Origin of the sequence: Croceitalea sp. MTPC6 (genome assembly GCF_036985525.1) — a bacterium.
Classification (GTDB): domain Bacteria; phylum Bacteroidota; class Bacteroidia; order Flavobacteriales; family Flavobacteriaceae; genus Croceitalea.
The window spans coordinates 286,285-401,627 of the sequence record NZ_BTGR01000002.1 but is presented as its reverse complement, the minus strand read 5'-3'; the positions used below and the strand labels follow the sequence as shown (position 1 = coordinate 401,627).

The 115,343-nt window shown below is 35.8% G+C and carries 101 protein-coding genes and 1 pseudogene (2 of these 102 only partly in view); 57 read left to right on the top strand and 45 right to left on the bottom strand.

Translation table 11 applies throughout. The annotated features are described in order from the left end of the window. Together AACP56_RS06245 and AACP56_RS06240 are read right to left on the bottom strand one after the other, a co-directional pair. Positions 1-663 carry the 5' portion of a hypothetical protein gene (locus AACP56_RS06245; protein WP_339336945.1) on the bottom strand. 234 nt of this gene lie to the left of the window's left edge, so the window shows 663 of its 897 coding nt (coding positions 1-663); the start codon lies at positions 661-663; its stop codon lies off the left edge, out of view. 30 nt (positions 664-693) lie between these two features. Further along, positions 694-1,416 carry a DUF547 domain-containing protein gene (locus AACP56_RS06240; protein WP_339336944.1) on the bottom strand — a complete coding sequence of 241 codons (723 nt, stop codon included), beginning with the start codon at positions 1,414-1,416 and terminating at the stop codon, positions 694-696. A gap of 237 nt (positions 1,417-1,653) precedes the next feature. Between AACP56_RS06240 and AACP56_RS06235 the strand changes: the two genes are divergently transcribed. The 18 genes and pseudogenes from AACP56_RS06235 to AACP56_RS06150 form a co-directional block, all read left to right on the top strand. Further along, positions 1,654-3,003, top strand: coding sequence for an NAD(P)/FAD-dependent oxidoreductase (locus AACP56_RS06235; RefSeq protein ID WP_339336943.1), 1,350 nt, complete (start codon positions 1,654-1,656; stop codon positions 3,001-3,003). A gap of 6 nt (positions 3,004-3,009) precedes the next feature. Further along, positions 3,010-4,614 (top strand): 4Fe-4S binding protein, encoded by a 1,605-nt coding sequence (locus AACP56_RS06230; RefSeq protein ID WP_339336942.1) that lies wholly within the window; start codon positions 3,010-3,012, stop codon positions 4,612-4,614. Positions 4,615-4,616: 2 nt separating this feature from the next. Beyond that, a complete protein-coding gene (locus AACP56_RS06225) occupies positions 4,617-5,084 on the top strand; it encodes a toxin-antitoxin system YwqK family antitoxin (protein WP_339336940.1) in 468 nt (155 codons plus the stop codon). Then, positions 5,084-5,773: a glycosyltransferase family 2 protein gene (locus AACP56_RS06220; protein ID WP_339336938.1), complete on the top strand. Its 690-nt coding sequence runs from the start codon at positions 5,084-5,086 to the stop codon at positions 5,771-5,773. The genes AACP56_RS06225 and AACP56_RS06220 overlap by 1 nt, the downstream gene beginning before the upstream one ends. A gap of 2 nt (positions 5,774-5,775) precedes the next feature. Further along, a complete protein-coding gene (locus tag AACP56_RS06215; protein WP_339336936.1) occupies positions 5,776-7,260 on the top strand; it encodes a cellulose synthase family protein in 1,485 nt (494 codons plus the stop codon). A 116-nt stretch (positions 7,261-7,376) separates the two neighbouring features. Then, positions 7,377-8,153 (top strand): hypothetical protein, encoded by a 777-nt coding sequence (locus tag AACP56_RS06210; protein ID WP_339336934.1) that lies wholly within the window; start codon positions 7,377-7,379, stop codon positions 8,151-8,153. Positions 8,154-8,212: 59 nt separating this feature from the next. Beyond that, positions 8,213-9,541: a mannosyltransferase gene (locus AACP56_RS06205; RefSeq protein ID WP_339336932.1), complete on the top strand. Its 1,329-nt coding sequence runs from the start codon at positions 8,213-8,215 to the stop codon at positions 9,539-9,541. Between the two features lie 205 nt (positions 9,542-9,746). After that, positions 9,747-10,361, top strand: a complete 615-nt coding sequence (locus AACP56_RS06200; protein ID WP_339336929.1) for a GNAT family N-acetyltransferase — start codon at positions 9,747-9,749, stop codon at positions 10,359-10,361. Then, positions 10,358-11,548, top strand: coding sequence for an argininosuccinate synthase (gene argG, locus AACP56_RS06195; RefSeq protein WP_339336927.1), 1,191 nt, complete (start codon positions 10,358-10,360; stop codon positions 11,546-11,548). Before AACP56_RS06200 ends, argG begins: the two co-directional genes overlap by 4 nt. Next, positions 11,541-12,515 carry an N-acetyl-gamma-glutamyl-phosphate reductase gene (gene argC / locus AACP56_RS06190; protein ID WP_339336925.1) on the top strand — a complete coding sequence of 325 codons (975 nt, stop codon included), beginning with the start codon at positions 11,541-11,543 and terminating at the stop codon, positions 12,513-12,515. The genes argG and argC overlap by 8 nt, the downstream gene beginning before the upstream one ends. A gap of 2 nt (positions 12,516-12,517) precedes the next feature. Next, positions 12,518-12,940 (top strand): VOC family protein, encoded by a 423-nt coding sequence (locus AACP56_RS06185; RefSeq protein WP_339336923.1) that lies wholly within the window; start codon positions 12,518-12,520, stop codon positions 12,938-12,940. After that, positions 12,937-13,731: a pyrroline-5-carboxylate reductase gene (gene proC / locus AACP56_RS06180; protein ID WP_339336921.1), complete on the top strand. Its 795-nt coding sequence runs from the start codon at positions 12,937-12,939 to the stop codon at positions 13,729-13,731. The genes AACP56_RS06185 and proC overlap by 4 nt, the downstream gene beginning before the upstream one ends. A 113-nt stretch (positions 13,732-13,844) precedes the next feature. Next, complete coding sequence (locus AACP56_RS06175) at positions 13,845-14,978, top strand: aspartate aminotransferase family protein (RefSeq protein WP_339336918.1); 1,134 nt, start codon at positions 13,845-13,847, stop codon at positions 14,976-14,978. 93 nt (positions 14,979-15,071) lie between these two features. Then, the gene (locus AACP56_RS06170) at positions 15,072-16,010 is read left to right on the top strand and encodes an acetylornithine carbamoyltransferase (protein ID WP_339336916.1); all 939 of its coding nucleotides are present in this window, start codon (positions 15,072-15,074) and stop codon (positions 16,008-16,010) included. 175 nt (positions 16,011-16,185) lie between these two features. After that, positions 16,186-16,965: an acetylglutamate kinase gene (argB, locus tag AACP56_RS06165; RefSeq protein ID WP_339336914.1), complete on the top strand. Its 780-nt coding sequence runs from the start codon at positions 16,186-16,188 to the stop codon at positions 16,963-16,965. Further along, the gene (locus tag AACP56_RS06160; RefSeq protein WP_339336912.1) at positions 16,962-18,032 is read left to right on the top strand and encodes a M20 family metallo-hydrolase; all 1,071 of its coding nucleotides are present in this window, start codon (positions 16,962-16,964) and stop codon (positions 18,030-18,032) included. Before argB ends, AACP56_RS06160 begins: the two co-directional genes overlap by 4 nt. Before the next feature lie 95 nt (positions 18,033-18,127). After that, the gene (gene argH / locus AACP56_RS06155; RefSeq protein WP_339336910.1) at positions 18,128-19,411 is read left to right on the top strand and encodes an argininosuccinate lyase; all 1,284 of its coding nucleotides are present in this window, start codon (positions 18,128-18,130) and stop codon (positions 19,409-19,411) included. Positions 19,412-19,475: 64 nt separating this feature from the next. Then, positions 19,476-19,748 (top strand): annotated as a pseudogene (locus tag AACP56_RS06150) (type IX secretion system membrane protein PorP/SprF); the annotation flags it as partial. A 489-nt stretch (positions 19,749-20,237) separates the two neighbouring features. Here AACP56_RS06150 and AACP56_RS06145 read toward each other — a convergent pair. The 5 genes from AACP56_RS06145 to AACP56_RS06125 all read right to left on the bottom strand — a co-directional run bounded on the left by AACP56_RS06145 (position 20,238) and on the right by AACP56_RS06125 (position 25,170). After that, complete coding sequence (locus AACP56_RS06145; protein WP_339336908.1) at positions 20,238-21,098, bottom strand: pseudouridine synthase; 861 nt, start codon at positions 21,096-21,098, stop codon at positions 20,238-20,240. 64 nt (positions 21,099-21,162) lie between these two features. Next, complete coding sequence (locus AACP56_RS06140; protein ID WP_339336906.1) at positions 21,163-22,113, bottom strand: carbon-nitrogen hydrolase family protein; 951 nt, start codon at positions 22,111-22,113, stop codon at positions 21,163-21,165. Further along, the gene (locus AACP56_RS06135; RefSeq protein WP_339336904.1) at positions 22,113-23,018 is read right to left on the bottom strand and encodes a geranylgeranylglycerol-phosphate geranylgeranyltransferase; all 906 of its coding nucleotides are present in this window, start codon (positions 23,016-23,018) and stop codon (positions 22,113-22,115) included. The genes AACP56_RS06140 and AACP56_RS06135 overlap by 1 nt, the downstream gene beginning before the upstream one ends. 11 nt (positions 23,019-23,029) lie before the next feature. Beyond that, positions 23,030-23,962, bottom strand: coding sequence for a mevalonate kinase family protein (locus AACP56_RS06130; RefSeq protein ID WP_339336902.1), 933 nt, complete (start codon positions 23,960-23,962; stop codon positions 23,030-23,032). Positions 23,963-24,081: 119 nt separating this feature from the next. Further along, positions 24,082-25,170, bottom strand: coding sequence for a diphosphomevalonate/mevalonate 3,5-bisphosphate decarboxylase family protein (locus tag AACP56_RS06125; protein WP_445227702.1), 1,089 nt, complete (start codon positions 25,168-25,170; stop codon positions 24,082-24,084). Positions 25,171-25,261: 91 nt separating this feature from the next. On the opposite strand from AACP56_RS06125, the gene AACP56_RS06120 reads away from it, so the two are divergent. After that, positions 25,262-25,735: a TspO/MBR family protein gene (locus tag AACP56_RS06120; protein WP_339336898.1), complete on the top strand. Its 474-nt coding sequence runs from the start codon at positions 25,262-25,264 to the stop codon at positions 25,733-25,735. An 80-nt stretch (positions 25,736-25,815) separates the two neighbouring features. On the opposite strand, the gene AACP56_RS06115 is transcribed toward AACP56_RS06120, so the two are convergent. Next, a complete protein-coding gene (locus AACP56_RS06115) occupies positions 25,816-26,346 on the bottom strand; it encodes a DUF1697 domain-containing protein (protein ID WP_339336896.1) in 531 nt (176 codons plus the stop codon). An 80-nt stretch (positions 26,347-26,426) separates the two neighbouring features. Between AACP56_RS06115 and glpK the strand changes: the two genes are divergently transcribed. Both glpK and AACP56_RS06105 read left to right on the top strand, forming a co-directional pair. Continuing rightward, on the top strand, positions 26,427-27,920 hold the full coding sequence (gene glpK / locus AACP56_RS06110; RefSeq protein WP_339336894.1) for a glycerol kinase GlpK: 1,494 nt from the start codon (positions 26,427-26,429) through the stop codon (positions 27,918-27,920). A gap of 25 nt (positions 27,921-27,945) precedes the next feature. Beyond that, positions 27,946-28,674 carry an MIP/aquaporin family protein gene (locus AACP56_RS06105; protein ID WP_339336892.1) on the top strand — a complete coding sequence of 243 codons (729 nt, stop codon included), beginning with the start codon at positions 27,946-27,948 and terminating at the stop codon, positions 28,672-28,674. 1 nt (position 28,675) lies between these two features. Here the strand turns inward: AACP56_RS06105 and AACP56_RS06100 are convergent, their stop codons facing one another. Together AACP56_RS06100 and AACP56_RS06095 are read right to left on the bottom strand one after the other, a co-directional pair. Continuing rightward, a complete protein-coding gene (locus tag AACP56_RS06100; RefSeq protein ID WP_339336890.1) occupies positions 28,676-29,947 on the bottom strand; it encodes an NAD(P)/FAD-dependent oxidoreductase in 1,272 nt (423 codons plus the stop codon). Then, positions 29,947-30,699, bottom strand: a complete 753-nt coding sequence (locus AACP56_RS06095) for a glycerophosphodiester phosphodiesterase (protein WP_339336888.1) — start codon at positions 30,697-30,699, stop codon at positions 29,947-29,949. The genes AACP56_RS06100 and AACP56_RS06095 overlap by 1 nt, the downstream gene beginning before the upstream one ends. 144 nt (positions 30,700-30,843) lie before the next feature. Here AACP56_RS06095 and AACP56_RS06090 point away from each other — a divergent pair, with 144 nt between their 5' ends. Continuing rightward, positions 30,844-31,263, top strand: coding sequence for a hypothetical protein (locus AACP56_RS06090; protein ID WP_339336886.1), 420 nt, complete (start codon positions 30,844-30,846; stop codon positions 31,261-31,263). Positions 31,264-31,323: 60 nt separating this feature from the next. Here the strand turns inward: AACP56_RS06090 and AACP56_RS06085 are convergent, their stop codons facing one another. From AACP56_RS06085 to AACP56_RS06070, 4 genes are read right to left on the bottom strand one after another with little or no spacing between them, the layout of a single operon-like run. Further along, positions 31,324-33,195, bottom strand: a complete 1,872-nt coding sequence (locus AACP56_RS06085; protein WP_339336884.1) for an alpha-amylase family protein — start codon at positions 33,193-33,195, stop codon at positions 31,324-31,326. After that, a complete protein-coding gene (locus AACP56_RS06080; RefSeq protein WP_339336882.1) occupies positions 33,192-35,495 on the bottom strand; it encodes a glycoside hydrolase family 65 protein in 2,304 nt (767 codons plus the stop codon). Before AACP56_RS06080 ends, AACP56_RS06085 begins: the two co-directional genes overlap by 4 nt. Then, positions 35,496-36,152, bottom strand: coding sequence for a beta-phosphoglucomutase (gene pgmB / locus AACP56_RS06075; RefSeq protein ID WP_339336880.1), 657 nt, complete (start codon positions 36,150-36,152; stop codon positions 35,496-35,498). It abuts the gene before it with no gap. 22 nt (positions 36,153-36,174) lie between these two features. Beyond that, positions 36,175-37,197: a LacI family DNA-binding transcriptional regulator gene (locus AACP56_RS06070; RefSeq protein WP_339336878.1), complete on the bottom strand. Its 1,023-nt coding sequence runs from the start codon at positions 37,195-37,197 to the stop codon at positions 36,175-36,177. A 349-nt stretch (positions 37,198-37,546) separates the two neighbouring features. Here AACP56_RS06070 and AACP56_RS06065 point away from each other — a divergent pair, with 349 nt between their 5' ends. From AACP56_RS06065 to AACP56_RS06045, 5 genes are all read left to right on the top strand, one after another. Then, positions 37,547-40,537, top strand: coding sequence for a SusC/RagA family TonB-linked outer membrane protein (locus tag AACP56_RS06065; protein WP_339336876.1), 2,991 nt, complete (start codon positions 37,547-37,549; stop codon positions 40,535-40,537). 13 nt (positions 40,538-40,550) lie between these two features. Continuing rightward, entirely contained in the window at positions 40,551-42,176 is a 1,626-nt protein-coding gene (locus AACP56_RS06060; RefSeq protein ID WP_339336874.1) for a RagB/SusD family nutrient uptake outer membrane protein, read from the top strand. A gap of 215 nt (positions 42,177-42,391) precedes the next feature. Further along, a complete protein-coding gene (locus tag AACP56_RS06055; protein ID WP_339336872.1) occupies positions 42,392-45,730 on the top strand; it encodes a VCBS repeat-containing protein in 3,339 nt (1,112 codons plus the stop codon). Positions 45,731-45,822: 92 nt separating this feature from the next. Further along, entirely contained in the window at positions 45,823-46,752 is a 930-nt protein-coding gene (locus AACP56_RS06050; RefSeq protein WP_339336870.1) for a YeiH family protein, read from the top strand. A gap of 44 nt (positions 46,753-46,796) precedes the next feature. Then, on the top strand, positions 46,797-47,801 hold the full coding sequence (locus tag AACP56_RS06045; protein WP_339336868.1) for a LacI family DNA-binding transcriptional regulator: 1,005 nt from the start codon (positions 46,797-46,799) through the stop codon (positions 47,799-47,801). A gap of 4 nt (positions 47,802-47,805) precedes the next feature. Here AACP56_RS06045 and AACP56_RS06040 read toward each other — a convergent pair whose 3' ends face one another. Continuing rightward, positions 47,806-48,348 carry an NADPH-dependent FMN reductase gene (locus AACP56_RS06040; protein ID WP_339336866.1) on the bottom strand — a complete coding sequence of 181 codons (543 nt, stop codon included), beginning with the start codon at positions 48,346-48,348 and terminating at the stop codon, positions 47,806-47,808. A gap of 112 nt (positions 48,349-48,460) precedes the next feature. On the opposite strand from AACP56_RS06040, the gene AACP56_RS06035 reads away from it, so the two are divergent. The 8 genes from AACP56_RS06035 (at position 48,461) to AACP56_RS06000 (ending at position 61,893) form a co-directional block, all read left to right on the top strand. After that, complete coding sequence (locus tag AACP56_RS06035; protein ID WP_339336864.1) at positions 48,461-49,348, top strand: aldo/keto reductase; 888 nt, start codon at positions 48,461-48,463, stop codon at positions 49,346-49,348. Positions 49,349-49,358: 10 nt separating this feature from the next. Then, positions 49,359-50,513 carry an LLM class flavin-dependent oxidoreductase gene (locus AACP56_RS06030; protein ID WP_339336862.1) on the top strand — a complete coding sequence of 385 codons (1,155 nt, stop codon included), beginning with the start codon at positions 49,359-49,361 and terminating at the stop codon, positions 50,511-50,513. 74 nt (positions 50,514-50,587) lie between these two features. After that, positions 50,588-52,132 (top strand): SLC5 family protein, encoded by a 1,545-nt coding sequence (locus AACP56_RS06025; protein WP_339336860.1) that lies wholly within the window; start codon positions 50,588-50,590, stop codon positions 52,130-52,132. Positions 52,133-52,303: 171 nt separating this feature from the next. Continuing rightward, positions 52,304-55,519, top strand: a complete 3,216-nt coding sequence (locus AACP56_RS06020) for a VCBS repeat-containing protein (RefSeq protein ID WP_339336858.1) — start codon at positions 52,304-52,306, stop codon at positions 55,517-55,519. Positions 55,520-55,533: 14 nt separating this feature from the next. Then, the gene (locus AACP56_RS06015) at positions 55,534-58,788 is read left to right on the top strand and encodes a VCBS repeat-containing protein (protein ID WP_339336856.1); all 3,255 of its coding nucleotides are present in this window, start codon (positions 55,534-55,536) and stop codon (positions 58,786-58,788) included. Further along, positions 58,785-60,122: a vanadium-dependent haloperoxidase gene (locus tag AACP56_RS06010; RefSeq protein WP_339336854.1), complete on the top strand. Its 1,338-nt coding sequence runs from the start codon at positions 58,785-58,787 to the stop codon at positions 60,120-60,122. The genes AACP56_RS06015 and AACP56_RS06010 overlap by 4 nt, the downstream gene beginning before the upstream one ends. A 15-nt stretch (positions 60,123-60,137) precedes the next feature. Continuing rightward, complete coding sequence (locus AACP56_RS06005) at positions 60,138-61,031, top strand: GyrI-like domain-containing protein (RefSeq protein WP_339336852.1); 894 nt, start codon at positions 60,138-60,140, stop codon at positions 61,029-61,031. After that, positions 60,979-61,893, top strand: a complete 915-nt coding sequence (locus tag AACP56_RS06000; protein ID WP_339336850.1) for a hypothetical protein — start codon at positions 60,979-60,981, stop codon at positions 61,891-61,893. The genes AACP56_RS06005 and AACP56_RS06000 overlap by 53 nt, the downstream gene beginning before the upstream one ends. Here the strand turns inward: AACP56_RS06000 and AACP56_RS05995 are convergent. Both AACP56_RS05995 and AACP56_RS05990 read right to left on the bottom strand, forming a co-directional pair. Continuing rightward, complete coding sequence (locus AACP56_RS05995) at positions 61,890-63,635, bottom strand: hypothetical protein (protein ID WP_339336848.1); 1,746 nt, start codon at positions 63,633-63,635, stop codon at positions 61,890-61,892. The two genes, AACP56_RS06000 and AACP56_RS05995, sit on opposite strands and share 4 nt — an antisense overlap. Positions 63,636-63,655: 20 nt before the next feature. Further along, positions 63,656-65,593, bottom strand: a complete 1,938-nt coding sequence (locus AACP56_RS05990) for a metallophosphoesterase family protein (RefSeq protein WP_339336846.1) — start codon at positions 65,591-65,593, stop codon at positions 63,656-63,658. A gap of 53 nt (positions 65,594-65,646) precedes the next feature. Here AACP56_RS05990 and AACP56_RS05985 point away from each other — a divergent pair, with 53 nt between their 5' ends. Then, positions 65,647-66,840 (top strand): Pycsar system effector family protein, encoded by a 1,194-nt coding sequence (locus tag AACP56_RS05985; RefSeq protein ID WP_339336844.1) that lies wholly within the window; start codon positions 65,647-65,649, stop codon positions 66,838-66,840. A gap of 3 nt (positions 66,841-66,843) precedes the next feature. On the opposite strand, the gene AACP56_RS05980 is transcribed toward AACP56_RS05985, so the two are convergent. After that, the gene (locus AACP56_RS05980) at positions 66,844-69,216 is read right to left on the bottom strand and encodes a GAF domain-containing protein (RefSeq protein WP_339336841.1); all 2,373 of its coding nucleotides are present in this window, start codon (positions 69,214-69,216) and stop codon (positions 66,844-66,846) included. A gap of 117 nt (positions 69,217-69,333) precedes the next feature. Here AACP56_RS05980 and AACP56_RS05975 point away from each other — a divergent pair, with 117 nt between their 5' ends. Further along, positions 69,334-70,230 (top strand): metallophosphoesterase, encoded by an 897-nt coding sequence (locus tag AACP56_RS05975; protein WP_339336839.1) that lies wholly within the window; start codon positions 69,334-69,336, stop codon positions 70,228-70,230. A gap of 96 nt (positions 70,231-70,326) precedes the next feature. After that, positions 70,327-70,965, top strand: coding sequence for a hypothetical protein (locus AACP56_RS05970; protein ID WP_339336837.1), 639 nt, complete (start codon positions 70,327-70,329; stop codon positions 70,963-70,965). Between the two features lie 2 nt (positions 70,966-70,967). Here the strand turns inward: AACP56_RS05970 and AACP56_RS05965 are convergent, their stop codons facing one another. Beyond that, positions 70,968-73,142, bottom strand: a complete 2,175-nt coding sequence (locus AACP56_RS05965; RefSeq protein ID WP_339336835.1) for an acylase — start codon at positions 73,140-73,142, stop codon at positions 70,968-70,970. A gap of 51 nt (positions 73,143-73,193) precedes the next feature. Further along, the gene (locus tag AACP56_RS05960) at positions 73,194-74,243 is read right to left on the bottom strand and encodes a TPM domain-containing protein (RefSeq protein WP_339336833.1); all 1,050 of its coding nucleotides are present in this window, start codon (positions 74,241-74,243) and stop codon (positions 73,194-73,196) included. Between the two features lie 131 nt (positions 74,244-74,374). On the opposite strand from AACP56_RS05960, the gene AACP56_RS05955 reads away from it, so the two are divergent. Beyond that, positions 74,375-76,114 carry an ABC transporter ATP-binding protein gene (locus AACP56_RS05955; RefSeq protein ID WP_339336831.1) on the top strand — a complete coding sequence of 580 codons (1,740 nt, stop codon included), beginning with the start codon at positions 74,375-74,377 and terminating at the stop codon, positions 76,112-76,114. A 291-nt stretch (positions 76,115-76,405) separates the two neighbouring features. On the opposite strand, the gene AACP56_RS05950 is transcribed toward AACP56_RS05955, so the two are convergent. From AACP56_RS05950 to trmB, 8 genes are all read right to left on the bottom strand, one after another. Then, positions 76,406-76,738, bottom strand: a complete 333-nt coding sequence (locus AACP56_RS05950; RefSeq protein ID WP_339336829.1) for a ferredoxin — start codon at positions 76,736-76,738, stop codon at positions 76,406-76,408. Positions 76,739-76,781: 43 nt separating this feature from the next. Next, positions 76,782-77,129 (bottom strand): four helix bundle protein, encoded by a 348-nt coding sequence (locus tag AACP56_RS05945; RefSeq protein ID WP_339336827.1) that lies wholly within the window; start codon positions 77,127-77,129, stop codon positions 76,782-76,784. Between the two features lie 33 nt (positions 77,130-77,162). Next, on the bottom strand, positions 77,163-78,221 hold the full coding sequence (locus AACP56_RS05940) for an NAD(P)/FAD-dependent oxidoreductase (protein WP_339336825.1): 1,059 nt from the start codon (positions 78,219-78,221) through the stop codon (positions 77,163-77,165). 66 nt (positions 78,222-78,287) lie between these two features. Further along, positions 78,288-78,527, bottom strand: coding sequence for a NifU family protein (locus AACP56_RS05935; RefSeq protein ID WP_339336822.1), 240 nt, complete (start codon positions 78,525-78,527; stop codon positions 78,288-78,290). 6 nt (positions 78,528-78,533) lie between these two features. Continuing rightward, a complete protein-coding gene (locus AACP56_RS05930; protein ID WP_339336820.1) occupies positions 78,534-79,670 on the bottom strand; it encodes an Mrp/NBP35 family ATP-binding protein in 1,137 nt (378 codons plus the stop codon). Between the two features lie 117 nt (positions 79,671-79,787). Beyond that, positions 79,788-80,123: an MGMT family protein gene (locus AACP56_RS05925; RefSeq protein ID WP_339336818.1), complete on the bottom strand. Its 336-nt coding sequence runs from the start codon at positions 80,121-80,123 to the stop codon at positions 79,788-79,790. Continuing rightward, positions 80,124-80,750: a LysE family transporter gene (locus AACP56_RS05920; RefSeq protein WP_339336816.1), complete on the bottom strand. Its 627-nt coding sequence runs from the start codon at positions 80,748-80,750 to the stop codon at positions 80,124-80,126. It abuts the gene before it with no gap. Between the two features lie 3 nt (positions 80,751-80,753). Then, positions 80,754-81,425: a tRNA (guanosine(46)-N7)-methyltransferase TrmB gene (gene trmB / locus AACP56_RS05915; RefSeq protein ID WP_339336813.1), complete on the bottom strand. Its 672-nt coding sequence runs from the start codon at positions 81,423-81,425 to the stop codon at positions 80,754-80,756. A gap of 70 nt (positions 81,426-81,495) precedes the next feature. On the opposite strand from trmB, the gene AACP56_RS05910 reads away from it, so the two are divergent. Next, on the top strand, positions 81,496-82,608 hold the full coding sequence (locus AACP56_RS05910) for a glycosyltransferase (RefSeq protein ID WP_339336811.1): 1,113 nt from the start codon (positions 81,496-81,498) through the stop codon (positions 82,606-82,608). Here the strand turns inward: AACP56_RS05910 and AACP56_RS05905 are convergent. Together AACP56_RS05905 and AACP56_RS05900 are read right to left on the bottom strand one after the other, a co-directional pair. Continuing rightward, positions 82,533-83,588 carry a sensor histidine kinase gene (locus AACP56_RS05905; RefSeq protein ID WP_339336808.1) on the bottom strand — a complete coding sequence of 352 codons (1,056 nt, stop codon included), beginning with the start codon at positions 83,586-83,588 and terminating at the stop codon, positions 82,533-82,535. The two genes, AACP56_RS05910 and AACP56_RS05905, sit on opposite strands and share 76 nt — an antisense overlap. Before the next feature lie 113 nt (positions 83,589-83,701). Beyond that, positions 83,702-84,388, bottom strand: a complete 687-nt coding sequence (locus AACP56_RS05900; protein ID WP_339336806.1) for a response regulator transcription factor — start codon at positions 84,386-84,388, stop codon at positions 83,702-83,704. Positions 84,389-84,572: 184 nt separating this feature from the next. Between AACP56_RS05900 and AACP56_RS05895 the strand changes: the two genes are divergently transcribed. The 5 genes from AACP56_RS05895 to AACP56_RS05875 all read left to right on the top strand — a co-directional run bounded on the left by AACP56_RS05895 (position 84,573) and on the right by AACP56_RS05875 (position 90,605). Then, positions 84,573-87,398 (top strand): TonB-dependent receptor, encoded by a 2,826-nt coding sequence (locus tag AACP56_RS05895; RefSeq protein ID WP_339336804.1) that lies wholly within the window; start codon positions 84,573-84,575, stop codon positions 87,396-87,398. Positions 87,399-87,420: 22 nt separating this feature from the next. After that, a complete protein-coding gene (locus tag AACP56_RS05890) occupies positions 87,421-88,620 on the top strand; it encodes a multidrug transporter (protein WP_339336802.1) in 1,200 nt (399 codons plus the stop codon). A gap of 149 nt (positions 88,621-88,769) precedes the next feature. Next, a complete protein-coding gene (locus tag AACP56_RS05885) occupies positions 88,770-89,075 on the top strand; it encodes a T9SS type A sorting domain-containing protein (protein ID WP_339336800.1) in 306 nt (101 codons plus the stop codon). Between the two features lie 147 nt (positions 89,076-89,222). Beyond that, positions 89,223-89,546 (top strand): T9SS type A sorting domain-containing protein, encoded by a 324-nt coding sequence (locus AACP56_RS05880; protein WP_339336798.1) that lies wholly within the window; start codon positions 89,223-89,225, stop codon positions 89,544-89,546. Positions 89,547-89,621: 75 nt separating this feature from the next. Beyond that, positions 89,622-90,605, top strand: a complete 984-nt coding sequence (locus AACP56_RS05875) for a LuxE/PaaK family acyltransferase (RefSeq protein WP_339336796.1) — start codon at positions 89,622-89,624, stop codon at positions 90,603-90,605. A gap of 14 nt (positions 90,606-90,619) precedes the next feature. Here AACP56_RS05875 and AACP56_RS05870 read toward each other — a convergent pair whose 3' ends face one another. Beyond that, positions 90,620-91,006: a lipocalin family protein gene (locus AACP56_RS05870; RefSeq protein WP_339336794.1), complete on the bottom strand. Its 387-nt coding sequence runs from the start codon at positions 91,004-91,006 to the stop codon at positions 90,620-90,622. A gap of 47 nt (positions 91,007-91,053) precedes the next feature. Continuing rightward, positions 91,054-92,349, bottom strand: a complete 1,296-nt coding sequence (gene tyrS, locus AACP56_RS05865; protein ID WP_339336792.1) for a tyrosine--tRNA ligase — start codon at positions 92,347-92,349, stop codon at positions 91,054-91,056. 87 nt (positions 92,350-92,436) lie between these two features. On the opposite strand from tyrS, the gene AACP56_RS05860 reads away from it, so the two are divergent. Then, the gene (locus tag AACP56_RS05860) at positions 92,437-93,444 is read left to right on the top strand and encodes an NAD-dependent epimerase/dehydratase family protein (RefSeq protein WP_339336790.1); all 1,008 of its coding nucleotides are present in this window, start codon (positions 92,437-92,439) and stop codon (positions 93,442-93,444) included. Here the strand turns inward: AACP56_RS05860 and AACP56_RS05855 are convergent. The 3 genes from AACP56_RS05855 to AACP56_RS05845 are packed head-to-tail and all read right to left on the bottom strand — an operon-like array spanning position 93,419 to position 95,928. Beyond that, a complete protein-coding gene (locus tag AACP56_RS05855) occupies positions 93,419-93,859 on the bottom strand; it encodes a DUF4296 domain-containing protein (protein WP_339336788.1) in 441 nt (146 codons plus the stop codon). The two genes, AACP56_RS05860 and AACP56_RS05855, sit on opposite strands and share 26 nt — an antisense overlap. 3 nt (positions 93,860-93,862) lie before the next feature. Beyond that, complete coding sequence (locus AACP56_RS05850; RefSeq protein WP_339336786.1) at positions 93,863-95,197, bottom strand: dihydroorotase; 1,335 nt, start codon at positions 95,195-95,197, stop codon at positions 93,863-93,865. Further along, on the bottom strand, positions 95,197-95,928 hold the full coding sequence (locus AACP56_RS05845) for a polyprenol monophosphomannose synthase (RefSeq protein WP_339336784.1): 732 nt from the start codon (positions 95,926-95,928) through the stop codon (positions 95,197-95,199). The genes AACP56_RS05850 and AACP56_RS05845 overlap by 1 nt, the downstream gene beginning before the upstream one ends. Before the next feature lie 129 nt (positions 95,929-96,057). Here AACP56_RS05845 and AACP56_RS05840 point away from each other — a divergent pair, with 129 nt between their 5' ends. Genes AACP56_RS05840 through AACP56_RS05830 form a run of 3 tightly spaced genes read left to right on the top strand, consistent with a single transcriptional unit; the run spans position 96,058 to position 99,133 of the window. After that, entirely contained in the window at positions 96,058-97,728 is a 1,671-nt protein-coding gene (locus AACP56_RS05840) for an ArnT family glycosyltransferase (protein WP_339336782.1), read from the top strand. Continuing rightward, the gene (locus AACP56_RS05835) at positions 97,728-98,384 is read left to right on the top strand and encodes a DUF4271 domain-containing protein (RefSeq protein ID WP_339336780.1); all 657 of its coding nucleotides are present in this window, start codon (positions 97,728-97,730) and stop codon (positions 98,382-98,384) included. The genes AACP56_RS05840 and AACP56_RS05835 overlap by 1 nt, the downstream gene beginning before the upstream one ends. 5 nt (positions 98,385-98,389) lie before the next feature. Further along, positions 98,390-99,133, top strand: a complete 744-nt coding sequence (locus AACP56_RS05830) for a uroporphyrinogen-III synthase (RefSeq protein WP_339336778.1) — start codon at positions 98,390-98,392, stop codon at positions 99,131-99,133. A 54-nt stretch (positions 99,134-99,187) separates the two neighbouring features. On the opposite strand, the gene pckA is transcribed toward AACP56_RS05830, so the two are convergent. Further along, the gene (gene pckA / locus AACP56_RS05825) at positions 99,188-100,804 is read right to left on the bottom strand and encodes a phosphoenolpyruvate carboxykinase (ATP) (protein ID WP_339336776.1); all 1,617 of its coding nucleotides are present in this window, start codon (positions 100,802-100,804) and stop codon (positions 99,188-99,190) included. 74 nt (positions 100,805-100,878) lie between these two features. Then, on the bottom strand, positions 100,879-101,262 hold the full coding sequence (locus AACP56_RS05820) for a DUF423 domain-containing protein (RefSeq protein ID WP_339336774.1): 384 nt from the start codon (positions 101,260-101,262) through the stop codon (positions 100,879-100,881). 79 nt (positions 101,263-101,341) lie between these two features. Between AACP56_RS05820 and AACP56_RS05815 the strand changes: the two genes are divergently transcribed. The 3 genes from AACP56_RS05815 to AACP56_RS05805 are packed head-to-tail and all read left to right on the top strand — an operon-like array spanning position 101,342 to position 104,189. Continuing rightward, the gene (locus AACP56_RS05815) at positions 101,342-102,715 is read left to right on the top strand and encodes a saccharopine dehydrogenase family protein (protein ID WP_339336772.1); all 1,374 of its coding nucleotides are present in this window, start codon (positions 101,342-101,344) and stop codon (positions 102,713-102,715) included. Positions 102,716-102,765: 50 nt separating this feature from the next. After that, entirely contained in the window at positions 102,766-103,236 is a 471-nt protein-coding gene (locus tag AACP56_RS05810) for an Lrp/AsnC ligand binding domain-containing protein (RefSeq protein WP_339336769.1), read from the top strand. Between the two features lie 14 nt (positions 103,237-103,250). Continuing rightward, on the top strand, positions 103,251-104,189 hold the full coding sequence (locus AACP56_RS05805; protein ID WP_339336767.1) for a lipid A-modifier LpxR family protein: 939 nt from the start codon (positions 103,251-103,253) through the stop codon (positions 104,187-104,189). Here the strand turns inward: AACP56_RS05805 and AACP56_RS05800 are convergent. The 7 genes from AACP56_RS05800 to AACP56_RS05770 form a co-directional block, all read right to left on the bottom strand. Beyond that, positions 104,186-105,007 (bottom strand): oxidoreductase, encoded by an 822-nt coding sequence (locus tag AACP56_RS05800; protein ID WP_339336764.1) that lies wholly within the window; start codon positions 105,005-105,007, stop codon positions 104,186-104,188. The two genes, AACP56_RS05805 and AACP56_RS05800, sit on opposite strands and share 4 nt — an antisense overlap. A gap of 2 nt (positions 105,008-105,009) precedes the next feature. Further along, on the bottom strand, positions 105,010-105,387 hold the full coding sequence (locus AACP56_RS05795) for a DoxX family membrane protein (protein ID WP_339336762.1): 378 nt from the start codon (positions 105,385-105,387) through the stop codon (positions 105,010-105,012). Between the two features lie 88 nt (positions 105,388-105,475). After that, positions 105,476-106,063: a Crp/Fnr family transcriptional regulator gene (locus AACP56_RS05790; RefSeq protein WP_339336760.1), complete on the bottom strand. Its 588-nt coding sequence runs from the start codon at positions 106,061-106,063 to the stop codon at positions 105,476-105,478. Between the two features lie 84 nt (positions 106,064-106,147). Then, a complete protein-coding gene (locus tag AACP56_RS05785; protein ID WP_339336758.1) occupies positions 106,148-106,843 on the bottom strand; it encodes a zinc metallopeptidase in 696 nt (231 codons plus the stop codon). A gap of 112 nt (positions 106,844-106,955) precedes the next feature. Further along, the gene (gene ald / locus AACP56_RS05780; RefSeq protein ID WP_339336756.1) at positions 106,956-108,059 is read right to left on the bottom strand and encodes an alanine dehydrogenase; all 1,104 of its coding nucleotides are present in this window, start codon (positions 108,057-108,059) and stop codon (positions 106,956-106,958) included. 191 nt (positions 108,060-108,250) lie between these two features. Beyond that, on the bottom strand, positions 108,251-108,502 hold the full coding sequence (locus AACP56_RS05775) for a SemiSWEET family sugar transporter (protein ID WP_339336754.1): 252 nt from the start codon (positions 108,500-108,502) through the stop codon (positions 108,251-108,253). Positions 108,503-108,588: 86 nt separating this feature from the next. After that, positions 108,589-111,624, bottom strand: coding sequence for a leucine--tRNA ligase (locus tag AACP56_RS05770; protein WP_339336751.1), 3,036 nt, complete (start codon positions 111,622-111,624; stop codon positions 108,589-108,591). 89 nt (positions 111,625-111,713) lie between these two features. On the opposite strand from AACP56_RS05770, the gene AACP56_RS05765 reads away from it, so the two are divergent. From AACP56_RS05765 to AACP56_RS05745, 5 genes are all read left to right on the top strand, one after another. Then, positions 111,714-112,592 (top strand): cell division protein FtsX, encoded by an 879-nt coding sequence (locus AACP56_RS05765; RefSeq protein ID WP_339336748.1) that lies wholly within the window; start codon positions 111,714-111,716, stop codon positions 112,590-112,592. Positions 112,593-112,601: 9 nt separating this feature from the next. After that, positions 112,602-112,865, top strand: a complete 264-nt coding sequence (locus AACP56_RS05760; RefSeq protein ID WP_339336746.1) for a DUF3098 domain-containing protein — start codon at positions 112,602-112,604, stop codon at positions 112,863-112,865. Between the two features lies 1 nt (position 112,866). Then, the gene (locus AACP56_RS05755; RefSeq protein ID WP_339336744.1) at positions 112,867-113,661 is read left to right on the top strand and encodes an undecaprenyl-diphosphate phosphatase; all 795 of its coding nucleotides are present in this window, start codon (positions 112,867-112,869) and stop codon (positions 113,659-113,661) included. A 153-nt stretch (positions 113,662-113,814) separates the two neighbouring features. Beyond that, positions 113,815-114,504, top strand: a complete 690-nt coding sequence (truB, locus tag AACP56_RS05750; RefSeq protein ID WP_339336742.1) for a tRNA pseudouridine(55) synthase TruB — start codon at positions 113,815-113,817, stop codon at positions 114,502-114,504. Positions 114,505-114,579: 75 nt separating this feature from the next. Next, positions 114,580-115,302: a hypothetical protein gene (locus AACP56_RS05745; RefSeq protein ID WP_339336740.1), complete on the top strand. Its 723-nt coding sequence runs from the start codon at positions 114,580-114,582 to the stop codon at positions 115,300-115,302. Here the strand turns inward: AACP56_RS05745 and AACP56_RS05740 are convergent. After that, on the bottom strand, positions 115,285-115,343 hold the final stretch of the coding sequence (locus tag AACP56_RS05740; protein ID WP_339336738.1) for a thioredoxin family protein. Its footprint extends 565 nt past the window's final position; the window shows 59 of its 624 coding nt (coding positions 566-624); its start codon lies off the right edge, out of view — the gene reads right to left on this strand; its stop codon occupies positions 115,285-115,287. The genes AACP56_RS05745 and AACP56_RS05740 overlap by 18 nt on opposite strands.

Sequence of the window (115,343 nt, the reverse complement as noted above, 5' to 3'; positions counted from 1 at the left end):
GCCAGGAGTAACTCGAAGGCTGTTGTTTGCAAAACTACCTTCAACAGTGATACCGTTTGCATTTTGTACTGCATCTTTTCCAAAATTATATTCCGAATTTATCTCTGTAAATAGCTGCCATTTTTTTCCTGGAAAAGTATAATCGTAAAAGAACCTGTTCTGCCAAGTAAACCCATCTTGATCTAAAAACACCCCGTTATCATCTTGTTCTTGACTTATTAGTGGAATTGAAAATGCGCTTAGAATTGAGAAATTTCCAACATTTTTAAAAGGAACAAACTTAATTGCTGGTGCAATAGATGTAATACCTGAAGTGGTTCTACGCTCGGTTGAACCATCTCCTAAAACAAAATCTCTTCCGTTGGCCCTGTACTCTAAAATAGCTCCTACGTTCACCCTTTTACTAGCCGAAACCCCTGTAAAAGCCTCTAAAGTAGATGTAAAAAAGTTTTGTCTAATCCCATCTTCAGAAGCAAAGGTACTTTCATTTTGGGTATACAAATTATTGAATAATTTAAGGTCCCATTGCCCTTGTCCAATTAATTTAGACGGGGTTAGGTTTTGAATTACACTTCCGCCATCATCAGAATCATCTTGGGCAATTGAGCTAAATGTGGACAATAAAAGCCCAGCCATAAGAATATGGATTTTAAAATTTTTCATTTTTAGTTGTTTTAAAAGATTGTTGTTTAATTATTTGATTTCGTTCAAGGTCCAGTCGTAAGCGTAGTAACCTACCTTGGCTCCAGAATCAATTTTTTCATTTCGGTATTGATTAACAAAATCGATTTGACTTTTGCCTCCTTGGGTGAAGTCTCCTTTGTACCATTCAAAAAGTTGAGAAAGTTGAACTTTTTTTCCTTTTACCTTAATAAAATTTGGATTATTCAATGCCAATTCTGTTTGCTTCTGCAATTGACTATCTAAGATATTTGGAAAATACGCATTACTTATAATTGGTGGGCACCCTAAGCCAGCGCATACCAATACAAAGTGGAATCGAGCCTCTTTAGGAAAATTGCCTCTTAGCAATTTGTTCTCAATATCATTTAGAGTGATACTTTTTCCACCAATATTATGTTTAGTTTTATCAAAAAAACCAGCTTTATCCAAAGGGGATTTTATAGGATAATTATCTACAATCCCTTTGATTACAGATAAATTATAGCCATTTATCCAAAAAGCTTGGTAAGTAGCCTTATCACTTTCGGAGACAGATATAGCATTAGTTAAATCAATCAGCTCGTTTAATGAGTCAGGGTTTTCTTTTAGCGATCTATAATCCACTCTCCCGTTCTTAACATAAGTTTTAAAGAAAGTATCTGCTTTTGAAAAGAAATCTGTAGTATTCTGGGCAATGCCAAACTGAAATAGGAATGCTAGAATAAAAGTGGTCAGTGCTGTTCTATTTTTCATTTTAAATTATTTAGCTGATTAAAATCTGGTGCATCAGTCGTGCCAATTTCAAACTACCTACACAAACTTTCAATTTTTATGAATTATTTAAGATTTTACAAATCAGGGCTTTACCAGTTCGTTTTCTATATAATAACCTTACAATTACCTTATAAATTTAAATTCTTTCTAAATTAAGGGTTTGTGTTAAGTTCATACCTTTAAGAACGACACTTAGTAATAACCAATTAAAAGTCAATGGAGAGCATTGTAATCATAGGTAATGGTATCGCTGGCGTTTCTGCAGCAAGACATATTCGAAAACTTTCAGATAAAAGAATAATAATAGTTTCTGCGGAAACCGATTATTTCTTTTCTCGCACCGCATTAATGTATGTGTATATGGGTCATATGAAATTTGACCACATACAACCTTACGAGAACTGGTTCTGGGAGAAAAATAGAATTGAGCTTGTTAGCGCTTATGTTAATGAGGTTGATACCGAGAATAAAAAACTTTTACTGGATGGATCTAGAGCTTTAGGTTACAATAAACTAATTATAGCCACAGGCTCCAAACCAAATAAATTTGGATGGCCGGGTCAAGATTTACATGGTGTTCAAGGTTTATATTCCAAGCAAGATTTGGATTTGCTCGAAGTTAACGCTCCTAATAAAGATGTTTGTAAAAGAGCTGTCATAGTTGGTGGCGGTTTAATTGGTATTGAGTTGGCAGAGATGCTTAGAAGCCGAGATATTCCTGTTACATTTCTAGTCAGGGAAAGTAGTTTTTGGAATGGCGTATTACCCGAAGGTGAATCACAACTTATTAATGAACATATAAAAGAACATCATATAGACCTTAGATTATCTACTAATCTTAAGGAAATTGTTGCTGATGATAACGGAAAAGTCAAATCTGTAATTATAGAGGAGACGGGTGAAGAATTGGCCTGCGACATGGTAGGCTTAACTGCTGGGGTAACACCAAACGTTGATTTTTTAAAAGACTCGGATATTGAACTAGGTCGAGGAGTGAAGGTAAATCGGTTTCTAGAAACAAACGCAAAAGACGTATATGCGATTGGCGATTGTGCAGAGCAGCATGAAGCTATTGGGAACAGAAGACCAATAGAAGCGGTTTGGTATACTGGCAGAATGATGGGAGAAACTGTTGCGCAAACCATATGCGGAAATAAATTGGAATACAAGCCAGGGCATTGGTTTAATTCTGCTAAATTCTTGGATATTGAATACCAAACCTATGGTTGGGTTTTTGGTACTCGAGGCAAAAAAGATTACGAAGAGCAATTCCATTGGAGACACGCAACAGAAAAAATATGCATCACCGTTTCTTTCCATAAAGAGAACAATCAATTTTTAGGTATCAACACTTTTGGTATACGGATGCGCCATGAAATTTTTGATAGATGGCTAACCGAAGAACGAGATGTTGATTATGTGATAGAGCATTTAGCTGATGCCAATTTTGATCCTGAATTCTATAAAAATTACGAGAAAGAGATTACCCATAAATTCAATACTGATTTTAATAAGTCATTGAATACAAAAAAGAAAAGTTTAAAAAGAATATTTCAATTCAACTAGACCAATATGAGCACTTACGATAGAAGTATGGCCTTAACCGGGCAACCACCTACAGCACTTAGCAGAAACCAAAAATTAGCGACTTTAATTGGGCTTTTTGGATTGGCTGTAGTCTTACTTTCTGCATTCAATGTTAACTTTCCTAACAAAGGATTGTGGTTAAGTATTTCTTTGGCTACGATATCAACTGGAATAATTTGGTTTGCATGGGATGCATATTCCAATAAAGAACCGGGCATTAAAAATGATGGCGTTTGGTTTAAATCAATCTCTAGCAAAGGCTTTTGGGGATGGATTGCAGGTATAGCACTAACTGGATTTTACATTGTTCTTTATTTCTATCCAGAATATTTAGGGCTTGAGGCAAAAGGTGATAACAAAGGTGTTATTGCACTTTTTGACCCATTGAGTAGAGCATTAAGTGGAAACCCCGCTAGCCAATGGTTTGTGTACGGCACCCTTTATACCATTGCGATTTTAGCTTTTGGTATAAAGTTTATGTGGAAATACCGTCATAACAGATATGAACGAATACGCACCATGAGCGTCATGTTCTTTCAAACTGGGTTTGCATTTATTATTCCTGAATTAATGGCACGTTTAAATGGTAGCTCTGTTTTAAATGATGGTAGCCTACCCTACTATGATCTTAAAAATATGTGGCCTTTGAACTATTATAATTTTGAAGGTTATCGCATTAAAGGGTTTTTGAGCTCTGGTGATATAGGTTTTGCATTATTAATTTTTGGAATTGCTACAGTTTTTATAATAAGTCCCATTTTAACTTATAAATACGGCAAAAGATGGTATTGTTCATGGGTTTGTGGTTGTGGTGGTTTAGCTGAAACAGCTGGAGATTCTTTCCGTCAACTTAGTGATAAAACTGTAAAAGCATGGAAAGTAGAACGTTGGGTAGTACATAGCGTAGTGGTTTTTGTTACACTTATGACTACTGCTGTAATTTATTCTTACCTAGGAACAGATACCAGTAAATATTGGCTTACAAAGAGTACATTTTTGATTGGTGTAGCCGTTTTATTAACTACAGTTTTTGCTCTTGTCATGATTTTTAAAAGAGAACAATTGCAAAAAGATGCGCAATATGGTGCTATTGGATACCTAGTCATCATTTTAGTACTAATAGGAATGCATTTTTTTAGTGGTGAAGGCAATGTGTTCTTATTCAAATCAGAAACACTACGTAAATCTTATTCTTTCTTGATAGGAAGTATTTTTTCTGGTGTAATAGGAACTGGTTTCTATCCCATATTTGGTAATCGTGTTTGGTGTCGTTTTGGATGTCCTATGGCAGCTATCCTAGGTTTTCAGCAACGCTTATTTTCTAAATTCAGAATTACAACAAACGGAGGACAATGTATTTCTTGTGGTAACTGTTCTACCTACTGCGAAATGGGAATTGATGTCCGCGCTTATGCTCAAAAAGGAGAAAATATTGTTCGTTCTAGCTGTGTGGGTTGCGGAATTTGCTCTGCTGTTTGCCCAAGAGGGGTATTAAAGCTTGAAAACGGACCATTGCAAGGTCGTATTGATAGCAACCAAGTATTATTGGGCAACGATGTAGATTTAATGACCTTGGTGAATAAAAAATAAGAATGCTCCGTTTTAGCCTCATAGTTTTTATTCTACTATTTTCTCCGAATAAGATATACCATCGTGACTACCACGATAATGGAAACTTAAAATCACAAGGGTGGAAAATTGAGGATTCCAAAGAAGACTTCTGGAAGCATTACCATGCCAATGGACAACTAATGTCCCAAGGGCATTACAAGAAAAATACTAAAGTTGGGTATTGGTATTTCTATGACACAAATGGAAGAATAGAAATGGAAGGGCATTTTAAAAATAATCAAAAAGTAAAGTGGTGGCTTTTTTACGACCAAAAGGGTAAAGTCAATCATAAATGCCAGCTGAAAGATGGTATTAAAAATGGATATTGTCTCAAATATATGGATGAAGAACTAACCTCAGCAGAAAAATACAGAAACGGAAAAAAAGTAAAAGAGTGGTTTAGCTTTAGCAGTTTTAAAAAAGAGAATAAACTTTCTGACCTCAAGTAATGGTAGATATTAAAGTAATTATTCCCGCCTTTAATGAAGGTGATTCAATAGCTCATGTAGTTTCTGAGATCCCAAAGTCAGTTTCTGAAGTTATTGTGGTTAACAACGATTCTACAGACAATACAGTAACAAATGCCCAAAAGGCAGGTGCTACAGTACTAACTGAAAACCAAAAAGGTTATGGATATGCCTGTCTAAAAGGCATGGGTTATATAGCCAAACAGTCCAAACAACCTGATATTATCGTATTTATTGATGGAGACTATTCTGATTATCCTGAAGAGCTGGATAAAATAGTTGCTCCAATTTTAAATGAGAATATGGACTTTGTAGTTGGAGCACGAAATAAAGAGCTTAGGGAAGCTGGTTCAATGACCTTTCCTCAGATTTTTGGAAACGAATTGGCAACTTTTTTGATGAAATTATTTTTCGGTGCAAAATTTACGGATTTGGGACCTTTTCGTGCCATTAAATACGAAAAACTCAAAGAATTGCAGATGGAGGATAAAACTTATGGGTGGACTGTGGAAATGCAATTAAAAGCGATACGTAAAAAACTGGCATATACCGAAGTACCAGTACGTTACAAAAAAAGAATTGGCGTCTCAAAAGTATCAGGAACCATAAAAGGTGCTATATTTGCAGGCGTAAAAATTTTAGGTTGGATATTTAAATACAGCATTAAATAATTATGGGACTTACAATCGCTTATATCATCATTGCAATTTATAGTTTGGCCTTGATTCTAATTTTCTGCTATAGCCTAGCCCAGTTGAATTTATTGGTCAATTATTTGAGCAATAAAAAGGCAAACGATGAAGCTCCAAAGTTCAACTTATTGGACCCAAAAGAAATCCCGCATGTAACCATACAGCTTCCCGTTTATAATGAGGAATATGTGATGGAGCGCCTATTAGATAATATTTCTTCAATAGAGTATCCTAAAAGTAAATTAGAAATTCAGGTATTGGACGACTCTACTGATGACACAGTAATAGATACTGCCAAAAGGGTAAAAGAGCTTCAAGATACTGGTTTGGATATCAAGCATATTTGCAGAACAAACCGCCAAGGATTTAAGGCTGGAGCCCTTAAAGAAGGTCTAGAAATTGCGAAAGGGGAATTTGTAGCCATTTTTGATGCTGATTTTTTACCAGAGAGCGATTGGTTAAAGAAAACTGTCCCTTATTTTAAGGATAGTGAAATTGGCGTAGTACAAACACGTTGGGGTCATATCAACAGAGATTATTCTACATTAACTAGAATTCAGGCCTTTGCTTTGGATGCACATTTTACTTTAGAGCAAGTTGGTCGAAACTCCAAAGGACATTTTATCAATTTTAATGGTACCGCCGGTATTTGGAGAAAAGAATGCATTCTTGATGCTGGAAACTGGGAAGGTGATACGCTTACTGAAGATTTAGATTTAAGTTACCGTGCTCAGCTTAAAAACTGGAAGTTTAAATATTTAGAAGATGTTGAAACTCCTGCTGAGCTGCCAGTAGTTATGAGCGCCGCACGTTCGCAGCAATTCCGTTGGAACAAAGGTGGTGCAGAAAACTTCAGAAAAACTGTTTTAAGTGTTATAAAGGCAAAAAATATTGACTTTAAAACAAAGTTCCATGGGGTAATGCATTTGTTGAATAGTTCCATGTTTTTATGTGTGTTCATTGTTGCTTTGCTAAGTATTCCAATGCTATATATCAAGAATACCTATGGCCATTTGGGTTGGGTTTTTGAGGTAACAAGCTTCTTTATCGTCAGTACCATCATCTTGTTCTTTTGCTATTGGTTCACCTACAAAAGCATACAGGGCAGTGGTTTCGATAATTTTATTGATTACATAAAACTATTTTTTACTTTCTTCTCAGTTGCTTTAGGGCTTTCCCTTCACAACTCAATTGCCGTAATGGAAGGTCATTTGGGCAAACGAAGTGAGTTTGTTAGAACTCCAAAATTCAACATTAATAGTTTAACTGATAGTTGGAAAGGCAATCGATATTTGGCAACCAAACTTTCTCCAAATATGATTATTGAGTTTGCTTTGATGCTCTACTTCTTGTTTGGAATGTACCTTGCTGTACCTTTAAATGATTATGGGCTATTCCCTTTTCATTTAATGTTGTTCTTAGGCTTTGGCTTTGTTTTCTTTAAGTCTTTGACTGCAAAAGCCTAATAAACCATTCTAATCCATATTTAAAACAACTTTATCTTTTAGTTTTAAACTGACACTCAAATAAGGACTTATTGTTTCCTATATTAGTTCCTAATAACAACTAAGTTTTTGGAGAAATGATAAAACTTTTCAGAAGAATCAGAAAAAGACTTCTTAGAGAAAATAAGTTTAAAACTTATCTATTCTACGCGATTGGAGAAATCGCACTTGTTGTTATAGGAATTTTAATTGCTCTATATCTAGACAATCTAAATGAGCAAAAGGTATTGGATAAAAAGCAAGAAAATCACCTAAGGTTAATAAAAGGGGAAATGACCAATAACCTTAATTCTTTACAAACCGAAAGAAAGGCATTAGGTAAAATATTAATGAGTAATCGTTTAATTATATCCTTACTCCACAACCAAAAAAAAATAGATACCTTAAGTGAGCATTATCTTTCAGACATACTATTTATGCCTCTTACAAGACACATAAAGTTTGATAATGAAAACGGAGCACTTACAGAATTGTTAACATCTGCCGGATTAAAAGACATCAAAAATGATACTATTAGGGGTGTTTTAGCATCTTGGGATGCTAAACTATCTATATTTCAGTCACAAGAAGCAGGATTATATAAAAGTTTCAATGTGGCTCATAACCTGGTAAGGGAAAAAGGAAGTTTTAGAGTAATATTTGACCAATTAGGGCTTTCCGAAAATCTAGAAATATCAGAGGCATTGAATACAGAAACCAATAAACACTTTTTAACCTCTAAAGAATTTGAAAATATTATGCTAGATTATCTTGCTACAGGCGACCAATTATATCGAAAATATTATCCAAGCTATCAAAAAGATTTGGAAGAACTTATAAAAAATATTGATCAAGAACTTTCTCCGAATAAGTAAATTTAAAAGCCTTGGCTAAAGACATCCTACCGTATATCAAATTACACAAATACTCAATTTTGATAACTCTGGGATGCATTCTTTTTTATCTAAGTTTTACATATGATTTAAATCGAGAAGATTTTACAAAATTGATATTATTATATGGAGGGTTAGTCTACTTCCACTATAAACTAATCCAGTTTGAAAAATGGAATTTTAAATTCCTCTTGGTTTCAGGAATTCTTTTTAGATTGGTTTTTCTACTTACAGAGCCCAATTTATCCCAAGATTTTTATCGCTTTATTTGGGATGGGGAATTAATTAAAAATGGAATAAATCCATACCTATATACTCCAAACACCTTAATTGAAAGACCTGATTTCGCCATTGCTAATTCCCAAGAGCTATTTAATGGAATGGGGTCTCTAAGTGCTAGACACTATAGTAATTATCCTCCACTTAACCAGCTAATTTTTACCATTTCCACTTTTCTTGGTGGTGGAAGCATTTTAGGTTCTTTGATCGTTATGCGTTTGATCATTATTTTGGCAGATACAGGAATTCTATATTTTGGCAGAAAGCTATTGCAGAACTTAGGAAATTCTAATCATTTGGCATTTTGGTATTTTCTAAATCCTTTAGTAATTATAGAACTAACTGGAAACTTGCATTTTGAAGGTGTCATGCTCTTTTTCTTTGTTTGGGCAATCTATCTTATTTCTATAAATAAATGGAAACTTGCAGCACCAGTTTATGCAATGTCAATTTTACTAAAACTGGTCCCTATTCTATTCCTCCCATTATTCTTAAAGCATTTCGGGTTTAAAAAGAGTGTTATTTTTTATATTTTGATTGGGATTATTTGTGTCGTATTTCTTCTTCCATTCACCTCTCCAGAATTTCTTGAAAACTATTCTAAAACCGTAGGGCTTTGGTTTTCAAATTTTGAATTCAATGCTTCTATCTACAATATCGTCAAAAAAATTGGGGTTCATTATTTTGAAGCTAAACCATGGGAGTTAGTTAAATCTTATGGAAGTCTTGTACCTAAACTGGTAATTTTAATAGCTCTGTTACTAACTTTTCTAAGAAAAAATAAAAATCTTAAAGCATTGATTGTTTCAATGTTAATATTACTTACAAGTTATTATTTTCTTTCCAGCACCGTACATCCATGGTATATTATTTTTCTTTTGATTCTTACCATTTTCACCAATTATCGGTTTCCCATAATCTGGTCTATTGTGGTTATTTTAAGCTATTATGCCTACTCCAATCCAGATTTCAAGGAAAACCTTTGGTTGTTGGCTATTGAATATTGCTTGGTATTAGGGTATTTGACTTATGAAATTTTTAAAAATCATAACACAATACCCAAGTTTCGTAAAAAATTCACTCAAAAATAGGCTCGTTCAGAATTCATTTATACATTTACCCCATCATGAACGTACAAAGCAACATATCTATTTTAGGAAGCCATCTGGCTCCAGTGCGTCCGTTCGCTCCTCGCCGCCGCCCGTAAGGGTGCATATTAGCTATGGAAATAGGTGAGTCCATTTCCGCAAGTTCCACAAACATTTTTTCAAATTATTTACTCTAAAACATCTAGCAATGGAAATCATTGTTGCTAACGAATCACATTTTAAGTACGCTCAAATCATAAGCGACACCATTACCGATTCTGCAAAAGTTCGCGGAACAGGTATTGCGCAAAGGTCGCCCGAATATATCATTAAAAGACTGGAAAACGGAAACGCAGTGATTGCCCTTGATGGTGATAAATTTGCCGGCTTCTGTTATATAGAAGTTTGGGGCAATAAGGGTTTTGTTGCAAACTCTGGACTGATTGTACATCCAGATTTCCGTAACCAAGGACTAGCCAAAAAAATAAAAAAACGAATTTTTGAGTTGTCAAGAGAGAAATTCCCAGATGCTAAAATCTTTGGAATAACAACCGGGTTACCTGTGATGAAAATGAACTATGAACTGGGCTACAAACCAGTTACATTTTCGGAACTAACGGATGACCCAGATTTTTGGAAAGGTTGCCAAACTTGTAAAAACTTTGATATTCTAACCCGTACAGAACGTAAAATGTGCTTATGTACCGGAATGTTATACGACCCCATTACTAAAACCAAAGAAAAAGAGAAACTAAACAGCAAAGCTTTTAAAAGATTAAAAGGCATTAAAGAAAACCTGTTTTTAAAGAAAAAGTCAAAATGAAAAAACTAGTACTTGCCTATAGTGGCGGATTGGATACTTCTTACTGTGCAAAATACCTATCAAAAGAAAAAGGATATGAGGTACATGCAGTAAGTGTAAATACCGGAGGGTTTTCAAATGAAGAAATAAAAACCATTGAAGAAAAAGCGATTGCTCTTGGTGCAACCAGCTACACCTCTATTGATTCGGTACAGAGCTTTTATGACAAAGTAGTTAAATACCTAATTTTTGGTAATGTTTTACGGAATAATACCTACCCTCTTTCGGTAAGTGCAGAACGAATTGTTCAAGCAGTAGAAATTGTAAATCATGCCAAAAAAGTAGGTGCAAAATATATTGCTCATGGCAGCACTGGTGCTGGAAATGACCAAGTTCGGTTCGATATGATTTTTCAAACCTTAGCCCCAGAAATTGAAATCATCACTCCTATACGGGATAATAAACTAGCTAGGGAAGAAGAAATTGCCTATTTAAAAGCAAATGGGGTGGATTACTCTTGGGAAAAGGCGAAATATTCTATTAACAAAGGATTGTGGGGGACTTCAGTTGGAGGTGATGAAACCTTGACTTCTAACCTTCCACTACCAGATTCTGCCTATCCCAGCCAGCTTCAACAAAAAGAACCTTCTGAAGTTAAACTCACTTTTGAAAAAGGAGAATTAGTAGCCATAAATGACGAAAGGAATTCTCCTATTGCCAATATTAAAAAGTTAGAGGCACAAGCATCTAAATATGCAATCGGCAGGGATATCCATGTAGGAGATACCATTATAGGCATTAAAGGGAGAGTTGGTTTTGAAGCCGCTGCTCCGTTACTAATAATAAAAGCGCATCATTTGCTAGAAAAGCATACGCTGAGTAAGTGGCAGCAATACCAGAAAGAGCAGTTGGGAAACTTTTATGGAATGTTGTTGCATGAAGGAAATTATTTGGATGAAGTAATGAGAAATATTGAAGCTTTCTTAATAGACACCCAAAAAAATGTTTCAGGTGATGTTTTTGTTGGATTATACCCTTTCCAGTTTCGATTACTTGGTATTGATTCCGAACACGATTTAATGAACGCTTCTTTTGGTAGTTATGGCGAAATTAACAAAGGATGGACTGCCGATGAAGCTAAAGGCTTTATAAAAATATTGTCTAATCCTGGCAAAATAGCTAATCACGTAAACCAAAGCCATGATTAAAGCAGGAATTATTGGAGGCTCTGGATACACGGGCGGTGAACTAATCAGGTTACTGCTGAACCATCCTGAGGTTAAAATCGACTTTGTTTACAGTACCACAAGAGCTGGAGAAAAAGTCGTGAACACACACCAAGACCTTTTAGGACAAACAGATTTGAAGTTTTCAGACTCAATAAATGAAACTGTTGCTGTGGTCTTTTTATGTTTGGGGCATGGGAATTCTTCTAAGTTTTTAAAGGAAAATACATTCTCTAATCAAACCAAAATCATTGATTTAAGCAATGATTTTAGGCTACAAGGAGATTCTATTTTTGAAGGAAAAACATTTGTATATGGCTTGCCAGAATTGTTCAAAAAGGAAATCGCTGGGGCAAATTATATTGCCAATCCTGGTTGTTTTGCAACAGCAATTCAGTTAGCATTACTGCCGCTGGCCAAAGAAGGTTTTCTTAAAAATGAAGTTCATATCAATGCGATAACTGGCAGTACGGGAGCAGGAATAAAACCTTCGGATACCACACATTTTAGTTGGCGAAACAATAATGCAAGTTGGTACAAACCTTTTACACATCAACATTTAGGAGAGATAGGAGAAAGTTTAAATTCTTTTGGGAATAGTATTGGGAAGCTACACTTCCTCCCAAATAGAGGAAATTTCCCAAGGGGGATTTTAGCAACGGCATACACAAAATTTGATAGAAATCTGGAAGAAGCGCAAAGCTTGTTCAAGAACTTTTATCAAGAGTCTCTCTTTACAAATATTTCTGAAAATCCGATACACTTAAAACAAGTGGTAAACACTAATAATTGTCATATTCATTTACACAAACATGAAGGTGTGTTATTAATTACATCAGCAATAGACAATTTATTAAAAGGCGCTTCTGGACAAGCAGTTCAAAACATGAATTTGATGTTTGGTTTGGAAGAAGGTTTGGGATTACAATTGAAAGCGGGAGCATTTTAGTTATGAAACAAAAAATAGCACATATCGCATTGGTAGTTAAAGAATATGATGAAGCCATCGATTTTTATACCAAAAAATTGAACTTCAATCTAGTGGAAGACACCAAACTAGATGACAGTAAAAGATGGGTAGTGATTTCCCCTCCTGGAGCAGTAGAATGTTCCCTTTTATTAGCCAAAGCTGCAGATGATAGACAACTCAAAAGTGTAGGCAATCAATCTGGCGGAAGAGTATTTCTTTTTTTATTCACTGATGATTTTTGGAGAGATTATAACGCAATGTGTGAAAAAGAAATAAAGTTCGTTAGAAAACCCAAAGAAGAAATATACGGTACAGTAGCTGTGTTTGAAGATTTGTATGGAAATCTTTGGGACCTACTCGAACCTAGTGATAATAATAAAGGGATTCTAAAAAAGACTATATGAAACTAGCAATAATTGGGGCAGGTAATTTAGGGTTGGCCATTGCAAAGGGAATATTACATAGCAATGGAGCTACAACTATGTACCTAACTAAAAGAGATACAACTGAAATCAAAGACTTTGAAAAATACGGCAATGTGACTGTTACTTCTAATAATTCTGAAGCAGTTAAAAATTCCGATATTTTAATTTTCGCAGTACAGCCAGGTCATTTTGAAGCTATCTTATATGATATCAAGGACCTTTTAAGTGAAAACCATGTAGTCATAAGTACAATTACTGGATTTGGTATTGATAAAATAGAATCTATTATTGGCTCAGATAAATACATTGTTAGGAGTATGCCCAATACAGCAATTTCTGTAGGGAAATCAATGACTTGTATTTGCAGCAATGGTTTGGGGAAAAAACGAATCGATTTAGCTAAAGCAATATTCAATAGAATGGGTACCTCTTTAGAAATTCCTGAAGAGCAAATGCAAGCTGCAACTGTTATTTGTGCCAGTGGTATTGCTTTTTGGATGCGCTTGATTAGAGCTACAACACAGGGCGCTATTCAACTAGGTTTTGATGCCAAAGAGGCGCAAGAATTGGCAATGCACACTTGTAATGGTGCTGCAAGTCTGTTAATCGAATCTGGAAGTCACCCAGAAGAAGAAATTGATAAGGTTACAACGCCTAGGGGCTGTACTATTTCTGGATTGAATGAGATGGAACATCAAGGCTTAAGTTCTTCACTCATTAGAGGAATAGTGACTTCGTTTGAAAAGATAAGTGACATAAGTAAAGATTAAAAAAAACACAAGCACAAAAATCAAGTTGAGCTGTCATTCTGGGCTTGTCGAAGGAGTAAGCAATACTTAAATAATTAGATTCCCGCATTCACGGGAATGACAAAATAGAAAAGATGAAACTATTTGATGTATATCCACTTTATGATGTCACTCCAGTCTCTGCCAAGGGAATTGAAGTTATTGATGATAAAGGGCAAAAATATTTAGATTTTTATGGTGGTCATGCAGTAATTTCAATTGGTCATTCACATCCATACTACGTAAAACGAATGACCAAACAATTGGAGAAAATGGCCTTTTATAGCAACTCCATCAAAAATCCGTTACAAGTTGAACTTGGTGAAAAACTAGGCATAGCTTCCAATTGTGAAGACTACCAACTATTCCTATGTAGTTCAGGTGCTGAAGCTAATGAAAATGCATTAAAAATGGCATCATTTCATACAGGGAAGTCTAAAGTCATTGCCTTCAAAAATAGCTTTCATGGTAGAACTTCAGCCGCTGTAGCGACCACGGATAATCCAAAAATAAATGCGCCTATAAATCAACAACAAAAAGTCGATTTTGTTCCCTTGAACGATTTTGAAGCTTTTGAAAAAACTATCGTACAGAATAACCACTGTGCCGTAATTCTAGAAGCTATTCAAGGTGTCGGTGGTTTAGATGAGCCAACAACTGAATTTTATCAATTTATAGCTCAAAAATGTGAAGAACACAATGTAGTTCTAATTGCTGATGAAGTACAATCTGGTTTTGGACGAAGTGGTAAATTTTTTGCTTTTCAACATCATAGAGCCAAACCAAGAATTATCTCTATCGCCAAAGGAATGGGCAATGGATTCCCTGTTGGCGGAGTGCTAATTCATAATTCCTTTGCTCCTTCCTACGGACTCCTAGGCACTACATTTGGTGGTAATCATTTGGCCTGTGTAGCTACGCTAGCTGTTATAGAAGTGATAGAAAATGAAAACCTTATAGAAAATACCGTCGAATTAGAGACCTATTTTAGAGCGATTGCGAAGACAATTCCTCAAATAAAAAAAGTAAAAGGCCGAGGTCTAATGTTAGGTTTAGAGTTTAACTATGAAGTAAGTGAATTAAGAAAAAAGCTGGTCTACAATCAGCATGTTTTTACGGGTGGTTCTGCAAACAAAAATCTATTGCGATTTCTACCTGCACTCAATATTACTAAAGAACATATTGATTTGTTCTTCGAGAAATTAAATAAAGTATTAGAAACCAATTGACGTTATTTCGAACGAACGAATGTGAGAAATCTCAATAATTAAACACTCAGGTTTCTCGTCGCTTCGCTCCGTCGAAATGACAAAAAAAGGATTATGAAACACTACACATCCATAAATGATTTGGGGAATCTGCAAGATGCAGCAAAGGAAGCTATCGCTTTAAAAAATAATCCTTTTGCTTTTGAAACATTGGGGAGGCGAAAAACCATTTGCCTATTATTCTTTAATAATAGTCTTCGTACTCGATTAAGCACCCAAAAGGCGGCAATGAATTTAGGTATGGAAGTAATGGTCATGAATTTTGGGAGTGAAGGATGGCAGTTAGAATTTGAAGATGGTACCATAATGAACGAAGGGAAATCCGAGCATATTAAAGAAGCTGCCCAAGTAGTATCGCAATTTGCAGATATTGTAGCCATTAGAGCATTTGCTGGCTTAGTTAACAAAGAAAAGGATGAAGCGGAAGTAGTTTTAAATGGATTTATAAAGTATGCCACTATCCCAGTAGTGAATATGGAAAGCTCCGTAGCACATCCTTTACAGGCTTTGGCAGATGCAATAACACTGAGAGAAAACCAAATAGTTGATAAACCAAAAGTGGTTTTATCATGGGCACCCCACCCAAAAGCTTTACCGCATGCAGTTGCCAATTCTTTTGTAAAAATGATGAAACTACAAGATGCAGAATTCGTAGTTACGCATCCTAAAGGATATGAGTTGAACCCAGAAATCATAAAGGATTGTAAAATCGTGTATGACCAAGAAAAAGCACTGGAAAATGCGAACTTTGTTTATGTGAAAAACTGGAGTAGTTATTCCGATTATGGAAAAGTACTCTCTGATGATAAAAATTGGATGATGACTAAAGAAAAGCTAGGAAATGCCAAGTTCATGCACTGCCTCCCGGTAAGAAGAAACGTAGTAGTGGAAGATGCTGTTCTAGATAGTAACCAAAGTTTGGTTATTGAACAGGCAAACAATAGAACCTATTCCGCGCAATTGGTTTTGAAACGAATTTTAGAGAAAATATAATGGATACTAAAAACAAACTCAGATGGATATTAATAATTTTGGCAGCGATTCTAATAGTCGTTCAGTTATTTAATACAGATTTCGAACATTTTGAATGGGTGAATTTATTAGGTCCACTTTCAATGTTATTAGTTATTCTATCGATGATTATTTCTATAAATCAATTTAAAAAAAAATGGAAAATAAACTCTCCATAGTAAAAATAGGTGGCAACATCATTGAGAATGAATCTGAACTCACGAAGTTCTTGACTTTATTTTCTCAAATGGCAGCACCTAAAATTTTGGTTCATGGCGGTGGGAAAAAGGCGAATCAAGTGCTAGAAAGAATGGGAATGGAACCTAAAATGATAAATGGAAGAAGAGTAACGGATGCAGAAAGTTTGGATGTTGCCATTATGGTCTATGGTGGATTGACTAATAAAAAAATTATCGCACAACTTCAATCTTTAAATTGTAATGCTATAGGAATGAGTGGTGCAGATGCCAATACAATTAAAGCTCAAAAAAGGCCTGTAAAAGAAATTGATTATGGTTTTGCGGGAGATGTAGAGGGAGTTGCAAATAATACGCTAAGTTCAATTTTGGAATTGGGCCTTACTCCTGTATTCTGTGCTTTAACGCATAACCAAAAAGGACAATTGTTAAATACAAATGCAGACACTATTGCTTCAGAACTTGCAATTGGTATGAGCAAAAATTTTGAAACAACCCTTTATTACTGCTTTGAATTAAATGGTGTGTTGCGTGATTTTGAAGATAAAAACTCAGTCATTAAAAATATTGATTCTGATTCTTATGAATCTTTAGTTTCAAAAGGCATCATTGCCGATGGAATGCTCCCGAAAATGCACAATTGTTTTCATGCCCTTAAAAAAGGCGTAAAAGAAGTTAGAATAGGTAATTTAGCCCTGTTCGATAATTCAAATACAAATTATACAACACTGGTCTTATGACGATTGATAAAGATACTCTGGCACAAGAAGCCATCGCACTACTAAAGCAGCTGATTTCCATTCCATCATTATCACAGGAAGAAGATAAAACAGCAGAAGCTATTGACACTTGGCTCAAAAAATTTGGGGTAGAAACCAGACGCCAATACAATAATATTTATTCCTTTAATAAGTATTATGATGAAAGCAAGCCTAACCTTTTGTTGAATTCTCATCATGATACAGTTAAACCTAACTCTGCCTATACCAAAGACCCTTTTCATCCCCATGTAGAGGATGGAAAATTGTATGGTTTGGGCAGTAATGATGCAGGCGGTTGCTTGTGTTCTTTATTAGCAACCTTTGTTCACTTTTATGAGCGAGATGATTTAAACTATAACATTATCATGTCAGCTACGGCAGAGGAAGAAGATGCGGGAGATTTAAGCATTTCTGCTCTGCTACCGATTCTTCCAAAGATTGAGCTTGCTATTGTTGGTGAGCCAACGTTGATGCAACTGGCAGTTGCGGAAAAAGGTTTGATCGTTTTTGATGCAAAGGTAGAAGGAACACCATCACATGCTGCACACCCAAATGACAATAATTCAATTTATAATACCATTGAAGTATTAGAATGGTTTAAAAACTATCGTTTTCCTAAGGTTTCTGAAGTTTTGGGACCAGTAAAAATGACGGTAACTCAGATTAGTGCTGGAAGTCAACACAATGTAGTTCCAGCACATGTAGATTTGGTTATAGACACCCGTGTAAATGATTGTTATACCAACGAAGAAATAAATGATATCCTGCAAAAAGAAGCCCCTTGTCAGTTAATACCACGCTCTTTGGATAAAAGTAGTTCATCTATAGATATCAAACATCCTTTAGTGCAGTCTGGTATTGCTCTAGGTAGAGAAACTTACGGCTCTCCAACCCTTTCTGACCAAACGGAATTAAGTTGCCAATCCTTAAAGTTAGGGCCAGGTGATAGTACCCGTTCACACTCAGCAGATGAATTTATTTATGTAAGAGAAATTGAAGAAGGCGTAAGCCTCTATATTGATATATTGGAAGGATTTTTTAAATAAAATTCAAGCACAAAAATCAAATAAAAAAAAATAATTTATACGCATAAGCTTGAATTTGTATTTGATTTTTGTGCTTGAATTTGAACTTGAATGATATGAAACTCTGGGACAAAGGCTTTAATACGGATAAAAAAATAGACCACTTTACAGTTGGCAACGACCGTGAACTTGATTTGGTACTCGCCAAATATGACGTAATAGCCTCAAAGGCACATGCCAAAATGTTGGGTAAAGTTGGGCTTATTTCTACGGATGAAGCCAATGCGCTAGTAAAGGAGCTGGAGGTAATTAACCAATCTATTGAAAAAGGTGAATTTACTATCGAAGAGTCTTTTGAAGATATGCACTCTAAAATAGAGTTTTTGCTCACTGAAAAACTTGGGGATACTGGAAAAAAAATCCATACGGCCCGTTCTAGGAACGACCAGGTCTTAGTTGCCATGCATTTGTATCTAAAAAATGAACTGACCGAAATTAAGAGTCAAGTTAAGTCGCTTTTTGATTTACTTCTGAAGTTAGCTGAAAAGCATGATAAAGTGCTGTTACCCGGCTATACCCATCTTCAAATTGCAATGCCTTCATCCTTTGGACTGTGGTTTTCAGCATACGCAGAAAGTTTAATAGACGATCTATATTTTATTCAAGCTGCTTATAAAACAGCTGACCAAAACCCTTTAGGAAGTGCTGCAGGTTATGGAAGTTCATTCCCCATAGACCGAAATTTTACTACTGAAGAAATGAGTTTTGAGAATTTAAAATATAATGTAGTTGCAGCACAAATGGGCCGTGGAAAAGTTGAAAAAGCTACAGCTTTTGGAATCTCAAGCATTGCTGCCACACTTTCTAAACTGGCAATGGACATTACAGTTTACATGAGCCAAAACTTTGATTTTATCTCCTTCCCAGATGAACTTACCACTGGAAGTAGCATCATGCCACATAAAAAGAACCCAGATGTTTTTGAATTGATTCGTGCTAAGTGCAACAAAATTCAATCTATACCCAATCAATTGATTCTAATTACCAATAATTTACCAAGTGGCTACCACCGAGATTTACAATTAGTAAAAGAGGTAATTGTTCCTACTATCCAAGATATGAAAGCTTGCCTTGAAATCCTCACATTCAGTCTAAAGGAAATCAAAGTCAATACTGGTATTTTAGAAGACTCTAAATACGATTATTTATTTAGTGTAGACACACTAAATGAAATGGTCAAAAATGGCATGCCTTTCCGTGATGCCTATAAAACTATGGGGAAAGCTATAGAGAATGGCAATTTTAAACCTAAAAAAGATATTGACCATACGCACGAGGGTAGTCTAGGGAATTTGTGTTTGGAAGAGATTAAAAATAAAGCAAAATACTTTTTTGATTAATCTTTCACGGTTTTCGGGGTAGTCTACAAAACGGGTAAGGCTACAACCTGTTTATGGTTATACTGGCTACTATTTTTCAACCAGCAGGTTTAACGATGACTTTATTTTAAAACCTAGCATGCTTTTTAAATATGAAAACGGTGCCCCTTTTCAGGTAGATTTAAATATGGGGATTAGTTATAAAAATAGTTTTGAAATTGGTCTTGGATACCGTACAAGTAGTTCCATAAACTTTGCTGCTGGATTTTACCTTCTTAAAAACTTTAGGGCCATGTATAATTATACTCAGCGAGGGGGGGGATGCACCCATTGGAAATACACATGGGATTGTGCTTAGCTATCGTGGTGGATTGGGATATGCTTCTAGATAATGGCTAGTTAGGTTTATTACTTTTCTTTCTTATTGTCGATATTAGGATATTCAGAAAATAAGTTAATTGCCCAATGAAAAAAAATATCCAAACACAAATTATTAGACTGTAACTCTCTTCGGGATAAACTAAATTTTGATAAAACCTTTTTGGAAAATTTGTTATTGCTGATGTTCTAATTAATTGTATAATGCCAAATAAAGAGGCTATTAAGTGCAATACAGTTAAGAATGAAAACAATTTCACTTCAAATCTTTTGAGAACCCAATATCCAAAGCCACACAATAAAAACCAACTGATAAAAATGATATAAATCTGAACATGAGCTATAACAAAATAAGTATCATGTACATTAATATCAAGTACTGAATTCTCTAAGTAAGATTTAGTAATAAAAAAAGATATAATTAATCCTATCACAAAAATCCATGAGACATTATGTGGGCTTCTTTTTATCACTTTATCATCCCCAAATTAATCACTTCTTGGGGAGTTAAATTACGCCAGTGACCTCGTGGTAAATCTTTTTTGGTGAGTCCTGCAAAAACAACACGATCTAGTTTGGTTACTTTATATTCTAAATGCTCAAAAATTCGGCGTACAATTCTATTACGCCCAGAATGGATTTCTATCCCTACTTCTTTTTTTGTACTCCCTTGAATATATGCCGCTTCATCTACTTGTACTGGACCATCCTCTAATTCTAGTCCATTCTGTATTTTTTTAAGGTCTGCTGCAGTTACATTTTTATCTAGAACTACATGATAGATTTTACGCACACCAAACTTAGGGTGTGTTAACTTCTTCGTCATATCTCCATCATTGGTAAACAACAATAGTCCTGTTGTATTTCGGTCCAAGCGTCCTACTGGGAGCAATCGATTATTGGTAGAGTTGGAAATAAGCTCCATTACCGTTCTCCTTCCTTTTTCATCATTGGTTGTGGTAATAAAACCCTTTGGCTTATTTAGGAGTATATATTCTTTTTTTTCAGGGTTTAAGCGTCTACCATCATACCGCACATCATCAGTAGATTTTACTTTGTAACCCATCTCAGATACTACCTTACCATTAACAGTAACACTACCTGCGGCTATATAAGTATCTGCTTCCCTTCGCGAACATACCCCAGCATTAGCGATATATTTATTTAACCGAATCTCATCTGGATTGGTATTTGTTTTTGGAGGTCCTTTCCTTTTATTAGGAGGAGTACTTTTAGAAAAGTTCTTCTTTTTTCTGAACCCACCAGTTGGTCGTTTCTTATTACTACCGGAATTGGGTTTGTGATTACCCTTATAGTCTGATTTCGCCATCAGTCATTATTTTTTTGCAAAGGTAGTTCTAATTATTACCCTAATACAATATTAAGCTATCATTCTAATCCTCAAACTCAACAGTAGATTGCCTTTCGCGGTTCACTGTCAACTTGGTAACATCTGGTCTTGAGTAATGACCAACAGCATCAAAATTTTGCCGCTCTTCGTAAATCCTATTAAAATCAAGGATATGGTAAATTAGCCCTTCTTTGTTTACAACTGGTTCTACTAACCATTCTCCATCTGGACCTGCAATACAAGAACCTCCATTACCTAAAGTCTCAGGTACTTTTCCCAAAATTTTATCCAAATGCGGTGTGTTATCTGGAAAATCATTTTTAGTCATCATTGAGGAAACAGAAATCACATAACTGCGGGATTCCCTAGCTATAAAACGGGTAATATCTTTAGTATTATTCAAATTTCCTGGCCAAACTGCTATATGAAGATTTTCTCCTTGTCCATAAAGTGCTGTTCTCGGCAAAGGCATCCAGTTTTCCCAACAGTTAAGACCACCAACCGTAAACTGTTTTAATGGATGAACTTTAAGTCCGTTACCATCTCCAGGAGCCCAAGTTAATCGCTCATCATACGTTGGTTGCAGTTTGCGATGGACAGATTTAATTTCCCCTTGCTCATTTATATAGACCAAAGAACAGTATAAACTATGTCCTCCTCTATCTTTGGCTCTTTCCATAATACCCAAATAAATGGCAATAGCATGCTCTTTTGCCAGTTGACGGACAGAATCCAATTCACCCAGTTCAATCTGAATGGAATTACGAACATAATGTGCATGCATCTCTTTATTTACCTTTAAATCCCAAGCTGCCCCATCTGTATACGCCAACCAAAAAGGATAACCAGGCAGTAAAGCTTCACCAAATACAACAAGTTCGCTTCCATTTTCAGCAGCTTCAATAATTGCAGTTTCGACTTTTGCTATGGTTGCCTTTTTATCCAACCAAACCGGAGCTATTTGAGCAAGCGCAACATTAAGTAAGTTTTCCATTATAAAATTCGATTTAGAACCAAATTCACATCAATCAAAAGAATACTAAAAACTCCTGAAATGATTATCAATTTCAAAATATTGTGAAGCCAAACATAATCCTTTTTAGTCTTAGCTTTCCATAACAAAAACATAAAAAGAACAAGTAATATAATACTTGCTCCAAAGTAAATAAACATATAACCTACATCAAATTCACTGATTAATAACCATGCCGGAATTAATGTGAGTACTATTAGCATACCTATTACCATTTTAGAAATCTTAACTCCATATACAATAGGCGTAGTTTTATAGTTTTGAGCCAAATCCCCTGCCATATTCTCTAAATCTTTTATGATTTCTCTAGCTAAAATGAGTAGGAACAAGAAAAGTGCATGTACAAAAATGACTGTTTCAAAATTCCTATAGTACACAAAAACTACAAAGAAAGGAGCTATTGCAAGTGTGGCCGAAACAATGTTTCCTAAAAACGGAATTCGCTTTAATTTGTGCGAATACAGCCATATTCCAAATATATATGCTGAAAAGAACAGTACAGCTCTAAAAGAAATATAGCTCGCTAAAAAAACAGCTGAAAAATTTAATATAAAATAGGTTGTAAGTTTAAAACGTTGACTCACCAAGCGGTCCAGCATACTCTTGGTCGGCTTATTAATTAAATCCTTCTCCGCATCATAAAAATTGTTGATGATGTATCCAGAGGCTATGACCAAAGCCGAAGCGGTAACTATTAAAAAAAGATTGACGTCAAAAACAACTTTTCTTAAAGGTAAATTTGGTGAAAGAATATAAATAGAGGCTAAATACTGCGCTAGGGTTATCATTAGAATATTATAACCACGCACAACGGAGAATAGACTCAACAACTTATAAAGCAGGAGTCTGTTTCTTCTACTAAGCATTAGAAATTTTTCTAGAAATTGTAAACTACTTCCAGTTTGTGACCCTGAAGGGATTTTTTAGCTCTATCTATATCTTCTGTAAAGCCTAAAATGTAGCCTCCACCACCTGAACCACAAAGTTTTAAATAGTAGTCGTTGGTTTCGATGCCTTTTTTCCAAAGTGTGTGGAACTGCTTTGGAATCATTGGTTTAAAGTTATCTAAAACCACATGGGATAACTGCTTAACATGACCAAATAAGGACTTAATGTCACCATTTAAGAAATGCTCAACACAAGCATCAGTGTGTTTTATAAATTTGTCTTTTAACATATTACGGAACCCTTCTTGCTTCATCTGTTCCATAAAAATTTGAACCATTGGGGCAGTTTCACCTGTCATACCACTATCTAGTAAAAAAACCGCTCCTTTTCCCTCTTTATTTTGTGTTGGCAGACTTGTTGATTCTATATTGTCTTGAGAATTTATAAGGATAGGTAGGCTCAGGTAACTATTTAATGGGTCTAGACCAGAACTTTTCCCATGGAAAAAAGACTCCATCTTTCCAAAAATAGTCTTTAGTTTTAAAAGCTTCTCCCGGGTCAAATTTTCAAGTACCGTAATTTTGCCTAAAGCATATTTATCATAAATAGCAGCAACCAATGCACCACTACTTCCAATACCATAACCCTGTGGAATAGAGCTATCAAAATACATTCCTTCTTCAATATCTTTTTGAAGCGAAGCAATATCAAATTGTACTAAATCCTTACTTTGGATTTCTGCTAAATGGCTAGCAAAATTTTGCAGGCTTTTATTGGATTCCTTTGCTTCCTCAGATAGGTTAGAATCATTTTTTAATGCGCCTTTAAAAAAATTATAGGGAATTGAAAGTCCCTTAGAATCTTTAATAATACCGTACTCTCCAAAAAGAAGAATTTTAGAATAAAAAAGAGGTCCTTTCATTTGTGTTGTTGAAACTTTATAATCTAAAGATAAACATTATTGGCAGTGAATTCAAATAGCATCGTTCTAATTCCAATTTTCACTACTAAATAACGCTCTAGTCAGTGATTAATTATCGTTTATACTACTATTTCTTTAGCGCCATTACCAATTCGGTCGCAAATATAATGCCCATTTTCGCAGAACGCAACTAATTCATCTTGAATAAATTGGAATACTTCTTTCTTTTCAGACTCTGGATACAAAACATGAACATTGGCCCCTGCGTCTAAGGTAAAACAAACATGGGTTTTAGACTTTTGGCGAAATTCCCAAATTCTATGAATAATTTCCAAGGTATTAGGCTTCATTAACATAAAATAAGGCAGACTGGTCATCATCATCGCATGAAGCGTCAGTGCTTCGCTTTCAACTAGCTCTATAAAATCATCCAAATTCCCTTCTTCAAAAGTAGTTTTCAGTCTATCTAGATTTGAGTGCGCTTGGGCAAAACGTTGTTCCGCAAAATAGTGGTTATGCATTAAATCATGACCAACTGTACTACTAACTGTTTTTTGACCTTTATGAACCAATAAAATAGTGTCATGGTAGTTTTTAAAAACAGGATGAACTTTAAAGGGATATTTGACTCCGTATAAATTAGAACTTTCGTCAATTGCTTCATGAGTTCCCCACTGTATTAAATCGCCCTCTACACTTCTGCACGCACTTCCAGAGCCCAAACGTGCCAAGAACGATGCTTTCCTTTTAAAATAAGCATCTTTCAAAGAAGGATTTGTCATTTTTTCAATAGAAACCAGACAAAGTGCCAAAGCAGCCATTCCACTTGCTGAAGATGCAATTCCACTGCTATGAGGGAAAGAATTTGATGTTTCAATGGTAAAGTGATACTCTTTCAGAAAAGGAACATATTTTTCAATACGCTCAAAAAAAGTATTGATTTTAGGTTTAAAATCTTCTTTGGGCTTTCCTTCGAAAAAAAGGTCAAAAGAAAAAATATTTGACTTTTGTTTTAGAGTAGAAAATTTTAGCGATGTTGTTGTAGCACAAGCATCTAGAGTAAAACTAATAGAAGGGTTTGCAGGTATTTGATTTGGTTTTTTCCCCCAGTACTTTACTAAAGCGATATTACTGGGAGCCTTCCACGCTGTTAAACCTGATTCTGGATATTCAAAACCCCCTTTTAAAACAAAATCACTCTCGGTCACTCCCACAAATTTTTGGTAAAGATAGCAATGCATTTTTGACTACTTCATTTGCTAAAAATAAATTCCTATTTTAGTATGAATAGCATTACCCATGCAAAGAAAAATTCTAAAAATAATAATAACCGTAACAGTTTGCCTGTTGATTGGATTCTTATCTAGTTTTGCTACCCAAAGCTCTGTGAACGAATGGTATCTGACACTTAATAAACCCAGTTTTAATCCTCCCAATTGGATTTTTGCACCAGTTTGGACCATACTTTATGTAATGATGGGAGTTGCGGCAGGTGTAGTTTGGGGAAAAGGGTTCCACCATATATGGGTCAAAACTGCATTATATCATTTTGGTTTTCAATTACTCCTAAATGCATTATGGAGTATGATTTTCTTTGGGCTTCAAAATATCCTTGCTGCTCTTTTCGTAATCATTGCATTAATTATAGCAATAGTTATGACCATTAGATGGTTTAGGGTAGTAAGTAAAAAATCAGCGATTTTAATGATTCCATATTTACTTTGGGTGTGCTTCGCAACTGTGCTCAACTACAAAATTTGGGAATTGAACTAAATTTCAAAGTATAAACTCAAATGAAATCGACAAGGGTTTTTATTATTTTGAATTTGGCTTTGATACTTCAACTTGTATTTTTACCCTGCAAATTCAATCATTTTTTGCATTGTTCTTAAATTTCTTGTGGTTGCTATTACTTTTAATTTACGCTCGATAAGATTATTATTCAATTTAGCTCTACCTGCTCCTTTTTTACAATTCAAATAAACACATGTATCAATAAGCTTGAATTCTTCAGTTTTAAAACGAAGTGCATTAAATTCTTTTATCCATTCTTCATCGGGAAAACCATGTAATAAAGTAAAATAAAGATTCTTTTCCTCTGCGTTCAGGAATGGCATGTTGGTCAAGATTTTAGATAACTCGACAGATGTTTTAATTAGGATTGGGACTTCAAAGCCGAAATCTCGTAAAATCAATTTGTAAACATTTTGGCTCAACTCAGTTAAATCTTCAACATGCGAATCCAAAATAAGGTTTCCACTTTGAATGTAGGTTTGTACATTTTTAAAACCAGCTTGTTCAAGGCTTACCCTTAAATCTGCCATTTTTATCTTTTTTTGACCACCAACGTTAATCCCTCTTAAAAAAGCAATGTAAGTCTGCATTCACTTGTGAATTTTCATTTCAAATTACTTAAATCTACTATAATTATTTTTAGTAATTTCCGTATTCTTAAATTCTTGAAATGAGTAATTATATTTTAGCATTAGATCAAGGGACTACAAGCTCCAGAGCTGTGGTTTTTGATAAAAAGGGCAGTATAGTGTCCGTAGCCCAGAAGGAGTTTACACAAATTTTCCCAAAACCAGGATGGGTAGAACATGATGCAACTGAAATATGGTCCACACAAGCAGGAATGGCTGCTGAGGCAGTTGCAAAAAAAGGTATAGACGGTTCAGAGATTGCTGCTATTGGAATTACTAATCAGCGGGAAACTGCTGTCGTTTGGGATAGAAAAACCGGGGAGCCTATATATAATGCCATAGTTTGGCAAGATAAAAGAACAGCTGGTTTTTGTGATGAGCTTAAAAAAGCTGGAAAATCTGACCTTATCAGAGAAAAAACTGGATTAGTGATAGACTCATATTTTTCCGCTACCAAGGTAAAATGGATTCTAGACAATGTTGATGGGGCACGAAAACGAGCAGAAGCTGGAGAATTAGCCTGGGGCACTATAGATTCTTGGTTAATTTGGAAAATGACCCAAGGTAATCTTCATGTTACTGATGTTACAAACGCTTGTCGTTCTCTAATATTCAATATCAATACCATGGATTGGGATGATCAACTTCTCGAGTTATTCACCATACCAAAAAGTATGCTTCCTGAAGTCAAGCAATCAAGTGAAGTTTATGGACATACTACTCCAAATTTCTTTGCTAGTAAAATTCCAATTGCAGGAATTGCAGGTGATCAGCAAGCTGCCCTTTTTGGTCAAATGTGTACACAAAAGGGAATGGTAAAGAACACTTATGGAACCGGTTGTTTTATGCTGATGAATGTTGGGGATAAACCTGTTCCCTCAATAAATAATTTATTAACTACCGTTGCTTGGAAGATTAATGGAAAAACTACCTATGCTTTGGAAGGTAGCATTTTTATTGCAGGCGCAGTGGTCCAATGGCTTCGCGATAGTCTAAAGATTATAAAAAAATCATCTGATGTGGAACAACTTGCTAGTTCTGTAGAAAGTTCGGAAGGTGTTTATTTTGTACCTGCTTTTGCAGGCTTGGGAGCTCCACATTGGAACCAACAGGCACAGGGAACTATTTTTGGGTTAACTCGGGGTAGTACTGATGCACATATAGCAAGAGCATCATTGGAATCTATTGCTTACCAAACCATGGATATTCTAAAAGCCATGGAAGCGGATTCTGGTATATCCATTAAAGAACTTCGGGTAGATGGAGGTGCGACTGTAAATGATATGCTAATGCAGTTTCAAGCCGATGTTTTAAACACTACTGCTGTTCGCCCTAAAATTATCGAAACTACTGTCATGGGGGCTGCTTATTTAGCTGGTCTAGCTGTTGGGTTTTGGAAAAGCCCTGAAGAAATCCAAAATATCTGGCAAACTGATGTTCACTTTAATCCTACAAAAGAACGTGAAGCAATTGATGATGGCATAAAAGGATGGTACAGAGCAATTGAAGCCTTAGAATATTGGACAAAGCAATAGAAAATAACCTTTAACCTGATTATAAATGACACCTTTTGTAGCAGAAATTATTGGCACTTTCCTACTAATTTTATTGGGATGTGGTGTAAACGCCAATGTATCTTTAGCTAAAACTTATGGGAATGGTTCCGGTTGGATCGTAATTACAACTGGTTGGGCATTTGCGGTTTATGTAGGTGTCGTTGTTGCTTCACCTTACAGCGGAGCACATATTAATCCAGCAGTTTCTATAGGTTTGGCCGCTGCTGGAGAATTTCCCTGGGATTCAGTACCATCATATATCTTGGCACAATTTATTGGAGCTATGCTAGGGGCTTTTTTTGTATGGCTTACCCATAAAGATCATTTTGATGCTACAAAAGATGGAGGTGCAAAAAGAGGTGTTTTTTGTAATGCTCCTGCAATCCCCAATACGCCAATAAACCTTTTAGTTGAAGTCATTGGAACTTTTGTTCTAGTTTTTACTGTTCTTTACTTTTCGGACGCCACGCTGACTGACACCAATACTATAATTGGTTTAGGCTCACTTGGCGCTTTGCCAGTTGCACTATTGGTCTGGGGAATAGGATTGTCACTTGGTGGAACAACTGGCTATGCCATTAATCCTGCCAGAGATTTAGGCCCGCGAATTATACATGCGCTGGTCCCAATAAAAGAAAAGGGCTCAAATGGATGGGGGTATTCATGGATTCCCGTAATCGGCCCAATTTTGGGTGGATGTTTGGCAGCTGGATTATCGCTTTTATTACAATAGATTATTCTTTTGCCATATCCATTGCAGCAATGTAGGCTCCGGTCCATGCATTTTGAAAATTAAACCCACCTGTTATTGCATCTACATTAATCACTTCGCCAGCAAAGTAAAGGTTAGGCAATTTTTTACTTTTAAAAGTCTTGAAGTCAATCTCTTTTAAATCTACTCCCCCAGCCGTCACAAATTCCTCTTTAAAAGTGCTTTTGCCTTCCACCTTAAAGGAACATTTGGTCAATTGCACTGCTAAACTTCTCAATTTTTCTTTGGTGACATCAGCCCATGTTAAAGTCTTTTCTATATTGGAAGCTTCTACTAAATTGACCCATAATCGTCTAGGTATCTTTACTGCTTTAGTCCTAGTAATCGTTTTCTTAGTCTCAACTGTTTTAATTTGAAATAATACTTCTTCCATCATTTCAGTAGTATACTCAGGAACCCAGTTTACTGTAATTCGAAAATTATAATTGTACTCATTTAATATATTTGCTCCCCATGCGGATAATTTTAAAATAGCTGGTCCACTCATGCCCCAATGTGTTATTAATAGTGGCCCATCACTTTCCAATTCTGGTTTTTCATTGACCTTACTTCTCAATTGCACTACTATTTTAGAATTGTAATGCTTTTTAGGCGGTACTTCTACTTGGACATATGTACTTAACCCTTGGATTCCTTTAATTCTTTTGTCTTTTATATTGAAAGTGAACAATGATGGAACTGGGGAAACAATGGCATGTCCTAGATTATTCAATTGACCCCAAATTTTTGGATTGCTACCAGTTGCAATAAGCAGTTTTTTGCATTTATAGTGTTTGTTCATTGTGGTGACTTGCCAACCTCTATTATCTTCCAATGGCAAAAATGATTTTACAGAACTGTTCTTTAAAATAGTTATCCCCAAACGTTCAGTTTCATGTAAAAAGCAATCTATTATGCTTTGGGATGAATCACTTTTAGGAAAAATACGCCCGTCTTCTTCTATTTTTAAAGGTATCCCCCTTTCTTCAAAAAAACCCATCACATCTCCGGTGCTATGAGTATGGAAAGGCCCTAGAAGCTCTTTTTTTCCACGTGGATAATTACTTGCAAGTTTTACTGGGTCAAACTCTGCGTGAGTAACGTTACAACGTCCACCTCCAGAAACCTTTACTTTTCCCAATACTGTTTTGCCCCGTTCAAAGATTGCAATCTTTGCCTTAGGGTTTTCGATAGCGGTACGAATAGCTGCATAAAAACCAGCAGCACCACCACCAATAATTATGATATCATGCATTAATTAGCTCTATCTGGATAATTGGTGAAAATACCGTCTACTCCAAAATTGCGCATCTGGAAAATATCTTCAGCTTCGTTTACAGTATATGTGAATACTTTGAAACCAGCATCTTGTATTTGTTTTGTATTTTCTGCTGTCAGTGTTTTATACCACGGATTTACGGCAATAGCATTCAGCTCTTTGGCAATAGGGATAGCTTCCAATGGGTTTTCTTCTGTCAAGACTGCGATAGCAATGTCTGGATTTGTGCTACGCATTTCACGAAGTTCATCCCAGTTAAAACTTGAGATAACAAAATCATCGAGTGCCCATCCTTTCTTTTCTACATAATAATCAATAATGAAGTTTACTCTGTCTGCAGTATTGGCGCCCTTCAATTCTATATTTAGAGCAACTTTATTATCAACTAATTTTAAAACGTCTTGCAACATGGGGATTTTATGATTTCCATCAAGAATCACCTTTCTCAATTCAAAAATAGTGTACTCCTCAATGTTTCCCGCTGCGTTGGAAAGCCTTTCCAATCGCTCATCATGAAAAACCACTATTTCACCACTTTGAATTTTAAATACATCAATTTCAATCATGTCAACACCCAAATCAAGTGCTTTTTCGATGGATGCCAAAGTGTTCTCAGTTTCGTAACCCATGGCCCCTCTATGACCAATAACCAAGAAGTTATCCTCTTTCATTTTACAGCCATTTAAAAAAAATAATAGTGCTATTCCGAGTACGGAAAGTTTGTTCATATACTTTGTTTTTCGAATCCTAAAAATACAATTTGAAAATGAAATATAGACTACTCCCAATACCTACAAAATATAAAACCCGAATACCTTCCAAAAGATAATTTCATATATTGTATTGATTATTAACCAACTAAACAAACTATTATGTTTTCAAAATCTAATTTGTTGGCTATTTTGGCGGCAACAGTGGTCATGTTTTTATTAGGCTATCTTCTTTGGGGTGTCCTTACAGAAGATTTTTTTAAATCCCATACTATTACGGATGTTTCTAAAGATCCTATGAATTTTCCGTTGATATTTGTTTCAACCTTAATTGGTGCATTTATTTTGAGCAGTGTTTACAATAAATGGGCAAGAGGACACCATAGTGTAAAAAGTGGATTGGAATTTGGAATCGCTGTTGGGGCTTTTACTGGAATTTCAATGGGCTTAATGTGGTACGCGACATCAAATATGATGGATTTTACAGGCTTTATCGCCGAAGCCGTAATCGAAATGGTCTATTACGGCATTACTGGTATTGTAATTGCCCTAATATACAGGGCTACGCAAAAAAGTCAATGATAAAACTTATCAACCCTTAAAACAAAGGCGAGTCAATTATCAATAATTGATTCGCCTTTTTTATTTCTGCACACTGAAAATATAAGATTGTAAAGGTTTTAAGGCAATTGTTATAAATCCAATACCATCCTCTATTTTTAGATTTAAATCTGTTTTATCGTACAATTCTTCTCGCAGTGAATATTCAGTATTGTCAAGACCCCAATTTTTGATGATATGATTAGGAATCTTCAACTCAAAATCGTATTCCTTATGAGAATCAAAATTGGAGACTATAATAAGTTTTTCACCTACTGACCAACGTACATAAGATAAAACCCTATGGTCATATTTTTCTGTATTTTCCCTATTGTAAAAATGGATTTCTTCATATTCGCCCATTAAAGCATCACTAGTAATGGTGAAATTTAAAAGACGCTTGTAAAAATCCCTAAGGTCTTTTTCTTCATCGGTGAGCTGCCCACCATCAAACTTCTTATCATTTACCCACCTTTGATGACTTGGAACACCTATATAATCGAAGATTGAGGTTCGCGTTGGTTTACCAAAACCTGCATCCTCAGCACCCGGCTCTCCAACTTCCTGTCCAAAATATATCATAGTAGGTGAAGTGCTCAAAGTCGCCGATACTACCATCGCTGGTTTCGCAATTTCTGCATAGCCCACAAAATCTGGACTTGCTATCCGCTGTTCGTCATGGTTCTCCAAAAAATGTAACATGTTATGCTCAATATCTTGCATTCTTTTTTGAACAACTGGAATATGGTCTGTCCATCCATGGCCCTGCATAATATGTTTTATACTATCATACAACTCTACTTTATCATAGAGATAGTCCATTTTGCCTTTATGTATATAATCACGATACAACTGTGGATTATAAACCTCAGCCAATAGAAAAGCATCAGGATTTTTCATCTTGATTGATGAATTCATATAGCTCCAAAATTCTACAGGCACCATCTCTGCCATATCAAAGCGAAAACCATCTACCCCAAAATCCAGCCAATACAATGCAATGTCTCTAAATTTGTTCCAAGAATCAGGAACATCCTTAGCTTTCCAAAACTCAAAATGCGCTTTGTAATCCATTTGACTGTAAGACTCAGGAAGCTCATCAAAATCTTTAGTCCCATCTGGTCTAACCCCGTAGTTGACTTTCACAGTTTCGTACCAATCATTAAAATTTGGCTGCGGTAATCTTGAACCATTTCCAGTCCATTTTGCAGGAATCTCTTCAAACTTATTATCCGTCAAAAGATTTTTATCTCCACCCAAAGGCAAATAACCATTTTCCCAATTAGGAACTTTAAATTCTGATTTCGGTATGTAGTAAAAATTGTTGTTCCTAGCATATTCGACCGAAGTATCGTCGTTTGCTCCAAAATCCACAATCCCATCAGGATTTGTAAGTCCTTCATAATTTCTAGCAACATGGTTGGGAACAATATCAATAAGCACTTTTAAATCATGTTTATGGGTTCTTTGTATAAGTGCTTTAAATTCCTCTAGCCTTTTGGTAGGGTCAATAGCCAAATCTGGATTTACATTATAATAATCCTTTACTGCATAGGGTGAACCAGCCCTGCCTTTGACAACATCTGGGTCATCTTTTGAAATTCCAAATGCTGTATAATCATTAATTAATGCATGATGTGGGACACCCGTGTACCAAATGTGGGTAATACCTAAACCTCTAATCTCAGAGAGTGCTTTATCATTAAAGTCTACAAACTTACCTATTCCGTTTTCTTCAATGGTACCCCATGGTTTGTTTGTGTTGTTAGTGTTTCCAAAAAGTCTGGTAAAAACTTGATAAACGACTGCTTTTTTCCTCATTGTTTTGGTCTCATTCTTACTTGGGTTTTTATCATCACATGCAGTATGCAATCCAATCATTACTATCAGTAAAACCCAAATTAACCTTTTCATACTTGTGTTACCATACCAGGAGTAAGTACAACTCGTTCTCCATTAACACGAATTGACATTTCTTCTTTTCCAGTTAGTTCAAAACTTGAACCTTTAGACGATACTGTTACTTTTAGTACCCTGCTTCGGAAATTAATTTTAAATGAATAAGAATCCCACTCTTTTGGAATCTGTGGGGTAAAATTAAGCTTGTCTTCCAGTACACGCATTCCTCCAAAACCTTCAACAACGCTCATCCATGTTCCTGCCATTGAAGTTATATGTAGACCCTCTTCAACTTCTTTGTTATAATCATCCAAATCCAAACGAGATGTTCTTAAATAGAATTTATAGGCTTGGTCCATTCTCCCTAGTTTAGCTGCTTGAATACTGTGGACGCATGGGGATAGGGAAGATTCGTGGACGGTAAAAGGTTCGTAAAAATCAAAATGCTTTTCTAATTCTTCAGTTGAAAAATGATCTTCAAAAAGGTAAAAGCCTTGTAAGACATCAGCTTGTTTTATATATGGAGATCTAAGAATACGGTCCCAGCTCCACTTTTGATTAATGGGGCGTTCTGATTTGTCCAAATCATCAACTTTGACCAATTCTTTATCCAAGAAACCGTCTTGTTGCAAATAGACTTCTTGCTTTTTTGAATAGGGAAAATACATTTGATTAGCAACTTCTGCCCAGAGGTCTATTTCGTTGTCCGTCAGTTTGGTTTGAGCCATCACACGGTCATAATCCACTAAATATCCATCTTTGACCTTTTTAATTTGTTCAATAGTGTATTCAATGCACCATTTGGCCAAATAGTTGGTATACCAATTGTTATTTACGTTATTTTCATATTCATTTGGACCTGTAACTCCTAAGATTACATATTTCTTTTTCTTTTTTGAAAAGTTAGCTCTCTGATGCCAGAACCTCGAAATTCCAATCAATACTTCCAATCCCATTTCTGGAATATAGCTGTAATCACCAGTAAAACGATAATAATTATATATAGCAAATGCTATAGCACCGTTTCTATGAATCTCCTCAAAGGTAATTTCCCACTCGTTATGGCATTCTTCGCCGTTCATTGTCACCATTGGATACAGAGCAGCCCCGTTGGAGAAACCAAGTTTTTGAGCATTCTCTATTGCCTTTTCTAAATGATTGTAACGATATTCTAATAAGTTCCACGCTACCGTTTGGTTTTTGGTCGCCATGTAAAAGGGGAGACAATAAGCTTCGGTATCCCAATAGGTGCTACCCCCGTATTTTTCACCAGTAAAACCTTTGGGGCCAATATTTAATCTAGAATCTTTTCCTAAATAAGTTTGATTTAACTGAAAAATATTAAAGCGAATACCCTGTTGTGCTTTAACATCACCAGAAATAGTAATATCACTCATTTCCCAAATTGAAGCCCAAGCCTTTCTTTGTTCCTCTAGCAAAGCATCAAAACCTAGATTCACAGCTTTGTCCAAAATTGAGTTAGCAGCCTTGACCAAATCATTTGCTTTATGGTTTGTTGAAACAGTATATCCGCCATATTTTACCAAACTCAATTTTTGGTTCTTTTTTAAATCGCACTCAAATTCAAGAGAAACTTTTGTATCTGTCTTTTCGGATTTAGTTTCTTGGACTTTTTTTCCATCTAAAAGCAATTCTCCCTGCATGTAGGTACAGGTAGAAAAATTAGTTTTCATGGTATGCGCCTCTATAAAAGCCCTATTATCATTAGAAGATATATTTGTAGTATTCCAAAACTTATCATCCCAATTACTGTCCTCATTGGTAATCCCAGAATCCAGATAGGGAATAAATTTTACCTGAGCATCAGAATTCAATAATTCCAACTCATAATTTATAGCCCCAAGCTCATCTAACTTAAGACTTAAAAATCGGGTTGCAACTATAGAAATTTCAATTCCATTTTGGAGTGTTGCCTTAAAAGAACGTTTGTACCAACCTTCTTTCATATTAAGTTCTCTAGTAAAGTCCTTTACTTTTTTACAAGTATTTAAATCCAAACGCTCACCATTAATAAAAACATCTATTCCTATCCAATTTGGTGCATTTAATACTTTGGCAAAGTATTCGGGGTATCCATTTTTCCACCAACCAACTCTCGTCTTATCGGGGTAATAGACGCCAGCAATATAGCTCCCTTGAAATGTTTCTCCAGAATAATGCTCTTCAAAATTTGCTCGTTGCCCCATAGCACCATTGCCTATGCTAAAAAGACTTTCAGAAGACTTTACTCTATTAGAATCAAAGCCATCTTCCAGTATTGACCACTCGTTTGGTTTTATATAATCTTGGTTCATCTAAATATTTGCTAATTTTTTTAAAAAAGTCGTGTCAATCCCCGTAAAATCCGGAAATACGTAGTCAGCCTCGTGCAATACATTTTTGTCACCTATTCCTATACTGACCATATCCGCAGTATTGGCAGCCTGTATACCTGCAACAGCATCTTCAAAAACAATACAACTTTTTGGAGACACTTGAAGCTTTTCTGCAGCTATTATAAATACCTCTGGGTCAGGTTTGGCCTTAGATACGGAATTACCATCAACAATAGCATCAAAATATGAAAGTAGATTTACTTTTTCTAAAATTGATTTAGCATTTTTACTGGCAGAACCCAAAGAAATAGGTATCCCATTAGATTTAAGAAATTGGAGTACCCTAGGAACATCTGGTAAAATTTCTGACTCATCCATTTTCTCAATGTAAGCTAAATAGTCCTCGTTCTTTTCGACCATCCAAGAATCAAATTGTTCATTAGTTGCCTTGACATTTCCCAAATCCAAAAGAATTTCCAGGCTTTTTTTTCTACTTACTCCTTTGAAAAGTTCATTTTGTTCCTCTGTAAATTCAAAACCTAATTCATTGGCCAAATTCTTCCATGCCAAATAATGATATTTAGCGGTATCTACAATTACACCGTCTAAATCGAAAATAAATCCGACTCTTTGCATTTTATTAAGTGTTTGGGCAAACTTAATTAATTGTAGAATCCCGTTCAATTAAAGTGGGTTCTAAAATTTTGGTTTGGTAAGTTTCATCTTCTTTTTCACTTTCTATTTTTTGAATGAGCATTTCTGCAGCTATTTCTCCCATTTGTTGTCCATGTTGAGCAATTGAAGTTAAGCTTGGGTTTGCATATTTGGCTAGAAGTCCATCCGTAAATCCTATAATAGAAATATCTTGGGGGATTTTATTGCCTCTATTTTGTAACACGCGCATAGCGTGAATCCCAAAAATTTCATTAACACTTAAAACAGCATCAGGTTTAACCTGATCAAAGAAATTACTAACAGCCTTTTCATCTATATCCATATATGGTAATTGTAAAACATAATTTTTGTCTACTTCCAATCCATTGTCTAAAAGAGCTTTACGGTAGCCTTCATTTCTATTTCTACTTACACTAAAATAATCTTCAGTAGTAAGCAAAGCGATTTTCTTTCGCCCTTCATCTATTAACTTTTTTGTTGCCAAATATCCTGCCAACTGGTCATCGATAACTACTTTATCACAATCTACTTCATTTGTAACCCTATCAAATAGAACCAAGGGAATACCTTGACCAGTTACTTCTCTTAAGTGATTGTAATCTGCCTTTTTTTCAGTCTCAGCAGATAAAGACATGATGAATCCATCTATACTTCCGTTTGCCAACATTTCCATATTAATCACTTCTTTGTCGAAAGATTCATCAGATAGACATACAATCACATTATATCCTTTAGTGTTCGCATATTTTTCAATACCACGCATTACAGTAGTAAAAAAGTGATGAACTATATCTGGTATTACTACACCAATATTTTTCGTTCGCTTGTTTTTTAGGCTTATCGCGATGTTGTTTGGCTTGTAGTTGTATAATTTTGCAAATGCCTGTATTTTCTCTTTTGTCTCCCTACTTATCTCCTCACTATTTTTTAATGCTTTTGAGACCGTAGATATTGAGACCTCAAGTTCTCGTGCGATATGTTTGAGAGTAATTTTTTTCTTTAACATTTAAAAAATTTTAAATACAATCAGTTGTAACTAATTCTAACGCTTTTTAACAATTAACTTACATTAAAACTTTGTTAACCTAACATTAAATCAATTTGTTAATGTAATTACTTTACAAACAAAAAAACTATATTTTAAGGTAATTCCATTGATTTTGCATATATTTCGCATCGTATTTATGGATTTAGTGTTTTCAAGTGTCAAGAATTAAACAACTGATAATCTCGAGAAGTTATTAACACGAAATCGTTTTCGCATGTTGTAATTTTTGAAAACTTGAAAATTAACATAATTTTTATATATGTTTAACTCTTGAATTTAAATTAACTAAACTTAAAATTAATTATTTATGAAGATTACGCTACTTAAAAGCTTGTTTTTGTTAGGGGCATTCATTTGCTTTGGCACCTTACAAGCACAGACAGTATCGGGTACGGTTTCTGATGCTACAGGCCCATTGCCGGGTGCAAGTGTTGTCGTTAAAGGTACTACCAACGGTACACAGACAGATTTTGATGGTAATTATACTCTAAATGATGTGGCAGCTGACGCTACCTTAGTCTTTAGCTACATAGGTTTCTCTGCTCAGGAAATTCCTGTTAACGGACAAACGACTATCAATGTAGTTTTGGAGGAAAATGCTAGTGAATTGGACGAGGTTGTAGTCGTTGGTTATGGTACAACAACCAAACGAAGTACTACCGGTGCTGTTGAAAGTGTTAAAGCAGAAGAATTTAACAAGGGGGTTATCGTAAATCCTCAACAGTTAATTCAAGGTAAAACTGCCGGTGTACAGATTTCAACCACTAGTGGTGAGCCAGGTGCCGCGGTAAATGTTAGAGTTAGAGGAACTGCATCTGTACGTTCACAAAACAACCCTCTTTTTGTAGTTGACGGCGTACCCTTAAATGGAGCCAACACCACCGCTTCAACAGGTGGAGGTACTGTCGATGGAGGTTCTGATATTGGAAGTTCAGGTTCTTTGGATCCTTTGAGTTTCTTAAACCCAAATGATATTGCGAGTATTGATATTCTTCAAGATGCCGCTTCCACAGCCATCTATGGTTCCAGAGGTGCAAATGGGGTTGTTCTCATCACGACAAAATCTGGTAGTTCAGGACGGGATATATTGGAATTTTCTTCTACTTTCTCAGTAGGATACGTTGGTAATCGTCCAGAAATAGCTTCCAGGGAGCAATTCTTGGCTGCCCAAAACACTATTTCTGGTGGTTCTTTTGTTCCCGGCGATGGTAATGTTGATACTTACGATGTAATATATCGTACATCTTTTACCCAAAATTATAACCTAGCTTACGGTGGTGGTGGTGAGAACGGAAATTATAGAATCTCAATGGGCTATCAAGATCAAGAAGGTGAAGTTGAAAACAGTACGTTTGATAGGTTGACTGCTCGGTTTAACGCAACGCAGCGATTCTTTGACAACAAGTTGAAATTAAGTACACAAGCTACTATTTCCAATGTTGAAACCCAGAGACCTCCAATTACAAACAACCCAAATGCAAGAGGTGATTTGCTTTCAGCTTCCATAGGTTGGGACCCTACTCAACCTCTAACAGGTAATGGCACGAGAGACCAAGGTTTTATAGCTGGATTCAACCAACCATCAAATGAAAGAAGGAATCCGTTAGCACTTTTAGAATTGACTCGCGCAACCTCTAGCACATTACGGGCTCTTATTAATGTGTCGGCACAATATAAAATAACAGATAACTTGACTATCAATACCTTGGTAGGCCTTGATAAATCTACCTCTTCAGCAGCTTCAGCAGAATCAAGAAATTTTGCTGCCAACGGGACGTTAGACAATGGTAGAGCGAACTTGGATGAAATTGACTTGACCAATACCACCTGGGAATCCTATTTAAATTACAATAAGGAGTTCGGGGACGATGTATTGGATGTTGTTCTAGGACATTCCTACCAAGAGTTTGTAAATGAAACCATTACTCTCCGCGCATTTAACTTTGAAACCCCAGATTTGTTTCAAATGATTAACAATATCGCAAGAGCACAACAATTTGCTGCCAATACATCTCTTGAGAGAGATGAATTACAATCATTCTTTTTACGTACCAATTACTCTTTGAATGGTAAATTCAATTTCTCAGGAACTGTAAGAATAGATGGTTCATCACGATTCGGTGATAATAATCGCTATGGTACTTTCGGAGCAGTGGGTGCTTCTTGGGCACTTGACCAAGAGGATTGGTTTCCAGAATTCTTTGACACCTTTAAACTTCGAGCAAACTGGGGGGTAACCGGTAACCAAGAAGGACTTGGATCCAACAGATTTATTGAACGCCAACGTTTTAACACTGGAAACCAGAACGATCCCGGGGCCATAAGTACGGTAGCTTTTAATAACGCAGATTTGCAGTGGGAGGAGAATGAACAATTGAGTATTGGGGTTGACTATGGTTTTCTTGATAATAGAATTACAGGTTCTGTGAACTACTTTAAAAGAACGACCTCCCAGTTCTTATTGGAAGTCAACAGTGCGCAACCTGCTCCACAGCCGTTTGTTTTTGCTAATGTAGATGGGGATATCGTTAATTCCGGTGTGGAATTTACTATTAATGCGATTCCTGTACAGACCGAAGACTTTAATTGGGATTTGAACTTTAACATTACCTACACGGATAACATTCTTGAAAATTATACAGGACCGGCTATCGATGCAGGGCAAATTAATGGGCCTGGGCTGTCTAGAGCTTTTGCACAACGTCTGGCTAACAACCAACCTTTGTTTAGCTTCTTTACAAGGGATTGGCAAGGTTTAGATGAGAATGGAGGTAATATTTTTGGCAGTGAAGGTGCTCAAATCTTTATCGGAGAAAGTGCTTTACCTGATTTTTCTTTGGGTTTCACCAATAATTTTAACTACAAAAATTGGGATTTAAGCTTGTTCTTTAACGGACAGTTTGGTCAATCCATATACAACAACACTAGAAATGCGTTCTCCACTATTCCTAACCTATCTCAAGGTAGAAATGTATATGCGGACACATTGCCTTTGGTTGGAGTTGAAGATCCTTTTAATCCTCAATCGGTCTCTTCAAGGTTTGTAGAGGATGGTTCGTTCTTAAGATTACAAAACGTAACGTTGGGCCACAATTTTAATGTGGGAGAAGGTAGTGTATTTAGTAGCTTAAGATTGTTCCTTAATGCGCAGAATTTGTTTGTTATTACGGATTACACGGGACAAGATCCTGAGATATCAACAGATAGAACCCTAAATAACTTACCATCCTTGGGAATTGATTTGACTTCCTACCCAAGACCTACTACCTTTTCACTAGGTGTTAATGCAAGTTTTTAAAAAAAAAGAAATGATGAAAAAAGATTTTTTACAGAACAAATTGATCAAAACACTTGGTGTAAGTTTACTTTTAGTGACTTCCCAAGCATGTACAGACCTAGAACCCAACTTTCAGGATTCTATTTCCGTTGAATCAGACGGTGGTAGTTTCAGTGGAGTATCAAGTGCCTCATCGAGTCTTGAGGCGCTCTACACCAGTGGTGATAGTGATGGAATAGGGCTTTTCCGCCAAGATTCCCAAGAAAGCTCATATGCGCTGATGGAGGTATCCGCAGAAAATATCGCCGTATTGACCAGGGGTGCCGACTGGGGCGATAATGGGGTTTGGCGTACGTTGCACAACCATACCTGGGATCCAAATCACTTTTACGTACTACAAGCTTGGAATAGGCATAATGCAGCAACATTTCGCGCAAATCAGTTGATTGATTCACGTTCCAACGCGAATCCTAGTCAATTAGCTCAAGCTCAAGTTATACGTGCGTTTCATGTATATTCTATACTGGATTTCTTTGGCCAAGTACCAATAAGGGGAGTGGATGATGGTCCAGATGTGAACCCTACAGTGTTATCCGCTCAAGAGGCTTTTGCCTTTATTTTAGACGATTTGAACACTGCGCTATCTAGTGGTAACCTTTCCTCCAATGGTCCCGATGCACCTTTGAAACCCGCAGATTCAGGAGCAGATAGAGCTGGAACTTTGTCTGGGGTAGGAGAGGCATTCGCACGTTTCTTAAGAGCTAGGGTGCAGTTAAATGCTATTCACCTTGTAGGCTCAGAAGGAGATATGAATCAGGTCATTTCAGACATCAATGCAATAGAGGCACTAGGCTTTCAGCTTGACGGTATCGGAGCTGATGATCCTGATAATGATGAAAGTTATTTTGATATATGGGATCCTGCCAATAATACCAATCAAGAAGTAATTTTTATGCTTGAAGGTGACATAAGAACACGTATGTACAATCAACTACACCCTAATCAAGGGGGTTGGAACGGTTTTGTCACCTTGACGGAAACCTTTAGACTTTTTGGTACCGACGATGTAGCTCAGGATGCACGACTTGGACTTCCAGGTGAGGAAGTAGCTGGTGTATCTACCGGTTATATCAGAGGGCAACAACGAAATGTTTCTGGTGAAAACCTTACGGATAGACAAGAGAATCCTCTAGTTTATGAGGACGTTATTCTCACCAATTTGGAAGTGAACAATGAACGTAATGGTATTCGAATCGTTAAAAATCCTCAACGAGCTGCAGATGGAAATCTACCAGGAGATACTTTTAGGGATTTTGCTTGGATGCGTTTCTCCGATGCAGTACTCATGCGTGCTGAAGCCACCCTAAGAGGTGGTACTGGTGGACCGTCAGCTCTTGCTGATGTAAACGCCATACGAGAGCGAGCAGGTGCTGCACCGTTAGGAAGTGTTACTTTGGATGACATGCAAGACATCATCGCCAGGGAACTGAATGCCGAAGGAGTAATGGGAGGTAGAAGAGCAGTTCAACTACGATTTGGAACTTTTGCTTCAGACACTTGGGAAATGAAAAACGTTACAGATGCATTTAGGGTTAAGTTTCCCGTTCCAGCAGCCGCTTTGGCCACAAATCCAAATTTAACTCAGAACGAAGGATATTAAATTTTCTAAATCTTAAAATCCAAGAAGGGAGCTCATAAAGAGCTCCCTTTTTATTTTTAATTAAACAAAAGGTTGCTTTAAATATTCTGCATTCAATTATGAAATTTTAAATTGATTATTTAGTTTGGATAAAAATTATAATTGTATAAATAGGACAAAGAAGTTCTTATAATTTTATATTGCATTCATTATTTAAATTACATAATACCCATTTAATGAAGAAAAGATTTTTCTTATATCTCTGCTTTTTATTCATGATTTTTGTTGGATGTACCAAAACTTCTAAAGAAAATAAATCTAATAGTCTAGATACTCAACTATTCTCCAAGTTGAATCCAAATGAGACCGGTATTGAATTTATTAATGAAATAACCAACGAAGAAGACTTTAATATTTTCTTATACCGAAACTTTTATAATGGTGGCGGTGTAGCCATAGGAGACATTAACAACGATGGGCTTCCAGATATTTATTTAACAGCAAACAGAAAGAAAAACAAACTTTATTTAAATAAAGGCAATTTTAAATTTGAAGATATTACTAATAAAGCGTGTGTATCTGGTGACAAAGCTTGGTCAACAGGAGTTGTTATGGTAGATATAAACGCAGACGGGTTGCTTGATATATATGTGTGCAATGCTGGCAATATAAAAGGAGATGACCAAAAAAATGAACTCTTCATCAACAATGGCGATTTAACCTTTACAGAAAAAGCAGAACAATATAACCTTGCCAATAGCGGTCTCTCTACACATGCAGCGTTCTTTGATTATGATAAAGATGGGGATTTAGACGTATACATGTTGAACAACAGTTTTATTCCAGTGGCTAGTTTAGGTTACGAAAACAAAAGAGATATAAGAGCCAGTAATTGGGATGTTCCCAACGCTCTCAAAGGGGGAGGCGATAAATTATTGCGGAATGATAATGGAATCTATACCGATGTAAGTGATAGTGCGAATATCTATGGAAGTCTAATTGGCTTTGGTCTTGGAGTTACCATTGGTGATATAAACAATGACCTTTATCCTGACATATACGTTTCCAATGACTTTTTTGAACATGATTATCTATATATCAACAATCAAGATGGCACATTTACAGAAGACATCAAGAGCTGGATAAACCATTTAAGTTTATTTTCCATGGGGGCAGATATGGCAGATATTAATAATGATGGTAAATCTGACATTTTTGTTACGGATATGTTGCCCAATGATGATAGAAGATTGAAAGAAACCACCACGTTTGAAACCTTTGATATACATCAGCTAAAACTCCAAAATGACTACTATTATCAATATATGCAGAATACATTGCAGTTGAACCAAGGTAATGTTTTCTCTGAGATTGCAAGTTATAGTGGTGTTTCGGGAACAGACTGGAGCTGGGGTGCATTAGTCTTTGATATGGATAACGATGGCTATCGAGACATTTTTGTTTGTAATGGTATCTATCATGACTTGACGAATCAGGATTTTATAGATTTCTTCGAAGACGTAACAAGGCAACAGACAGCTGTTTACGGAAATAGAGATCAAAAACAAGCGGTAATTGATAAAATGCCATCAACACCTATACCAAATTATGCCTTTAAAAATAATGGCAACTTAACTTTTTCTGATGTTAGTAAAGATTGGGGATTTGAAAAACCAAGTTTCTCTAATGGCGCTGCCTATGGAGATTTAGACAATGATGGAGACCTCGACCTCATAATTAACAATGTGAATCAAGAGTTGTTTGTTTATAAAAATAATTCTGAAAAGAGTTCAAAAAACTACATTAAGATATCCTTGGAAGGCAAAAAACCAAATACGTTTGGTATTGGAAGCATCATAGAGGTTTTTAAGGACAAGCAAATTTTTAGACATGAAGTAATTCCTTCAAGAGGGTTTCAATCTTCAGTAGATTATACAGCAATAATTGGTATTGGTAAATATCAAGATGTAGATTCCTTGATGGTTATATGGCCCGATGATAAATTTCAAATTATTGAGAAACCATCTATCAATTCAACTCTAATTCTAAAACAAGAAGAAGCACTGGAAGATTTTAAAATTTCAAAGAACAAGAAGTCACATCTTTTTAAGGAGGTTGATAATACTTTAGCCAAACACAATGAAAATAGACATATTGATTTTGATTATGAAGGTTTAATTTCTGAAATGCTTTCTCAGGAAGGCCCTGCTATGGCAGTCGCAGATGTAGATGGAGATGGAAATGATGATATTTTTATTGGTGGTGCCAAAGGCCAAACCGCTAATATTTATCTTCACAAAGGAGGAGGCACCTTAAAAGCAATGAGTTCCTTAAATGCTTTTCGCTCAGACAGAGGTTATGAAGATACAGCCGCGGCTTTTTTTGATGTAGATGGAGATAACGATGTTGATTTGTTTGTTGGTTCCGGCGGGAATGAAATGAGTGAGTCGAATACATATAAAAATCGCTTATATATAAACGATGGCAATGGAAATTTTAAGAAAAGTATCTATGACATACAAAGTACAAATCATAATGTTTCCGCTATTGCCCCAGAAGATTTTGACAATGACGGCGATATTGACGTCGCAATTTTAAGTCGTAGTGTTCCGGGAACATATGGAATAAACCCCAAACACTTGTTTTTAGAAAATGATGGTACAGGGAATTTTTATGATATAACTGAAAGTAAAGCATATGCCCTTAAAGATATTGGCATGCTCACGAGCGCATCTTGGCAAGATATCGATGGAGATTCAAAAAAGGATTTGATTCTGGTAAGTGATTGGGGGACTCCAAAAATTTTAAAAAATAACGGAAGACGTTTAAGTTTATACAGTACCAATTTGGACAGCATCTCTGGTTGGTGGAATACTTTAAATGCAACTGACATAGATAATGATGGAGATATAGATTTAATCTTGGGCAATAAAGGAACTAATACTACTTATAAAGTCAGTAAAGAAAGTCCATCAAACATGTATATAAACGATTTTGACGATAATGGCACCATAGAACAAATTGTTACACGGTTGGTAAATGGCAGACAAGTTCCCATAGCATTGAAAAGGGAAATGACAAACCAAATTGTTTCAATGAAAAAAGAAAATTTAAAATTTTCTGACTATGCAAAAAAAAGTATTGATGAGCTATTCCCGAAAGAAATACTTGAAAACGCTATAGTTAAAACAGTAAATACTAATGAAAGTTTGATTGCACTAAATAAAGGTGGTGGACAGTTCTCAATAAAGACACTCCCAGAAGAGGTGCAATTTTCTTGCGTATGCGCCATCAACTGCTCAGATACAAACAATGATGGAAAGTTAGATATTGTTCTTGGGGGCAATGATTTCGATTTAAAGCCTCAGTATGGTCGTCTAGATTCAAGTTACGGAAATATTCTTCTGGGAACTGATAATGGTAATTTTGAATGGCTCCCAAATGAGGAATCTGGATTTTTTGTAAAAGGTGAAATAAGGCACATTCTTTCTTTGAAAGATAACTCTGGAAAAAAATATTTCGTTGTTGGTAGAAACAACGATTATCCAAAACTATTTACACTGAATTCTCCTTAATCCAATTAATAATTAAGTATATCATACATTCGTTTGAAAAAGCAAAAATGTAAACGTTTACATTTTTTATTTGTATGTTTATATAAGTTATGATGTCCAAGGCAATTTCTTTCGCTTTTACAATATTAATACTCCTAGGCACATTTTTAGGTTATATATCACCTGCACTGGCACTGGGCATTGGTATGGTTAGCGGAATTTTTAGGCTCAGTGATGTTAAATTCTTAGATAAAAGCAAAAAAATTCAAAAACTTTTACTACAAGCATCTGTCGTTGGCCTTGGTTTTGGAATACAGATCAAAGAAGCAATGGCAGTGGGTTCAAATAGTTTTTTTGTGACCCTAATAACTATTGTGCTGGTTTTTATAATCGCCTTTGTGTTAGGTAAAATATTAAACTCGGATAGGGTTACTACAATTTTAGTAGCATCAGGAACCGCAATTTGTGGTGGTAGTGCGATAGCTGCTGTTAGCCCTAGCATAAAAGCTAATTCCAATCAAACATCTATTTCATTGGCTATTGTTTTTTTATTAAACGCAATTGCTTTATTTATTTTTCCATCCATAGGTCATTACTTCCAACTATCTCAAGAACAATTTGGACTATGGTCTGCTATAGCAATTCATGACACAAGCTCTGTTGTCGGTGCAGCAGAATTATTTGGTGAAGAGTCTCTTAGCATAGCAACAACCACAAAATTAGTGAGAACATTATGGATCATTCCCTTAGTCCTAATAATTTCTTTTGGTTCTGAGACTAAGGGTAAATTTAAATTTCCATGGTTTATATTGGGGTTTTTAGCGGCCATAATTTTAGCGTCATATTTACCCAATTTAGATACCATTTTTGAGCAGGTTGTATGGGTGTCTCGAAAACTGCTCATTTTTACCCTATTTTTAATTGGCTTACAAATAAGTATTGACCAATTAAAAAAACTAGGTTTTACTATAGTAATTGTTGGAGTGGCAACTTGGTTAATTTTGGCAGCACTATCACTCTTTTACATTATAAACTTTGGGTAATTACTTAAAATCCGAACTGTTATTAAATAAGGTTAATCTATAAAATGGCTGGAATAAAAGATATTGCTAAAAAGACTGGTTTATCACTAGCCACAATATCTAGGGTTTTCAACGATAGTAATCTGGTTTCAAATAAAACCAAAGCAAAGGTTTTAAGTGTGGCAAAAGAACTGGATTACCAGCCTAACCTAATGGCCGCCGCCTTAAGGAGCGGTAAGAGTAAAATAATAGGTGTGATAGTTCCAGAAATAAACAATCCTTTTTTTAGTGCTATTATAAATGGTATAGAATTAAGGGCTAGCAAGCTCGGGTATAATATAATTATTGCCCAATCGCACGAATCAAGTCAAAAAGAAAACAGAGCTATCCAATCTTTATTAAAACTTAATGTTGAGGGTATTCTAATCTCAGTCTCAAAACAGACTGATTATTTACCAATATTGGCCAAACTCAAATCAAATAAAGTGCCAATGGTCTTTTTTGATAGAACACCACTTGAAAACGATATTGACCAAGTAATACTAGATGATTATAAAGGGGCATATATTGCCACAGAACACTTAATTAACCAAAATTGTAAAAATTTACTGCATATTGTGGGCGATTTAGAGGTATCAATACATCAGAGGAGAAAAGATGGATTTAAAGATGCTCTAGCAAAAAATGGAATTCCCATCAGTAAACAACGGTTCCTGAGTTTAGAAATGGATGTTAATCAAGATACTTCCAAAATTAGATTATTGCTGCAAAGCAAACTTCCTGTTGATGGAGTTTTCGTACATGGCGATGAAACTTGTCTTTATGTCCTCAATATTTTAAAGGATTTAAAAATCAAAGTTCCAAAAAAAGTAAAATTAGTTGGTTTTGGAAATACAAAATTCAGTATGCTTAGCCACCCCAAATTAAGTACAATTGATCAAGGCTGTATTGAAATGGGGACGTATGCTTCAGAAATACTTATAGGGCAATTAAAAAGTAAAACTCCCTTACCAACTCAAAAAAAAATACTTCCTCCAAAATTGATTATCAGAGAATCTTCAGCTACTTAACAAATTAGAATGCCAATAACTGGGACGCCTGTTTTTTGAGAATTTCTGAAGTGTCAATATTCACGTTATTGCTTTCCTTGTCAAGCAACTTATATATGGAGGATATAGGATTTTTATTTGGGTGAACGTACATACCCAAATGATTTAAAACATCCGCTAAATGGTCCATACCCCTTAAATTACCAGCTCTACCAGAAGCTATACCGGTTATACAAGCTTTTTTATTGGCAAAACTCTCATTATATGCCCTTACCGATATTGAATCTAAAACCAATTTTACAATACCGGGATAACTACCATTATACTCAGGTACAAAAAACCAAAATTTATTCGCAGGTATAAAATAGGTGTTCTGTATATTCTGTATAATTTCAGGCTGCTCAGAATCTTTGTACATGGTTTCGCTCACAAGGCTTCCATCTAAACTCGACAAATCCAAAAAACGTATTTCTTCGTCAGTATTCTTCTTTAGTTCTTCAAAAACAAATTTTGCAAAATGCACCGTTTTATTATTGCTTCGATTAGAACCTGATATTACTGTAATCATACCCCTGATATTATAATTCTTAAAAAGATATCAAAACTAATTATTTTTATAATGTAAACGTTTACATTTTTGAATAATTTAATTACATTTGGAAATAAATCAAATCTTGTCCATGCTATCAAAGAAAAATATATCTCCCTACATCATAGGTACTATGCGTTTGGGTACATGGGGCAGTAAATTTAGCCAAAGTGAGTATGAGCATTTCATTGAAGAATGCATAGCCTTGGGCTTTATAGATTTTGACCATGCCGATATATATGGACACTATACTACTGAGACCGAATTCGGTAATGTCTTAAAATCTAAACCGGAACTTCGAAAGAAAATGAGGATAACCACTAAGTGTGGTATCAAGCTAGTTTCTGAAAATAGACCGTCACACACTATTAAGTCTTACGACCTATCCGCCAAACATATTTTAGCCTCTGTAGACAAATCACTCGTAGAGTTGGGGACGGATTATTTAGATGTGTTGCTGATGCACAGACCAGATTATTTGTTTAATCCTGAAGAAATTGCTGAAGCGTTCGAAAAATTGAAAAAACAAGGAAAAGTGTTATCCTTTGGAGTATCAAACTTTTCGCCATCACAATTTGATCTATTAAACTCGTTCACTCCTTTAGTGACTAATCAGGTAGAAGTATCATTGTTGCATAGGAACGCTTTTGAAGATGGTACTTTAGACCAATGCCAAAAATTAAAGGTTATTCCGTGTGCTTGGTCTCCCTTGGGTGGCGGGGCGCTCTTTAATGATTCAAAAGACCCTATCATTACAACTATAAAGGGAAAACTCAAGATATTGGCTGATAAGTATAGTTCAGCTCCCGATCAAATATTGTATGCTTGGTTACGAAAACATCCTGCTGGAATAATCCCTGTGTTGGGCACTTCAAAAATTGAACGTATTAAGACTGCCAAAAGAGCACTTGACATAACATTAACCCATGAAGAATGGTATATGTTATGGGAAGCTGCATTAGGTAGAGAAATTGATTAAATAAAAGAATATGGATAATAAAATTCAAATTAGGTCACCACATCTAGAAGGCGCAGAAGTTTCTTGGTTTGCTCCTATTTGCAATGGCGATGACCGTTATTTAGGTGAACGTGACATGCAATATAAAAGCACTTTTGAAAATGCTTCAGAAATATTGCTGACTGCTGATAAGTACGGCTATAGAAACATCTTATGTCCATCTTCATATCAAGTTGGACAAGACACCTTGCCCTTTGTCGCAGGCGTTGCTCCAATGACAAAACAAATTAACCTCTTGGCCGCAGTACGCTGTGGAGAAATTCATCCACCAATGCTGGCTCGTACCTTGGCTACCATAGACCATATGCTTGAAGGTAGGTTTACCATCAATATTATTTCATCAAATCTACCTGGTGAAGATTTATCATCTGAGGATCGCTACCAAAGATCTAGAGAGGTCATTGAAATACTTAAACAATCGTGGACCAAAGATGAGATTGACTTTAAAGGCCAGTTTTACAAAATGAAACTGCCCTCCAGTCCAGGAAAATCATATCAAAAAAATGGTCCACTTTTATATTTTGGGGGATATTCTCCTGCCGCTGTCGATTTATGTGCAGAACATTGTGATGTATACCTAATGTGGCCAGAAACAGAAGGAAATCTGTTGAAATTAATGGAGAATATGAGTAATAAGGCTGCTTCCTATGGGCGTAAGGTAGATTTTGGGCTGAGAGTTCATGTGGTTGTCAGGGAAACTGAAGAAGAAGCTCGAGAATATGCTGATAGTATTGTTTCAAAATTAGAAGTTGAACAGGGTAAAGAAATGCGCGAACGTGCCTTAGATGCAAAATCATACGGTGTCAGTCGACAAGCTGAAATGCGTGAAAAATCTAAAGATGATGGCTACGTGGAACCTCACATGTGGACAGGGATTGGAAGAGGACGATCGGGTTGTGGCGCAGCTCTAGTAGGTAACCCCGACCAAATCGTAGCTAAATTAAACCAATATATGGAAATGGGAATCAGGGCATTCATTTTCTCAGGCTATCCGCATAAAGAAGAATGTGAAAGGTTTGCAAAGCTTGTTTTGCCAAGATTAAAAACTTTTTCAATGCCAATTGCCCAAGGAAAAGTTTCAGAAGAAGAACCAACATCGCCTTTAGCTGGTGGCATAAGAGTATAACAACTAGTTTTAAGTATATTTTTCCAAACAAAGTCTTATCTTATATGCTCAACCAACTTTAAACTTGCATACCAATGATTGATTTACTGATTGTCTGCGCCTATTTTGTAATTGTTTTTGTGACCGCCATTACAGGAAAAACCTCTAAAGATGCAACAACAGAAGAATATTTTTTAAGCTCTAGGAATCTTCGCTGGCCATCAATTGCATTTTCAACTATTGCCACTAATGTGCAAGGGTATCAGTTTTTGGGTTTTATGGGTTCCGCATATTTGTACGGTTTGGCCCAAGCTAATTTTGAGATTAATGCGATTCAAGGACTTTTACTGGCCGCTTTTATTTTTGTGCCGATGTATCTTCGGGAAAAAATCATCACTATAACCCAATTCATTAAAACTAGGCTGGGCAGTACTATTGCATTGTTATATTCAGCTTCTAACATACTTCTATTTTCAACTATAACGCTTGGAGCAGCATTGTTTTGGGGAGCTTATTCAGTCGATTTGGTTTTTGGTGATTATTTATCCTTTATCCATGAAGATCGATTGATACGTATCACCATTTTAATAGTCTTTTTAGGATTATTTTCTGCCACTTATACCTATTTTGGTGGATTGGCAGCGGTAGTTAGAACAGACGTAATCCAATTTGGAATTCTATTAACCGGAGGTGTTGTAGTGATGCTCATTGCAATTCACCACCTAGGTGGATTTTCGCAACTATATACCAAAACTGGGGACTTAATGCACTTACACCTTCCTGCAGATCATGATACCATTCCCTGGATTCATATTTTTGGGGCATTTTTATTAAACATCAACTATTGGTGCGCTAATCAATCTGTTGTGCAACGATCATTAGCAGCAAAAAGCTTAAAAGATGTACAAATAGGTCTTATGGTAGGCGGATTGATGAAATATTTCATGGCAGCAATCATTATTTTACCAGGCATTGCCCTTGTAGGTATATTGGGCCAAAATGGATTAGCTGAGCCAGATGCTGCTTTCCCATATTTAGTGAATACCTATTTACCTGTTGGGGTGAAAGGCTTGGTTCTTTGTGCACTTTTTGCTTCTTTAATGAGTACAGTAGATTCAACGTTTAACTCTTTGGCTACGCTGTGGTCAATTGACATTTATAAAGTATATGTAAACAAAAATGCAACTGACCAACAGATTGTAAAGTCAGGAAAAAAAGCAATTCTAATATCTTTCATTTCAGGTGTTATTATTGGGGTAGTATTATTATATCTTAAATTTGAAGATCCGGGGGCTGCATTTACCCATACCCTTAATCAACTCAGGTATTTTATCAATTGTGGTATTGTCGTGCTTATATGTGCTGCTGCATTCTTGGCTTTTCCCAAACACAAAATTGCGCTTATTGGGTTTATTTCCACTGTTCCCTTACAGTTCTTCTTTCTAAATTTTTTCCCAGATATGAATTACTTTGTTAGGGCAATGTGGGTTATTCTCATAGGTTTTGCAATTATCTGGTTTGGTTCTAGAACAGGTTTTGTTAAAGACAAATTAAAAGCCGAGCCTGCTTCCCCAATGCTTGCAAAAGCTGGCATAGGAATGCTTTTGTCTTTAGTTGCCCTACATATCATTTTTCACTAAAGAATACCTGTAAAATCTTGAAAATCCCTTAAAGGTTTAACTTAATTAATAAGGTAGTTTTTATATCTTGCCTCATTAGTTTGCATTGGGTTTATGAAAAGGTTTTTAGGGTTAGTTATTTTAATTTGTTTTAGTTTTTTTTCTTGTAAAAAAAAATCAGAGAAATTATTCTTGAAACGCCAAGCAAATGAGACCGGCATTACATTCAAAAACCAACTTACAAGCAATCCAGAACTTAATATCCTTAATTACCTTTATTACTATAACGGTGGTGGGGTTGCGGCTGGAGATTTTAACAATGATAATTTAGTAGACCTTTATTTTACCTCAAACCAAGAAGAAGATAGGTTGTACCTGAATATGGGAAACCTAAAGTTTAAGGATATTACTAAGGAATCAAAGATTAGAAATGCCGGAAATTGGACCACTGGAGTAACACATGTAGATATTAATAATGATGGGTTATTGGATATTTATGTTTGTAAAGTTGGTGGATATAAAAACTTTGAAGGCCACAACTTACTTTATGTAAATCAAGGCGTCAATGAAAAAGGAGTTCCTTCGTTTTTAGAAAAATCTGCTGACTATGGTTTAGATTTTTCAGGTTTTTCCACCCAAGCTGCTTTTTTTGATTATGATTTGGATGGTGATTTAGATGTGTTTCTATTGAATCACTCAACACATCCTAATAGAACATACGGCAGAGGTAGCAAGCGTAAACAAATCAATAAGAAATCGGGGGATAAGCTTTTAAGAAACGACAACGGAAAATTTATTGATGTTTCTCTCGAGGCAGGTATCTTTCAAGGTGGTATAGGTTACGGTCTAGGATTGGGCTTAAGCGATTTGAACAATGATGGGTACACTGATATTTATATTGGCAATGATTTCTTCGAAAACGACTATTTATATATCAATCAAAAAGATGGCACTTTTAAAGAAATAATATCTCTAGATAACAAAAAATTGGGACATACCACCCATTATTCTATGGGCAACTCTATTGCCGATATTAATAATGACGGACTAACAGATATTGTTTCTTTAGATATGCTTCCAGAAGATTTACATACCTATAAAACTTCTGGGCTTGAATACCCATTTCCAGAGTATCAACAATACCTTAAAAATGGTTATGCTCCTCAGTATATGCAAAATACGCTTCATCTTAACTTAGGAAACACGAATTTTAGTGAAATTGCAAATCTGAGCGGAATATCTGCTACAGAATGGTCTTGGGGGCCGCTTTTAGCTGACTTTGATAATGATGGACTTAAAGACATATTTATATCAAATGGCATTAAAGGCGCTACAAACGATATGGACTTTATCAATTTTATTGCAAACGATAATATTCAGAAGAGTATTGATGATGGAATGACCGAAAAAGAAATGGGGTTTATCACTAAAATCCCCGAAAAAAAAGCTCACAATTATTTCTTTAAAAATAAAAATGGGATATCATTTGAAAATGTTACCGATTCTTGGTTTGAAAAAAAAGGCACTTTCAGCAATGGCTGTTCCTATGCAGATTTAGACAATGATGGAGATTTAGATATTATCGTAAACAACGTGAACGAAACAGCTCATATTTTAGAAAATACTTCAAGCACCTTAAATAAATCTTTGACTATTAAGTTGCAGGGAAGCCAAAGCAATTTATTTGGAATAGGAGCAAAAATTATTAGTTATAATGGAAACTTGGAACAACATTTAGAACACTTTCCATCTAGAGGTTATTTATCCAGTGTCCCAAATAAATTGCATTTTGGAGTTGGAAAAGATACCATCTTAGACTCTCTTAAAGTGATATGGCCAGATGGAAAATTTCAAAAAATCAAAAAATTGCACTTCAGTAATCCAATCACTTTAAAATATGATGATGCAGAATCAAATTTTTATAAAAACCTGAAAAAAGCTCAGTCATTACTTATTAAAAAAAGTGATACAATTTTTTTAAAACATAACGAGAAAAATACCATAGAATTTGACCGTGACCCCTTAGTCCCATTTGCAAATACAAACGAGGGACCCCAAATCTCAATTGCTGATATCAACAATGATTCCCTTGAAGATATTTTTATAAGTGGGGCTAAAACACAACCATCCGCTCTTTATGTACAGAATGCTGAGGGCGGATTTGAATCAGTTCAAAAAACCGTTTTTGTTCCAGATGCATTTAGTGAGGATGTTTCACATGTGTTTTTTGACTCAAATAATGATTCCTATAAAGATTTGTTAGTAGTTAGCGGTGGGAATGAGTTCAAATCATCTAAAAGGCTACAACCAAGACTATATATCAATAAAAATGGCACTTTTTATAAAGATACGATTCAGTTTAAGGGTATAGAATTAAACGCCTCAAAAGTAGCAGCCTTTGATTTTGATAATGATGGTGATCAGGATATAATTATTACATCAGATCAAGTGCCTTGGCAATTTGGAAAAACACCAAGACAGTACTTCTTCGAAAATGATGGAGCAGGAAATTTTATAGATGATACGCAAAAAATAGCTCCTGAGCTAGAACTTATTGGCCAAGTTAAAGATGTGGTTTTTTCAGATATCGATAATAATGGTTTTAATGATATTATTGTGGTAGGCCATTGGATGCCAATATCAATTCTATTAAATAATGGCAAAACATTCCAAAAACTCAACAATAATGGCTTGAATAATACACATGGTTTTTGGAACGTGGTTAAAGCTGAAGATTTCGATAATGATGGTGATATAGATTTAGTTGCTGGCAATTGGGGTAAGAACAGTAAGTTTAAAGCTTCAAAAGAAAAACCTATAACACTTTATAGTTATGACTTTGATTCAAATGGCTCCATAGAACCACTAGTCACTTATTTTCATAAAAATAAAGAAACACCTTTTCCTTCTAAGGATGAACTGGTAAAACAAATGCCATTTCTTAACAAAAAATACCTCTCTTACGATAATTTTGCATCGCAAACTATTGATGGTCTGTTTGGTTCTGAAAAATTAGATAGGGCTTCACAAAAAAAAGTATATGAGCTTTCTAGCATGTATTTTGAAAATGATGGAAAAGGAAATTTTACAAAAAAGGAACTTCCTGCAATGGCTCAAATTTCAACGGTCCAAGATATAGCCATCAAAGATTTTGATGGTGATGGTGCTAAAGATGCATTGTTGGTAGGGAACAATTACGAAATAAGCACACATTTAGGAAGAATGGATGCATCGCACGGTACTTTTTTAAAACTAGATCAAAACAAAGATTTTATTTGGGCCAAAGATTGGAAGGCAGATATTTCTGGTCCAGCACGAAGTATTAAAGAAATCACCATTCAAAGTAAAACATATTTTTTAGTAGGTGTTAACAATGATAAACCTATTCTGCTTTCTCTTGAGAAATAATAAATGAAAATAACATGAAGTATTGTGTTTTGATTTCTGTTCTAATCGTCATGTTTGGCTGCAAAGATGATGGAGAACTTTTTTACAATCCAGAATCAGAAGAAACAGGTATACTATTTACCAATTCTCTAGAAAGCAATGACCAATTGAATATCTTGGACTATCTCTACTTTTATAATGGTGGAGGCGTTGCTATTGGTGATATTAATAATGATGGATTACAGGACATCTTTTTTTCAGGCAATCAAGTAAGCAATAAACTATACCTAAATCAAGGAGACTTAAATTTCAAAGATATATCTGCCCAGGCTGGAATAGAAGGTAATAGCTCGTGGAACACAGGGTCGGTCATGGCCGACATAAATGGAGACGGCCTATTGGATATTTATGTATGCGCTGTTGTTGGCATTAACGGCTTTGACGGATACAATGAACTTTTTATTAATAATGGAGATAATACATTTACCGAGAGTGCAGGTAGTTATGGCCTTGATTTTGATACCTTTAGTAGTAATGCGGCTTTCTTAGATTATGATTTAGATGGGGACTTGGACATGTATATTTTAAATCACGCCGTTCACACACAAGAATCTTTTGGTAAAGCTGACTTAAGATATAACAGAAACTACCAAACTGGTGATAAATTAATGCGAAACGATGGGGCAAAATTTACCGATGTTAGCGAGGAAGCCGGAATATACGGTGGAATAAACGCCTACGGACTTGGCGTATCCGTTGCTGATTTTAACCAAGATGGTTTTCCAGATATTTATGTTGGAAACGATTTCCATGAAGATGATTATTACTATTTAAATAATGGTGATGGTACTTTTACAGAAAGTTTAAGAGAATATTTTGGGCACACCACTAGATTCTCCATGGGCAGTGATGCGGCAGATATTAATCATGACGGTTTTCCAGATTTAATTTCGCTTGATATGCTTCCTGAAGAAGAGAAGGCATTAAAATCCTCGGAAGGCGATGATAACATTCAAGTACAAAAACTTAGGGTTGAAAGATATGGGTATCACTACCAGTTTACCCGGAACATGTTATACATCAACCAACCATCTGGTGAATATCTAGAAACAGCACTTATGAGCGGAGTAGCCGCAACAGATTGGAGTTGGAGTGCACTTTTTGCTGATTATAATCAAGATGGCGAACAAGACCTTTTTGTCTCTAATGGCATCACTAAAAGACCAAATAATCTTGACTTTATCAAATTTATTTCTAGTGAACAGATACAGAAAAAAATAAATAACACCAAGTTGGTAGATCAGCAAGCCATTAATCTTATGCCCTCAGGAGCTACAAATAATTACATATTTAAAGGAAGTGGAAATCTGATTTTTAAAGATAAATCTAGCCAATGGATTTCCAATGACACTCTGGTTTCCGGAGCATCTGCAATTGGTGATTTAGATAACGATGGTGATTTAGATTTAGTCACAAACAATATTAATAGACCTGCAACACTTTATATAAACAAAACCGGTACAAAAGCGAACTATCTTAAAATTGTTTTTAAATATAACGGTGCAAATCCATTCGGGATAGGGACAAAAGTATTTTCGTATAACAAGGGTAATTTGCAATATAAAGAGCTTTATAGCACTCGTGGATTTCAGTCTTCCTCTGAGCCAATGCTCCATTTTGGTTATGGTAATGCTAAAAACATTGACTCTATAAAAGTTGTTTGGCCAAACAAAACTTATCAAGTACTTAAAGATGTCAAATCCAATCAAAAACTGGTGATAAGGCCAGAAAATACTTTTCCATTTAAATATGATGATTTAAAACAACTAAGAAAACCACTATTTAAAAAAGTTGAGAGTAATCTGGGTATTAATTTTATTCATCAAGAAGATAATTACACAGATTTCATTCGGGAAAAACTCATTCCTTATCAAGTCTCAGACAGAGGTCCTGGAACTGCTGTTGGAGATTTAAACTCTGATGGCAAGGAAGACATTTTCTTTGGAGGTTCAAAATATAAATCCTCAAAAATTTATCTACAAAAAGACACTTTATTTGTAGCTGCCAAAATCCCTGAAATTCAAAAAGACTCTATTAAAGAAGATGTAGATGCAGCAATTTTCGATATAGACAATGATGGTAAAAAAGATATTTTCCTAGCATCAGGCGGGGCAGATTTTTATGGTAAGATGAAACCATTGTTAGATAGTTATTTTCTCCAGAAAGATTCCTCTTTTACAGAAATAAAAATTGATGGGGTTTTTGAAAATGCATCTGTAGTAAAACCTTTCGACTATGATTCTGATGGTGATTTAGATGTGTTTTTAGGGAGCAACATAGTGTCAAACGCATTTGGTCAACTACCTGAAAACATTCTTTTAGAGAATGATAATGGAAGCTTTATCAAAAAGAAAGATGTCCCTTTTTCAAAATCAGGAATGGTAACTGATGCTCTATGGCATGACTTTGATAGTGATGGAATTACTGATCTAATTTTAGTTGGAGAATGGATGCAGCCAAAGTTTTTTAAGAACACCAATGGGATTTTTTCAGAAATCAATGTTTTTTCAGAAAAGCTAAGTGGGCTTTGGCAATGTATTGCGCCATTTGATGTTGATGGTGATGGTGATATGGACTATCTTTTGGGCAATTGGGGCTTAAATTCAAAATTTAAAGCAAGGTCTGATGCGCCAATGAAAATGTACCACTCGGACTTTGACGATAATGGAAAGACGGAAACCATAGTTGTTACCAAAAAGAACGGTAAATTCTATCCCTTAAACGGACTTGACGAATTGGCAGGTCAGATGGTTTTTCTTCGTAAAAAATTTACCAATTATAATGATTTTGCAGGAAAAGGAATAGGCGAGCTTTTTGAAAAATCTCAGTTGAACAATGCTTCCGTTCTCGAAGTGAATGAGCTACGATCTGGGGTTCTAAAAAATGAAAATGGCCAATTTAAGTTCACAGCTTTCCCACAAGAAATACAAGTATCGCCGATAACGGCCATGTTAAACCATGACTTTGATGGAGATGGGGCAACGGAAATTCTTGTAGCTGGTAATTATTTTGGTATAAAACCTTTTCACGGAAGATTTGATTCTTTCCCAGGTGCAATTATAAAAAGTGAAAATAATGTAATTTTGGGCAATCTTTTAGGGCTAGATTTTACACAAAAATCCGCTAGAGATTTAAATATTATACACCTAAATGGACAAAAATACCTAATGGTTACCTTCAACAATGATAAAGTTGAGATCTACAAACTATTAAACAAAGCAAAACAATGAATATAACACGTTCAACACTAATTTTTCTTGGAGTTTTTCTAATATATTCCTGTAATAAGAAAAGTGAACCAATTGTAGTTTCTCCAGATGAAATTCATAATGCTATAGATAAGGTCACTGAGGTGATGATACACGATATCTTTTCTCCTCCAGTTGCTAGTAGAATATTTGCTTACCCAAATATAGCGGCATACGAAATTATAGCAGCAAACGATGAAAAATATCAGTCATTGACCAATCAATTAACTGGACTTACTGCTATCCCAGTTCCTGAAAATGGCACCACTGTAAATTATGAACTAGCTGCATTAATCTCGCATATTGAAATGAGCAAAAGACTCATTTTTTCGGAAGATAGAGTCGAGCAATATCGTGATAGCCTTTATTCGATATGGAAAAACACCAATAAAAAAGAATTTGAAGTTTCAAAAGATTATGGGTTAAAAGTAGCCGAACACATTGCACAATGGATGAATAAGGACAACTATAAACAAACCCGGACCATGCCCAAGTTCACCATTAATTCTGACGAACCGTCTAGATGGCAACCTACGCCTCCAGCATATATGGCAGGTATTGAGCCACATTGGAATAAAATAAGACCTTTTGTAATTGACTCGGCAAACCAATTTAAACCTTTACCCCCTCCACCTTTTTCCATGGATGAAAATTCAGATTTTTATAAAGAAGTTAGGGAAGTTTATGATATAAGTAATAAGATAACTGCAAAAGGAGACGAATCCGAAGAGGTGGCTATTGCTCAGTTTTGGGACTGTAATCCCTACGTTTCTGTTACAAGGGGCCACTTAATGTTTGCCACAAAGAAAATCACACCTGGTGCGCATTGGATTGGAATTACCAAAATCGCCTCTAAAAAAACAAAAGCTGATTTTTCAAAAACTGTTTATGCCTATACAAAAACTTCAATAGCTATAGCAGACGCTTTTATCAGCTGCTGGGACGAAAAATATAGAAGTAACCTAATACGCCCAGAAACTTTAATTAATGAGCATATAGATGAAAATTGGCAGCCAGTTCTGCAGACTCCTCCATTTCCAGAATACACAAGTGGACATAGCGTTGTTTCAGGTGCTGCGTCAATAGCGCTCACTGATATTTTTGGCGAAAATTTTAGTTTTGATGATGATACCGAAGTTGCCTATGGACTCCCTGTAAGATCATTCACTTCTTTTAAACAAGCAGCAGACGAGGCAGCAATTAGTAGAATGTATGGCGGTATTCACTACCGTGCTGCTGTAGAAATTGGTGTAAAGCAAGGAAGGGATTTAGGCCAGTTTGTCACTAAAAACCTTCACATGACTACTGAAAATTAAGTAATTCTATTAGCTATGAAAAAAAGCTTTATGGTTATCACGGTAATCGTAACTGTCGGCATAATATGGTATCTTTTCTTTAAACCCTTCGACTATTTAATCACTTTTAAAGCCAACACTTCACCAGGCACGATTAAACAAACCGTAAAAGCTTGGGGCAAAATAAACGATGTAGAGATTATCGAACAAAAGGAAAATTATTCTTTGGTACAGCAATCACGCCATCAAGATTCCACAATAATATACGATTGGCAAATTAAGGGAATAAACGATTCCACTTCTAAGGTTAAGGTTAGAATTAAAGACCTTAATCATAGCATAGCCAATAAAGTCTATATTCCATTTAGCGAAACCATTCTTGAAAAGCGTTCAAAGGGAAATTTATTGGGCTTTAAAAAGTTCCTTAATGAACACTTAAAAAGGTTTAAAGTAACTATAGTTGGGGCTGAGGAGATTAAGCCTGTTTTTTGTGCATATATATCTGAAAGTGAACCTCAAGAAAGGAAAGCTTTTGGGATGATGAAAAACTATCCTTATTTATCAGGTTTCGTTGATGATAATAATTTAGGAGTGGGAGGTATTCCTTTTGTAGAAATTACCGAATGGGATATAAAAACGGATGATATTAGTTATAATTTTTGTTATCCCGTCAAACTTTCAGATAGTATGCCAAAACATAAAGAAATCAAATTTAAAAAATTTGAGGGAGGCAAATACCTCAAGGCTATATACAATGGCAATTATATTACCTCGGACAGAGCTTGGTACAGGCTTTTGGAATATGCCAAACAAAATGATATACAAGTAAAAAGACAACCTATTGAATTTTTTTATGACAACCCTAATATGGGTGGAAATGAGTTGGAATGGAGAGCAGAAATCTATTTACCTATACAAGAAAATGAATAAGCGTATTTCTTTTTTATTTCTTGCTTTATTTCAGCTACTATTTGCAAACTGTCAAAATCATGGAGAGCTAAAAATTCTTGCAGACTTACCTTCTAACTTAGAGGAGAATTCTGGTATTCAATTTTATCCTGATAATACAATTTGGGTCATTGAGGATAATGGCAACAAAGATGAAATATATGGTCTTAACCTAAAAGGCAAAATAGTCAAAGAATTTAAAGTAAAAAATGCAAAAAATAGGGATTGGGAAGACTTAACGAGGGATATTAATGGAAATTTATATATCGGTGATTTTGGCAACAATGGTAATGATAGAAAGCGTATGACTATCTATAAATTACCAAATCCCAAAAAAGAACCAGGAGAAAAAATTGATGCAGAAAAAATTGAGTTTGTCTATCCAGAACAAAAAAAATTTCCTCCTAAAAAAGAGAAACTATATTACGATACCGAAGCCTTTTTTCATTGGGAAAATGCGCTTTATATTATTACAAAAAACCGTACTCGCCCTTACGACGGAAAAGCACTAATCTATAAAGTGCCAGATAAAAAAGGAAACTATGAAGCCGAGCTAGTGGGTAAATTTATAGTTTGTAAAGACCAAGACAAATGTTCTATCACTTCTGCTGATATATCCTCCAATGGCAAGAAAATAGCCTTACTCACCTATGGCTATGTTTTAATTATAACCGATTTTGAATTTGATGATTTTTCAAAAGGAAAAAAGCAACAAATAGAGTTAGGAGCCCGCACGCAATTAGAAGCTGTATGCTTTAAAAATGATTCTACTTTATTGATTTCGGATGAACAATCCCACGCTCAAGGTGGAAATCTATACGCACTGGACCTTTCTAAATTTTAAAACCCAAAGCCTACTCCAAAAGCAAAACGCATACCATCTGTACTATTAAATAGACCAAAATTAGCAGATAAAAGACCGGAACCATTTACAAAGAATCCTCCACCATATGAGTTGTGCCAAGTATCCGAATCTTCGCCTGGCAACCAAACACGACCATAATCAAAACCACCAAATATTCCAGGTGTTACCGGCAACAAACCTGTTTTTCTTTTTCTAAAGCTTAATCTTAGGTCTGTATTCTGGTAATATGCTGTTTTACCATTAAAACGCTGAAAACGGAACCCGCGAAGACCATCATTTGCCCCAATGGTTGCTCCTTGATAAAACTCAAAATCATTACCAATATTAAAATGTCCCTTAAATTTAGTAGCCAAAACCAACCTGCCATTTGAGACCAACTTATAGTCAAAGGATAAACTTGGAATTATAAATCCGTAAGACCTACCGGATTCGCTTAGATTAGTTTTATACCCCCCATGCAGCGAAAAGCCCATTCCCATAGTTGGAAAAGCCTCATTATCGGAATTTGAATACTTATACTCGGCATCTATTCCAAAAAAATCTTGTTGCGTATTTCTTCCAGCATTGGTAAAAAAGCCTTCAATAAAACGGTTTTCCGTTTCCTCAACATCAAAGTTTTCATAAGAAACGCCTAATCTTACTTTTGAACCCAATTGCCCACGCCATACTAAAGATGGGGCAAACTTTATTGTTCTTATTTTCACTCGATTAAAATCGAGTTCCAACTCCTCTTCATCATCATTATTCTCTGTATCATTCCCAAACCCAAAGAAGTTAATGGCGAAGTTTGGACTTGTAAACTTAGCATTCAATTCCAGGTTTACATTTTCAAAAATATTGGCAAACTCTCCATTATACCCAAAGTCAAATCCGCTTGTGGCAAAATAATACGCTGCATTAAAAGTGTGTTGTTGTGTAAACGGGTTTTGTCTAAATCCATTAAAAGTATAGGTATTGGTAAAACCTAAACGAAAACCATCATCTGGATTAAAACCAAGTGCCGGTAAGAGTTGATTATTACTAGCTTTTATCTTTAAAAACTGGTAGGTATTTGTATCATAATCCCTAACCTTATGTATTTTTCCACCATAGGCTTCATCATAAGTATTTTTCTTATCCTTAAAATCATATACATGGACTCCTTTTGCTTTTTCGGTTACTTTATAAATATCATTGTTATGCCCTCCTACTAAGCGTAATTTTATCTTTCCACTGGTATTGTTTACTTCAAAAACATCATCGTCATCTAAGCCATAAATCCATATTTCTTTAGTGTATTCTGGATAATATGTTTTATCAAAAAAGAGGTCGGACATTTTTCCATCCTTGATTCTAAACGCTTTTACAACTACACTTCCGTTTTCCAAAGAGTTCACCACAAAATAGTCATCCTTATCCGTACCCGTAACAACACTATATTTATTGATAATACCAAAATATTCTTGGGCTGTAGCTAATAAGTTAGATTTTCTGGATAAAAGTATTTTCTTAATTTTTACTACTGTCTCATCTCTAACTTCTTCGGGGAATTCCTTTAATGCGCTATCAATAACCTCTTCGGTGATGTTCTTCTGAATAAACTTTGCCTGATCTTCCCAATCTTTAATTGTTGTTTCAGGCAATAAAGCCATATCCAAAGCAAATGTTCTTGGCGATGCATTAAATCCCCTTACACTTCGTATTTCTTCATTGAAGCCTTCAAAAATTCGAAGAGAAGGCACCGTTCTTGAAGCAAAACCGATTAATGCACCGTCTCCCCATATAGAATATGCTTGGTCCCTATCACGAGGAATTGGCTTAAAAACAGTATTTCCATTATCATCTTTAAATCCTGCCCAACGCCATTGATCAACGTGCCTATCCCAATCAACATATCAAATAAACGTGCTTTAACGTATTCTTTTGCATCAACACTATACTCCTCATCTTTTCTTAGTTTCTTGATAAGGTCATAAGTACTTTCAATTTTTTTGGTTTTTCCAAAACTTTCAAGATTGTTATGCCCCTCTGAAACATGCTCTTCAATCATATATAATTCATCACCAAACTCACTATTGTAATCTCCAAGGATATTCTGTTTTGGTATATAATATAATTTTGGATTTGTATGATATATACCAACAGCATCTGAAAGTGCGGCAATGGTAAAAGGTGCATACGGATGTGCTCCCGTATAAAAGTCCATAAGAAATTTTTCTATGAACGAATCTTCAAAGTCTCCAATCACATATTGATTTTGAAATGCAATTGCCTGCAAATAACGTTCTGCGCTCTTTCGCAAAGCCCTCATTACAAATTGTCTACCATCTTTATGTTGAAGCCTTAACGAATTTGATTGGTTTCCCCCACCTTTTCTAACTACGGTAAGCCCCCCAAATAAAGTATCTAAAAGAACTGTTGGAGCTTTTACCTTAGTGGCATAATATTCCCTATACCGGTCTCCCCAAAGCCATTTATAAAAACCACTTTTATCAATCTCTTCTTTAGTGTATATCGAAGCTTCCACTTTAAAAGGGAACTTACTCGAATATTCTGCTAGTGTTTTCTTCTTATTTGCTTTTAACACTTCTGTGCTGAATGCCAACTCTTCCTTATCATTTTCAATACTGAAAAATTCAACATTGGATGAGCCATCTTCAAAGACATTTAAAACTGCATATCCCATCTGTCCAGTAGAAAATTTACTTCCATTTAAAAGTCTGGTAGCACCAGTTTTTGCTCCCGAACCACTCACAATCTGAGGTGTATTTTGCTCAACGATGTATTGCAAGGTGTGCTCATGTCCAGAAGCAAAAATCACCTTTTCAGAATATTGTGCTAAGGTGACCAAACGGTTCTTTAAGTGGTTGTAATTTTTATTGGATTGATCTTCAATAGTTGCTCCAGAAGTTCTTCTCAAAACATTGATGAATGAGCCTATAAATGGTAAAGGGACTCCACCACCACTTGGAAAAATATGCTTTTTAAAAGAAAACTGGCCTCCGTGCGGACCATATGTGAACATAGGGTGGTGCAGTGCTAGAATTGTTGTTTTATCCCTATTCTTTTTTATTAAACCCTCTATTTCTTCAAAAAATCTTCCTCGGTCTTTAATTTCACAGTCATCATTTATCTTAGGGTGTTTATCCCAATCAACCAAATACCATTCTGAATCAATAGCAATCACAACAATGTCATCATTTATTTCTATCTTTTCGATCGGACATCCATTTTCCGGGAAGAATACTTCCTTACTTTTTAACACTTTTTCAATGTACTTTTCCTGCCTTTTTAATCCTTTTAAACCTTCATTATACCAATCATGATTCCCTGGTATAAAAACAGGTTTTCCTTTATAATCTGATAGTGTGGCAAGTTGCGCATCCAAATGACTTTTAGCCTCTAAGTAGGCTTTAGTAGAGTCCTTTTTATCTGGCAATCCAGCGGGATAAATATTATCGCCTAAGAATATTGTGGTACTATTTTCTTCTGCCTTATCTAATCTTGATTTAAATGCTTTTAGAACAGGGTTCATTCCACCGATTGGGGATTTACCCGCATCACCGATTAAATAGAATGTATGTGTTGCTTCTTTGTTACTGGCTATAGCTTGCCCAGAGAATTCTTCGGCATATTTTGCTTTGTATGTAGCACAGCCCGTAACAAGCAATACTAGAACGGCTACGTAAATTTTCTTCATATCACAGGGCTTCCTTCCAAAATTTTGTATTTTGGATTATTCAATATACAACTATGTCAGAGATTGTTCAAAAAGCTGAAGAATTTGTTGCCAAAATTCTTGAAGATAAACTTGATGAAAAATTTCTGTACCATAACTTAAAACATACCCAACGTGTTGTAAAAAGCACAAAGGAATTACTGGAGAATCATGAATTGAATGATAATGAAAATGAAGAACTATTAGTAGCAGCTTGGTTTCATGATACTGGTTATACAACTGGAACCGAAAATCATGAAGAAGCTAGTTGTAAAATAGCTTCTGATTTTTTAAAAAAACAAGGCTATGATAAAGCTGGAATAAAAAAAATAGAGGAATTGATAATGGCTACTAAGCGCCACCATATGCCACAAAATATTCATGAGAAAATTATTAGAGATGCGGATTCCTCCCATTTTGCGCAAAAAAGCTATTGGGAGACCACGGATTTTTTAAAAGAAGAGCTTAAAAAATTAGGCATAGCAAACTACAGTGAAAAACAGTGGCGGAATGAAAATATAAAGATGTTTAGAAATGAGCATCAGTTTTACACAGATTATGCCAAGGAAAATTGGGAAAGTGCTAAACAAAAGAACCTTAAACAGCTTTTAAAGGATAAAAAAACTGAAAAACAAATTGCAAAAAAAGAACAGCTTAAAGCCAAATATAAAAGTGAAAGCCCGGATAGAGGCATTCAAACCTTATTTAGGGTTACCCTTAAAAACCATTTGACTTTAAGCGATATTGCCGATACCAAAGCAAATATTTTGTTGTCTGTAAACGCCATCATAATTTCTGTAGCGTTGTCAAATCTAATCCCAAAATTGGATAATCCGTCAAATTCTTATTTAATCTATCCTACATTAATTTTTATTGTTTTTAGTGTAATTTCAATGGTTTTAGCAGTTTTGGCAACAAGACCAAATGTTACTAGCGGAAAGTTTACCAAGCAAGATGTTGAACAAAAAAAGGTAAACCTTTTATTCTTTGGTAATTTTCATAAAATGAGCTTATCTGAATACGAATGGGCGATTCAGGAATTGGTAAAAGACAATAAGTTTATTTACTCTTCTCTAACCAAAGATTTGTATTTTCTAGGGGTGGTATTAAACAGAAAATATAAGATATTACGTATTACCTATACTATTTTCATTATTGGAATTGTCATCTCCGTAATTGCCTTTGGAATTGCTTTTCGGTTCTTTGGACCGGATAGAATGACTTTTTAAAACCTAAGATTCCAATTCTTTCATTAAGTCATCGTACGTGTAAGTCCTCTCCGATTTATCATCGGTCTTATACAAAATTTCAGCACGTATTGCCTTGAGGCCTGTAACTCCTTGTAAACCTTCTAGTTCAACAATCTCCACGTTATTCGTAAAGTATCCTTTGGACTTTAGGAACTTCACATAACGTAAATACTCTTTTTCATCTTTCTTTTGGGAATATACAATGGCAAGTTTACCTTTTTGGGTTAATCGTTCATTGGTTCCTTTTATATAAGATTTATCAATTCGCTTTTTAATAATCTCATACCTTGCATTATACGTGCCATCAACATCAAATCGCTTTTCGTCCATACGAAAACGTATAGCTAAAGGAGTACTATAAACCAACATTAAGGATGCAACATCTAATTGTATTGGGAGGTTGGGTTTAAGTGCATAATGCTTATTCTCCATCTCTACCATTACTTGTAGTTGCCATAATCTAAGGTTATTTAGATATAGAGAATCAAAGTTTCTATCATTTGCAATCTGACTTCCAATGTACATATTATGCTCTACGCCATCCGTTTTATAGCGTTCAAAATAATGCGGAAACATTTCTTGGGCTTCCAACTGTTTTTTGTCCAACATTGCAGCTAGCTTCTTGTTTATTTCCATTACACTTTCATCATAATTACGGCGATGGTCATAGTAAGATTCCGTGCCCATATCTATCTGGCTTTCATAAGCAAGGATTAGTTCCTTCAATTTCTTGTCTTCACGCTTTAAATGATGAAAAACTGGATTAACTTCTTCATGTACAAAATCAAAAATAGCTTGCTCACTATTTGTATATAACGTCTCTCGGATTTCTTCTAAATAATCATTCACCCTAAACATTAGCTCTTCATAAATAGGAAGCTTAAACTTTTTTAATGCCTCATTCATAACAGAGTGAATTTCTGAAAGCTGAATCATCAAATCTCGCTGTATAGCAAGATTTCGTTCTTTAGAAGAATCTTTAATGTCTATTTGTCCATAGAGCGGATAAACATCCTTAAAAACTATTTCTTTAAAAGCTGGTTGATTGCCACTAAGCTCATCGGTCATAAAACGCTTTGCTTCCTCTTGAAACTTCCAATACACGGAAGAATGTACCGTTGTACACTCGTGCTGAATAATTGCATCAATAAGGTTTTGTTCCTCTTCTATAGACCTAAGAACTGCCGAAACGATAAATGGCATTACATCCACCAACTTATTCGCATTAATACTATTTAGCTCATTAACCTTGGTAGAAACCAATTCCAAAACACCCAGAAGATTTCCTTCATCCGCGATAGGGGCTAAAATCGCACTTTTAATCCCTTGGTCATAAAGATTTTTATATGGCTGTCCGCCTCCAGATTTCTTATAATACTTCTCCACATTAGAAATAGCAAAGTAGGTACTTTCATTAAGTAACTTACCATAGGAGTAGTTACATAGCATAGCATCACAGGCTTCCACTTCTTGTCCTTTAAGCAAATAACTTTCTATTCCCTTGCCATGAATTTTTAGAAACCTATTGGTGCTTGGGTCATAACCAGCAAAACCAACATTTATATTTTTTAAATTAAATAGAGAGCTGAAGGTATTCTGGAAGTCATCCATGAAATTTTCACTCCCACGCTTATTGCTGCCTATTAAGCTTGATTTTATTTCTGAGATGGAATGTTCTGCAGTAACATCGAACATGTTTGAAATCACAAAGCCTTTTGCAATAAAGCTATTTGGTGGGATTTTTTCTTTCCACAGTTCTAAATTTTCAAAATTTTCTAATAACTCATCTACATCACTTTGTTCTAGTTTCTTGGCTTTATCAGTTGGCGTGATTTCCATAAAGTCCGCATTGTATAGAATGCGGTAGTGCCTTATTACTCCATTTTTATCTGGAATATCATAAAAAAGAGGTCGTTTAAAATCCAGCATGTAACCGTAATAGAAGCTTAAAATAACCGTACACATCATCATATAATGCATGTCTTCTGGCATATTCCTCATTTCCAGCTCAAAACCTTCCCCAGCTTCTTCAATAATCTTTTGAAAACGTTTAGAGGAGTTAAATACTAAATTTTCGAAAGGGATAGAGGCTGTTTTAATCTCATTATTGGTTAGCACAGATGAAAATGTGTCCCCCAAAATAATACTTATGACATCTTTTCTTTTCTCAAGAATGGAAAGGTCTGTAAATCCTTCTCTTAGTTCTGGGTAAGGCGCTTGAGCATCAAGCACATACTTTGCTCTAGCAGCAAGTGATTTATCTTTACTTTTCACTTGCTCATCATAATGGGTAAGCAATTTGTTAAAACTCACCAATTGGACCATGGGCCCATCTCCACTATAACCCTTTTTCATACTTCTTATTGGTCTTGGTTTAGCATGTAAAATTACAAAAAGAAGAAATACAGTATTGTTAAGGTAATCTTTATGCTTTTGCACTCTTTTTTTATGATATTTAATGAAATTTAAAAAATGTCTTCTTCTTCAAGATTAAATAAGGCTTATGATACTGCGAAGCGCATTTCATTTAATGATGCTTCCAAATTCATTTTTTTTAGTGATTGCCATAGAGGGGATAATAGTTTTGCCGATGATTTTGCCAATAACAGGAACATCTATTTTCATGCTCTAAACCATTACTATCGTGAAGGTTTTGACTATTGTGAGCTTGGTGACGGTGATGAGTTATGGGAAAACTTGAGTTTTGAGTCCATATTTGAAGCACATAAAAATGTTTTTAAGCTATTGCGGCAGTTTCATTTAGAAAACCGATTGCATATGGTTTGGGGAAATCATGATATGGTGTACAGAGATCAGACATATGTAGATAAACATCTATCAAGCTATTTTGAACCTATAGACGGAGTGGATAAAGAGCTTTTTGAAGGTTTAACGTATAATGAAGCCTTAGTATTAACCCATGAAAAAACAGGGCAAGAATTATTTTGTGCCCATGGGCACCAGGCAGATTGGTGGAACTATCGTTGCTGGCGGATTGGAAGATTTTTAGTCCGCATTTTATGGAAACCATTGCAAGTTGTTGGGATTGCAGACCCTACCAGTCCAGCTAAGAATTATAAAGAGCTTATTCGTATAGAAAAACGAATCAAACGTTGGATTTTAAAAAAGGATTTAAAAATAACTATCGCTGGTCATACACATAGACCTCGCTTTCCAGAACCAGGACAGATTCCATTTTTTAATGATGGAAGCTGTGTACACCCAAGAAGTATAACCGGGATTGAAATTGAAAATGGCCAAATTACCCTAATAAAGTGGCAAATTGCCACAACACCTGATGGTACCTTACAAATTGTACGTTTGGTCTTGGAAGGCCCGCAAAAATTAGCGGATTACATGAATTATTGAGCTTTCATCGAAAAAGACTAGGATTTAACAGCTCTTTATCAGCACTATGGCAGGGTATTTGTTAACTTTATTGGTCTATTACGACTTAGTTTGTTCATGAAACGTGTTTTTTACTTTTTGGTTTTCCTTCTCTTTTGCAATGTCTCTATTGCTCAAGGGGACATTCCTACTACTAAACCTTTAAAGATTGGTGCTAAGAACAATTTAGATGTTAAAGCTAGCAACAAGGGTACTGCTTTACGTATGCCATCTGTATTAGATAAAAGTCTTACCTCAAAAAATAATAAGCCAATAATTCAAATGTTACCCACACGAGAATTGGTAAGTGCTGGACATGATTTAGTAATTGATCCTAAAGTTGGGGAACGCGAAAAAAAGGGTTCTAAAGAACATTTTGGAGATCAATACCTGGGTGACGTAAAAACAGGAGCAAAGTTTATTGGCATTGTTTGCAGAGATCACGAATATGTAGACGGTGACCGCGTAAAAATCTATTTAAATGGTGAAGTAGTAGAGCCGAATATTCTACTTTCTGGCTCTTACAAAGGAATAAATATTGATTTAACAAAAGGGTTTAATCGCATAGACTTTGAAGCATTAAATCAAGGATCATCTGGTCCTAATACCGCCCAGGTAATTATCACAGATGATTTGGGCAAAATTATTCACAACAATAAGTGGAACTTATCCACGGGTTCTAAAGCAAGTATGATTGTAGTAAAGGAAGAAGAATAGAATTATTCTCCAGGTCTATAAGTTTTTTTAGCTCGTTTTAAAACATCTTCTCTATAGTAAGACACATCTTTCCAATTTACATCTGCATATTTCTGAATTTGGTCATCAAAATGTGGGGAATCTGGGTCGCCACTTTGTCCGCCTGCTAAAATAGTTTTAGCCTTTACCTTGTGTCCAAATTCTACTGCAGCAACAAAGCTATTCCCTCGAGTGCCATATAATTTCTTAGCTCCTTCTGATGTATATCTGGCACCATAAGCTGCTAGAGCTCCCCATCTTCCTGAAGCAAAACCAATAGGGATACTTGGCTTGCTATCATCAAAATTCTGGCGGATATCTCCACTCAATCGTTGGTAACGATTTACTTCTCCCCAGGGTAGTTCCCATGTTCCAAAATCATTCACCAATTGATCAATTGTTCTTTCAAATATTTTAAGTTGTTCTCCTGGTTGGTTACCCCAAAATTCTAGTCGTTCCATCGCAGATAAACCCTTAGGATATTGACCCTCTCTATAATATCTTGTTCCATAAAAATGCGCCAAAGTCATGGCAACTGACTCTTTTGAGGTTGTATAGTCCCATTTTTTAAGAACTTTAATAGCCTCTCTCAACTTAGGGTTTTTATCGTCATATCTGTTATAGGCTTTTATCAGGCCTGGAATCAAAGTCTCAAAAGCCGGCAGATAAGGGTCGTGGGCCACTTTGATCAAACTATCCAAAGTATAACCATCCCTATCTTTTAATAATTCAATAGCATGCACCCCCCTAAAATTTTCCTGGTCTCTAGACATGTAATAGGGATAATCTTCTTTTTTAGGACTAAACTCTGCTGCTGAAGTATATGGTGTAGAATTACAGTTCTGAATCCAGCCGTTTTCAGGATTTAGTACTAAAATATTTTCATCCACAGTATGCAAACCTTGCCAGTCTGTTTTTGGGTTCCAACCCTCAACAGGTTCTGAATAATCAAAACTCACATCACGTTTTGGAACAAAGTTTCCATGAAAATAAGCAATATTACCTCCAGCATCTGCGTACACCGTATTGTTACTTGAGTTGGTTCTAATGTCCATCATTTCTCGGAAGCCTTTATAACTATCTTGCTTTGTTCTAATAAAAGATTGTTCCAAAGCTTTCACTGGCTCCCATATCATTGCAGATGCCGTCCACCTACCATCAGACACATGGGTAATTGGTCCATGATGTGTTCGGTAAGCTGGGTAGGTTTTCGTTTTTAAGCTATCTCCTTCTTTATATTTTAATGCTATTTCCGAGGTTTCAACTGGTCGTAGTTCTTCCCCATATTGATACATCACATTACCATCTAGACTGGTAATGTTTTCTTTGAATTCATCCATCACATCAGTATAGGTAGAAGTATGCATCCATCCTGTTTTTTCATTAAATCCCTGGTATACGAAAAATTGTCCCCAAGTTACTGCTCCATAGACATTAAGCCCTTCTTCACTAACCGCATGAACCTCTCCTCTAAAGTAAAATGAAGTATGAGGATTTATTAGTAGCATGGCATTCCCAGATTGAGTCAATTTCCCTGAAATAGCAATCCCATTGGAACCTTGAGGTTCGGCCATTTCTTCTTCTTTTTCGATAGCAATTAGTTCTGCTTCAGGAATTTCCATGTCTCCCTCATAAAATGCTTTTATTTTACTTGTTCTAATTCTTTCAATATCACCCCCTATAGAACCTTCACTAAAATACATAGGCATCCAAGGCTCAAAACGAGTCAGTAATTTTGGTTTAACTTTTGGGTGGGTGTGCAGATAATAATTGATGCCATCTGCAAAAGCATTACATAAATCTTTTAACCATTTTGGGCTTTTTTCATAATTGGCTATGGCTTCATCTTTGGTCATAAAAAGTTTAGCCCTCAAGTCACTATATAAGGCATCTTCCCCCTCCACTTCTGCCAAACGTCCTGTTGCCCATATATAATTTTGTTCTACACGATTAAAATCATCTTCACATTGTGCATAAAGCAATCCAAAAACGGCATCGGCATCTGTTTTACCATAAATGTGCGGCACCCCATAGTCATCTCTAATGATTTCTATATTTTGAGCTTGAGCTTCCCAACGTTCAACCTCTGTTTTGGGTTGCGTTTCCGTTTTACAGGAAACTAGTATTAGGCATAGATAAAAGAAGTAAACGTGACGCATAATAAAACTATTTATGCTATGAAAATACAAGAATTAGTTCCTATTTGCTAATTACCAACTTCCACTAGCACCGCCACCTCCAGAACTACCTCCACCACCAGAGAACCCTCCAGAACTACTCCCTGAAGAACTGCAACCAAAAGAGTGAGAACCAGAAGATGAAAAAGTTTTGCGCATATAGCTTTTATTATTCTTTAACCAAGAAATTTTCAACTCCTCTTTTCCAAAAAGGCGTATTTTGATTAATGCTATTAGCATCGTAATTCCGAAAAATGGTAGTAAAAGCCATAATAAATTACTGGGTTTATCCAATAAATAAAAATAGTCTTCTAAATCAAACTCAAAAAAAGAAAAGCCTATCACTAATGGCACTAGTATAAAAATTAGCCCAAAAATCACTGTAATCGAAGCAAAAGGAATCATAAAAAGACCTGGAAGAACACCTAACTTACCAATGAGCATGCCTCTAAATACCTCTATTAAATTTCGGTAAGATTTATAGAAGAAGAAACCTCCAACTCCCATAAAAAGTGATAAAAATCCAATCAAAAAGACTATCCCTAAATTCTTATTTCTATTTTCACTAGCTTCAATTTCGGCTTTAAATTCCTCGAGTGCTTCTGGATTGTTTAAATATAGAATCAGTTCATCAGTAGCTTTATCTATACCATCAAAATAACGTTCCTCCTTGAAATTCGGAATCATAGTGTTGCGTATAATCCTAGAAGCGACCGCATCTGTAATATAGGGTTCTAGGCCATAACCAACTTCAATCCGGACCTCTCTGTCACCACTAGAGAATAAGATTAAAATACCATTGTCCTTATCTTTTTGACCCAAACCATTTTGGTTAAAAGTACCATTTGCGTAGGTTTCAATGGTTTCATAACCCAATTCGCGGATGGTCAATATTACGAGCTGATTTGAAGTTTCAGTCTCAAAATCAGTGAGCTTTGTTTGAAGTTCTCTTAATTGGTTTTGAGTAAACATTCGAGCACTATCGGTAACTATCTCAGATAATTGAGGGTACTTTTCTTGCGCACTGACACAAAATGTGAAAAACAATATTAAAAGAAGAAAAGTCTTTTTAATCCTAGACATACTCTAAAAATACTACTGGCAGTTATGGTATGCCAAATATAGCAGAGTTATTTAAGCAAATCAGCTTAAAACACCACCTTCAAATCTTACATTTTAAAGTAACTTGCAAATCCTTTTTGAAAACATTTTTCATGGCATCTAAAAAAGTAAGCATATTAAAAGCATTTAAGACCATCATATGGCCCAGAAGAAGATTAGTTTTTATTGGGTTACTATTAATCGTCATAAGTAAAGCCGCAAGTTTTGTAGCTCCAGTGTCATTACGCTACTTTTTAGACGATATAGTTCCCAATAAAGATTATGATTTTCTAAAAATTCTGGTAGCTGTAGTTGTACTTTCGTTTTTAGTCCAAGCGGTAATGTCTTTCCTATTGACCAAGGTATTGAGCATCCAGGCGCAATACATGATTTCTGAATTACGAGCACAGGTACAAAAACAAGTACTTTCCTTGCCTATCCGATTTTTTGATAATACGAAGTCAGGCGCATTGGTTTCTAGAATTATGAGCGATGTTGAAGGAGTTCGCAATCTTATTGGAACTGGGTTGGTACAATTGGTAGGCGGAACCATAACCGCAGTTGTTTCCCTTATCTTATTGCTACGCATTAGTCCAGGAATGACGCTATTAACTTTTATCCCTTTAATCCTATTTGCAATCATAGCTCTAAAAGCGTTTAAAATTATACGTCCTGTATTTAGAGATAGAGGCAAGATTAATGCAGAAGTAAAAGGTAGATTGACCGAAACCCTAGGCGGAATTCGAGTCATAAAAGGTTTTAATGCGGAAGCACAGGAGGCAAGAGTTTTTGAAAGCGGTGTGGAAAGACTATACCAGAATGTAAAGAAAAGCTTAACCGCTACAGCAGTTATGACCAGTTCGTCAACTTTTCTTTTAGGATTGGCTACAACCGGGATTATGATGGGTTATGGGGGCTATAAAATGATGCAAGGCGAATTGACCACAGGTGAATACTTTGAGTTTACTTTTCTTTTGGCATTGATGGTAGCTCCAATAGTTCAGATGAGCAATATTGGAAGCCAATTGACCGAAGCTTTAGCTGGCCTTGACCGGACCGAGGAATTGATGAACGAAATCTCTGAAGCCAATGAAAAGGACCGCACTATTCAACTTTCCAAAATTCATGGTGATGTAACATTTAAAGACGTGTCTTTTGCCTATGAAGAAGATAAAGATGTATTGCATGATATTAGTTTTGAGGCAAAATCTGGAGATGTAATTGCATTAGTGGGTAGTTCCGGCTCGGGTAAATCTACCATTGCTGGTTTGGCTGCTAGTTTTCTAAATCCAGATTCTGGTCAAATCACTATTGATGGCAAGGATTTGGCAAAAGTTGATTTAACAAGTTTCCGTCAGTTTTTAGGGGTTGTTTTACAGGATGATTTCCTTTTTGAAGGAACTATTAGAGAAAATATTCTGTTTCCAAGACCTAATGCTTCTGAAACTGAACTTAAAGCTGCCGTTAAAGCCGCTTATGTTGATGAGTTTACTGATAGGTTTGATGATGGCTTAGATACTTTAATAGGTGAACGTGGTGTAAAACTTTCTGGAGGACAACGACAACGTATTGCAATAGCAAGAGCGGTTTTGGCCAATCCTAGAATTTTGATTTTGGATGAGGCCACTTCAAATTTGGACACAGAAAGTGAGGCTTTAATTCAGAAAAGTCTGGCAGAACTCACCAAGGGAAGAACAACATTCGTCATTGCACACCGCTTAAGCACTATCCGAAAGGCAAACCAAATTTTAGTGATTGAAAATGGACGAATTGCAGAGCAGGGCACCCATGATGAATTAATTGCTAGTGAAGGACGATATTATAATCTGTTTACCTATCAGGCGAGGATATAAGCTAGTGTTAGGAAAAAGACTTTCTAAAAACTCTTAAATTAATCGTGCTTTTGAACTCCAATAAGGTTTTTTAAAAAAGTAAACTCCTCTTTGTCAGGTGTGAAAAAAGTGTTTTTTATTACAACCACAGCATCTTTAACAAAATATAGTATCGCTAAAACTCCCGAGAGGTTTGCTATGATTGTCCAAAAATCCATTGCGATAAAAGTATATATAAAATGCTTATTTGCAATGGCATATGCCAGAAGAAAATATTTTTATTTTGAACTGTTTTATTAAAACTATCTGAAGTTAAACTTCTTCCGGAGCTAATTCTACTTCAAGTCCGTCTAAGTCATCTGTCATGTGGATTTGACAACCCAAACGGCTGTTATCCTCTACATTAAAAGCCTCAGAAAGCATAGCTTCTTCATCATCCGATTTTTCTGGAAGTTCATGATCAGATTTTACGTAACATTGACAAGAAGCACACATAGCCATTCCTCCGCAAATACCAATGGTACCTTCGGGAGCTAATTCATAGGAACGGACTACCTCCATCAAATTCATATTCATATCGGTTGGGGCATCAATCTCGTGAGCAACACCTTCTCTATCGGTAATTTTGATTTTTATATCGGACATAGTCCTTTAGTGTATTAGTAGTTAGTGTTCTAGTGAATTAGTTCTACTTCATTGATTTAATAAAAGCAAAAAGCATTTTTGAAACCTCATTAGTTTCGTTGATTAATTTAGCTGAATTCTCTTTACTTAGATAATTTAATCTTTCAGACAAATAAAGCATCGACCTTACTTCACTATTGGAAGCGAGGGAAAAATATAGAAATCTTTTAAAATCTGGATTAGTCTTACGCTCAAAACCTTCAGCAATGTTATTGGAGATAGAAACAGAAGCTCTAGTTATTTGGTCACGGAACCCGAAATCTTTACTATTAGAGAACTGTTTGTAGATTGAAACAGCCAAATCTTGTGATTTTTGCCAAACTTTTAAATCCTCAAAACGTTGTACAGTCATACTAACTCACTATTTAACTAATTCACTTTTAAACTAGTCTATGGACTTAACCACTGCTTTCGGAGCTTCTTTTTTACTACCATCAAACCCAGTTACGCCGCCTACAGTAGTATATTTCATAACATATTTTTTATCTGGAAAGATACGTTGATAAGCACTCTGGCACATCAGTGTAGCTTCATGAAAACCACAAAGAATCAGTTTGAGTTTTCCAGGGTAGGTATTTACATCCCCTATGGCATAAATACCGGGAATATTGGTTTGATAATCTAAAGTATTGTCAACTTTAATGGCGTTTTTTTCAATCTCTAATCCCCAATCAGCTATTGGACCTAACTTTGGAGATAAACCAAAAAGAGGGATAAAATTATCTACTTCAATTTTAATATCTTCTTTTGAGTCTGTCTTTTGAACAGTTACACTTTCTAAGGTTTCAACGCCATGTAACTCCTTAACCTCTGCTGGAGTAATGAGACTTATTTTACCCAAATTTTTAAGTTCTTGAACCTTCTCTACAGAATCTAACGCACCTCTAAACTCGTTTCTTCGATGCACTAAAGTAACCTCAGATGCCATATCTGCTAAGAAAATAGCCCAATCTAAGGCAGAGTCTCCACCACCAGCTATCAACACCCTCTTATCTCGATAAACCTCAGGTTCTTTTATGATGTAAGCAATGCCATTATCCTCATATTTAGACAAATTTTCCAACAAGGGTTTCCTAGGTTCAAAACTTCCTAAACCTCCTGCAATAGCAACAATAGGTGCATTGTGTTTAGTTCCTTTGTTCGTGGTGACTACAAAAGAACCATCATCCAATTTTTCAATAGTATCCGCTCGCTCTCCAAGGGTGAAACCGGGCTGAAACGGCTTTATCTGCTCCATTAAATTATCTACCAATTCACCAGCCATAACCTCTGGGAATCCTGGAATATCGTAAATAGGTTTTTTAGGGTAGATTTCTGAACATTGTCCGCCCGCTTGGGGTAATGCGTCTATTAAATGGCATTTGAGCTTTAAAAGTCCAGCTTCAAAAACGGCAAAAAGCCCAGTGGGACCTGCACCAATTATTAAAATATCTGTCTTAATCATGAAATCGTCTTGGTATTGAACAAAACTAAGTACTGTAGAAGAAAAATAGCAATGACTTTTATCAGGTTAGCTTAGGTTGACAACTTCTTCAATTTGAGGTGCGTATTTTTTAATGGTCATCTCCACACCACTCTTTAAAGTCATTTGATTTACGCTACACCCAATACAGTTGCCCTCTAATTTTACCTTTACAGACTTATCGTCATCAATAGATATTAATGAAATATCACCACCATCGCTCTGTAAAAAAGGACGAATCTCCTCAAGTGCTTTCTCTACATTTATTCTAACTTCTTCTGATGTCATGAGCATTTATTTTTTAACAGCAGAACAACCTGCCATTGTTGTAATTTTGATAGCTTCTGTTGGGGGTAAAGCCGTATTTCTTCTCACCAATTCTTGTACTACGTTCTTAGTTAATTCCTCAAAAGCTTCCTCTGTTGGAGTTGCCGTTTGTAATGCAGCTGGTCTACCTACATCGCCTGCTTCTCGAATACTTTGCACTAATGGAATCTCGCCTAAGAAAGGAACACTTAAATCTTCAGCTAGGTGTTTGGCACCGTCCTTACCAAAGATATGATATTTGTTGTCAGGCAACTCTTCTGGGGTAAAATAGGCCATATTCTCTACAATACCCAAGACTGGGACATTAATGGCTTCTTGCTGGAACATAGCCACTCCCTTTCGGGCATCAGCCAATGCAATCTCTTGTGGCGTACTTACAACCACCGCTCCAGTAACTGGTAATGACTGCATAATGCTTAAATGGATATCCCCTGTTCCTGGAGGCAAATCCAGTAATAAAAAGTCCAGCTCATCCCAATGTGCATCAAAAATCATTTGGTTCAATGCTTTAGAAGCCATAGGTCCACGCCAAATAACTGCTTGATTGGGTTGTGTAAAAAAACCTATTGATAATAATTTAACACCATAGTTCTCTACAGGCTTCATTTTATTCTTACCATCCACATTTATGGAAAGTGGTTTTTCCAAAGCCACATCGAACATAATGGGCATAGAAGGTCCGTATATATCCGTATCTAAAAGCCCTACATTAAACCCCATTTTAGCTAAGGTAACTGCTAAATTTGCTGTAACCGTAGATTTACCCACTCCTCCTTTACCAGAGGCTACTGCAATAATGTTTTGAATGCCAGGAATTGGTTTCCCTTTTATCTCGTTCACTTTAGGTTTCGAAGGAGCATCAACCTTTAAATTGACCTTAATCTTAGCTTTCTCATATACTTTTTCATGGATAATCTTTAAGATTTCCACTTCAGTTTTCTTTTTAGCTTGTAGACTTGGGTTTTTAATAGTAACATCAACCTCTACTTCATCCCCAAAAATTTGCACATTGGTCACAGCACCACTCTCAACCATATTCTGACCTTCTCCAGGAACCGTGATGTTTTCCAATGCTTTTAAAACCGCTTTCTTTTCAATCTTCATACCTCAAATTTGTAGCACAGTCGTTTAAACTGATTCTAAATTACAAAGATACGGCGTAGTGTTTAGATTGTGAAGTAGTTGCATTGGAAATGGAGATGATAAGATAAGTGTGCTTTATCAATAATAAGGTTCCAATTCTTTCCCCGGATCCCAAAAGTGTTTTTGAAAGTTCGTTATTTGGTTATCCACAACTTCGATTCCTTCATTTTCGAGGAGTTGCTGCATAAGATTAGTGCCTTCAAAATGTTGCTTACCAGTAAGTAATCCGACCCTGTTTACGACTCGGTGTGCCGGCACATCCTTAGCCAAAGAATTATTCATTGCCCAACCTACCATCCTAGCACTACGAGCAGCTCCCAAATATTTGGCAATTGCTCCATAAGATGTTACTCGACCGTAAGGAATCTGCTGTGCCACCTCATAAACCTTATCAAAAAAATTCTTTTCTTCCATTTAATGATAAAAAACACGGATTAGGGTAATGGTTAACAAAACCAGCATCAATCCACTTAAAATATAGTTGGATTTTTTAGAGAACTTGCTTGTTTTACGCTCCATTTTATTAAAGTAAAAGACATACAAATACATCACTAGAAAGGTTCCCAAACCGGCTGCTAAAATAAAAATGATCTCATCTACAACCTCATAATTCATAAAACCCTGTCCATGGAACAAAGAGTTAATTCCGCTGTAGTAGGGCACTGTCAATAGATTGATTGCTGCCAGAAACATTCCCTTGGAGAAACTATTTCTTTTTTTACCCTCTTTTAATTCAATTGGCTGAGCTCCTTCTTTTCTTGCTTTGAAAAAGAAAAAAATAGCCAGTATGGCAAATACTACTATTGCAATCTGCATAAGCATTGCCACAACATCTGGGTTTCTAGAAAGGTATTTAGCGATTCTAACAGCTAGGTAAGTCTGCAACATAACCATTGCTGCCACGCCCAAACCAAACATTACCCCATTTGATTTTCCTTTCTCAACACTTGTTTTAGCAGCATTTACGTTCAGCAAACCTGGAGGTGCTGACGCCAAAAAAGCTGCCGAAAAAGTGGCAAAAAACAGAATTATTAGCTGCATAGTTTAGTTGGACATTCGAAATTGAATGTAGGTGATTGGTTTTCCTCTTTCAAGATACTGATTTTCGTAGAATGTCTGAATTTTCAGTACTTCATTTGGGCTTCCCTCATTTTTATAGACATCATGGTTGGCATAAATGATTTCATGCCCCAATCCATGCAATAACCCAAGCGTATACCCATGCATGAACTCACTATCGGTTTTTAAATGCATGATTCCTCCTGGTTTCAAGACTTTTTGATATTTGTTCAAGAAAACTTCATTGGTCATTCTATGCTTGGTACGCTTGTACTTAATTTGAGGGTCTGGAAATGTTATCCATATTTCTGAAACCTCATCTTTAGAAAATAGCTCATCTACCAGTTCTATTTGGGTTCTCACAAAAGCTACATTATCCAAATTTTCTTCTAAAGCTGTCTTGGCCCCTCTCCAAAAACGTGCTCCTTTAATATCAATCCCAATGTAGTTCTTACCAGAATTTAGCTTTGCTAAGCCTACTGTATATTCCCCTTTTCCACAGCCTAGTTCCAAAACTATTGGGTTATCATTTTTAAAAAAAGAGCTCCATTTTCCGCTAAATTCAAATCCATTGACAACTTCTTCTCTGGTAGGCTGAATTACGTTGGGGAATGTCTCGTTCTCGGCAAATCTTTTTAATTTATTCTTACTACCCAAAACAAAAATTTAATGTTTTCACAAAACTAAGGAAAACCAAAACTTATCATGAAGGCGTTCCTTTGTATTTATGACCAATTCAAAAAGAATTTTGGTAGCTCCCTTAAATTGGGGCTTAGGACACGCAACACGATGTATTCCCATTATTAATGCGTTATTGGAAAATGGATATCAACCCTATATCGCTTCGGATGGTGTTGCCCTAGAGCTGTTACAAAAAGAATTTCCGGATATCCCTTCTTTTAAATTATCATCCTACAAAATTAGGTATGCTGAGAAGGGGAAAAATTTTAAGATCAAAATGATTTGGGATTCGCCCAAAGTGCTAAAAGCCATAACCAAAGAGAAAAAAGAGGTGAAAAAATTGGTTAAAGAGCACCAATTGGATGGTATTATCTCTGACAATAGATTGGGAGTATATTCCAAAAAGGTTCCCTGCGTTTTTATAACACACCAATTAAATGTACTATCTGGAAATACAACTTGGTTCAGTTCTAAAATGCACCAAAAAATAATTAAAAAATTTGCTGAATGTTGGGTGCCCGATGTTATGGGAAAACCAAATTTGACCGGAAGGCTAGGCCATTTAAAAAAATCGAAGCTAAATATTAAATATTTAGGACCATTAAGTAGGTTTGAAAGAGACGAGGAAGATATAGTATATGAACTAATGGTATTGTTATCCGGTCCCGAACCTCAACGCACTCTTTTAGAAGAGCACCTTTTAAAAGAGTTGCAATACTTTACAGGCAACATTCTTTTTATAAAAGGGAAAATTCAAAACAAACAGACTAAGGAATATTCAAAACTGAAAAATGGGGCCTTAACAATGGTCAACTTTATGCAGTCCAAAGAACTGGAAAATGCAATTAATTCCAGTAAACTTATTTTATGCCGGTCTGGTTATACAACTGTTATGGATTTAGCAAAATTGGAGAAAAGAGCTTTTTTTATACCAACTCCTGGACAGTACGAACAGGAATATTTAGCCAAAAGATTAGAAAAACAGGGTTTAGCACCTTTTAGTAAGCAAGAAGAATTTACGATAGACAAATTGAATAGCTTAGAGGATTTTAATGGATTAACAAGGTTTGAAAAGTCAGTGGATTACATCGGATTATTTTCTGTTTTCTCCAAAGTAAAGGAGAATTCCGAACCAACGTCAACTTCGCTTTCCACATAGATTTTTTCTCCATGTGCTTCAATAATATGCTTTACAATTGAAAGCCCCAATCCAGAACCTCCAACGTCTCTGTTTCCACTTTTATCCACCCGATAAAAACGTTCAAAAAGTCTTGGTATATGTTCCTTAGCTATTCCTTCACCATTATCAGTTACCCTTACAATTACCTTATTCTTAATCAGGTTCTCAACACTGACTTCAGTAGTTCCGTTTTCATGACCGTACTTAATGGAATTAACCAGAAGGTTTGTTAATACTTGTTGAATCTTTTCTGCATCACCTCTCACATAAATTGGATTGTTATACTCCATGTCAAAGGTTAACTTAATCTGCTTTTTGGCAGCTTTCATTTCCAAAAGCTCAAAGACACTTTTAATCAGCTCAATAATATCAAAATCTTCTTTTTCAAGATTCAAGTCTCCAACTTCCAACTTTGTGATCAAGTCTAGGTCTTTTACAATGTAAATAAGTCGCTCTACCCCTTTGCTTGCCCTCTTTAGATACTTCTCATTTACCTTATTGTCCTTTATAGCGCCATCCAACAAGGTTAGAATATATCCCTGTACAGTAAACAAAGGTGTTTTTAACTCGTGCGAAACGTTACCTAAAAAGTCTTTTCTATATTCCTCCCTTATCTTAAGGGTGTCAATCTCTATTTTTTTGTCTTGTGCAAATTTCCCAATCTCTTCGGTCAATGTCTTCATGTCAGTAGTAATGGGCTTGGAAGAAAAAGAAGTAGACTCTAATAAAGAAACATCATCATATATTTTCTTTACCCGGCGATAGATAAAGCGCTCAACCCTTGCTTGAATTATAATAAATGGCACCAAAAAGGAAAAAGGGAAAAAAATGAGCAATTGCTTCCAATCCAAATGATCGGTTAACCAAAATGTACCTGCAATCAAAGCGGTAAGCAATAATGAAATAAATAAGGATGAACGCAGGGCGAACTTGTATGACTTTTTTAGCTTAATAGCCATTTAACTAATCTAAAGTTTAATAGGTTGTAGGGAAAATTAGGGATTTTTTAGCTAGGTAGAAGGCTTTTAAGGCTGCTGAGCAGCATTATGGAGCAAAAAATAAGATTAATTCGCTACAGAACAAACTTATACCCTACCCCTTTTACGGTTTTAAAATGATGGTCCCCTATTTTTTCTCTCAGTTTTCGAATATGCACGTCAATAGTTCTGCCACCAACAACAACTTCATTTCCCCAAACTTTATCCAAGATAACCTCTCTTTTAAAGACCTTACTGGGTTTGGATGTTAATAAAGATAAAAGCTCAAACTCCTTACGCGGTAAGATAATTTCCTTACCATCATTGACAATTTTATATTCCTCACGATTAATGACAATATTCCCAACTTTCACAATATCTTCTGAATCCCCTTTATCCTCTTTCAGTCTTCTTAATAGCGCCTTTACCTTACTCACCAAAACCTTGGGTTTTATGGGTTTGGTAATATAATCGTCTGCGCCAGCATCAAAACCTGCAACTTGGGAATAATCTTCTCCACGTGCAGTCAAGAAAGTAATGATAGAATTTTCTAGACCAGGAGTACTTCGCATTATCTCGCAGGCTTCGATACCATCCATTTCGGGCATCATAACATCCAAAATAATAAGGTGTGGGTGTTTTTTCTTAGCTTTTGCGACCCCTTCTACTCCATTTTTGGCAGTGTAAACATCATAGCCTTCTGAGGATAAGTTGTAGCTTATAATTTCAAGAATGTCTGGCTCATCATCAACTAGAAGTATCCTAATATCATTGGTTTTCATCTGTTGGCTTTCATTAGTTATCCTCCCAAATGTAAAGATAATACAATTACACTTTTACTACTTAACATTGATTTAATGTGGTAACATTATGATAATATTTTAAAAATAAACTCTTAACCTGTTGCTTACACAGCTTTTACAACCCATGTCTTTCTTTGCCCCGCGTTAAATAACTACTAAGACAATGAAAAACATCCTCGCTTTGTTAGCGTTACTTTGTTCAACAACCATATTTTCTCAGCAAACAGGTAGTATTATTGGAAAACTTACTGATAAGGAACTTAACAACGAACCTTTAGCTTTTGCTAATGTCTTAATAAAGGGTACTACAACGGGAACAACTTCAGACTTTGATGGCTTGTATGAAATATCCAATCTAGAACCCGGTGTTTACACAGTACAATATAGTTACTTAGGGTATGAGACTGTTGAAATACCAAATGTGCAGGTAGTTGCAGATAAGGTTACCACTGTTAATGTCCCCATGAGTGCTTCCCAGGGTTTTGCTTTGGATGAAGTAGTAATTACGACATCAGCAAGAAAAGATTCAGAGATAGCATTGCTTTTAGAGCAGAAAAATGCCGTAATTCTTCAAGAAGCAATCAGTGCCGAAGCACTTACTCTAAAAGGAATTGATGATGCGGCTGGGGCCGTAGCGCAAATTTCAGGGATATCAAAACAACAAGGTTCCAGCAATGTCTATGTAAGAGGCTTAGGGGACCGTTACCAGAACACAACAATGAATGGCCTATCATTACCTTCTAACGATGTCAACAAAAAAAATATAGACCTTGATTTATTTGCTTCTGGAATTATTGAGAATGTTTCTGTACGTAAAGCATTTGCTTCTACACTTTACGGTGACTTTTCAGCAGGAAATGTAAATATTGACTCAAAGGAATATACTGGAGACGGTTACATAGAGATTGCACTGGGGAGCGGTGTTAATAGTAATGCCGCTGGAGAAGATTTTTTAAGAAGTGAAGGACCAAGCAACTTCGGTTTTTACAATAGATATGACAATGACCCTTTTGCAATTGTACTTTCCCATGGTGTTGACCCACAGGAAGCATGGAGTCCAATTAATATTTCTGCTACAATAGAAGGTGGCTATTCTTGGGACTTGAATGACGACTCAAGGCTAAGTTTCTTTGGTGCTGCAAGTTTTGAAAACGGTTATCAAATTTGGGAAGGTCCCGCAAGGGATTTTACCAATGTTCTAAAAGTAGACTTTCCGAACGTAAGGGAATTTGCATATAGTACAACAACAACCGCATTAGGCAGTCTTACTTATAAAATTAACAACGAAAACAGATTAAAGTATACATCTTTATTCATTAATAGTTCTTCAGATGCTGTTGGTTTATATGGCATTAACGGTCAAGGTACAAACCGAGATGCTATTATTGATACGGATCAAGGCTTTTATGTAATGAACGTTCAGTTCAATCAAGACATGATTTTTGTGAACCAGTTAACTGGTCAACATAAGTTTGACGAAAAATGGTCTTTGGACTGGGGTGCAGGTTTTAACAAAGTGTTTTCTGATGAACCGGATAGAAAACGTATCACTTTAGAAAATTACCAACTCTCACTAGATAATGACCCCAATACAAACCCAGTTTTTTATACCAATATACCTTTTGATAATCAACGCTTTTTTCAAAGTATAGAAGACGATGAACTTAATAGCTTTATTAACTTTGGATACCAAGCTTCTGAAAAAGTAAAATGGAATTTTGGATACAATGGTCGAAGAAAAGAACGTAGGTTCAATAGTATCCGTTATGGTTATGAAATTCAGGATAGAGATAATACTCCTGTGACCGATGTAAACAACTTCAACAGTATTTTTAATGTAAACAATATTAATATCCCTTCTGGCAGCGGACTTTATGACTTATTAGTTCTTAATCCAATAAATAATGAAATTGGAAATAGAAACAGGCCTGGACTACCTGAGAACACTTATAAAGGTAATCTTAACGTTCATGCAGCATATGTCACCGCCGAACTTGGGGTGGGGGAAAAATGGACTTTTGTTCCTGGGATAAGAATAGAAACATTTGACCAAAGCGTTGTCTACGATGTAATTAATATTAGCCCAACAGATCCTGGTTTTAGAGATGTTTATGAAAATATATTTCTACCTAGCTTAAATGTAAAATATGCGATTAATGAAGATTCTAATCTTCGTTTTGCGGCAAGTAAGACCGCATCTTTCCCAGAATTTAAAGAAGTAGCCCCTTTTGTATATGAATCAGTAACACAAAGGGTTGGTGGTAATCCAGATTTATTGGGAGGTTTAAATGGTACAGGTGCAACCTATTCGGATGTATACAATTTTGATTTAAAATACGAATGGTTTTTGGAGCGTGGTGAGATTATTTCACTTGCAGCTTTCGCAAAGACTATTAAAGATCCTGTGAATAGAGTTGTTGCTGCAGATGCAACTGGAACGCAACGCTATTTTAGAACAGGTGACCAAGCAGACATTTATGGTGTTGAACTTGAGCTTCGTAAAAACTTGCTTACGGATGCCGATGATAATGCGATTGTATCTGCAGGTTTAAATGCTGCGTACATTAATACTGAGCAAGATTTAAAAGACATTCCTGCAGGAACTGAAAATACTTTTGGCACAACATTCGGTCGTGACTCAGATGAATTAGAAGGGGCCTCTCCCTTTATCGTGAATGCGGATTTGAACTATAGTCCAACCTTTGGCACTTATAAGCCTAAAGCAACTGTTGTCTTTTCCTATTTCTCTGACAGGATTTTTTCTTTAGGTGGAGGAAGTCTTGGAAATATTGTTGAAAGAGCTGTTCCTACTCTAGATTTTGTCTGGAGGAACTCTTTTGGAGAACACTTTGAAGCAAATCTAACTGCAAAGAATATTTTAGATCCAGATATTTCTTTTGTACGTGAAAATACCGGTATCGGAGATATCGTAATTCGAGAGTATAATCTTGGGGTTAACATAGGGCTAACCCTTAAATATAAATTTTAATTATTTTTTTAAACTCAAAACAATGAAAAACAAGTTTTTATTTTTAGGTATAGCCGCTGCTTTATTTATGTCTTGCGAGAGCGATGATACCTCAGACATTGTTATCAATGATAACAGCGTTACCACGACTAACAATACTACTGGTGGTGGTGATCCAGATCCAGGTGCTACCACTGTTAATTTGAGTGGTGTTTACACCCAAGATTTAACTTTAGACCCAGCTAATGAATATATAGTTACAGGTCCTGTTCTTATTGCTGACGGAACTACGTTTACAATTCCTGCTGGAATGACCATCAAAGCGCAACCAGTTGGTGTTAATGCATATATTGCAATACAACAAGGTGCAAGAATCAACGCAGTTGGTACTGCAAGTAATCCAATTGTATTAACTTCAAACGCGGCTACACCGTCTTCTGGTGATTGGGGTGGTTTAGTGCTTTGCGGTAGAGCTCCAATTAATTCCACAGCAGATGGTTCTGAAGATACTGCAACTTCTGAAGTCGGTGGTCTTTCTTATGGAGGGAATGTACCTACAGATAATTCTGGTAATGTAGAATATTTACGTATAGAATATGCAGGAGGTGCTATTGATGGTAATGCCGAGTTAAATGGTTTATCTGTTTACGGTGTGGGTAGTGGAACAACTATAGATTATGTTCAGATATTTGAAGGTTCTGATGATGGTTTTGAGTTCTTTGGTGGAACTGTAAATGCAAGTCACTTAGTTGTTGTAAACTCTGAAGATGATTCTATTGACTGGACAGAAGGTTTTACTGGAACTCTAACTGATGTTTATGTTCAGCACGGAGCTTCTCATGACAAAGCTTTTGAATGTGACGGTTATAATACAGATTTTAGTAATGAAGGTGGTTACTTTTCTGCTCCTAATGTTACTAACGTAACTGTAATAGGTGCTAATGACGGAAGTGAAGCTATAAGATTACGTGCTGGAACTCAAGGTATCTTTACCAATGTAGTACTTACAGATTTTGATGAAGGATTTGATCTAGATGGTGATGCTGGAGACAACCCTACAGGTCAAGGGGTATTAGATGATTTGTTAAATATTGTAGATGTTACTTTCAATAACGTAACTACTACGCTAAAGAATGACACTGGTTTCACCTTTGCCGAAGCGGATGTTATTACTGGTGTAGGGAATGGAACAGGAACAGATATTGCTACTTGGGGAGCAGGCTGGACCGTAGGTATAAACTAAGAATTAGGCATTTTCTTATTAAAAAGCCCCGTTTTCCGGGGCTTTTTTGTGCAGTTCATCGAAAAATGTGGGATTTATCTTTATCTAACGGGTAGTTCCTTCTTCAAATTTTTATATTTGTGGCATACCCTTTGTAACCAATACTTTATATGAAGCAACTCTACTTAGTTCTCTTCTTTTTGGTTTGTTCGTTTGGTTTTTCCCAAAACCAGACCAAGGGTGATATTGAAGGATTTAAACTTTATCCTAATCCTGTTACCAACGGTAAAATATTTATCAGTACTGCCCAAAATGCTCCAAAACAAATTCATGTTTTTGATGTTTTGGGAACCAAGGTATTGGAAACCACTATTCTTGGTAAGGAATTAAACCTCTCTAATCTCGACAAAGGGGTCTATATCTTGCGTGTTTTGGAAAAAGATAAGATGGCTACAAGAAAACTTGTCATCAAATAGTTACAAAACCACTCCCTTAATACTTTATTTTACCGATGATTTTTGCACTTCATCGTGCTGACCACCAAAGCATTTCATTTCACAACATAAAATAGTGCAACATGCTGTCTTTGAGTAATTTTACTTCAGTTATCCCAAATCTTGAACATGAAGAAAATCTACTTTATTGCATTATTGGTTTTACCACTGCTATCCTATGGACAAGAACTGGTAACCGTGAACGACGCAAAACAAAAAGAAGTAAAAGGTTTTAAAATGTACCCTAACCCCGCTTATGGGGAAGAAGTGTATATAACCACGACCTCTAACGGAAACAAGAGCATTAAGATTTATGATGTTTTTGGTGAAATTGTGCTGGTTGATAAAATAAGTACGAACACATTGGACATTTCTAGACTTGTTCCAGGTGTCTATGTTTTACAAGTAACTGAAGATAAAAAAACCATGACGAGAAAGCTCGTTGTAAAATAACAGCCTTACTAATCAAACTTAAAGCCCCTTTCTTCATTGGAAGGGGCTTTTTATTTGGCTAATTTTGCCAAGTACATGAAACCAAGTATTGATTCTATTTTTTTAATTAAAAACGCTGGCGATTTTGACTTGTTGGCGTATGAAGTATTCAAATTTCAATACCGAAACAACACCGTTTATCAAACTTTTTGTAATCACCTTAACAAAACTCCTCAGTACGTAAAGGAAGTTTCCAACATACCATTTCTTCCCATTGAATTTTTTAAATCCAAAAAAATTGTTTCGTCTACCGATGCACCAAAAATTGTTTTCGAAAGTAGTGGAACTACTGGAACAGCTACCAGCAAACACCAAGTGACTGATATTAACATTTATGAAAAAAGCTATTTAAAGGGATTCCAACATTTTTATGGGCCAATTGAAGATTATTGTGTTCTTGCACTTTTGCCTTCCTATCTAGAACGCGAAGGCTCGTCCCTCATCTATATGGTAGATGACTTGATTTCAAAATCCAATCATACAGACAGTGGGTTTTATTTGCATGATGTACGAGCATTAAAAGAAAAGTTGAACCAATTAGAAAGCGCCGGTACTAAAACCCTCCTCATTGGAGTTTCTTTTGCACTATTGGATTTGGTAGAACAATTTCAATTTAGTCTTAACAATACTATTGTTATGGAAACTGGCGGAATGAAAGGTAGACGTAAAGAACTTATAAGAAGTGAACTCCATGAGATTCTAAAAAAAGGCTTTGGGGTAGCGTACATACATTCTGAATATGGGATGACAGAACTATTGTCCCAAGCGTATTCTATGGGAAATGGAACTTTTAACTGTCCTCCATGGATGAAAATAGTAACTAGAGATACCGAAAACCCTTTGGAAATTCAAAAAGTAGAAAAAACAGGAGGGATAAATATTATTGATTTGGCCAATATCAACTCTTGTTCTTTTATTGCAACCCAAGATTTAGGAAAAACTTATTCAGATGGCAGTTTTGAAGTTTTAGGCAGATTTGACCATTCTGATATCAGAGGCTGTAATTTGATGGCTTTATAAATTATTAATCTCTATTAGCTCCTTACAAAGGAATACGTAACCTCATCATCTGCAATGCCAGGTTCATCAACAAATATCAATTGCAGAGTATTATCATTTATTTCAAAAATAAATGATTGGTCATTTTCAAATATGATTTGATTATCGTTCCCAGAATAAGAATAAGTGCCATCTTCTCTAAAATAAGTATAACTTCCATTGTTGGAAACTATCACTTCATTGCTTGTAGAAACAAAAGTTAGTTGGGTTAGATTAAATTCTGGTGGGTCTGGAAAACCACAAAAGCATATAACATTGGTAAGTGTCCATTGGCCATTTAACGAACCATCTTCAACCTCGTCATCATTGTTAGAACATGAGGCAAAACCAATTAGCAAGAATAATATCAGTACTTTTTTCATTTGTCTAACTTTATAGTTAGATACTATCTATAAGAAAACGTTGCTTTCTATTTTACCACTAAAACAAAATAGTTCTTTTTACCTCGCTGTAACAACACGAACTTATCATTGATCAAATCAGATTTCGTAATCAGGTAATCTTCTTTAACCTTTTCTTTATTTACCGAGATAGAGTTTTGTTTTAGTTCCCTACGTGCTTCCCCATTGGATTTTAAGAAGTTTGTTTTTGCCGCTAGTGCTGCAATCATATCAAGTCCTGAATCCAGTTCAGATTTATCAACTTCGGCCTGTGGTACTCCATCAAAAACATCTAAAAAAGTCTTTTCATCCAATTGTTTTAAATCTTCAGAAGTAGATTTCCCAAATAAAATATTACTTGCTTTGACTGCATTATCCAAATCTTTTTGCGAGTGTACCATTCTGGTAACTTCTTCGGCCAATTTCTTTTGCAAGCTTCTTAAGTGGGGTTCTTCTTGATGGCTTGAAACCAAATCAGTTAATTCTTCTTTAGACAAGAATGTGAAAATCTTAATGTATTTCTCCGCATCCTCATCTGAAGTATTCAACCAATATTGATAAAACTTATAAGGAGAGGTACGGTTTGCATCCAACCAAATATTACCTCCTTCAGTTTTTCCAAACTTAGTACCATCTGCTTTAGTAATTAATGGGCAAGTAAGGGCGTAACCTTTTCCTCCGTCTATCCTTCTTATTAGTTCTGTTCCAGTGGTAATATTTCCCCATTGGTCACTACCACCCATCTGGAGCGTACAGTTATGCGTTCTAAAAAGATGTAAAAAGTCATATCCCTGAACCAGTTGATAGGTAAATTCAGTAAAGGACATTCCTTCTTTTGCATCTGAAGAGAGTCTCTTTTTTACAGAATCCTTGGACATCATATAATTAACAGTAATATGTTTTCCCACATCACGAATGAACTCCAAAAAGGAAAAATCCTTCATCCAATCATAATTATTGACCAAAATAGCCGCATTGTCAGCATCACTATCAAAATCTAAAAAACGGGACAATTGCTCTTTTAAAGCATCTTCATTATGTCTTAAGGTCTTTTCGTCCAACAAATTACGTTCTGCAGACTTTCCAGAAGGGTCACCTATCATACCTGTTGCTCCGCCCACTAATGCAAAAGGCTTATGTCCAGCCAATTGAAAATGACGCAACATCATTACACCAACTAAATGACCAATGTGCAATGAATCTGCTGTTGGATCTATTCCCACATAAGCGGCCTGCATCCCAGACATTAAATGTTTGTCGGTCCCTGGCATAACATCGTGCACCATTCCCCTCCATGTTAATTCTTCAACAAAATCCTTGATCATTTTACTTTTAGCTTTTCAATAGCTACAAATATAGAATGTTGTGCGTTCTTAGCTAATAAAATTAGTTGCAAATAGGTACTTTTGAGTATGATTTTAGTTACTGGAGGGACTGGTTTAGTAGGTTCACACTTATTGTATAGCTTAGCGAAGAAGGGCAATAAAATTCGAGCTACTTATCGTAATGAAGACAAGATTCAACTGACCAAAAAAGTCTTTGGCTATTATACCGATGAACCAGAAAACCTTTTAAAAACTATCGAATGGGTTAAATGTGATATAAATGATATTCCCATATTAGAAATTGTATTTGATGGTGTTAACCATGTTTATCATTGTGCTGCACTAATTTCTTTTGACCCAAAGGACAGAAAGAAACTGTTTAAAGTCAATGCACAAGGGACTTGCAATATCGTTAATCTTTGTATAGCACATAACGTTCAAAAGCTGTGCTATGTAAGTTCCATTGCCACTATTGGAAACCCAATTGACAAGAAACCTGCGGATGAAACCACAGAATTTAACGAAGCTACCGCAAATGTCTATGCCCTTTCAAAACACCAAGCTGAAATGGAGGTTTGGCGAGGTTCCCAAGAAGGAGTAAAAGCAATTATAGTAAATCCAGGGGTCATTCTAGGGCCAGGATTTTGGAGCAATGGAAGCGGCTCATTGTTTAAAAAAATTTACAAGGGATTGCGTTTTTATACCCAAGGAAAAACTGGGTTTGTAGCTGTAACAGATGTAGTTGATGCTATGCTAGACTTGATGAATTCTAATTTTATAAATCAACGCTATATCCTCGTTTCAAAAAATCTATCCTATCAAGAAGCCATCATAGAGATCGCCAATTCTTTAGATAAAAAGCCCCCTAAGCGCTTATTAAAAAAATGGCAACTGGATATTCTTTGGAGATTGGATTGGTTAAAATCCCTACTTACAGGCATGCCAAGGGGGTTATCCAAAAAAATGGCGGAATCCTTAAATCTTTCTTCTAATTACAATAGCAAAAAAATTAAAAAAGATATTGGATTTGAGTTTCATGATTTAGACAAAACCATCAAGTTTTGTGGAACTACTTTTTTGGAAGAGAATCATTGATTGGAAGCTTAATTTTATTGTTCAAACTATCCCTTCGTTTTTTAGAAGCATTACTGATACTATCATTTTTACGCTTCTTTTCATCTTCTAAAAACTTAACCTCACTCTCCAATCTGGCCTCTACGGATTCATATATATTTTGATATTCCAAAGGAATGGAAGCATAATACAAATCACTCTCAGCAAATTGAGTGCTATCAATACCATGCTTTTCAAAAATAAATGGCATTACCTCAATACTATTTTTTTTTAGGATAGTGGGATTGGTTCCTTTGGTACTATTTAAAATGGCCAAATCATATAAGATAGCAGCCATTTTTTCTTTTGAGACTAAATTTTCAGGCGGTTCAATTACCTTTTCTCCACATGAGGCTAACAACAAAAAAAGACATAAAAAAGTAATCGCCAAACGCATGGGTTATCTATTAAAAGTTAAACGTTTTGCGTGCTTTTTGTTTGAAAGTTTTCCATTTTCATAAGCAAGATGTCCATTTATAAAAGTACGCTTAACGGAACTATCAAAAGTAATACCTTCAAAAGGTGACCATCCGCATTTATAGAAAATATTAGCTTTTTTAACTTCCCATTTGGAGTTTAAGTTAACCTCAACTAAATCAGCGCAAAAACCTTCTTTTACATAACCTCGCTTTTCAATATCAAAAAGCTTTGCAGGGTTATGGCACATCTTTTCAACTATTCTTTCAATAGAAATCTTTCCCTCTGCATGTTTTTGTAACATAGCTGGCAAAGCGTGCTGCACTAGAGGTCCTCCGGATGGGGCTTTTGTATATGGATTTTCTTTCTCAGACAATAAATGTGGAGCATGATCAGTGGCAATAACGTCTATCCTATCATCCAATAAAGCATCCCAAAGTGTATCTCTGTCATTAGCAGTTTTAACTGCTGGATTCCATTTGATCAAGGTTCCTTTGTCTTTATAATCAGTATCACTGAACCAAAGATGGTGGATACAAACCTCAGCAGTAATCTTTTTATCTTCTAGGGGAATATCATTCGTGAACAAATGGGTCTCTTTGCCAGTTGATAGATGAAAAACATGTAATCTAGCACCAGTTTTTTTAGCAAGTGCTATTGCCTTTGAGGAAGATAAATAGCAGGCCTCTTCGCTTCGGATTATAGGATGGTATTCAACAGGAATGTCATCTCCATATTCAGCTTGATATTTGGCTAAATTTTTTCTAATTGTACCTTCGTCCTCACAATGGGTAGAAATTACCAATTCCGTATTTAAAAATATCTGTTCCAATACTTTTTCATCATCAACAAGCATATTTCCAGTTGAAGAACCCAAAAACAGCTTTACCCCAGAACAACTTTTAGGGTCCAATCTTTTAAGTTCTTCAAGATTATCGTTAGTTCCTCCAAATAAAAAGGAATAATTCGCAAAGGAAGATTTAGAGGCCAAGGCAAACTTTTCTTCCAGCTTTTCAATGGTAGTAGTTTGCGGATTAGTATTAGGCTGTTCCATAAAAGTTGTTATACCACCAGCTATAGCGGCTCTACTTTCACTCTCGATATCTCCTTTGCGTGTTAAACCAGGTTCGCGAAAATGTACTTGGTCATCTATTATTCCTGGTAAAACATAATTCCCGAAAACATCAATGGTTTTTGCGTTTCCATCAGAAATATCAGCATCTATTTTCTCGATGAAATCATCTTTAAGGAGAATATCTGTTTCAAAGGTTTTACCTTCATTTACAACTTTAGCGTTTTTGATCAGCATTCTTCTCATTACTTAAAGCTGTTTTTATTGAACATACTTCTAAATTTCATTCCAATTACCCCAAAAATGGCTTCTTTTATAATTGACGAATTCATTTTTGATTCCCCATTTACCCTATCAGTGAATATTATGGAAACCTCCTCTATTTTAAACTTCTTCAAGTAGGCCCTATATTTCATTTCAATCTGAAACGCGTATCCTATAAAACGTACTGCGTCCAAATCAATAGCTTCTAAAACCTTTCTTTTGTAACAAATAAAGCCAGCGGTTGGATCATGTACTCGCATCCCAGTAATTAGCTTCACGTAGAAAGATGCTCCATAGGACAATAAAATTCTGTACAATGGCCAATTTACTACATTTACCCCTTTCTTGTAGCGTGATCCAATAGCTACATCTGCTCCGTTTACACATGCCCTATGCAACCTAGATAAGTCACTTGGTTTATGCGAAAAATCCGCATCCATCTCAAAAATATAGTCGTAGTTGTTTTGGAGTGCCCATTTAAAACCATGGATATAAGCAGTCCCCAACCCGGATTTTTCTTTTCTTACTTCTAAAAATAACCGATTTGTAAACTCTTCTTGAAGTTGCTTAACATTATCAGCTGTACCATCTGGTGAATTATCATCAACCACCAAAACATGAAAATCCTTTTTAAGGTCAAAAACCGTTCTAACGATGGCCTCTATATTTTCAATTTCGTTATATGTAGGTATGATAACTAGTCCGTCAGCCACTGAATTTTAATTAGAGAGTAAAAATAGTGTTTTTTATCAGCCTAATTTCTAAGATCCATTTTTTAGATTAAGGTTCTAAAATCCTATCTGCCCATTATTCGTAACTTTGTTATCGGTAAAATTTATTCAATGAAACAAAAGTTTCCTAGGCTTTTTTTATACCTGCTGGGGGCATTATTTCTGCTCAACTTATTCCAAAGTTTTTTTACCGAACTCATTTATGATGAAGCTTATTATTGGTACTATGCCCAAAATTTAGATTGGGGTTATTTTGACCATCCTCCCATGGTTGCTTTTTTAATAAAATTGAGCAGTTTCTTTTTTGATGGTGAATTGGGTGTGCGTCTAATGAGCTGTGTATTAGGTGTTGGCACCGCATGTATATTATGGGCCATTATTGATAATGGTAGAAAAAAGGATTATATAGTCCACTTCTTTTTACTTCTTTTTGCTTTGCCTTTGTTGAATGTCTATGGTTTTTTCACCTTGCCAGATACCCCTCTCTTATTTTTCACGGCACTTTTTTTGTTGGTCTACAAACACTTTTTAAACTCGCCTTCCATTAGGAATACCATACTTCTAGGTTTAACAATGGCTTGTTTAATGTACAGTAAATACCATGCTGTTTTGGTCATTTTTTTTGTACTCCTATCCAATTTAAAGCTCTTAAAAAACAAACATGCTTGGTTAGCCGTAATAGTTTCTTTGCTGGCCTATTTACCACATTTTTTATGGCTATACGAAAATGATTTTGTTACCATAAAATACCACCTGTTCGAACGCCCAAATCAACCCTATAGTTTTGAAGGTTTTACACTGGGTTACTTACTAAACCTTATCGTTAATTTTGGCTTGTTGTTTCCTTTTGCCTATTGGGCACTTTTTAAGAAAAAAGCAAGTACTAAGTTTGACAAGGCATTGCTATACCTAAGCTATGGGATTATCCTGTTCTTTTTCTTATCAAGCTTTCAGCGAAGAACACAGACCCAATGGGTAATTGTGATTTGCATTCCAATGATTTTGTTAACCTACGAATATTTATTAAATCAAGCTAAAAGTAGAAAATGGATGTATCGTTTAGGTATTGTTAGTTTTTTCTTATTAATTTTTGGAAGAATAGGACTTGCATATGAGCCTCTTTTCCCTGTTGTTTTTGAAACCCATGGAAATAAGGAATGGGTGAACAAAGTAAAATCTGAAGTTGGTGATATGCCTATTGTTTTTGAGAATAGTTATCGCAGATCTCCCATGTACCAGTTTTACTCTGGAGGCATTACAACATTTTCGTTAAACAATGTTCATTACCGCCAAAATCAATATACCATTGACAACTCCGAAGAAGCAGTACAAGGAAAAAAGATAGCTTACATTTCTCTTTACATGAATAAGGGTGATTTTGAGTATCAGGATATTAAAGGTGGAGAATTTAAAGGCATTTATATTGATGAATTTGAGTCTTTCAGAAAGCTACAGTGTTATACCGACAATGAGCCTATTAAACTATCTGCCAAGGACATGGTTTTAAAGGTCTATAATCCATATGATATTGACATCTCCTTAGAAAAACTCAAGTTTAGGGTAGGATATCTTAACTCTTACAAACAATTAAAGGAAACTTTAGCTATCAAATACCAACCTTTGGAGGCGCATACCAAAGCTTTAAATGCAAAAGACACAACTAAATTTAAATTTAGCTTGCCCAATTCTAATTTGGAAGATTTAAAGTATTTAAAATTCTCTATTTCTGAAAATGGATTACAGCCTGGAATTAATAGCGAAACCTATAAAGTAGAGCGATAATGGAGGTGATTTACAGAAATATTGATTCTCTGGATTGGGTAACCGTATTAATCTTTTTGAGCCTCTTTTTATTGACTTTGGGGAAGTACCTATTTAAAGGGATGTTTTCTAACTTCATTATTTTACCCTTTAACAACAAGTATATTTCCCAACACAATAAAAAAGGAAAACTTCTAAATTGGTTTCATTTATTACTTACCCTTTTTCAACTTATTAATTTTTCCCTTTTTATTTTTTTGGCCTCAAACGTATTGTGGTCCAAAACTACAAACACCTATCCTGTTGCATTTGTAATCATTTTAGGAATATTATTAATTTACCTACTGGTCAAGATAGGTCTTCAGTTGGCAAATGGTTTTGTGTTTAATTCCAATGAATTGGTATCCGAAATAATCTTCAATAAAATTTCTTACTTTAACTATAGTAGCTTTGTGGCCTTTATTGCAAACGTTATTTTAACTTACATTTCAATAGAATCAAAAGCTGTAGTTTATGTAAGTTTTTCTTGTATTCTTTTCATAAATGGCATTGGTATGGTTAATGCACTGAGAAACCATCAAAAGTTAATTTCAATCAATCTTTTCTATTTTATTTTGTACCTTTGCGCACTCGAAATTGCACCCTTAGTGATTATCGGAAGCTATCTAAACGATTGATTCTTATGAAAGTAAAAACAATTTTGGTTTCTCAACCAGAACCTAAAATGGACAACTCTCCATACTCACGTTTGATTGAAAAAGAGAAAGTAAAGGTAGATTTTAGACCTTTTATACATGTAGAAGGAGTAAATGCAAAAATTGTAAGGGAACAAAAAATAGACCTTAACGATTTTACCGCTATAATCTTAACTAGCAGGAATGCAGTAGACCATTTTTTTAGAATTGCCGAAGAAATGCGTTTTAAGGTTCCAGATTCCATGAAATATTTTTGCCAATCTGAAGCTGTAGCATATTATTTACAGAAGTATGTGGTATACAGAAAACGTAAAATTTATGTTGGTAAAAGGCAGTTTAATGATCTTACCCCTATGTTTAAGAAATATAAGGATGAGAAGTTCTTATTGCCGTCTTCAGATAGTTTAAAACCATTAGTTCCAAAAACACTTGACGATTTAAATCTAGATTGGAAACGTGGTGTTTTTTATAAAACAGTTATCAGCGATCTTTCGGACTTAAAAGAAGTTTACTATGATGTTCTAGTATTCTTTAGCCCATCGGGGATTGAGTCTCTTTTAAAGAACTTCCCAGATTTTGAGCAAAATGATACTCGCATCGCTGTCTTTGGTAATAGTACTGTTAAAGCGGCTACAGAAGCAGGTCTTAGATGCGACATAAAAGCACCAACACCTGAAACGCCATCCATGACTATGGCACTTCAAAAATATATTACGAGTGTAAATAAATAACTCACTGTTAACTCAATAAAGAAAGCCTCGTTATTCACGAGGCTTTTTTATTTCTTAATATGCATATCGCTGTGGTCCACCACGCCTTATCTCTTCATTAGCGTGAGCTTCAAATTTTTTAAAGTTTTCTCTAAAAGCATTGGATAGCTTAAAAGCAGTATCATAATATGCCTTATCGTCGTTCCAAGTAGCTCTTGGACTTAAAACTTTAGTAGGCACGCCAGGGCACTCACGCGGTTGGGCAACTCCAAAAACGGAATGGATGTGGTAGTGGTCATAATTGTACAAGCCTAACTCACCACTCATAGCAGCACTGATCATTGCTCTTGTATATTTTAACTTCATTCGTGTCCCAACTCCATAAGGACCTCCAGTCCATCCAGTGTTTACCAACCACACATCTACACCTGACTCTAACATCTTTTTACTGAGCATTTCTGCATATTTAGCAGGGTGCAAAGGCATAAATGGTGCTCCAAAACAAGCTGAAAATGACGGTTGTGGCTCTACCACACCTGCTTCTGTACCAGCTACTTTAGCAGTATAACCAGAAATAAAATGATACGCCGCTTGTGCTGGCGTAAGTTTAGATATAGGAGGAAGTACGCCAAAAGCATCAGCAGTTAAAAAGAATATATTCTTGACATTCTTTCCAATAGAAGGTTCTTGTATATTGTCAATATGATATATGGGATAACTCACCCTTGTGTTCTGTGTTATGGAAGTGTTCTCAAAATCTACATCTCCAGATTCATTTAAAATCACATTCTCTAGAATGGCTCCTTTCTTGATTGCACCATAAATTTCAGGCTCATTTTCTTTAGAGAGATTAATGACTTTTGCATAGCAACCCCCTTCAAAATTGAAAACTGTATTTTCAGCTGTCCAGCCGTGTTCATCATCACCTATCAATTTTCTATTTGGATCTGTAGAAAGTGTAGTTTTACCTGTTCCTGACAAACCAAAGAAAATTGCAGTATCACCATCTTCTCCAACATTTGCAGAACAGTGCATTGGCAGCGTGTTCTTAAATACCGGCAAAATAAAATTTAAAGCAGAAAATATTCCTTTTTTAATTTCACCTGTATAACCAGTACCTCCAATTAAAGCTATTTTCTTTGAAAAATTTAGAATAGCGAAATTGTGCTGCCTTGTTCCATCAACAGCAGCATCTGCCATAAAACCAGGGGCATTGATAACTGTCCATTCCGGCTCAAAATTTTCTAGCTCAGCATCAGTTGGTCTTAAGAACATGTTATAGGCAAACATGTTGGACCAAGGATATTCATTTATAACTCTAATGTTTAAACGATAAGCATCGTCCGCACAGGCATAGGCATCACGGACAAATAATTCCTTTTCGTTCAAATAAGCAATGACCTTTTTATGCAATGCATCAAACTTATGACTATCAAAAGGAATATTGATATTGCCCCACCAAACTTTATCCTCAGTGATTTCATCCTTTACAATAAAGCGGTCCATGGGCGACCTACCAGTAAACTCTCCGGTATTGACCGCAATAGCTCCAAGTGAAGATTCCACGCCCATACCTTTTTCAATGGTAATTTCATGGAGTTCATCTGAACTTAGTTGGTAATGGATGTTTGATTGAGTGATTCCATTTTCGGTTAACGAAATCGTTTTCGTAGCTGAGGCAGAAGTTGCCATAAATAATTGTTTTTTAGTTAATGCAAAGCTAAAAAAATATTACCCTAACACCTTCAAAATAATGACCAATTACATCATTTTTTGGTTAAAACGGAAAATATCAAGTAACCCCATGCAACTATTAGTAAAGTGCCCCCAATAGGAGTGATAAAACCAATTTTCTTAAAATCAAATGAAGTTAGAACATTTGTTGCGAGAAGATAAATAGACCCCGAAAATAATAGTACCCCAGTGACTACCAAGTAAAAAACAATGTTTTTTGTCCCACCAGCAATATTAGGAAGCATGCTTAAAAGTATTAAAAACAGGGCATGGTACATTTGGTATTTAACCCCAGTTTCAAAAGTATTGATTTCTTCTGGTCCAACAACTCGTTTTAAACCGTGTGCTCCAAAAGCACCTAGTAAAACAGCAAATAGCCCCAATAGTAATCCAGTAATTAAAATTGTTTTGTTCATAACTCAAATAGCTTAATTCCTTAAAAATATAACAATTTGATACCTTAGCATTCGTTATACACAAAGGTAAGTGAATCTTATGTCTCGAAAAATTTTGGTCCTTGGTGCTGGTAAATCTACCTCCTATCTGCTTGATTATTTTTTGGAAAAGTCGGACTCTGAAAAATTAAATTTAACAATTGGAGATCTTTATCCAGATAACATTTCCAATCAAATTAAAAATCATCCAAATTGTAATGTAGTTACCTTGGACATTTTTAATGATGAGGCGCGCAAGAAAGAAGTTTCCAATGCATCTATAGTAGTTTCTATGCTTCCGCCCCGCTTACACATAAAAGTTGCAAAAGATTGCATTACATATGCAAAGCATTTGGTTACTGCCTCTTACATCAGTGAAGAAATAATGAAGTTAGATGATAAAGCCAAAGAACTGGGCCTCATTTTTATGAATGAAATTGGCCTAGATCCAGGTATTGATCATATGAGTGCTATGGAAGTATTAGATAGTATTAGAGAAAAAGGTGGTAAAATGTTACTCTTTGAATCTTTTACGGGAGGTCTCTTAGCCCCTGAGAGTGACAATAACCTATGGAACTATAAATTTACCTGGAACCCAAGAAATGTTGTGGTTGCTGGGCAGGGCGGAACTGCAAAATTTATCCAAGAAGGCACCTATAAGTATATCCCTTACCACAAACTTTTTAGAAGAACCGAGTTTTTGGATGTGGAAAATTATGGTAGGTTCGAGGCCTACGCAAATCGAGATTCTTTAAAATATAGAGAGGCATATGGACTCGAAAAAGTATTGACACTTTATCGAGGTACCATGAGACGAATTGGATTTTCTAAGGCGTGGAATATGTTAGTACAGCTTGGTATGACAGATGACAGCTATACCATAAAAAATTCTAAGGGCATGTCTTACCGCGATTTTACCAATCTTTTTCTTCCTTATTCCCCTACTGATTCCATTGAATTAAAACTTAGACACTATTTAAAGATTGACCAAGATGATATCATGTGGGGCAAGCTGGTTGAACTCAATATTTTTGATAAAGAGAAAACCATTTCAATAGCCAATGCCACCCCAGCACAAGCGCTACAAGAAATTCTTGAGGAAAGCTGGACCTTGGAAAGTGATGAAAAGGATATGATTGTAATGTACCATAAGTTTGGATATGAACTTAATGGAGAAAAAAAGCAGATAGATGCCAACATGGTAGTTATTGGGGAGAGCCAGACCCATACTGCCATGGCAAAAACTGTTGGCTTACCAGTGGCCATTGCCACCTTAAATATTCTTAATAAAAAAATCACCACTCCCGGAGTACAAATTCCGATCAGTAAAGAGGTTTATGAACCTATTTTGGAAGAACTCAAAGAATATGGTATCCATTTTAAGGAGTATCATGTTCCCTATTTGGGTTACAATCCAGACTCAGTCTCTAGTTAACAAATTAAAACCATTTCAATATCTTTGGATTTCTAATTTGAAGTGTTAAAATGAAATCATCTAACGATTTGGTAAAGATTGATGGTATTGACAAAAAAATACTTAGGTATTTAATGGAAGATGCCCGTAGGCCCATTCTAGAAATTGCCAGGAATATTGGGATTTCTGGTGCAGCAATTCATCAAAGACTTCGAAAATTAGAAGCATCAGGGCTTTTATCAGGTTCAAAATTTGTCATTAATCCAAAAGTCTTAGGATATACCACCATGGCTTATATTGGCATTTTTTTGGACAAAGCCATGTCCAATCCCAGAGCGGTTAAAGAACTCCAAAAAATTCCTGAAGTATTGGAATGCCATTACACTACTGGAAATTGGTCCATTCTCATAAAAGTGCTTTGTAAGGACAACGAACATTTAATGCATATCCTGAACAAGGAAATACAACAGATTGAGGGAGTCTCAAGAACAGAAACCTTTATTTCCTTGGCACAACAGATTGATAGGCAAATTACAATCTGACGACAAAGCAATTGATGTTCCATACCACAAAGTTCTTTGTAAGCTTCATACTAGCCTGCTTTCTTTTAAGTTCGTTTGTATATGGACAAAACCAGCCAAGCATCGGCACGTATAATCAGCAGCTGGAATTAAGGCATGATAATGACTTTTTTTTACTCACAGACCGTTATTACTCTTCAGGTTTGTTCTTGACTTATAGAAAATCACTTTCAAGAGGTATTTTTCAAAATGATGGGGAGCAGTTAGATTTCACCATAGGTCAAGAAGTCTACACGCCTTCTCAAACCCAATCAACAAATACTGCTGTTTTTGACAGACCTTATGCCGGTTTTTCAGGTTTAAATGTATCCTGGTCTTTTGCTAAACAAAATGAACTTTTTAAAGCAAGTTTTTTAGTTGGTATTGCTGGGTTAAATTCAGGAGCTGGTGGTTTTCAGCGCTGGTACCACAGAGCGATTGCAATTTCTGATTCCCCTTTATGGGTAGCCGAAGTGAATGATAGTTTTCACCTTAACGCATACTTTAGCTATGTTAAAGAATGGGAAGTGGCGACAGGACCTTTTGGGGTGCGTTTTGCTTTAAAGCCCAATTTAGCTTTGGGTTCTCGAGATATTTATACGGAACCAGAGACAATTTTCTTTTTTGGGAGAAGAAACGAGCTAGGTAAAAGCATTGCATACAATAGATTGGGATCTACTGATAGAGAAATCTATTTTGCACTTAGGGCCAGTTACCGTAATGTGTTCTACAATGGTTTGATTGAAGGAAATCTATTTGGAGATAACTCACCTGTCCTAAAAGAACCAACCAATGGTGTTTGGCGATTTGGGTTCGATTTTTACCATCGCTTCCAGCGAAATGATTATAAGTTCGGGATTCGTTATAATTCTTCTGAAACAGAGCAATCCAAAAAACACAAGTATATAATGCTTTCTTATGGGTTAAGCTTTTAATCAAACACCACGCTTTCTGCTATTTTTCTGTTAGATTCTAAATCAGACTTCACACTATCTAATTTCATTTGAATAGTTTTCATTGGGATTTTACCTAACGGTAATCGCAAAGAATTACTTTTTTCATTGACCGTTTTTAAAATAGCCTTGGCCGCTTTTACAGGATCTCCTTCTTGCTTACCATGAACACCTTTTAGCTTAGATTTAAACACCCCTGAAGTTTCCGCATAATCATATATTACCTTTTTAGCTTCCTGAAGTCCTTTAGAAGCAAATTCTGTCCTAAATGGTCCAGGTTCAACTATAGTTACCTTAATCCCAAGCGGAGCAACTTCTTGAGCCAAGGCTTCGCTAAAACCTTCTAAAGCAAACTTGCTGGCATTATAAATACCAAATCCTGCAAACGCCTTGACTCCACCATGTGATGAAATCTGGACTATGTGACCATTAGCCTGTTCGCGCATTTTAGGTAAAATCAATCGGGTAAGTTTTAGCACAGCAAAAAAGTTCGCTTCAAAAACATACCGTGTCTCCTTCATACTGGCTTCTTCTATTGCCCCAATAAATCCAACCCCTGCATTATTTATTAATACATCAATCTTTGGGATTTCAGCTATTCTTTTTTCCATGCTATCATAATCGGTTATATCTAAAAGAATCGCTTTCCCCTTTTCTCTATTCTTTTCATTAAAAGCATCTACCTGTTTGCTATCACGTAAAGTCCCAATAACAAAATCACCATTTCCCATAACCTCTTCAGCTAAAGCTTTGCCCAATCCACTAGAGATTCCTGTAATAAACCAAACTCTACTTTTCATATTTAAAATTTTAATAGTTTGAATTGTTCTCCTTTTAAAAAATATAACCCCACTACAAACAATAGCGTAGGTAACAACCATATCCCGTTGCCTATAAAATCATGGCCAATATGAAAAGCCACTATATTAAAAACAACAGGGGCTAGAAGGAGCATTCCGAATTTCTTAGCTTTTGGAACCAATAAAAGCACTCCTCCAACAATCTCAGTTATTGCCACAACAATAAACAGATAGCTTGTAAACATCATTCCAAGAAATTTTTGAGCGGTTTCATCTTTTGGAGGTTCAACTGGGATGAAACCAAAAAATTTATTCAGCCCAAAAACTACCATCAAAAGCCCCAATAGCCAAAACACCACATTTTGAATTTTAAATATCATTTTCTTTTGTTTTAAGATTACGATACAAAATTGCGGTACAAAAGGACGATAAAAAATGAAGTGAATTATGAAATCTAGTTGAATTAGATTAAGATTTCGTAACTATTTTTTTTCGAATCTTACTTAAAAACTCTGGGGTGAACCCTAGATATGAAGCGATTACTTTTTGAGGAACTCTTTGAACCATGGAAGGATATCTTTTTTCCAATTCTAAAAAACGTTCCTCGGCACTAAGGCTTAAATTAGACAGTGCACGTTTTCTGGAAAAGGCAAATGCTCGTTCCGTGGATATTCTAAAATACTCGCTCAATGCGTGTATTTCTTTACAAAGAGGTTCAATTTTATCGTAAGTAGTTCTAAGAATCAATGAATCTTCTAAAGCCTCTACGAATAGCGTAGCTGGTGTTTGGGTAATATAACTGTAAAAATCACTTACAAACCAATCATCCATAGCGATCTGAACGGTATGTTCTTTCCCGTCATCATCTAAATAGTACGATTGAAAGACACCTTTGACCACGTAATTACGATAATTACTTACAAATCCAGGTTGGTCAATAAATTGTCTCTTCTTTATTTTTTGTCTTTCAAAAACAGAAGCTATTCTTTCCTTTTCACCATCGGTAAGAAAAACATATCGTTCTATATTTTCGAATAAGCCTTGAAGTTCATTCATCTGATTAAAAATAAAAACCTGCTTAAAATTTTCTTCAAGCAGGTTTAATTCATTTATTCCTATTCTAGGGAAAAAGGAATAATTCTAATCTCTTCCTCCAAATACTTGAAGTCCCCAATATACAAGAGTCGCCAACGAGCCAATAGCAGCGGCCAAATACGTTCTAGCAGCCCACTTTAAGGCATCTTCAGAACCTTTATATTCTTGCTGTGTTACTATGTTTTTCTGTTTTAACCATTTTAAAGCACGGTTACTTGCATCATACTCTACCGGAAGCGTCACAAAACTAAATAAAGTCGCAAAGCCCATCATTACCAATCCGGCAACCGCAACCCAATAACCCAAACCTATTCCAGCAGCAGCACCTAGTGCCAAACCTCCAAAAACTACCCAAGTAGACATTCCAGAAGTAACGCTTACAACAGGAACCAATTTAGAACGCATTCCCAACCATTCATACGCCTGAGCATGTTGCACTGCATGGCCTACCTCATGGGCAGCAACTGCAGCAGCAGCGGCATTACGCTGATTGTAAACTCCTTCACTAAGATTTACCGTTTTATTTTTAGGATTGTAATGATCAGTAAGCATTCCTCCTGTAGAAACGACTTTCACATCCCTAATTCCATGGTCATCCAACATTTTCTGAGCAATTTCGGCACCACTCATTCCATTTTGCAAATGCACTTTGGAATAGTGCTTAAATTTACTTTTTAACCTACTGCTCACTATCCAGCTGACAAGTGCTATAGCACCTATCAATATATAATATCCCATCATAATTTTATCTTTTAATACTTTAAATATACCAACAATAAAGCAAAAACCCCGCCATTTGTCCTGAGTTAGCATTTCAGGACATGACGAGGTCTGTATACTGACAAAATGTTAGTTACACCAGCACTGGGGCGTCCCAGTTAAAAGCTTCTGATATTTGTTTGTAAACCACTTTACCTTCAATAATATTTAATCCTTTTTGTAGTGCTTTATCGCTTCCGCAGGCATGTTGCCATCCTTGATTGGCCAATTTAAGCACATACGGTAGGGTCACATTTGTTAATGCCACCGTTGAAGTATAGGGTACCGCTCCGGGCATATTTGCAACACAATAATGTACCACATCATCAATAATATAAACAGGGTCTTCATGCGTTGTAGCTTTTGTGGTCTCAACACATCCACCTTGATCTACCGCAACATCCACTATTACAGTTCCTGGTCGCATTTCCTTGAGCATATCTTTAGTAATTAGGTTGGGGGCTTTTGCACCTTTTAAAAGTACTCCACCAATAATTAAATCATGGGTTTTAATGTGCCTTCTAATACTATATTCGTTTGAAAAGTCAGTTACAACATGAGGAGGCATAACATCATTTACATAACGCAAACGCTTCATGTTCACATCCATAATAGTAACGTGTGCTCCCAATCCCGCTGCCATTTTTGCAGCTTGGATCCCCACTGTTCCTGCTCCGAGCACCAAAACTTTACCAGGAGCAACCCCTGGCACACCACCCAAAAGCACACCTCTCCCCTTGGCAGGTTTTTCTAAATATTTTGCCCCTTGCTGAATTGCCATTCTACCAGCAACCTCAGACATTGGAGTTAACAATGGTAATGTGCCTTCATCATCTTCTACAGTTTCATAAGCAATACAAATTCCTTTTTGCTTGATCATAGCTTTTGTAAGTGGCTCACTTGAGGCAAAATGAAAGTAGGTAAACACTATTTGTCCTTCTTGAATTAAATCATATTCTTCTGCTATTGGTTCTTTAACCTTAACAATCATCTCACTCATAGCATAGACTTGGCCAATAGTGTCTAAAATTGTAGCGCCAACCTCTTGATAATCTTTATTGAAAAAACCACTTCCTTCACCAGCACCAGATTGTACATAAACAATATGGTTATTCTTTACCAATTCAAAAACTCCCGCTGGAGTCATCCCAACACGACTTTCATTGTTCTTAATTTCTTTGGGTACACCTACAATCATTTTATATATCTATTGATTAATGATTCAAAAATGGTTTAAATAAGTGACTACAGGAAGAAAAAATCGATAAAATGCATGTATTTTATCATAAAAAACATATTTAGTCGATTTATACCTTTATTTTTATAGGGTTAATTTTCATAATAGTTAATTTATTTTATAATAACCCCTAAAATATTAGGAGTTATTTATTAAAATTTTATTTTTATGATTATGATTAGCAAGGCAAGTAAGCTAGTAATTATATTTGCAATAATCACACTTAAACTGTTGATTGCAATACCATAAATTAACCAAAGTACTGTTCCAGTAAAAAAGGCCACATACATGGTCATGGAAATATCTTTAGTAGACTTGTACTTCCATGCTTTATAGACTTGTGGCACAAAAGAAGATGTGGTCAAAGCAGCTGCAATTAGCCCTAAAATTTCAATAGATTCCATTTGGGTTCATTTTATCATACTGAGCTTGTCGAAGTATGAGAATTAGATATAAAAACGCTTCGACAAGCTCAGCTTGACACTTTGTATCAACCCACAATATTTACAATCTTTCCAGGCACTACAATCACTTTCTTTGGAGTACGACCTTGCAACTGCGCTTGAGTCTTTTCGTGTGCCATTACTGCAGCTTCAATCTCATCTTTTCCTAAATCCAAAGGTAATTCCATAGTAAAACGCATTTTTCCATTAAAAGAAATAGGATACTCCTTACTACTCTCCACTAAGTGAGAAGCATCAAACTTTGGAAAAGGCGCCTCAGAAATTGACGTTGTATGACCTAATTTCTCCCATAGCTCTTCTGCAATATGCGGCGCGTATGGCGAAACCAAAATAGCCAAGGGTTCTAGAATAGCTTTGCTCTTACATTTTTGAGCCGTTAACTCATTTACACATATCATAAATGTGGAGACCGAAGTATTAAAACTAAAGTTCTCGATATCTTCTTCTACCTTTTTAATGGTTTTGTGAAGTGTTTTAAAAGCCTCCCCCGACCTCTCCGAAGGAGGGGTGTCTGTTACGTGAAATGCATTGTTAGGGCCTGTATGGTATAATCGCCATAATTTTTTAAGGAAACTATGTACACCTGTAATACCTGCCGTGTTCCAAGGTTTGGATTGCTCTAAAGGACCCAAAAACATTTCATACAAACGCAAAGAATCTGCCCCATAATCATCACAAATAGCATCTGGATTTACCACATTATACTTGGATTTGGACATTTTTTCTACTTCGCGACCAACCTTAAATTTTCCTTCTGTTCTGAATAAATCGCTAGAGTAAATATCATCCTCATACCAATTAGTAAATTCAGCTTCAATAATTTCATTTTTAAGGTTTACATAATCAACTGGAACATGTCTTTTCCAAGCTGTAAAAGTGATTTTATCTACGTCAAAACCTCTATTTTCAAAAACTTCTTTAACGTAATCCGAATTAAATACTTCCTTCAAATTATATAATTCACCATTTACAGCGTCATATAGTTTCTTGCTTTTAATTAAATCCCAAGAAACAATTCTTTTTTGAAGCATATCATTAAAAAGAGAATCAAATATCCTATCTCTTTCTTCCATTTCATCAGAAGAAATATTGTCCGGGTATTTATAATAACCTCTATTAATAACCCTGATAAAGGCACTTTCACCTGTAATCATGCCCTGGTTAATCAGCTTTTTAGCAAACTCATCTTTTGGAGCTATTCCCTTATCAAACAAGAACTTTTGCCAAAAACGAGCATATAATAGGTGTCCTGTAGCATGCTCACTACCGCCAATATACAAATCCACATCTTCCCAATAGTTAATAGCTTCTCTGGAGTAAATAGCTTCATCATTTTTTGGGTCCATGTAGCGGTTAAAATACTGTGAGCTACCCGCCCAACCTGGCATGGTATTCAATTCTAATTGGAATACAGTTTTGTTATCAATCAACTGATTACTGACAACTGAACACTGTTCACTATCCCACGCCCAATCGGTTGCATTCCCTAATGGCGGTTCACCAGTTTCGGTAGGCAGGTATTTTTCAACCTCTGGCAATTCTATGGGCAAATGTTCATCTGCAATCATCTGCGGCATGCCATCTACATCATAATATACTGGAAAAGGCTCTCCCCAATAGCGCTGGCGGCTGAAAACCGCATCACGTAGACGGTAATTGATTTTACCTTGTCCTTGCCCTAGTTGTTCCAACTCATAAATAGCACGTTTGACCGCTTTTTTATAGGGCAAACCATTTAAAAAATCAGAATTGGCAATAACAGTATTTCCTTTATCAGCAAAAGCTTCTTCAGAAATGTCCACACTCTCAAAAATGTTGGGGATATCTATTCCAAAATGCTTTGCAAAATCGTAATCACGTTGGTCACCACAAGGAACGGACATTACAGCACCTGTTCCATAACCTGCCAATACGTAATCACCAATCCAAATAGGAACTGGCTCTTTAGTGAACGGATGCTCCGCATAGGAACCCGTAAAAGTTCCGGAAATGGTTTTTACGTCTGCCATACGGTCACGCTCAGAGCGTTTTGCGGTAGCTTCAATATAAGCATCAACCTCAGCTTTTTGTTCTGCAGTAGTGATTTTAGCTACCAATTCATGCTCTGGGGCCAAGGTCATAAAGGAAACCCCAAAAATAGTATCTGGGCGAGTGGTAAAAACAGATATTCTGAACTCTGAACTCTGGACTCTGAACTCTACTTCGGCTCCCTCTGAGCGACCTATCCAATTGGTTTGTGAATCTTTAAGCGGTTGTGGCCAATCTATAGTGTCCAATCCATCCAATAAACGTTGGGCATATGCCGTAATGCGCATCATCCATTGCGTCATCTTTTTACGAATAACCGGATGACCTCCACGTTCTGAAACTCCGTTTACAATTTCATCATTTGCCAATACGGTTCCCAAAGCAGGGCACCAGTTCACCTCTGCGTCCGCTAAATACGTCAACCTATATTTTAACAGTACTTGCTGCCTTTCTTTGTTAGAAAAGCCCTTCCAGTCTTTTGCTGAAAATTCGTTTACATCATCATCACAGGCAGCATTTACCTTAGTATTTCCTTCTTTTTCAAAAATGGAAATCAAACTTTCGATTGCCTCCGCTTTATCCGTTTCTTTGTTGTACCAAGAATTGAACAGTTGGATAAAAATCCACTGCGTCCACTTATAGTAAGATGGGTTCGAAGTACGGACTTCTCGGCTCCAATCAAAAGAGAAACCAAGCCTATCCAATTGTTCCCGATATCTGTTGATGTTGGTCTCCGTAGTAATCGCTGGATGTTGCCCCGTTTGTATCGCATACTGTTCTGCTGGTAAACCAAAAGAGTCGTATCCCATTGGATGCAACACGTTAAAACCTTTGTGTTTTTTATATCTAGCATAAATATCGCCAGCTATATATCCCAACGGATGCCCTACATGCAATCCCGCTCCAGATGGGTAAGGAAACATTGAGAGGGTATAAAATTTAGGCTTATCAGAATCATTTTCGGCTTTAAACGTTTCGTTTTTAGCCCAATACTCTTGCCATTTCTTTTCGATTTGCTGAAAATCGTAATCCATGTACTTTCTTCTTTTCTAAAGCGCAAAAATAGGGGTAATCCCTTTAAAACCGATTTACTTTTCTATTTTTACACATCGATTTTTAGTCTATGGCCCAATATATTGAACGCTATCAAAAAAGACGCCTAATTTCCTCCTACTTTTCGGTGGTACTGAGCATTGCTTTAGTTCTTTTTTTACTGGGAATTTTAGGAATGTTGGTATTAAACACCAAAAAACTAGGTGACCATTTTAAAGAACAGATTACAATTTCAGTCTTTTTAAAGGATAACGCCAAACCTGTTGAAATAGACCAACTGCAAAAAAGCCTTGCTATGGCTGATTACACAAAATCAGCAGTTTATGTTTCCAAAGAAGATGCTGCAGAACAATACAGTGAGGATATTGGAGAGAATTTTCAGGAGTTTTTAGGGTACAATCCACTAAAGAATTCAGTAGATGTTAATCTAAAAGCAGACTTTGTTTCTCCAGAACAAGTCACAGAAATTGCAGAAACCCTATCAGCCAAAACTTATGTGGATGAAGTAAGTTACGACAAGCCTTTAATTTCTCTATTGAATGATAATGTGAAAAGAATAAGTCTTTGGATTCTAGTTGCATGTGCCGTTTTTACCGTCATTGCAGTTCTTCTAATCAATAGTTCTATCCGTTTGTCTATCTATTCCAAGCGTTTTATAATCAAAACCATGCAGATGGTTGGGGCTACAAAACGATTTATTCGCAAGCCCTTTATTGCCACAAATATTAAACTTGGGCTTTTTGGTGCACTCATCGCTTTACTAGCTTTGGCAGTTGTATTGTATTATGTAAATAACAACTTTCCAGAGTTAAATCTTTTTCAAGACATCACTGTTTTGTTGATTCTGTTTTTAAGCATTCTTGGCTTAGGTATCTTAATATCTTACTTAAGCACCTATTTTGCTACGCAACGTTTTTTGAATTTGCGAACGGACGACCTTTATTACTAAATTTGCGGTATGAGTAAAAAGAACAAAGAAGTTCAAAAGCCAAAATCAGAATTCATTTTTCAAAAGAAGAATTATATTTTTCTTTTTATCGGGTTGGGATTAATTGCCTTAGGTTTTATTCTTATGGCTGGCGGTGGTAGTGATGACCCAAATGTATTTAATCCAAAAATCTATAGTTTTAGAAGAATCCGTTTGGCACCTACTCTTATACTTATAGGATTGGGCATACAGATATATGCCATCTTATTGAACCCTCACAAAAAGAAAGATTAGTTTGGAAATTATTGACGCTATTATTCTTGGAATCATCCAAGGGTTAACCGAGTTTTTACCTGTATCCTCCAGCGGACATTTAGAATTGGGCAAAGCTATTTTAGGTGATGATTCTATTCCAGAAGAAAGTCTGCTTTTTACCGTAGTGCTTCATTTTGCCACGGCTTTGAGTACCATTGTGGTGTTTCGAAAGGATGTACTGGACATTTTTAAAGGATTGTTCCAATTTAAATGGAACGAAGAGGCCAAGTTTGCCTTAAAAATTATTATTTCCATGATTCCAGCAGCGATAGTTGGTTTTTTCTTGGAAGACTTTATGGAGGTTTTCTTTGATGGTGCCATCATCATTGTAGGTATTATGCTTATTGTTACCGCAATTCTTTTATACTTAGCAGATATGGCTAAAACAACTGAAAAAGATGTTTCTTTTAGAAGTGCATTTGTGATTGGTTTAGCTCAAGCTGTTGCCATGCTACCAGGTATTTCTAGAAGTGGAGCAACCATTTCAACTTCTGTTTTACTGGGAATAGATAAAACCAAATCCGCGCGGTTTTCCTTTTTAATGGTAGTCCCATTGATTTTTGGAAAAGTGGCGAAAGATATTTTAGGAGGCGAAATCAATTTTGAAAGTACCCAAATGGCCGCCATGGGAGCAGGGTTTGCCGCTGCTTTTATTGCCGGACTGTTTGCATGTACTTGGATGATCCAACTAGTAAAGAAAAGTAAATTGAGCTATTTTGCTATTTACTGTTTAGTAGTAGGATTGATAGCCATCGTCTGGAGTATTTGGGGATAAGCTATTTAAATTTTGAACTTATGAGCATTGGCATTTGGCAAACTTTTATTCTGATTTTATTTATGCTATGCATAGTCGCGCTTGTATTGCTTGTAATATACCTAGTAAGGAAACTGAAAAAATAAGTTTAAGGATAATTAGCAGCTAAATTCATTGATTACCAAAGAAGATTTTCTTAATGGTCAAATTCTATTGATTGACAAACCTTTAAATTGGACCTCTTTCCAAGCGGTAAATTCTTTAAAGTGGGCTATCAGAAAAAAGTTTGACCTAAAAAAAATTAAGATTGGCCATGCTGGCACACTAGACCCTTTGGCTACTGGGCTTTTAATTGTGTGTACTGGAAAATTTACCAAACGCATTCCTGAACTTCAAGGTCAACAAAAAGAATATACTGGCACCATTACTCTAGGTGCAACCACAACTTCCTATGATTTAGAAACTAAGGTTGATAAAATCTATCCAACTGACCACCTAACCGAAGAATTGATAAAAGATACCACATCCAGATTTTTAGGAAAAATAGAACAAGTCCCGCCTATTTTTTCAGCTTTAAAAAAGGGTGGTAAACGTTTGTATGAATTTGCTCGCGAGGGTAAAACTGTGGAAATAAAGCCAAGACAAATTGAAATATTTGAGTTTGAAGTCACGAAAATTCAACTTCCCAATGTTCATTTCAAGGTAAACTGTAGCAAAGGAACATACATACGTTCACTTGCTCACGATTTTGGCAAAGCATTGAATTCTGGCGGACACCTTTCTGAGTTGAGAAGAACCAAAATAGGTGACTACAACGTAAATAAGGCTACAAGTCCTGATGATTTTAAGGAAAAAATGCTGTAATTGTTACTGATTGGTATTATTTGCTTTAACCATCTAGATGAAATATTTTTATAAAAAATCGGTTATAGTAACACCATGAACCTGAATAGAAAGCAGTTATCGTTTTTAATTACCATTTTTTCAATGGCAATTGTGGTTTTACTATTGTACAGTATTCGTTTAGGTGCAAAGCAGGAAGATGAATATGTGATAGAAATGAGTCTTGCTGATGAGGATATCGTTGAACTCTTGGAAAAGGAAGTGGAACGGTTGGAAGAGATGGCCTCTAAAGCAGACCCAATTAAAAGTCATATGGCATTTAACCAAACTGCCAAACCAAGTGTAGGAAGCCCAGAACCATTGAAAACCTTACAAGAGTTAATGGAAGAAAGAGCGATGAACGAATCTCCCAACGATATGCCGACTTCTGATACTGGTTATGCAGCTAATCTAAAAGAACTGGCAAAACAGCGTGAAGAGAAAAAGAAACAGTTAGGGGAAAAAGAAGCACAAAAAAAAGAGTTTACCAATAACCTTGCTGAGAAGCGAACCTCAATTTCTTATTCTTTGGTGGATAGAAATGCCTACAGTTTACCACCACCTATATATACCTGCATAAAAGGAGGTAAAGTGGTAATCAATATTGAGGTGGATGCCAATGGGTACGTAACTGAAACCAGTTTTAATGAAAAAAGCTCCACTACAAGTAATGGCTGCTTAGTAGATAATGCAATGGCTTATGCCGAAAAAGCATATTTTAATTCTTCAAGTATTACTTCTCAAAAAGGTACAATTACCTATTTATTCCAAGGGAAGTAATCTAACAATATCTTCCAAAATATTCTGACCCTTATCCTTAT

Excerpts from the sequence above, each read along its gene's own strand:
- AACP56_RS06050 (WP_339336870.1), top strand. The coding sequence starts at position 45,823 with ATGTCCAAGGCAATTTCTTTCGCTTTTACAATATTAATACTCCTAGGC.
- AACP56_RS05945 (WP_339336827.1), bottom strand. The coding sequence starts at position 77,129 with ATGACTGTACAACGTTTTGAGGATTTAAAAGTTTGGCAAAAATCACAA.
- argC (WP_339336925.1), top strand. The coding sequence starts at position 11,541 with ATGATTAAAGCAGGAATTATTGGAGGCTCTGGATACACGGGCGGTGAA.
- AACP56_RS05760 (WP_339336746.1), top strand. The coding sequence starts at position 112,602 with ATGAGTAAAAAGAACAAAGAAGTTCAAAAGCCAAAATCAGAATTCATT.
- AACP56_RS06135 (WP_339336904.1), bottom strand. The coding sequence starts at position 23,018 with ATGCTTAGTAGAAGAAACAGACTCCTGCTTTATAAGTTGTTGAGTCTA.
- AACP56_RS06010 (WP_339336854.1), top strand. The coding sequence starts at position 58,785 with ATGAATATAACACGTTCAACACTAATTTTTCTTGGAGTTTTTCTAATA.
- AACP56_RS05940 (WP_339336825.1), bottom strand. The coding sequence starts at position 78,221 with ATGATTAAGACAGATATTTTAATAATTGGTGCAGGTCCCACTGGGCTT.
- AACP56_RS06095 (WP_339336888.1), bottom strand. The coding sequence starts at position 30,699 with ATGAACAAACTTTCCGTACTCGGAATAGCACTATTATTTTTTTTAAAT.
- AACP56_RS06045 (WP_339336868.1), top strand. The coding sequence starts at position 46,797 with ATGGCTGGAATAAAAGATATTGCTAAAAAGACTGGTTTATCACTAGCC.
- AACP56_RS06070 (WP_339336878.1), bottom strand. The coding sequence starts at position 37,197 with ATGTTAAAGAAAAAAATTACTCTCAAACATATCGCACGAGAACTTGAG.
- AACP56_RS06240 (WP_339336944.1), bottom strand. The coding sequence starts at position 1,416 with ATGAAAAATAGAACAGCACTGACCACTTTTATTCTAGCATTCCTATTT.
- AACP56_RS06120 (WP_339336898.1), top strand. The coding sequence starts at position 25,262 with ATGCAAAGAAAAATTCTAAAAATAATAATAACCGTAACAGTTTGCCTG.
- AACP56_RS05955 (WP_339336831.1), top strand. The coding sequence starts at position 74,375 with ATGGCATCTAAAAAAGTAAGCATATTAAAAGCATTTAAGACCATCATA.
- AACP56_RS05800 (WP_339336764.1), bottom strand. The coding sequence starts at position 105,007 with ATGAAAAGTAGAGTTTGGTTTATTACAGGAATCTCTAGTGGATTGGGC.
- AACP56_RS05890 (WP_339336802.1), top strand. The coding sequence starts at position 87,421 with ATGAAAAACAAGTTTTTATTTTTAGGTATAGCCGCTGCTTTATTTATG.
- AACP56_RS06230 (WP_339336942.1), top strand. The coding sequence starts at position 3,010 with ATGAGCACTTACGATAGAAGTATGGCCTTAACCGGGCAACCACCTACA.
- AACP56_RS06115 (WP_339336896.1), bottom strand. The coding sequence starts at position 26,346 with ATGCAGACTTACATTGCTTTTTTAAGAGGGATTAACGTTGGTGGTCAA.
- AACP56_RS06085 (WP_339336884.1), bottom strand. The coding sequence starts at position 33,195 with ATGAAAAGGTTAATTTGGGTTTTACTGATAGTAATGATTGGATTGCAT.
- AACP56_RS05770 (WP_339336751.1), bottom strand. The coding sequence starts at position 111,624 with ATGGATTACGATTTTCAGCAAATCGAAAAGAAATGGCAAGAGTATTGG.
- AACP56_RS05850 (WP_339336786.1), bottom strand. The coding sequence starts at position 95,197 with ATGAGAAGAATGCTGATCAAAAACGCTAAAGTTGTAAATGAAGGTAAA.
- argG (WP_339336927.1), top strand. The coding sequence starts at position 10,358 with ATGAAAAAACTAGTACTTGCCTATAGTGGCGGATTGGATACTTCTTAC.
- ald (WP_339336756.1), bottom strand. The coding sequence starts at position 108,059 with ATGATTGTAGGTGTACCCAAAGAAATTAAGAACAATGAAAGTCGTGTT.
- tyrS (WP_339336792.1), bottom strand. The coding sequence starts at position 92,349 with ATGATCAAGGATTTTGTTGAAGAATTAACATGGAGGGGAATGGTGCAC.
- AACP56_RS06055 (WP_339336872.1), top strand. The coding sequence starts at position 42,392 with ATGAAGAAAAGATTTTTCTTATATCTCTGCTTTTTATTCATGATTTTT.
- AACP56_RS05860 (WP_339336790.1), top strand. The coding sequence starts at position 92,437 with ATGATTTTAGTTACTGGAGGGACTGGTTTAGTAGGTTCACACTTATTG.
- AACP56_RS05785 (WP_339336758.1), bottom strand. The coding sequence starts at position 106,843 with ATGATGGGATATTATATATTGATAGGTGCTATAGCACTTGTCAGCTGG.
- AACP56_RS05930 (WP_339336820.1), bottom strand. The coding sequence starts at position 79,670 with ATGAAGATTGAAAAGAAAGCGGTTTTAAAAGCATTGGAAAACATCACG.
- AACP56_RS06175 (WP_339336918.1), top strand. The coding sequence starts at position 13,845 with ATGAAACTATTTGATGTATATCCACTTTATGATGTCACTCCAGTCTCT.
- AACP56_RS05830 (WP_339336778.1), top strand. The coding sequence starts at position 98,390 with ATGAAAGTAAAAACAATTTTGGTTTCTCAACCAGAACCTAAAATGGAC.
- AACP56_RS06130 (WP_339336902.1), bottom strand. The coding sequence starts at position 23,962 with ATGAAAGGACCTCTTTTTTATTCTAAAATTCTTCTTTTTGGAGAGTAC.
- AACP56_RS06220 (WP_339336938.1), top strand. The coding sequence starts at position 5,084 with ATGGTAGATATTAAAGTAATTATTCCCGCCTTTAATGAAGGTGATTCA.
- AACP56_RS05970 (WP_339336837.1), top strand. The coding sequence starts at position 70,327 with ATGAAACGTGTTTTTTACTTTTTGGTTTTCCTTCTCTTTTGCAATGTC.
- AACP56_RS06185 (WP_339336923.1), top strand. The coding sequence starts at position 12,518 with ATGAAACAAAAAATAGCACATATCGCATTGGTAGTTAAAGAATATGAT.
- pgmB (WP_339336880.1), bottom strand. The coding sequence starts at position 36,152 with ATGCAAAGAGTCGGATTTATTTTCGATTTAGACGGTGTAATTGTAGAT.
- AACP56_RS05875 (WP_339336796.1), top strand. The coding sequence starts at position 89,622 with ATGAAACCAAGTATTGATTCTATTTTTTTAATTAAAAACGCTGGCGAT.
- AACP56_RS06005 (WP_339336852.1), top strand. The coding sequence starts at position 60,138 with ATGAAAAAAAGCTTTATGGTTATCACGGTAATCGTAACTGTCGGCATA.
- AACP56_RS06170 (WP_339336916.1), top strand. The coding sequence starts at position 15,072 with ATGAAACACTACACATCCATAAATGATTTGGGGAATCTGCAAGATGCA.
- AACP56_RS05905 (WP_339336808.1), bottom strand. The coding sequence starts at position 83,588 with ATGGCTATTAAGCTAAAAAAGTCATACAAGTTCGCCCTGCGTTCATCC.
- AACP56_RS05990 (WP_339336846.1), bottom strand. The coding sequence starts at position 65,593 with ATGAAGAAAATTTACGTAGCCGTTCTAGTATTGCTTGTTACGGGCTGT.
- pckA (WP_339336776.1), bottom strand. The coding sequence starts at position 100,804 with ATGGCAACTTCTGCCTCAGCTACGAAAACGATTTCGTTAACCGAAAAT.
- AACP56_RS06160 (WP_339336912.1), top strand. The coding sequence starts at position 16,962 with ATGACGATTGATAAAGATACTCTGGCACAAGAAGCCATCGCACTACTA.
- AACP56_RS06035 (WP_339336864.1), top strand. The coding sequence starts at position 48,461 with ATGCTATCAAAGAAAAATATATCTCCCTACATCATAGGTACTATGCGT.
- AACP56_RS05765 (WP_339336748.1), top strand. The coding sequence starts at position 111,714 with ATGGCCCAATATATTGAACGCTATCAAAAAAGACGCCTAATTTCCTCC.
- AACP56_RS05795 (WP_339336762.1), bottom strand. The coding sequence starts at position 105,387 with ATGATATTTAAAATTCAAAATGTGGTGTTTTGGCTATTGGGGCTTTTG.
- AACP56_RS06145 (WP_339336908.1), bottom strand. The coding sequence starts at position 21,098 with ATGGCGAAATCAGACTATAAGGGTAATCACAAACCCAATTCCGGTAGT.
- AACP56_RS05855 (WP_339336788.1), bottom strand. The coding sequence starts at position 93,859 with ATGCGTTTGGCGATTACTTTTTTATGTCTTTTTTTGTTGTTAGCCTCA.
- AACP56_RS05820 (WP_339336774.1), bottom strand. The coding sequence starts at position 101,262 with ATGAACAAAACAATTTTAATTACTGGATTACTATTGGGGCTATTTGCT.
- AACP56_RS05790 (WP_339336760.1), bottom strand. The coding sequence starts at position 106,063 with ATGAATGAACTTCAAGGCTTATTCGAAAATATAGAACGATATGTTTTT.
- AACP56_RS05895 (WP_339336804.1), top strand. The coding sequence starts at position 84,573 with ATGAAAAACATCCTCGCTTTGTTAGCGTTACTTTGTTCAACAACCATA.
- AACP56_RS06210 (WP_339336934.1), top strand. The coding sequence starts at position 7,377 with ATGATAAAACTTTTCAGAAGAATCAGAAAAAGACTTCTTAGAGAAAAT.
- AACP56_RS05885 (WP_339336800.1), top strand. The coding sequence starts at position 88,770 with ATGAAGCAACTCTACTTAGTTCTCTTCTTTTTGGTTTGTTCGTTTGGT.
- AACP56_RS06030 (WP_339336862.1), top strand. The coding sequence starts at position 49,359 with ATGGATAATAAAATTCAAATTAGGTCACCACATCTAGAAGGCGCAGAA.
- AACP56_RS05950 (WP_339336829.1), bottom strand. The coding sequence starts at position 76,738 with ATGTCCGATATAAAAATCAAAATTACCGATAGAGAAGGTGTTGCTCAC.
- AACP56_RS06100 (WP_339336890.1), bottom strand. The coding sequence starts at position 29,947 with ATGCATGATATCATAATTATTGGTGGTGGTGCTGCTGGTTTTTATGCA.
- AACP56_RS06215 (WP_339336936.1), top strand. The coding sequence starts at position 5,776 with ATGGGACTTACAATCGCTTATATCATCATTGCAATTTATAGTTTGGCC.
- AACP56_RS05925 (WP_339336818.1), bottom strand. The coding sequence starts at position 80,123 with ATGGAAGAAAAGAATTTTTTTGATAAGGTTTATGAGGTGGCACAGCAG.
- AACP56_RS06235 (WP_339336943.1), top strand. The coding sequence starts at position 1,654 with ATGGAGAGCATTGTAATCATAGGTAATGGTATCGCTGGCGTTTCTGCA.
- argH (WP_339336910.1), top strand. The coding sequence starts at position 18,128 with ATGAAACTCTGGGACAAAGGCTTTAATACGGATAAAAAAATAGACCAC.
- AACP56_RS05880 (WP_339336798.1), top strand. The coding sequence starts at position 89,223 with ATGAAGAAAATCTACTTTATTGCATTATTGGTTTTACCACTGCTATCC.
- AACP56_RS05745 (WP_339336740.1), top strand. The coding sequence starts at position 114,580 with ATGAACCTGAATAGAAAGCAGTTATCGTTTTTAATTACCATTTTTTCA.
- AACP56_RS06060 (WP_339336874.1), top strand. The coding sequence starts at position 40,551 with ATGAAAAAAGATTTTTTACAGAACAAATTGATCAAAACACTTGGTGTA.
- AACP56_RS05975 (WP_339336839.1), top strand. The coding sequence starts at position 69,334 with ATGTCTTCTTCTTCAAGATTAAATAAGGCTTATGATACTGCGAAGCGC.
- AACP56_RS05775 (WP_339336754.1), bottom strand. The coding sequence starts at position 108,502 with ATGGAATCTATTGAAATTTTAGGGCTAATTGCAGCTGCTTTGACCACA.
- proC (WP_339336921.1), top strand. The coding sequence starts at position 12,937 with ATGAAACTAGCAATAATTGGGGCAGGTAATTTAGGGTTGGCCATTGCA.
- AACP56_RS05810 (WP_339336769.1), top strand. The coding sequence starts at position 102,766 with ATGAAATCATCTAACGATTTGGTAAAGATTGATGGTATTGACAAAAAA.
- AACP56_RS05900 (WP_339336806.1), bottom strand. The coding sequence starts at position 84,388 with ATGAAAACCAATGATATTAGGATACTTCTAGTTGATGATGAGCCAGAC.
- AACP56_RS05985 (WP_339336844.1), top strand. The coding sequence starts at position 65,647 with ATGTCAGAGATTGTTCAAAAAGCTGAAGAATTTGTTGCCAAAATTCTT.
- argB (WP_339336914.1), top strand. The coding sequence starts at position 16,186 with ATGGAAAATAAACTCTCCATAGTAAAAATAGGTGGCAACATCATTGAG.
- AACP56_RS06225 (WP_339336940.1), top strand. The coding sequence starts at position 4,617 with ATGCTCCGTTTTAGCCTCATAGTTTTTATTCTACTATTTTCTCCGAAT.
- AACP56_RS05815 (WP_339336772.1), top strand. The coding sequence starts at position 101,342 with ATGTCTCGAAAAATTTTGGTCCTTGGTGCTGGTAAATCTACCTCCTAT.
- AACP56_RS06200 (WP_339336929.1), top strand. The coding sequence starts at position 9,747 with ATGGAAATCATTGTTGCTAACGAATCACATTTTAAGTACGCTCAAATC.
- AACP56_RS06140 (WP_339336906.1), bottom strand. The coding sequence starts at position 22,113 with ATGGAAAACTTACTTAATGTTGCGCTTGCTCAAATAGCTCCGGTTTGG.
- AACP56_RS06090 (WP_339336886.1), top strand. The coding sequence starts at position 30,844 with ATGTTTTCAAAATCTAATTTGTTGGCTATTTTGGCGGCAACAGTGGTC.
- AACP56_RS06105 (WP_339336892.1), top strand. The coding sequence starts at position 27,946 with ATGACACCTTTTGTAGCAGAAATTATTGGCACTTTCCTACTAATTTTA.
- AACP56_RS05920 (WP_339336816.1), bottom strand. The coding sequence starts at position 80,750 with ATGCAGCTAATAATTCTGTTTTTTGCCACTTTTTCGGCAGCTTTTTTG.
- AACP56_RS06080 (WP_339336882.1), bottom strand. The coding sequence starts at position 35,495 with ATGAACCAAGATTATATAAAACCAAACGAGTGGTCAATACTGGAAGAT.
- AACP56_RS05960 (WP_339336833.1), bottom strand. The coding sequence starts at position 74,243 with ATGTCTAGGATTAAAAAGACTTTTCTTCTTTTAATATTGTTTTTCACA.
- AACP56_RS06000 (WP_339336850.1), top strand. The coding sequence starts at position 60,979 with ATGAGTTGGAATGGAGAGCAGAAATCTATTTACCTATACAAGAAAATG.
- AACP56_RS05835 (WP_339336780.1), top strand. The coding sequence starts at position 97,728 with ATGGAGGTGATTTACAGAAATATTGATTCTCTGGATTGGGTAACCGTA.
- AACP56_RS05965 (WP_339336835.1), bottom strand. The coding sequence starts at position 73,142 with ATGCGTCACGTTTACTTCTTTTATCTATGCCTAATACTAGTTTCCTGT.
- AACP56_RS05840 (WP_339336782.1), top strand. The coding sequence starts at position 96,058 with ATGAAACAAAAGTTTCCTAGGCTTTTTTTATACCTGCTGGGGGCATTA.
- AACP56_RS06025 (WP_339336860.1), top strand. The coding sequence starts at position 50,588 with ATGATTGATTTACTGATTGTCTGCGCCTATTTTGTAATTGTTTTTGTG.
- AACP56_RS05910 (WP_339336811.1), top strand. The coding sequence starts at position 81,496 with ATGACCAATTCAAAAAGAATTTTGGTAGCTCCCTTAAATTGGGGCTTA.
- AACP56_RS06015 (WP_339336856.1), top strand. The coding sequence starts at position 55,534 with ATGAAGTATTGTGTTTTGATTTCTGTTCTAATCGTCATGTTTGGCTGC.
- AACP56_RS06065 (WP_339336876.1), top strand. The coding sequence starts at position 37,547 with ATGAAGATTACGCTACTTAAAAGCTTGTTTTTGTTAGGGGCATTCATT.
- glpK (WP_339336894.1), top strand. The coding sequence starts at position 26,427 with ATGAGTAATTATATTTTAGCATTAGATCAAGGGACTACAAGCTCCAGA.
- AACP56_RS05870 (WP_339336794.1), bottom strand. The coding sequence starts at position 91,006 with ATGAAAAAAGTACTGATATTATTCTTGCTAATTGGTTTTGCCTCATGT.
- AACP56_RS05980 (WP_339336841.1), bottom strand. The coding sequence starts at position 69,216 with ATGAAAAAGGGTTATAGTGGAGATGGGCCCATGGTCCAATTGGTGAGT.
- AACP56_RS06040 (WP_339336866.1), bottom strand. The coding sequence starts at position 48,348 with ATGATTACAGTAATATCAGGTTCTAATCGAAGCAATAATAAAACGGTG.
- AACP56_RS05805 (WP_339336767.1), top strand. The coding sequence starts at position 103,251 with ATGTTCCATACCACAAAGTTCTTTGTAAGCTTCATACTAGCCTGCTTT.
- AACP56_RS05935 (WP_339336822.1), bottom strand. The coding sequence starts at position 78,527 with ATGACATCAGAAGAAGTTAGAATAAATGTAGAGAAAGCACTTGAGGAG.